The 102478-nt window shown below is 61.8% G+C and carries 87 protein-coding genes, 1 tRNA gene, 6 pseudogenes and 1 riboswitch (1 of these 95 only partly in view); of the genes and pseudogenes, 54 read left to right on the forward strand and 40 right to left on the reverse strand.

The annotated features are described in order from the left end of the window. Nucleotides 1–293: the final stretch of an energy transducer TonB gene (locus tag NUH86_RS21560; RefSeq protein WP_267252525.1), read on the forward strand. It extends 472 nt beyond the left edge of the window; only the last 293 of its 765 coding nucleotides appear in the window; the start codon falls outside the window, past its left edge; its stop codon occupies nt 291–293. A gap of 28 nt (nt 294–321) precedes the next feature. After that, the gene (locus NUH86_RS21565; RefSeq protein ID WP_267252526.1) at nt 322–1005 is read left to right on the forward strand and encodes a Fe2+-dependent dioxygenase; all 684 of its coding nucleotides are present in this window, start codon (nt 322–324) and stop codon (nt 1003–1005) included. A gap of 153 nt (nt 1006–1158) precedes the next feature. Here NUH86_RS21565 and NUH86_RS21570 read toward each other — a convergent pair whose 3' ends face one another. The 4 genes from NUH86_RS21570 to NUH86_RS21585 all read right to left on the reverse strand — a co-directional run bounded on the left by NUH86_RS21570 (nt 1159) and on the right by NUH86_RS21585 (nt 4195). Continuing rightward, on the reverse strand, nt 1159–2031 hold the full coding sequence (locus tag NUH86_RS21570) for an FAD:protein FMN transferase (RefSeq protein WP_267253025.1): 873 nt from the start codon (nt 2029–2031) through the stop codon (nt 1159–1161). 98 nt (nt 2032–2129) lie between these two features. Then, nucleotides 2130–3002, reverse strand: a complete 873-nt coding sequence (locus NUH86_RS21575) for a DUF4198 domain-containing protein (protein WP_267252527.1) — start codon at nt 3000–3002, stop codon at nt 2130–2132. 16 nt (nt 3003–3018) lie between these two features. Then, nucleotides 3019–3534, reverse strand: a complete 516-nt coding sequence (locus NUH86_RS21580) for a DUF2271 domain-containing protein (protein WP_267252528.1) — start codon at nt 3532–3534, stop codon at nt 3019–3021. Nucleotides 3535–3550: 16 nt separating this feature from the next. After that, the gene (locus NUH86_RS21585) at nt 3551–4195 is read right to left on the reverse strand and encodes a PepSY-associated TM helix domain-containing protein (protein WP_267252529.1); all 645 of its coding nucleotides are present in this window, start codon (nt 4193–4195) and stop codon (nt 3551–3553) included. Nucleotides 4196–4427: 232 nt separating this feature from the next. Here NUH86_RS21585 and NUH86_RS21590 point away from each other — a divergent pair, with 232 nt between their 5' ends. Beyond that, nucleotides 4428–5408 (forward strand): VacJ family lipoprotein, encoded by a 981-nt coding sequence (locus NUH86_RS21590; protein ID WP_267252530.1) that lies wholly within the window; start codon nt 4428–4430, stop codon nt 5406–5408. 54 nt (nt 5409–5462) lie between these two features. Here NUH86_RS21590 and NUH86_RS21595 read toward each other — a convergent pair whose 3' ends face one another. Together NUH86_RS21595 and NUH86_RS21600 are read right to left on the reverse strand one after the other, a co-directional pair. After that, nucleotides 5463–10127, reverse strand: coding sequence for an NAD-glutamate dehydrogenase (locus NUH86_RS21595; protein ID WP_267252531.1), 4665 nt, complete (start codon nt 10125–10127; stop codon nt 5463–5465). Between the two features lie 228 nt (nt 10128–10355). Next, nucleotides 10356–11627 carry a hypothetical protein gene (locus NUH86_RS21600; protein ID WP_267252532.1) on the reverse strand — a complete coding sequence of 424 codons (1272 nt, stop codon included), beginning with the start codon at nt 11625–11627 and terminating at the stop codon, nt 10356–10358. A 182-nt stretch (nt 11628–11809) separates the two neighbouring features. On the opposite strand from NUH86_RS21600, the gene NUH86_RS21605 reads away from it, so the two are divergent. Both NUH86_RS21605 and NUH86_RS21610 read left to right on the forward strand, forming a co-directional pair. Continuing rightward, nucleotides 11810–11885: transfer RNA gene (locus tag NUH86_RS21605), tRNA-Thr, on the forward strand. A 198-nt stretch (nt 11886–12083) separates the two neighbouring features. Further along, on the forward strand, nt 12084–13328 hold the full coding sequence (locus NUH86_RS21610) for a tyrosine-type recombinase/integrase (protein WP_267252533.1): 1245 nt from the start codon (nt 12084–12086) through the stop codon (nt 13326–13328). Nucleotides 13329–13660: 332 nt separating this feature from the next. Here NUH86_RS21610 and NUH86_RS21615 read toward each other — a convergent pair whose 3' ends face one another. Both NUH86_RS21615 and NUH86_RS24935 read right to left on the reverse strand, forming a co-directional pair. Beyond that, on the reverse strand, nt 13661–14383 hold the full coding sequence (locus tag NUH86_RS21615; protein WP_267252534.1) for an IS110 family transposase: 723 nt from the start codon (nt 14381–14383) through the stop codon (nt 13661–13663). A gap of 5 nt (nt 14384–14388) precedes the next feature. Then, a pseudogene (locus NUH86_RS24935) lies at nt 14389–14497 on the reverse strand (IS630 family transposase); the annotation flags it as partial. A 215-nt stretch (nt 14498–14712) separates the two neighbouring features. Here NUH86_RS24935 and NUH86_RS21620 point away from each other — a divergent pair. Together NUH86_RS21620 and NUH86_RS21625 are read left to right on the forward strand one after the other, a co-directional pair. Beyond that, the gene (locus NUH86_RS21620; protein ID WP_267252535.1) at nt 14713–16635 is read left to right on the forward strand and encodes an ATP-binding protein; all 1923 of its coding nucleotides are present in this window, start codon (nt 14713–14715) and stop codon (nt 16633–16635) included. Continuing rightward, a complete protein-coding gene (locus NUH86_RS21625) occupies nt 16622–16837 on the forward strand; it encodes a hypothetical protein (protein WP_267252536.1) in 216 nt (71 codons plus the stop codon). Before NUH86_RS21620 ends, NUH86_RS21625 begins: the two co-directional genes overlap by 14 nt. A gap of 51 nt (nt 16838–16888) precedes the next feature. On the opposite strand, the gene NUH86_RS21630 is transcribed toward NUH86_RS21625, so the two are convergent. Both NUH86_RS21630 and NUH86_RS21635 read right to left on the reverse strand, forming a co-directional pair. After that, the gene (locus NUH86_RS21630; protein WP_267252537.1) at nt 16889–17098 is read right to left on the reverse strand and encodes a hypothetical protein; all 210 of its coding nucleotides are present in this window, start codon (nt 17096–17098) and stop codon (nt 16889–16891) included. 564 nt (nt 17099–17662) lie between these two features. Beyond that, nucleotides 17663–18370 (reverse strand): hypothetical protein, encoded by a 708-nt coding sequence (locus NUH86_RS21635; protein WP_267252538.1) that lies wholly within the window; start codon nt 18368–18370, stop codon nt 17663–17665. A 147-nt stretch (nt 18371–18517) separates the two neighbouring features. Between NUH86_RS21635 and NUH86_RS21640 the strand changes: the two genes are divergently transcribed. Continuing rightward, the gene (locus tag NUH86_RS21640) at nt 18518–19276 is read left to right on the forward strand and encodes a hypothetical protein (RefSeq protein ID WP_267252539.1); all 759 of its coding nucleotides are present in this window, start codon (nt 18518–18520) and stop codon (nt 19274–19276) included. Nucleotides 19277–19296: 20 nt separating this feature from the next. Beyond that, entirely contained in the window at nt 19297–21372 is a 2076-nt protein-coding gene (locus NUH86_RS21645) for a hypothetical protein (protein WP_267252540.1), read from the forward strand. Between the two features lie 297 nt (nt 21373–21669). Here the strand turns inward: NUH86_RS21645 and NUH86_RS21650 are convergent, their stop codons facing one another. From NUH86_RS21650 to NUH86_RS21665, 4 genes are all read right to left on the reverse strand, one after another. After that, the gene (locus NUH86_RS21650) at nt 21670–22092 is read right to left on the reverse strand and encodes an Imm63 family immunity protein (RefSeq protein WP_267252541.1); all 423 of its coding nucleotides are present in this window, start codon (nt 22090–22092) and stop codon (nt 21670–21672) included. A 332-nt stretch (nt 22093–22424) separates the two neighbouring features. Next, on the reverse strand, nt 22425–24464 hold the full coding sequence (locus NUH86_RS21655) for a TonB-dependent receptor (protein WP_267252542.1): 2040 nt from the start codon (nt 24462–24464) through the stop codon (nt 22425–22427). 202 nt (nt 24465–24666) lie between these two features. After that, nucleotides 24667–24910: riboswitch (cobalamin riboswitch) on the reverse strand. Between the two features lie 91 nt (nt 24911–25001). Then, nucleotides 25002–25295: a type II toxin-antitoxin system RelE/ParE family toxin gene (locus tag NUH86_RS21660; protein ID WP_267252543.1), complete on the reverse strand. Its 294-nt coding sequence runs from the start codon at nt 25293–25295 to the stop codon at nt 25002–25004. After that, nucleotides 25288–25548: a type II toxin-antitoxin system ParD family antitoxin gene (locus NUH86_RS21665; RefSeq protein WP_267252544.1), complete on the reverse strand. Its 261-nt coding sequence runs from the start codon at nt 25546–25548 to the stop codon at nt 25288–25290. Before NUH86_RS21665 ends, NUH86_RS21660 begins: the two co-directional genes overlap by 8 nt. A 215-nt stretch (nt 25549–25763) precedes the next feature. Between NUH86_RS21665 and NUH86_RS21670 the strand changes: the two genes are divergently transcribed. Beyond that, a complete protein-coding gene (locus NUH86_RS21670) occupies nt 25764–26294 on the forward strand; it encodes a GNAT family N-acetyltransferase (RefSeq protein ID WP_267252545.1) in 531 nt (176 codons plus the stop codon). A gap of 41 nt (nt 26295–26335) precedes the next feature. On the opposite strand, the gene NUH86_RS21675 is transcribed toward NUH86_RS21670, so the two are convergent. Next, nucleotides 26336–26932: an alpha/beta fold hydrolase gene (locus tag NUH86_RS21675; protein ID WP_267252546.1), complete on the reverse strand. Its 597-nt coding sequence runs from the start codon at nt 26930–26932 to the stop codon at nt 26336–26338. Between the two features lie 684 nt (nt 26933–27616). Here NUH86_RS21675 and NUH86_RS21680 point away from each other — a divergent pair. The 3 genes from NUH86_RS21680 to NUH86_RS21690 all read left to right on the forward strand — a co-directional run bounded on the left by NUH86_RS21680 (nt 27617) and on the right by NUH86_RS21690 (nt 29632). Further along, nucleotides 27617–28447: a 23S rRNA (adenine(2030)-N(6))-methyltransferase RlmJ gene (locus NUH86_RS21680; RefSeq protein WP_267252547.1), complete on the forward strand. Its 831-nt coding sequence runs from the start codon at nt 27617–27619 to the stop codon at nt 28445–28447. 172 nt (nt 28448–28619) lie between these two features. After that, nucleotides 28620–28940, forward strand: coding sequence for a hypothetical protein (locus tag NUH86_RS21685; RefSeq protein ID WP_084438946.1), 321 nt, complete (start codon nt 28620–28622; stop codon nt 28938–28940). A gap of 203 nt (nt 28941–29143) precedes the next feature. Further along, nucleotides 29144–29632 carry a hypothetical protein gene (locus NUH86_RS21690; protein ID WP_267252548.1) on the forward strand — a complete coding sequence of 163 codons (489 nt, stop codon included), beginning with the start codon at nt 29144–29146 and terminating at the stop codon, nt 29630–29632. Nucleotides 29633–30198: 566 nt separating this feature from the next. Here the strand turns inward: NUH86_RS21690 and NUH86_RS21695 are convergent. From NUH86_RS21695 to NUH86_RS21705, 3 genes are read right to left on the reverse strand one after another with little or no spacing between them, the layout of a single operon-like run. Beyond that, nucleotides 30199–30927 (reverse strand): alginate export family protein, encoded by a 729-nt coding sequence (locus NUH86_RS21695; protein ID WP_323749039.1) that lies wholly within the window; start codon nt 30925–30927, stop codon nt 30199–30201. Nucleotides 30928–30938: 11 nt separating this feature from the next. Then, a complete protein-coding gene (locus NUH86_RS21700) occupies nt 30939–31772 on the reverse strand; it encodes an IS5 family transposase (RefSeq protein ID WP_267249579.1) in 834 nt (277 codons plus the stop codon). Then, nucleotides 31724–32467 (reverse strand): alginate export family protein, encoded by a 744-nt coding sequence (locus tag NUH86_RS21705; RefSeq protein WP_267252549.1) that lies wholly within the window; start codon nt 32465–32467, stop codon nt 31724–31726. The genes NUH86_RS21700 and NUH86_RS21705 overlap by 49 nt, the downstream gene beginning before the upstream one ends. Nucleotides 32468–32525: 58 nt before the next feature. Here NUH86_RS21705 and NUH86_RS21710 point away from each other — a divergent pair, with 58 nt between their 5' ends. The 3 genes from NUH86_RS21710 to istB (NUH86_RS21720) all read left to right on the forward strand — a co-directional run bounded on the left by NUH86_RS21710 (nt 32526) and on the right by istB (NUH86_RS21720) (nt 35379). Then, complete coding sequence (locus NUH86_RS21710; RefSeq protein WP_323749030.1) at nt 32526–33038, forward strand: Chromate resistance protein ChrB; 513 nt, start codon at nt 32526–32528, stop codon at nt 33036–33038. Nucleotides 33039–33146: 108 nt separating this feature from the next. Beyond that, nucleotides 33147–34658 carry an IS21 family transposase gene (gene istA, locus NUH86_RS21715; RefSeq protein ID WP_267249972.1) on the forward strand — a complete coding sequence of 504 codons (1512 nt, stop codon included), beginning with the start codon at nt 33147–33149 and terminating at the stop codon, nt 34656–34658. After that, nucleotides 34645–35379, forward strand: coding sequence for an IS21-like element helper ATPase IstB (istB, locus tag NUH86_RS21720; RefSeq protein ID WP_267249973.1), 735 nt, complete (start codon nt 34645–34647; stop codon nt 35377–35379). The genes istA and istB (NUH86_RS21720) overlap by 14 nt, the downstream gene beginning before the upstream one ends. A 290-nt stretch (nt 35380–35669) precedes the next feature. On the opposite strand, the gene NUH86_RS21725 is transcribed toward istB (NUH86_RS21720), so the two are convergent. Further along, the gene (locus NUH86_RS21725; protein ID WP_267252551.1) at nt 35670–35990 is read right to left on the reverse strand and encodes a hypothetical protein; all 321 of its coding nucleotides are present in this window, start codon (nt 35988–35990) and stop codon (nt 35670–35672) included. 350 nt (nt 35991–36340) lie between these two features. On the opposite strand from NUH86_RS21725, the gene NUH86_RS21730 reads away from it, so the two are divergent. The 3 genes from NUH86_RS21730 to NUH86_RS21740 all read left to right on the forward strand — a co-directional run bounded on the left by NUH86_RS21730 (nt 36341) and on the right by NUH86_RS21740 (nt 38855). Next, the gene (locus NUH86_RS21730) at nt 36341–37555 is read left to right on the forward strand and encodes a tyrosine-type recombinase/integrase (protein WP_267252552.1); all 1215 of its coding nucleotides are present in this window, start codon (nt 36341–36343) and stop codon (nt 37553–37555) included. A 167-nt stretch (nt 37556–37722) separates the two neighbouring features. Beyond that, on the forward strand, nt 37723–38136 hold the full coding sequence (locus NUH86_RS21735; protein ID WP_323749031.1) for an MbcA/ParS/Xre antitoxin family protein: 414 nt from the start codon (nt 37723–37725) through the stop codon (nt 38134–38136). Then, nucleotides 38130–38855 (forward strand): RES family NAD+ phosphorylase, encoded by a 726-nt coding sequence (locus NUH86_RS21740; RefSeq protein ID WP_267253027.1) that lies wholly within the window; start codon nt 38130–38132, stop codon nt 38853–38855. Before NUH86_RS21735 ends, NUH86_RS21740 begins: the two co-directional genes overlap by 7 nt. 145 nt (nt 38856–39000) lie before the next feature. Here NUH86_RS21740 and NUH86_RS21745 read toward each other — a convergent pair. Beyond that, nucleotides 39001–39345, reverse strand: a pseudogene (locus NUH86_RS21745) (IS21 family transposase); the annotation flags it as partial. Between NUH86_RS21745 and NUH86_RS21750 the strand changes: the two are divergent. The 7 genes and pseudogenes from NUH86_RS21750 to NUH86_RS21780 all read left to right on the forward strand — a co-directional run. Beyond that, a pseudogene (locus NUH86_RS21750) lies at nt 39344–39835 on the forward strand (IS21 family transposase); the annotation flags it as partial. The pseudogenes NUH86_RS21745 and NUH86_RS21750 sit on opposite strands and share 2 nt — an antisense overlap. After that, nucleotides 39825–40607 (forward strand): IS21-like element helper ATPase IstB, encoded by a 783-nt coding sequence (gene istB / locus NUH86_RS21755; RefSeq protein ID WP_267252554.1) that lies wholly within the window; start codon nt 39825–39827, stop codon nt 40605–40607. The pseudogene NUH86_RS21750 and the gene istB (NUH86_RS21755), both read left to right, overlap by 11 nt. 458 nt (nt 40608–41065) lie before the next feature. After that, nucleotides 41066–41608 carry a thermostable hemolysin gene (locus NUH86_RS21760; protein ID WP_267253028.1) on the forward strand — a complete coding sequence of 181 codons (543 nt, stop codon included), beginning with the start codon at nt 41066–41068 and terminating at the stop codon, nt 41606–41608. Then, a complete protein-coding gene (locus NUH86_RS21765) occupies nt 41605–43644 on the forward strand; it encodes an AMP-binding protein (protein ID WP_267252555.1) in 2040 nt (679 codons plus the stop codon). Before NUH86_RS21760 ends, NUH86_RS21765 begins: the two co-directional genes overlap by 4 nt. Continuing rightward, on the forward strand, nt 43631–44392 hold the full coding sequence (locus NUH86_RS21770; protein WP_267252556.1) for an SDR family NAD(P)-dependent oxidoreductase: 762 nt from the start codon (nt 43631–43633) through the stop codon (nt 44390–44392). The genes NUH86_RS21765 and NUH86_RS21770 overlap by 14 nt, the downstream gene beginning before the upstream one ends. A 14-nt stretch (nt 44393–44406) precedes the next feature. Continuing rightward, a complete protein-coding gene (locus NUH86_RS21775) occupies nt 44407–45039 on the forward strand; it encodes a tetratricopeptide repeat protein (protein ID WP_267252557.1) in 633 nt (210 codons plus the stop codon). Beyond that, nucleotides 45039–45668 (forward strand): class I SAM-dependent methyltransferase, encoded by a 630-nt coding sequence (locus tag NUH86_RS21780; RefSeq protein ID WP_267252558.1) that lies wholly within the window; start codon nt 45039–45041, stop codon nt 45666–45668. The genes NUH86_RS21775 and NUH86_RS21780 overlap by 1 nt, the downstream gene beginning before the upstream one ends. An 11-nt stretch (nt 45669–45679) precedes the next feature. On the opposite strand, the gene NUH86_RS21785 is transcribed toward NUH86_RS21780, so the two are convergent. Next, the gene (locus NUH86_RS21785) at nt 45680–46123 is read right to left on the reverse strand and encodes a DUF2141 domain-containing protein (RefSeq protein ID WP_323749032.1); all 444 of its coding nucleotides are present in this window, start codon (nt 46121–46123) and stop codon (nt 45680–45682) included. Nucleotides 46124–46255: 132 nt separating this feature from the next. On the opposite strand from NUH86_RS21785, the gene NUH86_RS21790 reads away from it, so the two are divergent. The 4 genes from NUH86_RS21790 (at nt 46256) to NUH86_RS21805 (ending at nt 50760) form a co-directional block, all read left to right on the forward strand. Next, nucleotides 46256–46813 (forward strand): superoxide dismutase family protein, encoded by a 558-nt coding sequence (locus tag NUH86_RS21790; protein ID WP_267252560.1) that lies wholly within the window; start codon nt 46256–46258, stop codon nt 46811–46813. 87 nt (nt 46814–46900) lie between these two features. Beyond that, nucleotides 46901–47446, forward strand: coding sequence for a sigma-70 family RNA polymerase sigma factor (locus NUH86_RS21795; RefSeq protein WP_416365389.1), 546 nt, complete (start codon nt 46901–46903; stop codon nt 47444–47446). 76 nt (nt 47447–47522) lie between these two features. Beyond that, nucleotides 47523–48491 (forward strand): FecR family protein, encoded by a 969-nt coding sequence (locus NUH86_RS21800; protein WP_267252561.1) that lies wholly within the window; start codon nt 47523–47525, stop codon nt 48489–48491. After that, nucleotides 48454–50760 (forward strand): TonB-dependent receptor domain-containing protein, encoded by a 2307-nt coding sequence (locus NUH86_RS21805; protein ID WP_267252562.1) that lies wholly within the window; start codon nt 48454–48456, stop codon nt 50758–50760. The genes NUH86_RS21800 and NUH86_RS21805 overlap by 38 nt, the downstream gene beginning before the upstream one ends. A 105-nt stretch (nt 50761–50865) precedes the next feature. On the opposite strand, the gene NUH86_RS21810 is transcribed toward NUH86_RS21805, so the two are convergent. The 6 genes from NUH86_RS21810 to NUH86_RS24785 form a co-directional block, all read right to left on the reverse strand. After that, complete coding sequence (locus NUH86_RS21810; RefSeq protein WP_267252563.1) at nt 50866–52269, reverse strand: sensor histidine kinase; 1404 nt, start codon at nt 52267–52269, stop codon at nt 50866–50868. Next, a complete protein-coding gene (locus NUH86_RS21815; RefSeq protein WP_267253030.1) occupies nt 52269–52952 on the reverse strand; it encodes a response regulator transcription factor in 684 nt (227 codons plus the stop codon). The genes NUH86_RS21810 and NUH86_RS21815 overlap by 1 nt, the downstream gene beginning before the upstream one ends. A gap of 7 nt (nt 52953–52959) precedes the next feature. Further along, nucleotides 52960–55563, reverse strand: coding sequence for a bifunctional lysylphosphatidylglycerol flippase/synthetase MprF (gene mprF / locus NUH86_RS21820; RefSeq protein ID WP_267252564.1), 2604 nt, complete (start codon nt 55561–55563; stop codon nt 52960–52962). Nucleotides 55564–55567: 4 nt separating this feature from the next. Beyond that, a complete protein-coding gene (locus NUH86_RS21825) occupies nt 55568–56293 on the reverse strand; it encodes an AcvB/VirJ family lysyl-phosphatidylglycerol hydrolase (RefSeq protein WP_267252565.1) in 726 nt (241 codons plus the stop codon). After that, nucleotides 56290–59661 (reverse strand): polysaccharide deacetylase family protein, encoded by a 3372-nt coding sequence (locus NUH86_RS21830; protein WP_267252566.1) that lies wholly within the window; start codon nt 59659–59661, stop codon nt 56290–56292. Before NUH86_RS21830 ends, NUH86_RS21825 begins: the two co-directional genes overlap by 4 nt. A 124-nt stretch (nt 59662–59785) precedes the next feature. After that, on the reverse strand, nt 59786–60025 hold the full coding sequence (locus NUH86_RS24785; protein WP_323749033.1) for a sodium/glutamate symporter: 240 nt from the start codon (nt 60023–60025) through the stop codon (nt 59786–59788). On the opposite strand from NUH86_RS24785, the pseudogene NUH86_RS21840 reads away from it, so the two are divergent. Further along, nucleotides 59949–60416, forward strand: a pseudogene (locus tag NUH86_RS21840) (3-oxoadipyl-CoA thiolase); the annotation flags it as partial. The gene NUH86_RS24785 and the pseudogene NUH86_RS21840 sit on opposite strands and share 77 nt — an antisense overlap. A gap of 80 nt (nt 60417–60496) precedes the next feature. Here NUH86_RS21840 and NUH86_RS21845 read toward each other — a convergent pair. Both NUH86_RS21845 and NUH86_RS21850 read right to left on the reverse strand, forming a co-directional pair. Beyond that, the gene (locus tag NUH86_RS21845; RefSeq protein ID WP_267252567.1) at nt 60497–61912 is read right to left on the reverse strand and encodes a sulfatase-like hydrolase/transferase; all 1416 of its coding nucleotides are present in this window, start codon (nt 61910–61912) and stop codon (nt 60497–60499) included. Nucleotides 61913–62036: 124 nt separating this feature from the next. Then, nucleotides 62037–63806: a glycosyl hydrolase gene (locus NUH86_RS21850; RefSeq protein ID WP_267252568.1), complete on the reverse strand. Its 1770-nt coding sequence runs from the start codon at nt 63804–63806 to the stop codon at nt 62037–62039. Between the two features lie 250 nt (nt 63807–64056). Between NUH86_RS21850 and NUH86_RS21855 the strand changes: the two genes are divergently transcribed. The 6 genes from NUH86_RS21855 (at nt 64057) to NUH86_RS21880 (ending at nt 70592) form a co-directional block, all read left to right on the forward strand. Beyond that, on the forward strand, nt 64057–64374 hold the full coding sequence (locus NUH86_RS21855; RefSeq protein ID WP_267252569.1) for a 2Fe-2S iron-sulfur cluster-binding protein: 318 nt from the start codon (nt 64057–64059) through the stop codon (nt 64372–64374). 123 nt (nt 64375–64497) lie between these two features. Beyond that, nucleotides 64498–66237: an FAD-binding protein gene (locus tag NUH86_RS21860; protein ID WP_267252570.1), complete on the forward strand. Its 1740-nt coding sequence runs from the start codon at nt 64498–64500 to the stop codon at nt 66235–66237. Nucleotides 66238–66649: 412 nt separating this feature from the next. Continuing rightward, the gene (locus tag NUH86_RS21865; RefSeq protein ID WP_267252571.1) at nt 66650–67450 is read left to right on the forward strand and encodes a helix-turn-helix domain-containing protein; all 801 of its coding nucleotides are present in this window, start codon (nt 66650–66652) and stop codon (nt 67448–67450) included. A gap of 104 nt (nt 67451–67554) precedes the next feature. Next, entirely contained in the window at nt 67555–68340 is a 786-nt protein-coding gene (locus tag NUH86_RS21870; RefSeq protein ID WP_267252572.1) for an enoyl-CoA hydratase, read from the forward strand. 8 nt (nt 68341–68348) lie between these two features. Continuing rightward, nucleotides 68349–69509, forward strand: a complete 1161-nt coding sequence (locus NUH86_RS21875) for an acyl-CoA dehydrogenase family protein (RefSeq protein WP_267252573.1) — start codon at nt 68349–68351, stop codon at nt 69507–69509. A gap of 12 nt (nt 69510–69521) precedes the next feature. Then, nucleotides 69522–70592, forward strand: coding sequence for an acyl-CoA dehydrogenase family protein (locus tag NUH86_RS21880; RefSeq protein ID WP_267252574.1), 1071 nt, complete (start codon nt 69522–69524; stop codon nt 70590–70592). 91 nt (nt 70593–70683) lie between these two features. On the opposite strand, the gene NUH86_RS21885 is transcribed toward NUH86_RS21880, so the two are convergent. Genes NUH86_RS21885 through NUH86_RS21895 form a run of 3 tightly spaced genes read right to left on the reverse strand, consistent with a single transcriptional unit; the run spans nt 70684 to nt 73982 of the window. Continuing rightward, the gene (locus NUH86_RS21885; RefSeq protein ID WP_267252575.1) at nt 70684–71862 is read right to left on the reverse strand and encodes an acetyl-CoA C-acyltransferase; all 1179 of its coding nucleotides are present in this window, start codon (nt 71860–71862) and stop codon (nt 70684–70686) included. 18 nt (nt 71863–71880) lie between these two features. Next, nucleotides 71881–72849 carry an acyl-CoA dehydrogenase family protein gene (locus NUH86_RS21890; RefSeq protein WP_267252576.1) on the reverse strand — a complete coding sequence of 323 codons (969 nt, stop codon included), beginning with the start codon at nt 72847–72849 and terminating at the stop codon, nt 71881–71883. After that, the gene (locus tag NUH86_RS21895; protein WP_267252577.1) at nt 72846–73982 is read right to left on the reverse strand and encodes an acyl-CoA dehydrogenase family protein; all 1137 of its coding nucleotides are present in this window, start codon (nt 73980–73982) and stop codon (nt 72846–72848) included. The genes NUH86_RS21890 and NUH86_RS21895 overlap by 4 nt, the downstream gene beginning before the upstream one ends. A gap of 191 nt (nt 73983–74173) precedes the next feature. Between NUH86_RS21895 and NUH86_RS21900 the strand changes: the two genes are divergently transcribed. Further along, entirely contained in the window at nt 74174–74944 is a 771-nt protein-coding gene (locus NUH86_RS21900; protein WP_267252578.1) for an enoyl-CoA hydratase/isomerase family protein, read from the forward strand. 103 nt (nt 74945–75047) lie between these two features. On the opposite strand, the gene NUH86_RS21905 is transcribed toward NUH86_RS21900, so the two are convergent. Next, complete coding sequence (locus NUH86_RS21905) at nt 75048–76274, reverse strand: CaiB/BaiF CoA transferase family protein (RefSeq protein ID WP_267252579.1); 1227 nt, start codon at nt 76272–76274, stop codon at nt 75048–75050. A 161-nt stretch (nt 76275–76435) separates the two neighbouring features. Here NUH86_RS21905 and NUH86_RS21910 point away from each other — a divergent pair, with 161 nt between their 5' ends. The 9 genes from NUH86_RS21910 to NUH86_RS21950 all read left to right on the forward strand — a co-directional run bounded on the left by NUH86_RS21910 (nt 76436) and on the right by NUH86_RS21950 (nt 87411). Further along, a complete protein-coding gene (locus tag NUH86_RS21910) occupies nt 76436–77956 on the forward strand; it encodes an AMP-binding protein (protein WP_267252580.1) in 1521 nt (506 codons plus the stop codon). 271 nt (nt 77957–78227) lie between these two features. Continuing rightward, a complete protein-coding gene (locus tag NUH86_RS21915) occupies nt 78228–80621 on the forward strand; it encodes a TonB-dependent receptor (protein WP_267252581.1) in 2394 nt (797 codons plus the stop codon). Between the two features lie 58 nt (nt 80622–80679). Further along, a complete protein-coding gene (locus NUH86_RS21920) occupies nt 80680–81171 on the forward strand; it encodes a nuclear transport factor 2 family protein (protein ID WP_267252582.1) in 492 nt (163 codons plus the stop codon). A gap of 135 nt (nt 81172–81306) precedes the next feature. After that, complete coding sequence (locus tag NUH86_RS21925) at nt 81307–82230, forward strand: SDR family NAD(P)-dependent oxidoreductase (protein WP_267252583.1); 924 nt, start codon at nt 81307–81309, stop codon at nt 82228–82230. Between the two features lie 233 nt (nt 82231–82463). Beyond that, complete coding sequence (locus NUH86_RS21930; protein WP_267252584.1) at nt 82464–83819, forward strand: aromatic ring-hydroxylating oxygenase subunit alpha; 1356 nt, start codon at nt 82464–82466, stop codon at nt 83817–83819. A 135-nt stretch (nt 83820–83954) separates the two neighbouring features. Continuing rightward, a complete protein-coding gene (locus NUH86_RS21935) occupies nt 83955–84905 on the forward strand; it encodes a LysR family transcriptional regulator (protein ID WP_267252585.1) in 951 nt (316 codons plus the stop codon). A gap of 215 nt (nt 84906–85120) precedes the next feature. Then, nucleotides 85121–85588 carry a VOC family protein gene (locus tag NUH86_RS21940; protein WP_267252586.1) on the forward strand — a complete coding sequence of 156 codons (468 nt, stop codon included), beginning with the start codon at nt 85121–85123 and terminating at the stop codon, nt 85586–85588. Nucleotides 85589–85609: 21 nt separating this feature from the next. Continuing rightward, nucleotides 85610–86848, forward strand: a complete 1239-nt coding sequence (locus tag NUH86_RS21945) for a metal-dependent hydrolase family protein (RefSeq protein WP_267252587.1) — start codon at nt 85610–85612, stop codon at nt 86846–86848. 203 nt (nt 86849–87051) lie between these two features. Continuing rightward, nucleotides 87052–87411 carry a carboxylesterase family protein gene (locus NUH86_RS21950; RefSeq protein ID WP_267252588.1) on the forward strand — a complete coding sequence of 120 codons (360 nt, stop codon included), beginning with the start codon at nt 87052–87054 and terminating at the stop codon, nt 87409–87411. Nucleotides 87412–87494: 83 nt separating this feature from the next. Here NUH86_RS21950 and NUH86_RS21955 read toward each other — a convergent pair whose 3' ends face one another. Beyond that, entirely contained in the window at nt 87495–87722 is a 228-nt protein-coding gene (locus NUH86_RS21955) for a hypothetical protein (RefSeq protein WP_267252589.1), read from the reverse strand. 271 nt (nt 87723–87993) lie between these two features. Between NUH86_RS21955 and NUH86_RS21960 the strand changes: the two genes are divergently transcribed. From NUH86_RS21960 to NUH86_RS24940, 3 genes and pseudogenes are all read left to right on the forward strand, one after another. After that, nucleotides 87994–88934, forward strand: a protein-coding gene (locus NUH86_RS21960; protein WP_267252590.1) for an IS630 family transposase whose coding sequence is annotated in 2 segments (ribosomal slippage) — nt 87994–88339 and nt 88339–88934 — 942 coding nt in all. Because the reading frame shifts where the segments join, the coding sequence is not laid out codon by codon here. A 103-nt stretch (nt 88935–89037) separates the two neighbouring features. Then, complete coding sequence (locus tag NUH86_RS21965; protein WP_267252591.1) at nt 89038–89307, forward strand: hypothetical protein; 270 nt, start codon at nt 89038–89040, stop codon at nt 89305–89307. A gap of 54 nt (nt 89308–89361) precedes the next feature. Next, nucleotides 89362–89766, forward strand: a pseudogene (locus NUH86_RS24940) (fructosamine kinase family protein); the annotation flags it as partial. Between the two features lie 87 nt (nt 89767–89853). On the opposite strand, the gene NUH86_RS21975 reads toward NUH86_RS24940, so the two are convergent. Then, nucleotides 89854–91287: a DUF6880 family protein gene (locus NUH86_RS21975; protein WP_267252593.1), complete on the reverse strand. Its 1434-nt coding sequence runs from the start codon at nt 91285–91287 to the stop codon at nt 89854–89856. A gap of 481 nt (nt 91288–91768) precedes the next feature. Next, nucleotides 91769–93289 (reverse strand): Fic family protein, encoded by a 1521-nt coding sequence (locus NUH86_RS21985; protein ID WP_267252594.1) that lies wholly within the window; start codon nt 93287–93289, stop codon nt 91769–91771. Between the two features lie 260 nt (nt 93290–93549). Here NUH86_RS21985 and tnpB point away from each other — a divergent pair. From tnpB to NUH86_RS22000, 3 genes and pseudogenes are all read left to right on the forward strand, one after another. Continuing rightward, nucleotides 93550–93831: pseudogene (tnpB, locus tag NUH86_RS21990) on the forward strand (IS66 family insertion sequence element accessory protein TnpB); the annotation flags it as partial. A 130-nt stretch (nt 93832–93961) separates the two neighbouring features. Continuing rightward, entirely contained in the window at nt 93962–95485 is a 1524-nt protein-coding gene (tnpC, locus tag NUH86_RS21995; protein WP_267252595.1) for an IS66 family transposase, read from the forward strand. Beyond that, nucleotides 95443–96120, forward strand: coding sequence for a UPF0149 family protein (locus NUH86_RS22000; protein WP_267252596.1), 678 nt, complete (start codon nt 95443–95445; stop codon nt 96118–96120). Before tnpC ends, NUH86_RS22000 begins: the two co-directional genes overlap by 43 nt. Nucleotides 96121–96443: 323 nt before the next feature. Here the strand turns inward: NUH86_RS22000 and NUH86_RS22005 are convergent, their stop codons facing one another. The 4 genes from NUH86_RS22005 to NUH86_RS22020 form a co-directional block, all read right to left on the reverse strand. Continuing rightward, nucleotides 96444–97196, reverse strand: coding sequence for an SDR family NAD(P)-dependent oxidoreductase (locus NUH86_RS22005; RefSeq protein ID WP_267252597.1), 753 nt, complete (start codon nt 97194–97196; stop codon nt 96444–96446). 38 nt (nt 97197–97234) lie between these two features. After that, entirely contained in the window at nt 97235–98383 is a 1149-nt protein-coding gene (locus NUH86_RS22010; RefSeq protein ID WP_267252598.1) for a sulfotransferase family protein, read from the reverse strand. Continuing rightward, complete coding sequence (locus NUH86_RS22015; protein ID WP_267252599.1) at nt 98383–99609, reverse strand: DUF1214 domain-containing protein; 1227 nt, start codon at nt 99607–99609, stop codon at nt 98383–98385. The genes NUH86_RS22010 and NUH86_RS22015 overlap by 1 nt, the downstream gene beginning before the upstream one ends. Nucleotides 99610–99801: 192 nt before the next feature. Next, nucleotides 99802–100602 (reverse strand): enoyl-CoA hydratase/isomerase family protein, encoded by an 801-nt coding sequence (locus NUH86_RS22020; RefSeq protein ID WP_267252600.1) that lies wholly within the window; start codon nt 100600–100602, stop codon nt 99802–99804. 156 nt (nt 100603–100758) lie between these two features. On the opposite strand from NUH86_RS22020, the gene NUH86_RS22025 reads away from it, so the two are divergent. Then, on the forward strand, nt 100759–102339 hold the full coding sequence (locus tag NUH86_RS22025) for an AMP-binding protein (protein ID WP_267252601.1): 1581 nt from the start codon (nt 100759–100761) through the stop codon (nt 102337–102339). Nucleotides 102340–102478 lie beyond the last annotated feature (139 nt).

Below are 102478 nucleotides of genomic sequence, written 5' to 3' on the forward strand. Positions count from 1 at the left end.
TCCAGGGCGGCGATCTGGGCGCGCAGATGGTCGCGGGCAAGCCGCCCCGCTATCCGGTCGAGAGCCGTCGCAAGCGTGAGCAGGGGACGGTCGTCCTGGCGCTGACGCTGGGCGTGGATGGCGCGGTGGAGAGCCTGTCCATCGCCCAGAGCAGCGGTTTTCCACGGCTGGACAATGCCGCACGCGACGCGGTGCGCGGTTGGCGGTGGAAGCCCGTGATGCGCGACGGCCAGGCGGTTCGGGTCAAGGGCGTGGTCGAAATTCCCTTCATTCTGCGCAGCGGGACGGAGTGAGCGGCATGACCTGTTTGCATTTATCGGCATGCTGACCGTCATTCCCGAACTGCTGGATGCCGATAGCGTGCGGCGCGTGCGCGGGCTGATCGATGCGGCGCAGTGGGTCGACGGCAATGTCACGTCCGGGTACCAGTCGGCCCTGGCCAAGCGCAACCTGCAATTGCCCGAAGATTGCGCGGAGGCGCGGCAGGCGGGGCAGGTCGTGCTGGATGCGTTGGGCCGGTCGCCCCTCTTCATCGCCGCCGCCCTGCCGCTCAAGATATTTCCGCCGCTGTTCAACAGCTATGCGGGCGGGCAGGCATTCGGCACCCATGTCGACAATGCGGTGCGGATTCAGGCCGGGACCGGCTTTCGCGTGCGGTCGGACCTGTCGATCACCATCTTTCTGGAGGAGCCGGAAAGCTATGATGGCGGCGAACTGACGGTCGAAACCAATTTCGGCGTGCAGCGGGTGAAGCTGGCCGCGGGGCATGCGGTGCTCTATCCGTCATCCTCGCTGCACCGGGTGGAGCCGGTGACGCAAGGGCGGCGGGTGGCGAGCTTCTTCTGGCTCCAGTCGATGGTGCGGGACGATGCGGCGCGGCAGATGCTGTTCGACCTCGACAGCAGCGTTCAGGCGCTGGCGGGCGATCTGGGGCATGACCATGCGCAGGTCATCCGGCTGACCGGCGTATATCATAATTTGTTGCGGCGGTGGGCCGACGCCTGATTGCGATAAGGGGCGGTCGGGCGGCGGAAAGCTGTGATGGGGCAGGTGGTCAATAACGGACATTAGATATCCGTTCGCCCTGAGCGAAGTCGAAGGGCTCTGCTGAGCGGAGGCGAAGCATGGAAGCCTCGCTCCGCTCTCCACCCAAATCGCTCAATCCAGCATCGCCGCCAGCGCGGGCGTCATATATTCCTGGCCGCCTGTTGCCGTCCGCCGGATCAGGCATGCGGCGATGCCGTGGCGGGTGGCGAGGGCCATGCCGCGTTCGTGGCCCAGGACGGTAATCGCGGTGGCCCAGGCGTCGGCCAGCATGGCGCTTTCGTGGAACAGGGTGACGGAAGCCACGTCATTGGCGATCGGCGCGCCGGTGGCCGGGTCCATGCTGTGGGAGAGGCGCTTGCCGCCTTCCTCGCGGAAGCGGCGATAGTCGCCGGAGGTGGCGACCGACAGGCCGCAGAGCGCGATGCGCAGCGTGGGGAGCGGCAGGCCCGGAGGGGCCTCCACATCGACCCACCAGGGCTGGAGGTCGGGCTTGACCCCCTGTCCCCGCAATTCGCCGCCAATCTCTATCAGGAAATGCGCCGCGCCGAGCCCTTGCAGGGCCGCCGCCACGGCGTCCACCGCAAAGCCCTTGGCGATGCCGGAAAAGTCCAGCGTCACGTCGGCGGTGCGGCGGGCGCGGTCGCCTTCGACCTCTATGGCGGTCCAGGGCGAGGGGTGGCTGGGCGTAGCGGACAGGCCGGTTAGGCCGTCCGGGCCGAAGCCCCACATGGCGACGACGCGGCCTATCGCCGGATCGAACGCTCCGTCCGACAGCCGCGCCATGTCCAGGCCCGCGCGCAGCACCGTCAGCATGTCGGCGGGGAGCGGCATCCACTGGCCGACCGGCGTCCGATTGAAGCGGCTGATGGCGGATTCCGGCTCCCAGTTGCTCATTTGCCCGATGGTCCGCGCGAGCACCGCTTCGATCGCGGCGGCGGTGTCAGGGGGGGCGTCGACGACACGGGCCGACCATGTGGTTCCCATGGTCGGCCCACCGAAACTGGAAATCGTCCCCCGCCGGTCCATCCCCTCGAACAGGTCGGGCGACAGACCGGGTGGAATGGCGATGCGCATGCTTCGCGTCAGGGCGCCAGCACCTCCAGCGTCGTGACATAGGCGGCGCGGCGTTGCGGCGGACCGGCCGGGCGCGGCGGCGGGGCGGCGCCCTCGGCCGGTTTCGCGCCTTGCTGCGCGGCCGGGCCGCCCTCCCGTCCGCCGCCCAGCGATGCGTTCAGCCAGTACATGCCCGGCTGCGGCCAGGTGATCGCGACCTTGCCATCCTTGTCGGCTACCAGGTCCATCTGGTTCAGCGCGTCGCGATAGCGGATGCCGCCGGGGACGACCGTCACCTTCAGCCCGGCCGCGGGCTTGCCGTCCAACAGGAACTGGAACGTCGCCGCCTCGCCCGACACAAGATCGTTGGGATGCGTCACCGGCACCAATTCTATCCCCACTCCGGTCGGCTTGAACAGGTTGTTCGTCGGCGCGCCCAGGGTCACGAAAATCTCGTTGCGGTTGGACGTTTCGGCGGTTCGCACGTCGGTCGCGCCGGCTGGGACGATGCTGGCCAGCTTGTCCTTGGTGGTGTTGCGCGGCAGGCGCTCCTGCTTGCCGTTCAGCATATAGCTGCCCACGATCCCGTTCGAAACTGTCGCGATGCGGTAGGTGCCCGGTTTCGTCAGATGGACGTCGAAGGTCGACCGGTAGCGGCCCTTCGCGGCATTCTCAATCTTGCCGGCCGCGCCGTCCGGCTCGGTCACGACGATATTGTCGGTGCCGATCGGCATATGTTCGAAATAAAATATGTCATTGGAAACGGCGGCATCCACCGTGACCCAGCTTTCGTCGCCCGAAAGGCTGGTGGACGACGGCAGCATCCATTGCCGGTGCGCCTGCGCGGGAGCCGACGCCATCAGCGCGACCAGCGCGCCTGCGATCAGAAATTTGGCCTTCATATCATGCATCCCCATTTTACTTGCCGACAGTGAAGCTGACGGTTCCCAATTCGCTGCTGCCCTTGGCCGACACCCCGGCATTGGCGCGCAAGGGCCAGGCGAAGGGCAGTTTCACGATTTCCCGGCCCCCCACTTCGCGCGCGGCCTCCACCACCAGCGTGTAATTGCCGGGGGTCAGTTTTCCGACGGGCAGGCTGGCCTTTTGCGGGCCTGGCGCGCGGGTCGCGCCCGACACGCCGTCGGCCGGGAAGCGCATCGACCGGCCCGATACCCGCCACCATTGGCGTATGTCGCGCAGCCATTTCGTGCCTTCGCCCTTGGCCTTGTCGACATCGTACCAGACCGCGAGGGTGCGCGCCGGGGCGCCCTCCTTTTCCAGCCAGATCGCCACATAGGGGCGGTGATATTCGGCCACCGACAGGCGCGGCAGGGTGACCGTGACGTCCAGCGTCTGCGCGGTCGCGGGTGTGGCAAGGGCGGTCGCCGCGCTCAGGATGCCGCCGGTCAGGACGATCTTGTGGCTGATCTGCATGAGGTGAGAAAATTCCTTAGTGGATGAAGATGATGGCGAGGATCGCCGGAATGGCGAGGCCCATGGCGACCAGCGGCCAGGTGGTCGGCCGCTTCCTGGCATGCAGCCAGAGCAGCAGCAGGCCGGTGAGCGCGAAGAGGAAGCAGGCGACGGCGAAGATGTCGATGAACCATTTCCACACGTCGCCCGCGTTGCGGCCCTTGTGCAGGTCGTTCAGATAGCTGATCCATCCCCGGCTGGTCGCTTCGCTGGCGACTTCGCCGCTATGCCGGTCGATCGACACCCAGCCGTCGCCGCCCGGACGCGGCAGGGCCAGATAGACCTCGTCCGCCGACCATTCCGCCTCGCCCTTTCCGCTCTGGCCGATCTGTTTTTCCACCCATGCCGCGATGGGGGCGGGAAGCGGCTTTTTCGCGTCGGGACCGTCATCGGGCGCGACCTGCTTCAGCAAGGCGGGCGGCAGGGTGGCGGATTTGGTGATCGTCTGCGGCGACCCCTCCACATCGGCGGCATGGTTCAGCGTGATGCCGGTGAAGGCGAACAGCAGCAGGCCGATCAGGCTGATGGCGGAACTCACCCAATGCCAGGTGTGAAGCTGTTTCAGCCAGAAGGCCTTGGGGCTCTTCTTCTTGTTCGGCTGAGCGCGGACGGGAGCGTGCATCGGGAGTGAGACGAGTCCTGTTTGGGATGAGGCCGGTTGCATAACGCGAACGACTCGCAATTGCAAACCTGGCGCTGAATGAAATTTCTATCAGCATATACCGGGGGCGCTGGGCCGGGGGCGGTCATGCCCCGCTATTGACGGGTGACGCCATCCCCACTAGCCGCCTTCGATATGGGGGTGCCATGAAAACGTCATCGATTCCGATGGCTTTTCCGCAAAGGACGTACATATGCTGACGCTTGCCGCTGGAATGTTGATGATGGGAGCGCAGGCGGAATCGGTGGCGACGCCGCCATCCATGGCGCCCGTCGCGACGCAGGCGACCGAAGCAGGCATCAACCCCCAGGTCGCGCCGACGGGCGCGCCGCAAGTGCTGGTCGTGCCGCCGCCGCCGGTTTTGCCGAACCTGCCCGGCGCGGCCCGCGATCCCGCCCCTGCGCCCGCCGCGCCGGGCGACATCGTCGTCACGGGCCATACGCGCCCGCCGCCGGGCGATCCGCTGGAACGGCTGAACGAGAAGAGCTTCGAGACGGTGCAGGCGGTCGACAAGGCCGTGGTGGAGCCGGTGGCCAAGGCCTATAACAAGGGCCTGCCCAAGCCCGCGCGCAAGGGGCTGCGCAATTTCTTCGCCAATTTGCAGGAGCCGGTGGTGTTCCTGGCCTATATGCTCCAGTTCAAGCCCGGCAAGGCGATGGAGACGGCAGGCCGCTTCACCATCAACACGACGCTGGGCGTGGCGGGCCTGTTCGACGTGGCGAAGCGCAAGCCCTTCTTCCTGCCCTATCGGCCCAATGGGCTGGCCAATGTGCTGGGCTATTATGGCGTGGGGCCGGGGCCGTACATGTATCTGCCGATCGTCGGGCCGACGACGCTGCGCGATATCGTGGGGAATACGGTGGACAAGCTGATCGTGCCCTTTGCTGTGGGCAAGCCGTTCAACGAGCCTAAATATGTGATCCCCGCGACGATCCTGAACCAGTTGGGCGAACGGGCGGCGTTCGACGAGACGATCCAGCAGATCCGCAGCGAGGAAAACCCCTACGCTTATTATCGCGAACTCTATCTGAAGCAGCGCAAGGCGGAGATCGAGGCGCTGCACGGGCGGACGCCGGAAGAACCGATGACGCCGGTTTACGGGCCGGGCCTGGGGAAAGCGCCGCCGCCAGAGCCGGTTCCCACTGCAGACCCAGTTTCAACCCCAACCCCATAATAATCGTCATTCCCGCTTTCGCGGGAATGACGGTGAACTGGTGAGAGAAGCTTTCTACCGCCCCAACAACCCCCGCGCCTGCCCCGCAATCTCCGCCAGCATCGCCACATTCGGCGTAGCCGCCGCCTTGGCGCGGTGGACAAGGGTGCGGAATTGCTGGATGCGCGCGCCTTTCTCCTTCAGCCATTCCTCGACATGATGGGCGACGTCCTTGCCCTTTCCCTGGGCGAGGAAGTCGAGCCGCACCTGCTGCATGTCCCGCGCCACGCCGGAGATCAGCAGCCTCTCCCACGGGTCGGACGGTTCCATGCGGGCGGCGGTGGATTGCACCCAGTCGATGCCGACTGCTTCGCCCAGATGCGTGAAGGCGCGGGTGAGGGCGACTTCATCGACCGACAGGCGGCTCGCCAGCGCGGCGATGCCGACCGCGCCGTCCAGCTTGAACAGCCCGGCGGCGCGGCGGGCGAGATCCTGCGGCGCGCCGAGCGACAGCAGCCGGTCCGTCACCGCCGCGACGCGGCGCAACGCTTCGCTGGTGAGCAGGTCGTCCACCTGTTGCGCCAGCTTGTCCACGCCCCTGGCCAGCGCGGCATGGCCCGCCTGCGGCAGCGTGCCGGGGGGCAGGCTGCGCAATATGTCCGCGATCTGCGCCCGCATGCCGTTGGCGATGTCGCCGAACAGCGCGAGGCGGGCGGCTTCGGACATCTCCGCCGCGTCGATATCGTCCCACAGGCGATGAATGTCGTACAGCCGCTCCGCGATCAGGAAGGCGCTGGCCAGATCGGCGAGCGAGCAGCCCTCCTCCTCCGCCAGTTCGAACGGGTGGATCAGGCCCAGCCGGTTGACGATGCGGTTCGCGACCTTGGTGGCGATGATTTCCCTGGCCAGCGCATGGGCGGCGATGGCGTCCGCCTCCTTCTTGCGCATCGCGGGGGGAAAGGCCTGGGCCAGTTCCTCGCCCATGCTGGCGTCGGTGGCCAGGTCGCCATGCTCGATCGCGTCCTGAAGCGCGAGCTTTGCCGTCGACAGCAGCACCGCCAGTTCCGGGCGGGTCAGGCCCAGACCGTCCTGCCCGCGCCGCAGCAACTGGTCGTTGGCGGCCAGCCCCTCCACCTGGCGGTCCAGCCTGCCCGATTCCTCGAACGTCTCGATCAACCGCACATAGCTGGCAAGGTCCGCCGCGCCGCCCGCCTCCGCGATGGAGAGGCCCAGCGCCTGGAGCCGGTTATCCTCCAGCACGATGTCGGCCACCGCATCGGTCATGCCGACCAGCAGCGTGTTGCGGTCGTCGAAGGACAGGCGGCCTTCCGCCATTTCCTTGTTCAGCGCGATCTTGATGTTCACCTCATTATCGGAGCAGTCGACGCCCGCGCTATTGTCGATGAAGTCGGTATTGATCCGCCCGCCGCGCAGGGAGAAGGCGATGCGCGCCGCCTGGGTGGTGCCCAGGTTCGCGCCTTCGCCCACCACCTTCACGCGAAGCTGCTCGGCATTGACGCGCAGCCGGTCGTTGGCGGGATCGCCGACATCGCCATGGCTTTGCGCGGCGGCCTTCACATAGGTGCCGATGCCGCCGAACCACAGCAGGTCGTTGGGGCTTTTCAGGATCGCGGCGATCAGCGCGGTCGGCTCCATCTCCGTTTCGGTGACGCCCAGTATCGCCTGCACTTCGGGCGTGAGGGGGATGCTCTTCAGGCTGCGCGGAAAGACGCCGCCGCCCTTGGAGATCAGCTTCTTGTCATAATCGTCCCAGCTTGACCGGGGCAGGGCGAACAGCCGGTTGCGTTCCTGCCACGACTTTGCCGGATCGGGGTCCGGGTCCAGGAAGATGTGGCGGTGGTCGAAGGCGGCGACCAGCTTGATCGCCTTGCTGAGCAGCATGCCGTTGCCGAACACGTCGCCCGACATGTCGCCGCAACCGACGACGCGCACCGGCTCGCTCTGCACGTCGACGCCCATTTCCGCGAAGTGGCGCTTCACGCTGATCCACGCGCCCTTGGCGGTGATGCCCATCGCCTTGTGATCATAGCCGTTGGAACCGCCGCTGGCGAAGGCGTCGCCCAGCCAGAAATCCTGCTCCAATGCGATGGCGTTGGCGACGTCGGAAAAGGTCGCCGTGCCCTTGTCCGCCGCGACCACGAAATAGGGGTCGTCGCCGTCATGGATCACGACCTGCGACGGATGCCTGACCTTGCCCTTGACGATATTGTCGGTGACCGACAGCAGCGACCGGATGAAGATGCGGTAGCTTTCCGTCCCCTCCGCGAACCAGGCGTCGCGGTCGATCTGCGGGCTGGGCAACTGCTTGGGATAAAAGCCGCCCTTGGCCCCGGTCGGCACGATGACGGCGTTCTTGACGCGCTGCGCCTTCATGAGGCCCAGAACCTCCGTGCGGAAATCGTCGCGCCGGTCGGACCAGCGCAGGCCGCCGCGCGCGACCGGTCCCGCGCGCAAATGGATGCCCTCCACGCGGGGGGAATAGACCCAGATTTCGCGCCAGGGCAGCGGCGCGGGCAGGCCGGGAATTTGTGCGCTGTCCAACTTGAAGGCCAGCGCCTCCTGCGCCGCCGGGGCGTAGAAATTGGTGCGCAAGGTCGCGGTGATGACGGCGCGCAGCAGGCGCAGCACGCGGTCCTCATCGATGGCGGTGACCTGTTCCAGCCCCGCGTCGATGGCCGCCTGCGCGGCCGCGGCGCGGGCCGCGCCGTCCTTCGCTTGCGGATCGTGCAGCGCTTCGAACAATTCGATCAACTGGCGCGCGATGCCCTGTTCGCGGCGCAGCGTCTCGGCAAAGGTCGCCATGCCATAGGCCATGCCGGTCTGGCGCAGATAGCGGAACAGGGCGCGCAGCAGCACCACCGACCGCTGGTCCAGCCCCGCCGTCACTATCAGTTCGTTGAACCGGTCATTTTCCGCCACGCCCTCCGTCACCTGGGCGATGGCTTCGGTGACGATGTCGGCGCGGGCGATCACCGCGTCGGCGTCGCCAGCGGGCAGTTCCAGCACGAAGCGCTGGACATGGCCCAACGCGCCCGATTGTTCCTTGGCTTCCACCGCCGTCATCATCTCCTCGATCACGCGGAAACCGAAATTCTCGAAGGCGGGGACGACTTCGGACAGGGCGATGGCGTCGTGGCTGTAAAGCTTCAGCCGCAGCCGTTGGGGCGTGTCGTCTCCATTGCGGTAGATGCGGATCGCCTTGTCCCCAGGCCCCGACAGGCTGTGGAGCAGGCGGATGTCGATGGCCGCCTCGGCCGGGCCGGCGCCGTTGCGATAGCCCATGGGAAAGCCGGCGGCGTAGCGCTGGGCCAGGGCGGCGGCGCGGCCCGCTTCCTCCGTCTCCGCCAGCGCTTCCTCGACAGCGGGCAGCCAGCCGCGCACCATCTGCTTCAACTGCCGGTCGAGCGTCTGTTCGTCGGGTTCCGCCCCGCCGTCGCGCAGGTCGAGCGTGATGCGCAACAGGGCGAGGCCGCTTTCCTCCAGCGCGATCGACCAACTGAGCACCGGGCCGTTGCAGGCCTGGCTCAGCATGTCCTGCACCGCCACGCGCCGGGCCGTGGTCAGTTCCTCACGCGGCAGCCAGGCGAAGGCATAGAGATGGCGGGCCAGCGCGCTGGTGCCCAGCACCAGCTTCGGACGCGGCCGGTCGGTCAGCGACATGAAGGTCAGCACCAGCCGCTCCAGCGTCTCCCGGTCGAAGCCGATCAATATGTCGTGGGGCAGGGCGGTCAGCGCATGGGTCAGCACCTTGCCCGCATGGCCGTGCGGGTCGAAATTGAACTTGTCCATCAGCGACGACAGGGCGGATCGCAGCAGCGGCACCTTGTCCGGCGTCGTCGCCAGCCCCGCGCTGGTCCACATGCCCGCATGGATGGACAGGGCGGTGACCTGCTTCCCCTCCCGCACCGGCACGATGATCAGGTCCAGCAGCACCGGGCGGTGTACGCGGGAAAGGCGGTTGGACTTGATGATCAGGGGGGTGCGCTTGCCTTCCTCGAACCATGTGAAGGCCGCTTCGATGGTGGCGGGGGCCAGCAGCGGCTGGTCATGCAGGCCGCAGATGCCGATGCCTGTCCCTGCCTTGCCGTCGCGATGGCGCACTTCATGGCCGATCTGGGTGAAATGCCGTGCCAGGAACCAGCGCAGCAACGCCGCCCCTTCCTCATCGGGCACGGCGTCCGCATCGGCGGCCAGCGCCTCCCGCATCCTCGGCCAGTCGGCGACGGCGGCGCGGACGTCGGCCAGCGTCTCTTCCAGCGCCTTTTCCAGGGCGCGGCGGGCCTTGGCGTCAACCCGGTCCGCTTCGATATAGATCATCGATTCGCGGCGGGCGCCGGCAGTGTCGTCGTCCAGGATCGCCTTCAAACGGCCATTGCCGTCGCGCTCCACCGACAGCACGGGATGCAGCAGGCGATGGATGATGATGTCGGCGGCGGCCAATGCATTGGCGATGCTGTCCACCAGAAAGGGCATGTCGTCATTGACGATGGCGATCCGCATGAAGCGGCCCGTCGCCCCTTCGCCCAGCGTTTCCATGGCGATGGCGACATGGCCGGGGCCGCGGGTGGCGGCGGTGCGGGCGATGAAGCCGGCGGCGTCCAGCACGGCGTCCTGATCGAAGCCTTCGCTCTCTCCGGGGAGCGCGCCGCGCGCCAGCACCGCTTCCAGAGCGTCCCTTATACTATGGTCAACCTGCTTCGATTCAGCCAATGCCGTCATGCGCTTGCCTCTTGCCTGCGGGATTCTCCCCGCTTCCCATGAACGGAGAAGGCGCCGGAGAACCGCCACGCGACTTCCCTATCGATGGCATCCACTATGCGCCACCGCTTCTCAAGGCTCAAGCCAGAGTTGGAAATTAAATTACGCTAAATTGTAATAATATGATGCAGCGCAACATGGCAGGCCCGGCACCTCGCCAAATCATTCATGGGTTGAATGCCGCCCGGCTTAGCTCGCGGCAGCGATAATGGCACGCTGGCTAAGCTCCGACCCTTCCGGCACCGCGCCCACCAGAACCAGCGAACCGTCCTTCTCCCGCCGGGCTATCACCACCGCCAGCCCGTCGCCATCGGTCGCGACAGAGAATGGATCGATCGCCGCCGCCGCCTTCATCGCGGTGCGGGCGATCTGCTGCCGGTCGGGCTTGGCCGGGCCATCGGTGCGACGCTGGGCGCGCTCGTCCCGGACCAGGGCTTTAAGGCCGCCGTCATAATTGGCCAGATAGTCGCCGAAGCCGCCCAGCGCGATGCCGTTGGCGCGGGCATGGTCCAGCGCGGTCGCATATTCGGTGATGCGCGTCTTGTCGTAGCTGGAGCCGAAGACCAGCTTCACCACGGCGGTCATGGGCGCGCGCGCCTGGACCTTCAGCCCGCTATTCTCCAGCAGTTCGGCATATTCGTCCGGCCGGGCGATCGTGACCAGGGCGAAGTCGTAGCTGAGGCCGATGGCGCGGTAGAGGGCGGCGTGGCTGCGCGCTTCGCTGGTGCGGGCCTGCTCCGCGCTGTCGCGGGCGAGGGCCAGCCAGTCGGCCAGCGGTGCGTCCTCGTCCGGGCTTTCCATGCCGGCAAGGTCCAGCGTGCCGAAATCCTCCGCCGCCGGGCCGTCCGCCCAGATCGGCGCGACGGGCGGGGCGGCGGGGCTGGCGAGCAGGGCGGCTTCCACCTCCCGGTCGATTTCGGCGGTAAAGGCCTGGCTGACCGCTTCCTTCCAGTTGATGACGCCGAAGACGAAATCGATCGTCTCGTCGTCGGAGGAAAAGGGCATCAAAATGCCGCGATAGAGGATTTCCGCGCCGCGCTGGTTGACGAAACTGGCCTCGAAACCGATGGGCGCGGCATTGGCGATGATCTGGAGATAATGGTCGGTCAGCCGCGACAGCAGCGAGCGGGGCGGCACGTCGTTGATATATTGGATGGTCCCATCGATCTCACACTCTTCGCGCAGGGCGCTGCCGAGATAGACGATGGCGGGGTTTTCCAGGCCGGTGCTGAAGTCGAGCAGGACGCTGTTAGGGCCGAAATCCTCCAGATCCTGGGGCGTCAGATCCTCGATCGAGGGCAGGCTGCGCTCGCCCAGCAGCGACGCCCAATAATTATAGGCGCGCACCTGCATCCGGCGCTCGTCGGAACCGACCAGAGGCGGCGTTTCGATCGCAGCATCGTCCGCGGACTCGAAATCGTCCGCTTCACTGGCGATTCCATATCCCCGCAGAATGTCCATTCAATCTGTCCCTGGCCCAGGCAAAATCTTCACTTGAGACTCGACTGTGGCACGGGATGGTAAACATGCCGTAAAGACGCGAGCGAAAGATGGTCGGATGCGGTTGGCGCAGGATGGAACGGGGTGAATCGCATTTGCCCGCTTGTCCTGCGGGCAAAGCACTGTTATCTGCCCGCCCCAACGCCGCTTTAGCTCAGTTGGTAGAGCACATCATTCGTAATGATGGGGTCACGTGTTCGAGTCACGTAAGCGGCACCATTACCTCCTCCGTCAGCATCCACATCAGGTTGAAAAAACGGCGGAAATCTGCTAAAAATTCACTCTTTCTGGCTAGGTGCGTTTGTCGCCGTCCATGCCTGTCCGTTCCCCATTGGGGGTATCGGAAAGGGGTATGAGGCTAAAGCGTGAAACGCGATACCCCCAGGAAGCGGACGAGGCAGATGGGATGGTCGACAGATGGCGCTTTCAGACACGAGAATCAGGGGGCTAAAGCCTCAGGACAAGCCATACAAGGTCGCTGACGGGCGCGGCCTTTTCCTCCTGATCAGCCCGAATGGCAGCCGACTATGGAGATTGAAATTTCGGATCGACGGGCTCGATGCTCAAGGACGGTTCAAGAAGGTCGAAAAGCTACTCTCCCTTGGCGCTTATCCGGATGTTTCTCTAAAGAGAGCCCGTATACTGCGGGACGAAGCGCGGGAGGTGCATGCTGCTGGCTTGGACCCCGCTCTCGAAAAACAGAAGGCGAAGGCAGCCGCCAGGATCAGCGCGGAGAACAGCTTTTCCAAGGTGGCCGAAATGCTTCTGGAAAAGCAGGAGCGCGAAGGGCTTGCGGAAGCGACCATCAAGAAAAGGCGCTGGTTCATCAAGCTCGTTTTTCCCGTCCTGGGGAAGCGGCCCGTCTCCGAAATCCAGCCGATGGAGGTGCTGCTGGCCCTGCGGCCTATCGAGAAGAAGGGGCGGCATGAGAGCGCGAAACGCGCACTCAATTTCATCGGGCAGGTATTTCGTTACGCAGTGGCATCTCAATTGGCGCCCGGTGATCCCACTCGCGATCTCCGGGGTGCGCTGACCATACCCAAGGTCAAGCATCATGCGGCCATTCTTGATCCGGAACGAGCGGGTGAGATGCTACGTGCTATTGATGGATATGAGGGGCAGCCGCTGACGCGCTGGGCCCTGCAGTTGTCGGCGCACCTATTTGTTCGGCCGGGTGAGCTCCGAAAAGCGGAATGGGCAGAGATCGACGCGGTGAAGTCCGTATGGCGCATTCCGCCCGCAAAGATGAAGGGACGGGTCGAACATCAGGTGCCTCTGTCACGGCAGGCTTTGGCTATCCTGGCGGAGATCAGGAGTCGGACCGGGAGGGGGAAGTATGTTTTTCCTTCGATCAGAAGCGCGACAAATCCAATGTCAGAAAATACCGTGAATGCGGGCCTGCGACGGCTGGGTTATTCAGGAGATGAGATGACGGCGCACGGTTTCCGTTCCATGGCGTCCACTCTTCTGAATGAGTGCGGAAAGTGGCATCCGGACGCGATCGAGCGAGCATTAGCACACAAGGACCGCGATTCCGTTCGGGCGGCTTATGCGCGTGGGGCATTCTGGAATGAACGGGTGGAAATGGCGCAATGGTGGAGTGATTATCTGGATCGGCTGAAGGACGAGCGGAAGGTGTTGCGCCCGGCGTTTGGTCAATGAGAGGATAGGGGTAAGAGATGCCACGCGTTCTGCGATGGGCAGCGGATCGTAAGAAATGCGAATTTTCGACCCTGTGTGGACGGCTCTCCGTTGGCAAGTGGCATATTGAGCTGTGCAGCGTTGGTTGGTGCGGCCATGTGTCCAACCTGTTGAAGCGGCGCATGGTGCCGCTGGCCGTAATGCCATTAGCGCTGCTCAGGTCCCAACCATTCCCGCGCACTCCAAGGTGCTGGGTCGAAATATGGGTTTTCCCGATCCGGCGGTTTCAACCGACTTTGTGCATTAGCTCCTGTCCGCCCTTCCCAACATCGTAGGCGCTGCGCGCCAAATCCTTATGCGATCTGTGGTTCGCGATAGCGTTCGCCGCTCGTCATCATTGCCCAGATCATGCGGGTGTTTTTGTTGGCGAGCGCCACTGCCGCAACCTTGACCTTTTTCCGTGCAAGCAGTTGCACGATCCAAGGTCGTTTTGATTTGTGGCGCTCGGCGCAGCGGATCACTGCCATGGCACCGACGATGAGCATTTGCCGCAGATATCGATGTCCCGCCTTGGTGATGCCGCCAAGCCGCTCCTTGCCGCCACTGGAGTTTTGTCGCGGCACCAAGCCAATCCAGGCGGCAAGATTGCGTCCTGAGCGGAAGATCGCTGGATCGGGTACTGTGGCAACGATGGCGCTGGCCAGTAGTGGCCCGACGCCCGGTATCTCCATCAGACGCCGCCCGATTTCGGTTTCTCGGGCGCTTGCCATGATCCGGCGATCATTTTCGAGAATCTGTTCTTTCACGATCCGCAGTTGAGTTGCCAGCATCTCAAGGCATATCCGCACATCGACTGGCACACGATTGTCGGTCGTATCGGCAATCACATTCAGGAGTTGATCAATCCCATTTCTGCCGATCGGTGCGACGATGCCAAACTCAGCAAAATGCGCTCGCAATGCATTCGATAGCTGTGTCCGCTGGCGGTTGAGGATCAGGCGAACACGATGCAACATCATCGTGCTTTGCTGTTCCGGCGATTTGATCCCGACGAATCGCATGGTCGGACGCGTCACCGCTGCAGTGCGAGAATATCGGCAGATCGCTCCTCGACACGGCGCGAGCGCATGTCTCCGCCTTGAGGCTTGGAGGCCAAAGGCGCCTGTCTTGCGTCGCTGCGCCCGCCCGCGTTGGTGTGCGGATCCGGCCGAACGCCAGGCTTACTTACTTTATATTAGTATTTTTCCTTTAGTTACCAGCTGGCGCGTCTTCACGAGGAGCGCGGGCAGTCACAACGGAAAGTGGAGGGGTAGTTGCATAAACCATTCTTCCGATCCGCTTGCACGCCCTCCTTGGCGGTCCGGCGTGGACAGTGTGCGCTCCCAATCATGGAAACCGACATCTGATGCTGTCGTTGTCCTCGATCCGTCGAAGCCGATTGGCCGATTGGCCGTTGATTGCCAAATTCGGTATCACGCCGGCGCTGACGTTGGGCCTCCTGCTGCTGATGGCGGTGATCGAAGTGTCTGCGCTGAACAAGGTGCGCAGTGAGAACGATCATGTCGTTGATGTTGTCATGCCGGAATCTACCGAGCTCACCGAAGTGCGCGCGCGCTTCGAGAAAGCCGACGCAGATCTCGCCCGGCTCGTTCTCGCTGAGGCCGCCAACCCGGGCAAGACGGACATCGCAGCAAAGGTGACGAGCATTCAGGCCGATCTGCAGAAAGTGACCAGTGATCTTGGTCGCTTCAGGGAGACCCAGACCGGCCACGCCAACCTGGCACAGGTCGAAGCCGCGCGGCGCGATGTGGAGCAATATTCCAGCGCCGTCGAGGTCGTCATTTCGATGCTCGGCGTGGACTTTTCCAGCGCAGCCGCGATGATCCAGCCCTTTCACCACAACGCGGCGCGCGTATCGCAGAACCTGAATCTGATCGCCAGGTCAGGAGCGAAGGAAGCGCGCCGGCGCGCCGAGACGATCAGCGGCGATGTGACGGCGACGACATCGGCCTTCAGTATAATCGTGATAATTGCCTTTTCGGGAACCGTGCTACTGACGGCCGTCGTTGGCAAGAAGACGGTGCGATCCATCCGCGAGATAGCCGATGCGACCACCCGGCTTGCCGGCGCGGACTATAGCCTGGATATCAGCAGCCTCGATCGCAAAGACGAGCTCGGCACGGTCGTCAAGGCACTTGAGACGTTCCGGCAGCAGGCGCTGGAGGCGAAGCGCCTCCAACTGATCGAGCAGGAGAGCCGCGAGCTGCATATCGCCAAGACGGCAGCTGAAAATGCAAGCCAAGCGAAGTCCGACTTCCTCGCCAACATGAGTCACGAGCTTCGGACGCCTCTGAACGCAATCCTGGGATATGCGCAACTGATGGAGAATGATCCCGGGATTAGCGACAAACACCTCGTGGGTGCCCGGACGATCCACCAGAGCGGCACCCACCTGCTGGCCCTGATTACCGACATCCTTGATCTGTCGAAGATCGAGGCGGGAAAACTGGAGCTCTTTCCCGCGCCTCTCGAACTGCGATCTCTTGCGCGCGGCATTGCGGATATGATCCGGGTGCGCGCTGCAGACAAAGGGCTGCGCTTCCGCAGCGAGGTGTCACCGGATCTACCCGCCCATGTTCTCGCCGACGAAAAGCGGTTGCGCCAGGTAATGATCAACCTGCTGGGCAATTCCATCAAATTCACCTCCCAGGGGGAGGTCGGCCTGCACATAGCGCTGGTTTCGGGCGACGAGAACCGGGCGCGGGTCCGCTTCGAGATACGGGACACGGGCGTGGGCATCCCCGCCGATCAGCTTGTGCAGATATTCCAGCCCTTCGAGCAGGTGGGTGACGTCGAGCGCTGGGCAGGCGGCACCGGACTGGGGCTCAGCATCAGCCGACAGCTTGTCCATCTGATGAACAGCGAAATCCGCGTCGAAAGCGAAGTCGGCCACGGCAGCACCTTCTTCTTCGAACTCGTGGTGGAGGCGGCGCCGGCGGCCGGTTCCGCGGCCATCGAAACCATCACCGGCTATGCGGGGCCGCGGCGCACCGTGCTCATTGTCGACGACACGCCGGCCAACCGCGCGGTGCTGGTCGAAAAGCTGCACGGTCTCGGCTTCCTCACGGCGGAGGCCGGCGACGGGCTGGAGGGGCTGAAACAGGCGGAGCTGCTGACTCCGGATCTTGTCCTCATGGATAGGCGGGCAATAGCCGCCGGTCGGCCGTCGACCAGTTTTTGCCGCTCAAATCCGCATCACAATTTCCGGTTAGCGGACATTGCGTCAATGACGATGCACCGGCATAACCTTGCCTATGAGCGAGTATGAATGGGTTAAGCGGCCGCCGAATATCTTAGAACGCATTATCGCTGGTGCGTTTGTCGCTGTGCTTCTCTTGGCGTCTGCAAGCTCTTATGCCGGATGGCGTATTTTTGGCGAACATGACGGCAAGGTAGCCATAGGCGCAACCTTTGTCGGCGTCATCCTGATCAGGCTGTTGCCACAAGCGAGGCGTAAGCCGCCAGCCTGATTACGACCAGTATTTGCCATTTGATTGCAAATAACCTGTTCCAGAACCGGACTAAGCGGGAGTTTGTTCCGGCCCATATAACGGTTCAGGAACAGTCCACGCAGAAGGCAAATCTGAGAAATTACCCCACAGCTTCCACTCACCACTAGCTGCATAAAACGATGCCAGTCCCCACTGGGGCGGATCAGGCCAGCCGAACCAATCCCGATCAATCAAAAATAAAACTTCATCGCCAAACTCGGCAATGAAACCCGTTCCCATCTTTCGCGCCCAATCGTGGTCGTCTCCGAGTGCAGATATCGCTGGCCAGTCGTTTAGGCCTGCGCGCCGCCAAGTAAGTGGCCAGCTTGCGCGTTCGCGATACCCCTTCTTCATAGAACGTGATCGCAAAAATCCCGCCTTCCATGGGTTCGCTTCCCAAAACATTTGTGATTGGGCCTCTTGTGTCTGATCGCCCCCTTTATGCTCCGAAAGCCGACAGGCTGCAAACCACCCTCGCCAGCCATCGGCGGCGCTGGTTCGCAAGCGGCCCGCTCAATTGGCGACCTTCCGGTTTAGAGACGGCCAGCTGCCGGGCAGCACGCGCCAACACAGCCGACGCTAGAGGCCTCTTGTGACATCCCTGAAAGCTGCCTTCGGTTCATGTCGCGGTGTTTGAGGCTCGGATGATTGGCCGACCTCGGGACATGACCGTCGCCCCGGTCCTCGCGGCCCATCGTTGGCACTGTCGGACACCCATCACAACGCTATGCTGCTGCCTTAGCGCCCAGTTCCACCGCCGCCGAACGCCCGGTTGTCCTTCAGCCATAAAGGACCGGGGGCTTTTTATTTCGGCGTCTTACCGGAAGAATGTCGCAGCTTTTCGACGGCTGTGCGCGCCGCTTTGATCGTGCGTTGGGTTTTGCCAGTGCAGAATTCTTCGCCCGGACTAAACGCTTCGAAGACCTTCTTTCGATCCAAATTCGGGTCCAAGGCGATCTTGGCTTCGGGTGGGAACAGTTGATTTGCGCCTTCTTCGAAGGTGACTTTCATTGTGATCCCATCACGCACAAGCTTCAGCTTCGCGATGTCCGTGGCGTGTCCTCCGAATATGTCCCATGCGACGACATGTGCAGTTTTGCCGCCGGAAATGTCACCACGAAGCAAGACGAAATCGACGAATGGCACCCGATCGCAAATGCCCTTGGTCGCTATGGTGCCGTCGATTTCGCCGTTCTCGACAGATAACCTAATCTCCACGTCATCTTTCGATAGATTCATGTCGGCTTCATCAACGTAGCCTTCAGGATGGTTGGTCCATCGCCCATTCCACGCGGCATCCTCATGATACCAGCTTGAAAACTGATCGGCAGTTTTACCCCATTCGCCGGGCAGTTCCCGTGCGTTCGACAAGATCGAATTGATATTGGTCAGCAGAAGGGCGAGCGCGGCAACCCCAGCGGACAGCCTCAGCCAAACGCTTTTCCACCAAGGTTTGTCGGTCGGCGGCGACGTGTTCGCTGGTGCCGGTTTCGCCTGCTTTTTCGCCGCCATGCTTCTCAAATGCTCCCCCTATTGTGAGCATCATAGCGCACCCCCCAATTCGCCGAAACGCGGTTATTCGCGGTGGAGGTGGAAAGCCCTCTCGCCAACATTATGGCTGATCTTTTCTGAAGCGCCCGGGATGGTTATGCAGTTTCGATGACAGGATCCCAGTTCGGCACCTATATTCACGCAGCGCCAGAGCTGGATGGCGGAATCGGCCTCACCCATGTTACCGACTGCGTGCATCTGGGTAGTATCCTGGGCTCGGGAAAGCTCGAGAAACGCTGGTGCCAGGTCTTTGAGAAGGACCTGCTCTATCTCTTTTACGGTCGTCCCGCCTATCGCCGCAAATGGGACAGCGGTGCCACTTCGAACTTGGGCTATGCCCGAATGTGCTTCGTCCTGCGCGATGCAGTCGCCGACAAGGCCGCCCGCCTGCTGCCGTTCGATAGCGGTGGCTATAAACACTATCAGGACGCCTTCCATCAGACGCTCGACATCAGCGATTTCGACGTGGCACCGACCGACCATCCCCGAAAGATCGTGGCCGCCTTCTATGAAACTTTCTCCGACTATTACTGGATGGCCCCCCGGCCGGGCCTCAAGCTGCCATTGACGCAGAATATCGTCGATTCCTATTACAAGCTCATCACCGGCGGTTTGAAGGAGACGTTCGACGATCGCTGCGCGGCAATCGAGGTCCAGCTCGAGGACTCGCTCCCGCTTGCCGGCCAGGTCCTTGCCGTCATCGGACCGCACATGATGTTCGATGATCCCCACCTTATGGACCAGATCATCGCCTGGGGAGCCGAGCCGCGCGGTTATCAATTGCCCCGCATGTTCAATCCGGCCGAGATTGGCGGCCGCCTGCTCGATGAAGTGCATCGCTTCCTCGTTGATGGCGGGTATCTCTGATGGCGATGGTTGGGCCCAGGATGCGGGCTGTTGGCGCCTTCAACCCGACGGCGCAACCGGTAGGGTTCCTCCAGCCTTTGTTCTCCGCGGACGGCGGCGACAACCAGACCTATATCCAGCAGCTCGCGGCCTGGGCCACGATTGCGAGATTCGAGCCCGTCGCGTGGCCCGAGCGCGACACGGTGACCTTCCTCGATCCGCTGGAAGCGGAAGCAGGTGGTGAAAGCCTCTGGGCCTTCGCCTTGCCCGACGAGCCGCCAATTCTGCTGGGCTGGGAAGCGTTCCGCACGGCCCTGGCCGCGCGGATCGACGACGCGGTCCTTGCCGACCGGCCGCTCCTGCTCTTCGAGATCGTCCAGCTGATCGGCCTGGAGAGCCGTAAGCCCGATATTTACCGGAGGGCTTTTGAGGCCTATGCCCGCGCGGGGCAGGCCGTCGCCGAACGCTGGCGCGATCGCGAAATCCTCGAGCCGTTGCTTCTCGAGGCCATGACCGGCGGTGGTCGCGGGGCGCCGCGCGGCGAGGAGCCGGCCATTCCCGTTCGGAGCATCTTCCGGGTCCGGACCGAGCGCGACGTCGTCCGCGTCGAACTGGCCGGAGGTGCGAGCCCCGGCACGGTCATGCAACTGGAGCGCGCCTATCAGGCGATCCTGACACGCTTCCCCGACCTGTTCCCAGCCGATGGTGTGCTCAAGGTGGACGCGATGCCGGTGCGGCCAGCCCCACCCGCTCCGTCCTACCAGCCCCCGAATGTGACCATCCTGCTCTCCGGCCGACTGCGCAAGCGGCAACATTACCGGCCGGGCCTGTATCGGAACATCGCCGAGGTTATCGACATCGACAGTCTTGCAAACCGGCGCACCCGCGCGCCATCTTCGACCTATCTGCTGGTCGGCGCGCAGAGCGATTGGCGCACCTTGGTCGAGGATGCCCGCGATTTGTCCGATCTTCCGGCCATCGTGGTCATCCTAACCGTGTCGAGTGCACCGTTGCTGCGCGATATCGAGCTTCAAGGCGCCCTCTCACTTCCTTCCATCAGCCTGTTCACGCCGTCGGGAAGCCGCGATCGGAACGATGCGAGCAAGGTCATCGAGCCGCTGATCGACATGCTGACCCAGGCCGAGAAGCCGAAAGTTCCGGGGGCCGCCCTCCTCGATCTGCCAGCCAGACACAACCTGCTCCTTCGCGCCGATATGAGGGGCAGCCGCGACCCGGTGGAGCTATGCTGCCGGCTCGGCGCGCGAGCCCTGCGCTCAGGTGTTCGGCCCGGGGCGAGGGCGAGCCTCTATGTTGAACGCAATGTCGGTTCGATCTTTAACGAGGATTATGGGCGTCCCTTCGGACCCTTGTTCGCCATGCCCTTTCCGACTCAGATCGAGGTGCCGATCGATCCGGCGATACGACGGACGAAGCCGCGTTATCTGACGCTCATCCTCGAACGTGGCGATCTGAGTTCGCGCCATCTGGCCGAGCAGATCAGCGAAGGCGTCGAGGGCCTGTTCGCGATGCGGGGCTGGCAAGCCAAGCGCGAGGGGGAGCATCTTCGCGTGTCGCTGCCCGACCGGTCATTCTCGGCCTGCATTGCGTTCAATAAGGAAGATATCCCGCTCGAGGATCAAGACCTCGATCATCCCGCATTCGGCCGATCGCCTCTGCTGGTGATCCATGTCTCGCCAAGACGCGAGACCTTACTCGTGGGGAATCGCGGCCAGTTCTCGCACATCGCACTGGAGGATATCGGGCAAATGCGACCCGGTACGACCTGGCTTTGGCCGATCTTGCGCCGCCAGCTCATGGCCCCTGCGGCGCGGCCCTCGCTCGCGGCGCTTCGTCTCGCCAGTTCGATCGCCGCCGAGGCGATCCGGCTTGATCGATGTCAGTTCCTCTCGGAAGGCTGGTCGCTCGATCGCATTCTGGCAACGCTGGATGCCCGCGATTGCGAACGGTTCGTCGACTTCGCGCCCGATGGCATCACCCGCCACGACGTCCTCCTGCACATGCGTCTGCCCCAAAGCGCGGATATGGCGGCCGACCGGCCTGACCCTATCCTTCGCCTGACGATCGAGAATGAAGGACCGACCTTGGTCATCGACTGATCCCGGCCTGTAAGAAGGGCAGCTTGCGCCTGAATAGCCGACGTTTGTGGCGCTTCGCCTCACCGTCGAAACCGGCCGTTCATGCACACGGCAAATTATGGCGCCCTTGGCCGATCTCAGGATCGCGGGTTACTGGCAACGAATCGGGAAAGCTGCCCTTCCCTCGTAGAGGAAGCCGCCGCGCCGCAGTCGACCATTTATGGTCACTCCTTATTGCGATCCGCAGCCCTGAGACCGGCCACATATTCAAGTGGAAAGTCGAGGGCTAAATGACTTGATCTGGTGGTGAGCTGCCGTTCACCCAAGAACATCATTGAAAGGGTGACGGGTCAGGATGCGCCTGTGTTCCTCTAGCTTTCGCTCCCTCCACTGCGCTGAGAGCTGCCCTAAAAGCGCCTCCTGCTTGGCAAAGAGCTGTCGCCTTGAGTCTTCCCCCGGCTTGCGATTCCGCAGCTCAAAATCGGAAGCCATTGAGAACGTTACTCCGCAGAATATCCAATAGAGCAATTCGTCTATATCGTTGGTTTTCCGCCGTTCCAGTTCAATGCCGCGCTCTTCGACGATGAAATAGTAGGCATCGCTAACAACTACGTAGGGCGCACCATCTCCTTGCGGTGTGCCGAATAGCGGCGTGTTGGACATGCCGATTTGAGATCCATATTCCTGCACCATCGTGCGAATAGAGGTGAGGTCGGATTGTCGGGGTAGGGCATCGCTCATCGATTAGTCATTGCAGTTGAAGCCTATATCCGCAACTGGCTCGATTTGAGCCGGAACCAGTTTCCTCAGTTTACGGCAGCTATCCGCCCTGCCTTTCCCTAAAGCGGTCTTTCGCCTATCCACCCGGCATCGTCGTTCCCGTCCCGCGGATCATCGCGTGCCGCCTGTAAGCCGCTGGTCCGGTTCAGGCGAGGAAAGCCGCCCAGCGGCATGCGACCAATGCCAGTCATTGATTAAGGAACGTGGGTGCTCGGAAGCGGACGTTACCGGAAACACCTGTTTGTCGCACCTTTTTAACCGCCGCGGGAATAATTCCGCGTGGGGGCCCATAATCAAAACGTAAACTTGGCGCCCACCTTCACGGTGCGCGGTTCAACCACGCGGCTCAGTCTGCCCTCGACGGGACCGCCGGCGTCGTAGGACGGGATGTAGGACTCGTAGTAGTAGGCGATGTCCTTGTCCCGGCTGTTAAAGATGTTCAGCACTTCCCCGTAGATCTGGATGTGGTCGCCCTTCCACGCTGCGCGCGCGTTGACGACGGTGCTGCCATGGTCGCGTACCGAGTTGTCCTCAATTAGCGGATAGGGCCCGAGATGACGCAGGCGGATGCTTGCTTCCCATGGGTCGAGCACGATCGCGGCGCCTGCCGAGGCGGCGTTCTCGAAAGCGTTGGGAATACGGTCGCCATCGTCGTAGCGCGAATGGCTGGCCGTGTAGTTGCCGTCGAGTGCGAGCCAAGGTAGCGGGCGCCAGAAGGCGACGATCTCGTAGCCATGCCTCTTGCTGGCGCCCGTGGGTTCGACCGCGTTGGAATCGCCCACGAAGCGCAGTTCGCTGCTGACATCGAGCCACCAGTAAGTCCCCGTCAGCGAAAAGCTGCCGACCTGCAGGCGCGCGCCCAGTTCCTTGCCCGTGCCGCGCACGAGGACCGGAACCGGAGTCTCCTCGTTCACTGCGCCACGTACGTCGTTGGAGTGGAAGCCCCGGCCCCAGTTGGCATAGACCTCGAACTGCGGAGTCACCTCGTAGGCGGCCGAGACCTTGGGCGAGACGATGGAATCGTGCCCGCTGCCTTCTCCCAAGAGGACGGCAGCGGCGTCGCGGGCGCGGACCGTGTAATCATAGTAGTCGCCGCGTAGGCCACCGGTCAGGCGCAGGCCCGCCACCGGCTTCCATGTCGCCTCGCCATAGAGCGCTCCTGAGCGCTCTTCGACGTGATAGCGGCCGAGCGAGGACAGGTCCTGCCGGTCGGCGGTTCGCTTCACGCCGACGTTGCTGATGTGGTCGTATCTATTTTCGGTGCCCACGCTCAGTTGCAGGGCGGGCGAGACGTCCCATTGCTTACGGGCGGTCAGGCCAACGATCCAGCGGCGATCATACTGGTCGATCTGGGCGCTCGTCCCGTCCGGGTCGGCATATGTAGGGTTCGAATACATGTTCCAGTCGTAGTACTGAGCGTAGAGGTTGGCGCTCCAGTCAGGCTGCCGAACAGCAAAGTTGCCCACGAACCGCGTCGTCTCGCCGCGTGCTGACGGATCGGGCGAGCAGAAGCGGTCTGGGCACTGAGCGGAACCAATGATGCGTTCGGGAATCTGCTCGGTCGGCCGCCAGGTTGCGCGATAGCCGTGAAACGTAGCTTCCACCGTACCCTCACCCGCAGGCATTGTGTACTTGGCGAAGCCCGAATAATGGCGCAGGTGTTCGGCCTCCTGCCACGGACCATCATAGCGTTTCGCCTGCCCAGCAAGGGTTAGGTCGCCCGTTCCTAGGCCTTTGATTGTGCCGCCCGCCGCCACCCGACGCGCGCCGTAGGAGCCGCCTTCTACAGCGATCCAAGGTCGGTCGAACCCGTCGATCGTGGTCATGTAAGCCGCGCCGGCCAGAGCAAAGTCGCCGCCGTCAGCGCGGTAAGGCCCCTTCCGGAAATCCTCGCGCGCGATGATCTCCGGAATCAGACCGTTGAGATCGAGGTAGCCTTGACCGTGGCCGTGGGTACGAAAATTCATCTGCACGCCGTCGATGTAGGTCGTGAAGTCCGACCCGTGATCGAGGTTAAAACCGCGCAGGAAATACTGGTTGGCCTTTCCGCTGCCCGAATGCTGGGCCGCAACCATGCCGGGCACCGCCTCGAGCAGTTCGGCGACGCGTAGCAGCGGACGCACCAGCAGATCCGATCCGGCCACGCTGCCCTCGCTGGCGGCATGGGCGGTGCCGATCTTGGCCTCGCCGCGCCCGAAGACCACGATCTCGCTCGCGACGTTCGCACCCTCCCCAGAAGCGGGTGCGCCGCCATCGTCGGCAGCAAAGACGGGTGTGCCCGTGACGGCGAGAATGATCAGGCCAAGAGCCAAGGTCTGTGTGTTCGATGTCATCGTCGTTCCCCCGGCGTCTGCGGCATCCCGGCGGAGACATCTCAAAGACGACCGGAGGCCTTGGCCGACGATCGACGATGGTCGGCGTGCGCCGGTAGCCGGACGCCCGAGGCGACCACCACGCGAACCGATGCGGCCTCCACCGCTCGTTCGTCGCTCAGACGGAGAATTACCGTGCCGTGACCATCCCCTGGACCAAGGCAAGAGCGACCGGTGCGCTGGCAGGTCTCCTGGCTCACGGGTCAAAGCTTGATGCACGACCTTCCCAGGCCTCGCAGGATTTAGCGTCCGGCCCAGTGGTTGGCGGCTCGGGTACTCCCGTCCGCACATGTGCATCGCGCTCGCCGCTTACAGTTGCAGGGACAGCTGCGGATTTGAGTGACCAGTCACCCGCACCGCATTCCCTTTTAAGCCCCTCGCGGGGCACCGGCGCGATCATGAAAGCCGTTTTAGCAGCTTTCGGGTGTGTCGCTTAGTTGGGGGACGGGGATTTGTCCACGCTCTCGAGTCAGACTGTCGGTAATCACACGATAGGCGTCAGAATAGGCAATCCAGATCGCGCATCCCCTCGACCACGGTAACTATCGTAACCACGTCGCGCGCCGCATCATATTCATAGAGGATCAGGTAGGAGCCGTGGACCAGCCCTCGCGCGCCTGGGCTGAGATCGTCGCGCGCGCGCCCGATTTCCGGGAAGATGCGAAGGCGCTCTATCTTGACGTTTATGGCGCGCAACAGGCGATCGGCGGCATCGTCGTTGTCGAGCGCGATGTTGAGCCAGATTCGTTCAAAATCGTCATCCGCCTGCTGCGAGATGATGATTTCAGCCATTGCCGGATGCAGCTGCCTTCTTGCCCTTCGCTCGCGAGATGATGGCTTCCATGTCGAGTGGGCCCGCGACACCGCTGGCCTTGCCACGATCCCACGCCTCACGCAGCGCCAGCAATTCGTCCTGGCGGAACTCGCGCCGCTCGCTCCACAGCCGCATTGCATCGCGCACGACTTCGCTGGCAGAGGCATATTCACCAGCCTCGACGGCGGCATGAATTTTCGCGGCCATCTGATCGGGGACCACGACGGTCATTCGTTCATAAGCGCCCATAGGTTCGCCTCTCGCGTCGGTATGATCTATTCATAATATCTCACAACGCGGGGCTGTTCAACCGGGAACGCCCTGTTGCGGATTGATGTGACGATCAGCGAGATTCGCCTGTTTGCCAGCATGTGCAGATAATGGAGATTTTGGCGCGGCCCTCGTCTATCTATTCAGCGATTTTCCCCTACCAAACAGGAGAATGAGTGATCGACCGGGGTAGCTTTATGGCGACAGCGCGTTTGCGCTTTGGCGTTTGGCGGGATGAAGACATGGCGCTGGCTCAAGCGATCTGGGGCGATGCTGAGGTTACAAAGCTCACAGGTGGTCCATTCACTGTCGAGGACGTTGCTGAACGTCTCGCAGTGGAAATTTCCAACTGGCGGTTGCATGGGATTCAATACTGGCCTGTTTTCCACCTGTCTGACGGCCGTTTGGCTGGATGCTGCGGGCTTCGCCCGCGCGACATGAATGCGCGGATAGCCGAACTCGGCTTCCAGTTCTGTGCGGATGCATGGGGACAGGGATTTGCCACCGAAGCCTCTACGGCGGTGATCGAGTGGGCGAGAACCGAAGGATTTTCTGCTTTGATTGCGGGCCATCACCCGGACAACCTTGCGTCGAAGCGCGCCCTCGTCCGCTTGGGCTTTTCATATACGCATGATGAGCTTTACCCGCCTACCGGCCTGCTGGAACCATGTTACCTGCTCAGGTTGGACGCAGCGTGTCGTGAATGATGCGGGGCCACCCGCCGGGATCACCTGATTACCGGTCAGCATCAATCCGCCGTCAGATGACGTTTGACCTCGGCAGCCACAGCGATGGTGTGTGTTTGCACCAAGTCATGATCCGCACCGGAGAAAACGTGAAGACTGGCGTTCGGCAACAAAGCGGACAGCCTTTCGCCAACCGCAACGGGACTTATCGGATCGGCATCCCCCCACAAAAGCAATGTTGGTGCCTCGATAGCGGGTATCTGGTCCGATAGGTCGCTGACGGGATCGGCGATCCATTCTGCGGCTTGAGGGAACGCGGCAAAATAATCAGATCGCCAATCCGATCCGCCTAAATCCGCGACCGGCACGCCGCCCGAAGTGACTGCTAGCACCAGTCGCTTGACCATACCGGGCATAGATAGGGCCAATTGAATGGCGATCAGACCGCCCATCGATTGGGCAACGATGTTCACCGGTTCCGTGATCTCGCGTGCTGTCAAGGCAATCAGATCATCGACGCCGCGTATGTCTTGTCGGGGCGCCTCTACGCCAAGCCCCGGCCATGCGAGAAATATGCCATCTAATCCGGCAGCGGTGGCAACCGGCTTCCAGAATGAGGCGCTGCCGGAAGCACCCGGAAGGAATAGGGTCTTTAACATAGCTGATCCCTATCGTCGCCCTGAGAATGAAGAAAGACGGAGTTGCACGACAAGGGCATACCCTGCCCTGCCGGTAATCACATGATAGACATTAGAGCATGGCGCAAATCCCTAGCGATCGCGCCGCTCCCGGTGCTGTGCGGCGATCGTGTCTGCCCGACTGTCCGACAAACACTGTCGGATTGCAAACGTGTCCGACAACCTCACGGTCAGGGTTATCCGTCATCGTGAAACGTCCGCAATCCGCCAATGCCTTCTCGTAAGCCGACAGTCGCCTTCCCATCCCTGAACGCCGCTCATCGCGCTGATCGGCGCGGGGCCGGCCCGATAGCTGCCTGTCCGTTCCTGGGTGGGAAAGCTGGCCGGCACGAAACGATCATCAGCCTGCTCCGCCAACCCCTCCAACTGGCGTGAAGGGAGGCGAGGCGACTGTCTGCTTTCAGTGAGGCAAGTGGCAATATCTGACACTGGACGGTGAAAATCACCTGGCGATATACGCGCGGCGGCCGACCGACAGCTAATGGCCACTTGCTATCAATACCCATGCCACAACCAGATGGACAGCTATCTGTCTTTACCGGCCAGCCGCCGTCGCACAATCGGCCAATAGCGGCACGGCCATAGCTTCGCTTTGCAGAAGGTCCAGCAGTTCGTAAAGGCAGATCATCAGGATTTTGAAGCACAATGAATTATCGCCATTCCTTCCATGCAGGCAATAGCGCCGATGTCGTAAAGCACAGCCTGTTGATCACCCTGGTGCGGACCTTGCAACACAAGCCGGGTCCGCTGACCCTGATTGACACCCATGCCGGCTGCGGGCTGTACGACCTTGGCGGCGACGAGGCCCAACGTACCGGCGAAGCCATGCAAGGCGTGCTGCGGGCCGTTGCAGACCGGAACCCTTTGCTGGACCACTACCGCGCCGCCGTGCAGGCGGTGAATGTGAGTGGCGAACCGCGCCTTTACCCCGGCTCGCCGCAGATTCTGGCGCAGCTTTTGCGTCCGCAGGATGTCCTGATCCTCAACGAAAAGCACCCGGAAGACGCTTACACATTGCGGGGCGTGATGCGGGGCACCAGTGCGGCCGTGCATCAACGCGACGCTTACGAACTTTGGCTGGCTATGGTGCCGCCCCGCACCGCGCGCGGTGTGGTGGTGGTCGATCCACCCTACGAGCAAACGGACGAACGCGCGCGCATCACCGCCACACTCGCCGCCGCTCACCGTAAATGGGCGCATGGTGTGACGGTGATCTGGTTTCCGCTGAAAGACCGCGCCACGCATTGGCAGTGGACGCAAAAGTTACGCAAGCTCGGCATCCCGAAATTTCTGCGGGTTGAGCATTGGCTATATGATAGCGAGCAACCCGGCATCTATAACGGCGCAGGCCTCTTCATTATCAATCCGCCCTATGCTTTCACGCAGGCCCTGCCGCCAATGTTGGAAGCATTACGCGCGGCGTTAGCGCCCGAAGGGCATAAGGGGGAGATCATATCCGATTGGTTGGAGGATTAGGACAAACCCTCCCCCCTTCTCCCAGAAGGGGGATTGCCGCACTTAGCCTATGCGGCGGTTGGCGACGGACTCAATCATATGGTCTGTTCATACAGTATGGCGACTGAGGACATCGAGAAAAGCCTACGATACCATGGATGGAGTATCGCTGCCGACATGCTAAGGGGATGACATGTTTCAAGCACCCGGCCGCAGCGGCACTGTAGAGATTGACGGTTTCAAATATGATTGGGAACTCCTGAGCGAACCTCAATTATCCTCTTCCGATGGCTGGAAAGGCATGACCGTCTCTCTGCGCCAGAGAGACATGCCGCGCCAGGCCGTGCTGGAATTTCCGGCACCCAAGCGCCTGATGAGAGGATTGCCGAAAGGGCGTTTGCACATCAACGATGCGATTGCTTCGCGAGGAGTGCGGGCCGCATTATCGGCAGGATGGGAACCTGCATCTCGAGGCAAACCGACGGTTTTCATGGTTGATGCCAACGGTGACTAAGGGGGCGTAAATCGCGCAACCCCGCCATCGCAGATATACATGGAGCCGGTGGGTATTGTGCCATTCGTCCGCTCATCCATCCGGGAAGCGGTCGGTCGGCACGTTAGAGACGGAGTTTCGGCGTCTAACGTCTGCAATTGGTCGCATGCCGCTGGGCGGCTTTCCTCGCCTGAACCGGACCAGTGGCTTACAGGCGGCACGCGGTGATCCGCGGGACGGGAACGACGATGCGGGTGGTTTGCGGACAGGCGGCTTTTGAAGCTCAGACGCGGATAGCAGGTACCCATTCGTCATCCGCCGTGATGCCATCAGGTACTCATTGCAGCGATTCCACTGCTAGGATACGCAAGGAACGACGTTTCAATCATCGGGGGTTCTTTGTGAATTGGCTAATTCTGCATATCTTGGGACTCGCTGATGCAGCAACCAAGGCATGCATTTGGACTGCCGTCTGTTGGTTCTTTTTAAGCAACAAGTTTTGGGCGCGCCAGTTAATCTACTGGTCAATTGGTTGCGCGATTGCAATCACTTTCACCTACTCAATATACCGATGGCAATCAGTGGGAGTAGTTGTAGAGCTAATTAAACTAGGCATTGTTTTTTTGGGGATACTTTTGCTGTGGCTGAAATATGAAGATGATCAATTTGACGAAATAAGCGAAGGCTCAGCCAGAGAAAATTCCGATGTCTAGTTTCAGTATGGAAGTTTAGCTCATAATATAAATGACGTCGATTGGTGCAAGTAGCAGGGGATCGTACCCGCACGTTCGCCAATTCCGTCACGCTGGCGCGCCCTATCTGACGGAAAACTGGGCCGCTCGATAGCGTCAGGTTTGGAGCGAACCGATCAATCACGTTAATGACAATTTCTGGTCGGCGGCTGACCGGCAGCCTTCTATCTCCAGATGGGCAGCGAAAATCCGAACGAATGACCGCTTCCGGGAAATCCAAATGAGCCGGCGAACGGCGAGAATTGGCGCTCAGCGGCCAAAAGGCGCTCCCCAATAGCGGCCATTTCATTGCCGCCTGAAGGCCGGTCGTCATGTCCGCTTTTTGGACTTTTCTGCCATTCGCGGGCCCGACGGCGAACGGCTAATGTTGGAAGGATGTGCCCTGCGCGCGAAAATGTGGCGAATGGCATCTTCGAGGTAGCCCAACTCGGTGAAGCTGCCACTGACCGCTTTCTCGAAACGCCTTTAAGTTTGCCGAAAGCAATGCGTGAAGGGTTGATCTGCTCGAGTGCAGTGCGGCCATTTCTTCAGAAACTCGCCATCAAATTGAAGGAAGTATAGCGGGTCCACTTCCTTGGAGGCGCATTGGGCGCGTCGCGCAGGAACCTCCCCTTGGCGAGTAGCAGCCCGTCAAATTCGAACCGAAGCCGTAACGGGATAATCCAGTAGCGTACGCGGCCTTCGATCTGATGGCCGGCGAAATTGCCGGAACGCCCGCTGCTGTCCCGAACCCCTGTGGTCGAAAAGGCGTCGGTTCGCGATGCCAGCCACATCGCCCGATAGACCGCGAACCAGTCCCAGCGCTTGTCCGGCGTCGCCTCCAGCCGAACGCCGGGCGTCACGATGTTGGCACGCGCCACGGCATTGTAGAGCCCCGCAGGAGCAAGGTCTGCACGACGCATCCCGAACAGCGTATCGAACCGACCGTAATCTCCTCCTGCGCGGTCGCCACTCGCCCGGTCAAACTCGACGGACAGCCGCGGCTTCCATGGTCCAGGGAAACTATATCCCGCATCGGCATGGACGAAGCTGGCGCTTACCGATTGACGCTGCGCAGTGGCTGCCAAGGACCCACTGATGCTGCCGGTCTGGTAGAAGGCCTCAAACTCATAATCGAACTTTCTTGTCTCCGGTTCGCGGATGATGCGTCCGCCGAAAGTATCCAGCGATCGGTCGCGCGTTGGCCTTCCCGGCCTGTCATGTTCACCCAGATGGAAATAGGTCAGCTCCGCTGCTGCTGGCCCTAAGTGTCCGATTCAGAAGTTTATCAAGCATAGCAATACCTTGCGGTTCGTCGAGTGACCATGCGTATGGAGGCAATGAGGGTCCAAGCAGTTGATGAGGCGATGGATGCCTCCCAGTCTTTGGCGAGGCGACGACATCTGCCGAGCCATGCGAAAGTGCGCTCGACCACCCACCGGCGGGGTAGGACATGGAAGCCCTTGGCAGCGTCGGACCGCTTGATGATTTCGACAGTCCACTTTCCCATCGAGGCCAGTGCGTCTCTGAGTTTGTCCCCTGCATAGCCGCCGTCTGCGAAGACGTGTCGTAGCCAAGGAAAGCGTTGGCGCACTGCTTTGAGGACATCGACGGCACCGTCCCGGTCCTGGATGTCTGCGGCATGGACCAGGATGAAGATCAGAAAGCCGCAAGTGTCAGTGAGGATATGGCGCTTCCTTCCCTTGATCTTCTTGCCTGCATCATAGCCCGTGGGGCCGCCGGATTCTGTGGTCTTCACACTCTGGCTGTCAATCACCCCAGCGCTGGGCGAGGCGTCGCGTCCCTCGATCTCACGCAGGTTCATCACCAGAACCGTGTTGATCGCCTCGAACAATCCAGCATTGCGCCAGGCGTAGAAATAGCGCCGCACCGTCGAGACCGGCGGGAAGCATTTGGGCAGCATGCGCCACGCACACCCGCCCCCGGCAAGATAGAGCAGCGCATTCAACAATTCCCGCATGTCGGTCGTTCGGCGGCGACCGCCGGATTTGGCTGGAGGAATAAAAGGCGAAACCAACGCCCATTCCCGATCCGTCATATCGGTTGGATATCTCAATCCTTCCCGGCTATGCTCCCGCCGGGCAATACCAGTCCATGCCATGGGGCACTCCATCTCTTCGCAAGGACGGCGTGAATCACAACAGGCTGGTATTGCTCAACAACTTTCGGATCTGGCTCTAAGGCCTTCGTCTTGCTGACGACGCCGCCCCACAGCACCAGATCGAAGCCTTCATGATCGAACCGAACGCGATGGTTCGTGACGCCCTCCCGATCGTCGGGGCGGCGTTGTTGCGGCAGCGTGTAGATAAAGGTGGCCTTTAAGCCCTTTGGCGCGGTAAGGTCTGCGCGCAGCCCGGTATAGCCATTGGTCGTGTTGCGATAATCGTCGGCGGCCACTAGTCGTCGTGATCCGAGGTTGAGCGTCATCCGGCCCGCCGTCAGCCCCAGCTTGGTCCCCTTGCCGAAAGGCTCGGCGATTTCGGCAGCGACATAGGCCTGCACCAGTTCCAGCGCATTGACCTCATTGGTGGAGATCGGCGTCCCTGAGTCCTCACCATCGGCTCGACTGTCGAACAGCTCTGCCCCCACTCGGAAAGCGCCGCTTCGATATTCTCCAAGCACTTGGGTGCGGATGTTGAACAGGCTGTCCTCGCTGTCAAACCCTGCGCGGGGCTGACCTTCAATTTCCTCGAAGCGAAGCCTCACGCTTCCGTTGAGCGAGAACCCGTCCTCTTGTGCAAGGGCAGGTGCTGCGCAGCAGGCAAGCCACGCCGACAAAGGCAGCTTCAGGGCCAAGCGAGTTTTCATAGGTATAGCTATTTCCACGAATCGAGGTCTATGATACATATGCATCATGAATTTCACCGGAACCAGCCCTTGGCTCGCGCTTTTGCACCAGCTTCCCGCGAAGCCACCCTATCTGCGCGTGAAGATATGGCGGCGATTGCAGGCGATAGGGGCGGTGCCCTTGAAGAATGCGGTGCATGTTCTTCCCCGATCGCCCGAGGCCGAATTCGCCTTCCGTGAACTGCTTGAGGAGATCATCGCCAGCGGAGGGGAGGCGACGCTCATCGAAGCGCAACTCCTCGCAGGCCAATCTGACGCTGACGTTCGCGTCCTTTTCGATAATGCCCGCGACGCTGATTATGACGAGATTGCTCAGGCCGCACAGCGCCTGTTGCAAACAGGCCCGGCAAGCGGCTCGGACATCGCAAAACTCCAAAAGCGCCTGGAAGAGGTGGGCAAGCTGGATTTTTTCGGCTCACACGGCCGGCAGGAAGCCGAAGCTGCCTTGGCCGAGCTCGACCGCCAGCGCTACCAGCATCCCGATGTCAGCCGGACCGAGCCGGCCCCACTTTCAGTGTGAATAAGCCTGCAATGTTGACCCCAGTTTTGGGGTGATGGGCGTCCAAAGTTGACCCCCTGAACGGTTGCGGTTCAGGCTCTTGCACTTTGCTGCGGGAGCGGGTGGGAGATGCTGATCGTGGAGACGGTGGCGCGCATCCGGCGCGAGTTTTTCGTCAAGGGCAAGTCGATCAAGGAGATCGTGCGGGACCTTGGCGTTTCGCGGAACACGGTTCGCAAGGTGCTGCGCTCGGGCGAGACGGCTTTCACATACGAACGCAGCGTGCAGCCCTTGCCGAAGTTGGGGCCTTGGGCCTCCGATCTGAACAAGCTGCTGGAGGCGAACGACCACAAGGTCCGGCGCGAGCGGCTGACGATGGTCAGGGTGTTCGAGGAGTTGCAGGGTCTTGGCTATCGTGGCGGCTATGACGCGGTCCGACGGTATGCGGCAAACTGGCATCGAGAGCGCTCAGCGGTGACAGCGGCGGCCTATGTGCCGCTGAGCTTCGCACCTGGTGAAGCCTACCAGTTCGACTGGAGCCATGAGATCGTCGTCATTGCCGGGGCGACGACCACGGTGAAGGTCGCGCACATGCGGCTTTGCCATAGCCGGATGTTCTACGTGCGGGCTTATCCGCGTGAGAGCCAGGAGATGGTCTTCGATGCTCATGACAAGGCGTTCGCCTTCTTCGGTGGCGCCTGCCAGCGCGGTATTTACGACAACATGAAGACGGCGGTCGACGCGATCTTTGCCGGTCGCGAGCGCCAGTATAACCGCCGCTTCCAACAGATGTGCGGGCATTATCTGGTCGAGCCGGTTGCCTGCACGCCGGCGTCGGGGTGGGAAAAAGGCCAGGTCGAGAATCAGGTGGGCCTGGTGCGCGAACGCTTCTTCACACCCCGGTTGCGGTTCAAGAGCTACGCCGAGATGAACGCATGGCTGGAGGATCGCTGTGTCACGCGGGCGAAGCACGCGGCGCATCCCGAGTTGAAGGACCGGACGGTCTGGGAGGTGTTCGAGACCGCGGACCGTCCCGCCCTGATCGCCTATCGCGGACCCTTCGACGGCTTCCACGCTTTGCCCGCGTCGGTATCGAAGACGCTGTTGGTGCGGTTCGACTATAATAAATACTCGGTACATGCGGCGGCAGCGGGGCGGCCGGTGGATATCCACGCCTATGCCCACCGCATCGTCATCCGGCAGGAAGGCGAGATAGTCGGCGAACATGACCGCCGGTTCGGCCGTGACCAGACGATCTATGATCCCTGGCATTACGTCCCTGTCCTGGCGAGAAAGCCCGGCGCGCTGCGCAACGGCGCACCGTTCAAGGACTGGGCGCTTCCACCCGCAATCGAGCGGGTACGTCGCCGCCTGAGTGGCCATTCTGATGGCGACCGCCAGATGGTCGGCATCCTGACGGCGGTCCTGAGCGATGGGCTTGATGCGGTCGAGGCAGCGTGCGCCGAGGCGCTGATCGGCGGCACCGTCAGCCGCGATGTCGTGCTCAATATCCTGACCCGTCAGCGCCAGCCATCGGCGCCGCTGACCATCGCCACGCCCGAGGCGCTCCGGCTCCGTCACGAGCCCGTCGCCGACTGCGCCCGTTACGATAGCCTGAGGAGGTTCTATGGAACGCCATGAGATACTGGAGATGATGGGGACGCTCAAGCTCGCGGGCATGCGGCACGCCTATGATGAGGTGATCGCCGATGCGGTGAAGCGACAACATAGCCCAAGCCGCGTGGTCGGTGATCTGCTGAAGGCCGAGATCGACGAAAAGCAGGCGCGCTCGATCAAATATCAGATGACGATCGCCAAGCTGCCGCTGGCCAAGGAAATTACGGCGTTCGACTTTGCCGAAACGCCAATCAACGAAGGGCTGGTGCGCGATCTGGCCACCGGCGCCTTCCTGGCCAACCAGCGCAATGCCGTGCTGGTCGGAGGGACCGGGACCGGAAAAACCCACCTTGCCATTGCGATCGGACGCTCCTGTGTGCGCACCGGCGCCAGGGTCAGATATTACAACACCATCGACCTGGTGAACCGGCTCGAAGCTGAAACCCGCGCAGGAAAAGCGGGGCGCATTGCCGATCATCTGTCCCGGCTCGACCTGGTGATCCTCGACGAACTGGGCTATCTGCCGTTCGCGCTGTCTGGCGGTCAGTTGCTGTTCCACCTGGTCAGCCGGCTCTACGAGCAGACCTCGATCATGGTAACCACCAACCTCGCGTTCGGCGAATGGCCCTCGGTGTTCGGCGACGCCAAGATGACCACCGCGCTGCTCGACCGGCTGACGCACCATTGCGATATCATCGAAACCGGCAACGAGAGCTGGCGCTTCAAGAACCGCGAAGCTGCCTGATAGCCCAGGAGAAACGCCATCGGCATGGGGGTGAGCCGGCTCCGGGCTACGCCCTCCGCCGCCTCACCCCCATGCCGACGATCCTGGCGCACTATCAGGGGGTCAATGTTGGGCGCTTATCAGGGGTGAATATCCGGGGCCGATTGACACGCATCAGCAGGAAGCGCCATGCTCGGCTCTGGGGTCCTGCTCGGAGACCTCCAGCGCCAGCCAGCCCAGGCGACCACCGCTAGGAGGACGAGCCCGCCTATTCCCTGGAACACCATATCAGCGTACATGCGCCCTCCCGATCAAGCGGCAGCCAGAAGGGCCTCCAAGTCCTGCTCAGTCAAAAAGACGTTCTGCGGCTTTCCGGTTGTGTTGTCGTCTTGAAAGACACCCCAAACGCCGGACCCCGCATATTCTGCTACGCCCTCCTCCAAAGATACCGTGAGACCAGGAAGAGCCCGCAAGGCTGCCAAATCGTCTTTGGAGAGGACGACATTTTGCCGCTTCCTGGCAATCGGGTCCAATTGGAGGACCACGAATATACCATCTCCCATAAACTCGGCCTTGCCCTCGCTCAGCTTGTGCGTGAAGGGCGCAAACTCTTTGGCCGATACGTGCTTCATTTACCTAGTTCCTACGTCGCTCCCGGTCCCCCCGTGGTCCCGATGAGCACAGAGATTCTCACAGGCTTGAAGAGGGTACAAGAAGGGGGTACAAACTCATTTATGGCGTGACACTGAAAACACAGGCATTTCCGGACTTTCCGCACTTGCGGACTACTTCCTGACCGCATCACGTAAGCGGCACCAGGAACGTCCTTTTCGAGCGGGCTAAAGCCTCGAAAAACCACGGAAAATCTGGTATAATCGGGCATCGGCTTTCCGGTGAGGCCCCCACCTGTCCACCTCCATCCAGGTGATTTGGGGGCCTCGAATTGGGGGCCTTTTCGGCAATTTTGAGTCGAGGCCCCCAGATGCTGACCACGATCCAGATCAATGCGCTAAAACCCAGGGAAAAGGCTTATAAGGTCGCCGACGCCAAGGGACTTTACCTGCTCGTCAACCCGAACGGCTCTCTGCTCTGGCGGGTGAAGTTCCGGTTTCATGGTATCGAGAAGAAGATGGCGCTGGGCCGCTATCCCGATGTCAGCCTCAAGGAGGCGCGCCAGAAGCGGGATGAAGCGCGCGAGCAGCTGGAAGAGGGCGTTGATCCGGCGGCGGCCCGGCTACAGGCGAAGATCGAGGCCGAAATTGCGGCCCGAACCACGTTCAAGGTGGTGGCGGACGAATTCATCGAGAAGATGGAGCTGGAAGGAAAGGCGGCGGCTACGCTCAAGAAAATGCGTTGGTTCCGGGACGTCCTGCAACCAACGATCGGGCACCGGCCGATCGCCGACATCACGGCGCATGAACTCCTCAAGGCGCTCAAGAGGCTCGAGAGGAAAGGTCATCACGAATCAGCGATCCGTGCGCGCTCATTCTCCGGCCGTGTATTCCGCTATGCCGTGGCGACCCTGCGCGCACAGCATAACCCGTCCGACATTCTTCGGGGCGCGCTCATTGCACCAAAGGTCAAGCATCATGCGGCCTTGCTGGAGCCGGCGAAGGTCGGCGAGCTGCTGCGCGCCATCGATGGGTATGGCGGGAAGATCGAGACGAGGATCGCGCTCCAGCTGGCCCCGCATGTCTATCTTCGCCCAGGCGAACTGCGAAAGGCGCAGTGGAAGGAGATCGATTTCGAGGCTGCGGTCTGGCGTGTTCCAGCCGAACGCACTAAAATGCGCAAACCCCATGCCGTCCCCCTCTCGAAGCAGGCGATCGAACTGCTTCGAGAGCTCAAGGCCCTGGGGAATTCCGGGGATTTCCTATTCCCGGCAAACAAGACCTTCCTCAAGCCGATTTGCGAAAATACGCTCAACATCGCACTCCGACGTCTCGGCTTCACAAACGAGGAAATGACCTCGCATGGGTTTCGATCGATCGCCAGCACGCTTCTCAATGAAAGCGGCCTTTGGCATCCTGACGCGATCGAACGCTCGCTGGCGCACCGTGAGCGCGATAGCGTTCGGGCAGCCTATCATCGTGGCGCTCACTGGGACGAGCGCGTTCGAATGGCGCAGTGGTGGTCGGATTACCTCGTCAAGCTGAGGGTCGGGGCTGAGGTGATACGGCCAAAGTTCGGGACGTGAAGGATTGCCGCCGACATCTGAGACCCCTCCAGAGATTCCCGTGCAGGAACATTTGGCGGTCGGCTTCCCAAGGTTGACGGACGCAAAACGGCACGCGCAGGCATGAATAGGTAGGGTATTGCCATATGGCAGCATAAATAATATATAATGCCATATGGAGAACACTGATGGCTCAGCTACAACCTGTTGATACCCTCCCGGCTCCGTTCCGGCCGGAGCCTTTGACCCAGGCTGAAGGGCAGGCCATGTTTCGCGCGGCCCTCAATCTTTTCGGAAGATGGGGGCTGACGGACGAGCAGGCTGCCGTGCTGACGGATATGCCCGTGCGGACGTTTCGGCGCTGGAAGGCAGAGGGGCCCGGGCGGCTGTCGCGAGATGGGCTCGCTCGTCTTTCCAATCTTATGGGCATTCACAAGGCGCTCCGCCTTATTTTCCAGGAACCGCAACGAGGCTATGACTGGATTAAGGCGAGCAATGCCGCCTTCGATGGCGCAAGCGCTGTTGAGGTCATGCTGGGTGGGGAACTGACGGACATCATGCGGGTGCGGCGCTATCTCGATGCGGAGCGTGGCGGCTGGTGACGACGGGAGATTTTCCCCCAGTAAACCGGGTTGAATGGGAAGCGGCAGTCAGGATCATCCGGAGCGCCTATCCCCCGATCGACCTGTTCGAGGATATTGCGGATCCGGCGGACTGGCCTCTGATCCTGTCGGCGGAGCAGAAGACGAACCCGCGCATCATGGCAACCATAGGGAATATCGACCTTGTTCCTCCCGAAAGGCGGATTGGCGGCGTCGGTGCATCCTATTTGATGGCGTCATTTACACATGTCAGTCCTGACCGGCCCAGTCGGTTTTCGGACGGCAGCTATGGCGTCCTCTATATCGCCCGAAGTTTTGAGACTGCGCTCTTCGAAACCATTCATCACCATGCGCGCTTCATGGCGAGGACGGCTGAGCGCGCGGGATGGACATCGCAATTTCGAGAGGTCGTGCTGAGGGTGGATGCCAGCCTTCATGACCTTCGGGGAGACGATCAGGAATTTGCCTCCTGTCTTGACCCCAACAATTACGAAATCGCTCAACAGTTGGCCACGAAACTGCGCCGCAAAGGCTCGGACGGCTTGGCCTATCCGAGTGTCCGGCAGGCTGGCGGAGAATGCGTCGCGCTATTCTATCCCGATTGCGCTTCCAAACCCGTCCAAGGCCGGCACCTAGACTATCATTGGGATGGGCGGCGGGTCGATCTTGTTCGCGATGCCGGCAATGGCGCCGTGTTCAGGGTGATAGAGGATTCGTGATGGGGCGGCAGCGAGGCAAGGGTCGCGATGACTGATCGCCATGAGCAGGCGGCTGAGGCGCTGGGCGCGCATGTCGACTTTCGGGTGCTGCGGCGGCTGAAGCCTGTCACCTCCTTTCATGTGGCAGACCCTCATGTGAGCAGCCGGGTTGCCATAGCCGATGCCGGGCATCCTGGACGTTCTTCTCGATCTGGCCCTTTTCCCAGCCTGCTGCCGGATTACAGAGCTCGGCCTCGAACAGATAATGACTGACCATGGTGAGGAAGCGATTGTTGACGTTGCGCTCCTTGCCGCGCCCGACCTTATCGACGGCGGTGCGCATATTGTCATAGATGCCCCGGCGCGGAACATCACCCAGCACGCGGAACGCATGATTATGGGCATCGAACAGCATCTCGTGGGTCTGGAGCAAATAGGCCCGCACGAGAAAGGCGCGGCTGTAGCTGAGCTTGAAGTGGGCGACCTGCAGCTTGGTGTGCACGCCGCCGATGCGGGTCTATCCCGATCGCTTCCTGGCCGTCGCCGAAGGGCAAGTCATATGCGAGCATCAGCGCATCATCGACCGATCCCATGATGGGCCGGGGCACACCGTCTATGACTGGCGTCATTATCTGGCAGTGGTTCAGCGAAAGCCCGGCGCCCTGCGCAACGGCGCGCCGTTCCTCGAACTGCCCGAGGCCTTCCAGCGGCTGCAACGGCATCTGCTGCGCAATCCCGGCGGCGACAGGGAAATGGTCGAGATCCTCGCGCTGGTCCTGCAGCATGACGAAGAGGCGGTACTGACCGCCGTAGCCATGGCGCTGGACGCCGGCGTTCCGACTAAGACCCATATCCTCAACCTGCTGCACCGGCTGCTCGATGGAAAACCGCTCTCGACGCCTCCGGTGACGGCGCCGCAGGCGTTGAGGCTGGTCAGCGAGCCGATGGCCAATGTCGAACGCTACGATGCGTTGCGCGGGGAGAACCGTCATGCGTCATGATCCCGCTACCGGCGCCCTCGTCGTGATGCTGCGCGGCCTGAAAATGCCCGGCATGGCCCAGGCCGTGACCGGCCTCATGCAGCAGGGATCGCCCGCCTTCGAGGCGGCGGTGCCAATCCTCTCCCAGTTGCTGAAAGCCGAGACGGCCGAACGCGAGGTGCGATCCGTAGCCTATCAGCTCAAGGTTGCGCGGTTCCCGGCCTATCGTGATCTGGCAGGCTTCGACTTTGCCAGCAGCGAGATCAATGAAGCGCTGGTGCGCCAGTTGCACCGCTGTGACTTCATCGACGTCGCCGACAATGTGGTGCTGGTCGGCGGCCCCGGCACCGGGAAGACCCATGTCGCCACGGCGCTGGGCGTTCAGGCCATCGAGCATCATCGAAAGCGGGTCCGCTTCTTCTCCACGGTCGAACTGGTCAATGCCCTGGAACAGGAAAAGGCCCAGGGGCGCGCCCGGCAGATCGCCAACCGGCTCGTCCACTCGGACCTCGTCGTGTTGGACGAACTGGGTTATCTGCCGTTCAGTGCCTCCGGCGGCGCGCTGCTCTTCCACCTGCTGAGCAAATTATACGAGCGCACCAGCGTCATCATAACCATGAACCTTAGCTTCAGCGAGTGGGCCACCGTGTTCGGCGACGCGAAGATGACCACCGCGCTCCTCGATCGGCTCACCCATTACTGCCACATCCTGGAGACCGGCAACGACAGCTTCCGGTTCAAAAACAGCTCGGCCCAGCAGGCCAGACCCAGAAAGGAGAAACCCGCACCTTGACCCACATATGACATCCGAAACATAACCATCAGGCGGGTCACTTCTCAACGGCAATCAACATCCCGTCCGCATCGCGCCATTCCCCGACGCCTATTGGCGCGATGTTCATCTCCGAAACCGGACGTTTGCGGATGCCATACATCGAACCGCAACGACTAGGCTGGGACAAAACTGCCGTCCCTGATGTCATGTCAATTGGCAGGTTCTGTCATGGTAGCCGACATCGGTGTTTTTCTATTCGGTGATGGGGCTCGCGGGCCGGGCGACATGGGGCTGCAGAACGCACGTTCGAAAAATTGTCCCGACACATTAGCGGGTGTCAAGCGGATGCTAGTCGTCCCTCCGTTTCCAACAATCATGAGTTGGAAATTTTACTCGCATCATCGATTTTTTATCGACCGACTGAGGTGGGGCCCGTGCAGTGGCGTCTAGCCAGCAATCCTGAGTGAGTATTGCCGATGAGCGAAGCCGTTAGGGCCTTTGTAGCCAATCGATTTGCGGAGCAGCATGGCGCCCAGCCTTGCATGAATTATGACCAGTGGCACGTCGTTCACGCGCAGAGCAAGCAACCCATGGCAGCACTAGCCGTGCGCCCCGCGTCCAACGAAGCCCTGTTCCTCGAAACCTATCTCAGCGCACCGATTGAGCAGGCTGTTTCTCTGGCGTTCGGGTATGCCGTTCCGCGCGATGCGATCGTGGAGATCGGATGTCTGGCTGCGGTCCCAACTGCGGCAATGCTGACGCTTTGGAACAGCGCAGCTGCCAGCCTGGTCGGCCAGCACAGGGTGGCCGTCGCCACGCTCACCTTGCCTTTGCGCAAGATGTTCGCGCGGGTCGGTCTTCCCTTTGTCGAACTGGCGACAGCAGACCCTGATAGGCTGTATGCAGATGCACGGGGCCGTTGGGGCTCCTATTATGACACCCGCCCGATCGTTTGCGCCGGCGAGATCGCGGCGGGATGTGCCGCCTTGCAAGCCTTTGGACCGGGGGCACGCCAATGAGCACCCTGCTGCAAGCGATTTTCGCGCGCGCTGAACAGCGCGGGCAACGAATCGCCATCGATGATGGATGTCGCCAGATCGCGTACGCTGAATTGCCCAATCTGGTCACGGCCATGGAGGACAGCATCGAGCGGGCGACGACCGCTGTCGGACCTGTCGCGATAGCATTGGATAATGGCATCGACTGGGTCTTGGCTGATCTTGCGCTACTGTCGATGGGACGTCCGTGCATTCCACTGCCTGGCTTCTTCACCGCGATGCAACGGGACAAGGCCCTCGCCGATGCAGGCGCCGTGGCGATGATCACGCCCGACGGCATCGTGCCACTGGCCTATGCGCCAGCAACGCTGCCATCCGGCACGGCGAAGATCAGCTACACGTCCGGATCGACTGGCGATCCGACGGGCATTTGCCTTGACGAGCGGCTGATGTTGCAAACGGCGCAGGCGATTGTCGGCAGGCTCGGCGAAGGGATGGCCGGCATCCATCTGCCGCTGCTGCCCCTGGCGGTGCTGCTTGAAAATGTCGCCGGCCTCTATGCGGCGCTGCACGCCGGGGGCCGCTATCTCGTCCGTTCGCCTTCAGTCGTCGGGCTCGCCAACCCTTTCATGGCGGATGACGCCAAGATGGTAGAGGCGATAAAGAGCCAGGCGGCGACCAGCCTGATCCTCGTGCCGGAATATCTGGCGCGGCTGGTAGATTATATGGAGCGGACGAACACGCGCCTGCCCGATCTGCGCATCGTCGCCGTGGGCGGTTCTCGTCTGCCCGTTTCGCTGATGCAGCGTGCGGAGCAGGTCGGATTGCCCGTGCTGCAAGGCTATGGCCTTACCGAATGCGGATCGGTCATATCGCTCGAAACCGTCGGTGAGCGCGATCGCGGCTCAGTGGGCTATCCGTTGGACCATGCGACCGTCTCGCTGGCACCCGACGGGGAAATCGTTGTCGATGGCGATTTTCATCTCGGCACGGTGGGGCATCCGCGTGAGAGCGGCCCTATCTTCACCGGCGATATCGGCGCGATGGACGAAGCGGGACGGCTTTCGATCGTCGGCCGCAAATCCAGCCTCATCATCACCAGTTTCGGCCGGAACGTCGCGCCCGAATGGGTAGAGGAGCAACTGGTCGCGCAGCCGCAGATCGCGCAGGCTATGGTCTATGGTGACGGCGAGGCGACATTGAGCGCCTTCATCGTGCCTTCGTCCCGTGACGCCGATATCGCCGCAGGCGTGGCGGCTGCCAATGCGGGCCTGCCGGCCTATGCGCAGATCGACCGCTGGCAACCGTCCTACCCCTTCCTGCCGACGGACGGCACGCTGACGCCCAATGGCCGCTTGCGTCGCGCTGCCATCCGGGATCGCGCCGCGCGTAGACCCTTCTTCGACCGGCTGTGCGCAGAAACCGCACCGGCGCGTGCGCGCCTGATGACTGTGCCGCAATTGCAGGCTGGCCTTGCGGGACAGATCAGCCGCGCGACCTATGTGGCCTATCTGAGCCAAGCCTATCATCATGTCAGCCATACCGTTCCGCTGATGCGTCTGGCGCGCGCAGGCCTGTCGGCCAAGCCGATGCTTGTGGAAGCGCTCGACGACTATATCGCGGAAGAGGAAGGCCATGAACATTGGATCCTCGACGACATCCGCGCGGCGGGCGGCAACGTCGACGCAGTGTTGGCGCAGGGCCCCTCGCCGGCGACCGCGCGCATGGTCGACCACGCCTATGCCACGCTGACCAACGGCAATCCGGCGGCCTTCTTCGGCATGGTTTTCGTGCTGGAGGGGACGAGCATCGCGCTGGCGAGCAATGGCGCCGAAGCGGTGCAATCGTCACTGGGCCTGCCTGCATCCGCCTTCACCTATCTGACGTCGCATGGCGCTCTGGATCAGGATCATATGCGCTTTTTCGAAAAGCTGGTGAACAGCCTCGATGATCGCGCAGACGAAGAGGCCATCGTCGCCATGGCAAACGACATATTCGACCTGTTCGCAGGCCTTTTCGCAGCCATTCCCATGGAGGACGACCTTGCAGCAGCTTGAAGGAAAACGGGTCGTGCTGACGGGTGCGGCGGGCGGGCTCGGCGCGCCGCTCGCGGGAATGCTCCGCGCACAGGGTGCCCACGTCACCGGCATAGACCGGATGGAATGCGCGGCGTGCGACGACAGCATCGTCACCGACCTTGCCGATGACGGATCGTTGACCGCGCTCGCACAGACGCTGGCGACCGACACGCCGGACATATTGATCAACTTGGCTGGCGTCATGCGCTTTGGCCTGCATGAGGATCAATCGACCGACGGCCTTGCGCTTTGCTATCGCGTCAATCTCTATGTGCCGGCGGTCTTGGCGCAGGCTGTAGCAGCGCCGATGCGCGGGCGCGGCCACGGCCGGATCGTCAATATCGGGTCGGTGCTGGGTGCCATTCCCTATCCCTGGTTCGCAGCCTATTCCAGCAGCAAGGCGGGCCTTGCGGCACTCAGCCAAAGCCTTCGGCGCGAACTGGCCGGTAGCGGCGTCGAGGTCACGCATGTCAGTCCGCGCGCAGCCAGGACGCAGCTCAACAACAGCGACGTCAACCGTTTCCTGGCGATCACCAACATGAAAGCCGATGAGCCGGATGCTGTGGCCAGCAAGATATTGAATGCGATCCTGCAACGCCGCCAGTCAGTCTCGATCGGGCGCATGGAGCGACTTTATGCGATCCTGAACGCCCTTTCGCCGCGCGTCATCGATAATGGCATCGCGCCGCAAATTCGCCGCGCCCGAGCCGAATTCTGTCAAAAATAATAGGAGAGGAAGTCATGAAAATCCATTTCGTACTGGCGACCTTGCTGGCCGTTGCCGTGCCGACCGCGGCAACGGCCGGGATGCCCGAGGAGGTGAAGTCGATCAACGACAACTGGGCGCGCATTTCATACCAGATGAATGGCTCCAGCCACCAAACGACCGCGCTGGACCAGCTGGCACGGCAGGCAGATCAGGTCGTGGCGCGTTACCCCAAACAGGCCGAGCCGCTCCTGTGGCAGGGAATTGTGGTCAGTGAACAGGCCAACCGCGCCAATATCTTCCACAAGCTGGGCCTCGCCACCCGCGCCCGGGACATATTGACTCGCGCCTATGCCATCAATCCGCGCGCGGGCAATGGCGGCGTGGCGATGAGCCTTGGCGTCCTTTATTATAAGGTGCCGGGCTCGCCGATCGGCTTTGGCGACGATGCGCGCGCGCGCCAGCTGCTGCAACAGGCGCTCGCGCTCGATCCCGATGGTCTCGACGCCAATTATTTCTGGGGCGACTTCCTCTATGACCAGGGCGACACGGCCGGTGCGAAGGCCGCGCTCGCAAAGGCGCTGCGTGCCCCACATGATCCGGATCGACCCGTCTGGGATACCGGACGCCGCAGGGAAGTGCAGGGCCTGCTGAAGAAGATCGGCTGATGGGATTCGCGCGTTCGCTTGCGCGGCAGCTGGCCGAGCCGAGCGGTTTTGCCGGCGCGCTGTGCGGCGCGGCGATGGACGTCGCCAACCGGGCGCCGATGCGGATGGCGATCGACCTTCTGGCGCCCGCGGACGGCGAAGTCCTGCTGGATGCCGGTTGCGGGACCGGAGCCGCAACACAGGACATCTTCCGACGCGCCTCCTGCCGGATCATCGCCGTCGATCAGTCGGCGACGATGATTCGCCGCGCCCGGTCCCGCATGAAGACGTCCGGGCGCGACCGGGTGGAACTACATCATGGCCGATTGGAAGACCTGCCATGTCCGCCCGGCATGTTTGATGCTGCCCTCGCACTCAACATCCTCTATTTCTGCGACGAGGCGTCTGCGATGATCGATGCTATCCGCACATATCTCAGGCCCGGCGGTCGCCTCGTCTCATATGTCACTCACCGCAACACGATGGAAAACTGGGCCTTCACGCGCGAAGGACTTCATCGCCTGTATGACGAGCACCAACTTGGATCAGCCCTGATGACGGGTGGTTTCGATCCTGCACGGATCAGAATCGAAACCAGAACCGTTGCGCCCGGCATACAGGGGCTGTTGGCTACGGCCTACGCCACCTGACCCAGGCTCGCTCAATAACGCAGATTGATGGCGATCGCGCTGCCCTGCTCGTTCACGGTGAAGCTGGATGCACTGAAGCTGGGTGGCCCCATGATGTGAGGATTGTTGGACAGCCCCCATCCCTCCGTCGGGAACATACCGAAGCGCAGATCGAGCTTCCGGTCTTCATTGGCATCATGATAGGCGATTACCGCATATTCGCCGGGAGGCAGATCATCGAACTGCGCCGTCACGGATGCTGCGGTCGCGCGAACTTGTATCACCTTGACCGCTTGCTCCTCATGGCGGAATCCCCTGGCGCCACGATATAGAGCGAAGCGGATCCATCCGCGGCCAGGCCTGACATGGTCGGCCCTGACTTCCAAAGGAGCCGCGCTGGCCGATGCCGGCGATAGCCACAGGCTGGCCGCGCACCCTACGATGACCATCAGTCTTCGATTTCGTTGACGTCTCATTGCGCGCCTTTCCCATGTTCGTCGCTTTCCACCAATCGACGCCGCCGCGGGAGGCCGACCACAGCTTCAGGCACAGCCGGATCGAAATTTTGGATCAGCATGACTGAGGGGACAGTCGATCCGTGGCGTCTCATGCCGACCGCGCCGCCGAAAGGCTTTTTCAGGGAGAAGATTATGCCCCGCCTGCCCATTTTGCTGCTTGCGTCATGCACTCTCGTGGCTGCGGCCCCGGCAGAGACCGGCAAGCGTTACAGCTTTGGCAATTCGAAGACCGGCGTCAGCGGCGAAGTGAGGCTGAAAGACGCACCCAATGGCGTATTGGTGCATATTGAAGCGACTGGTTTGCAGCCGGGTTGGCACGCCGTTCATTTCCATGAGAAGGCGGATTGCACGGACCCGATGTTCAAATCGGCCGACGGCCATGTCCATATGGTGACACCCACCTTCCATGGATTGCTGAACCCGGCCGGAAACGATCTTGGCGACCTGTCTAATATCTTCGCCGATGCGCAAGGCGTCGTGAAGGCGGAGTTGTTTTCGCCGTTCGTTGCCCTGCGCGACGGGACAACGCGGTCCAACCTGCTCGATGCCGACGGATCTGCACTGGTCATCCATGCCAATGCGGACGACTATGCGACGCAGCCGATCGGAGGTGCGGGCGCGCGGGTGGCTTGTACCGGGATCCAATAATGCGGGTTTCCTTGAGTGCCGCGACCTGTGTAAATGGCAGACGGCTGGATTAACGCTATAATGACGACAGCGGCTACGCCCGATCGGGTGCCCGGGAGGTGGGCCGTCGAGAACGAACAAAATTGTGCGGAGGGTCTCACGGCCGTTCTGGCGGCGCAACGAACCCAGCTATTGCGATTTTTCACGAGTCGTACCGGCAGTGAGGCAGAGGCCGAGGATGTCGTGCAGGAGATCTGGCTGCATGTGGCGCGGGCAGACACCGGGCCGGTCGCCAATCCCATGGCCTTTCTGTATCGGACCGGGATGAATATCGTCGTCGACCGCGTTCGCGAGCGGCAACGGCGGATCAGGCGAGAGCAGGGCTGGTCGGCTACCGTTGTCGAGCACAGGGGAGGGGAGGCCACGGACGAAAGCCCATCGCCCTACGACGTTGTTGAAGGGCGCGATCAAGCCGCACATCTTGCAAAAGCAATCGACGCGCTGCCACCGGGGGCGGCGCGCGTTTTCCGCCGGCACAAGCTGGATGGCCTCAGCCATGCAGAGGTCGCGGCGGAGTTCGGCATCAGCCGCAGCGCTGTTGAAAAGCATATCGCTGTCGCTCTGCGCCATCTGCGCCAGGCAATCGAGCGATGACGCGGCAGGGCTGGGGTGGTTTGCGTCCGGTGGCGTCTCATCGGCAAGGGGTAATGGTCATGAACGGGAGGTCGAAATGAACATGCCCGCCGACAGGGAGGGCGATATCGCGATGGAGGCCGCGTCATGGCACGCGCGTCTCGACGCGCCATATATGGATTGGGACGGTTTCGCGGCCTGGCTCGATGCCGACGCCGCGCATCGCACGGCTTATGATTCCGTGGCCCTGATCGACGCGGACATCGACGCGCTTCGCCCGGCAATCCTCGCAGCTTTGCCCGCAAACGACAGGGGTGAGGTCGCTTCGTCGACCGGTTCCTGCCGCTATTGGTGGATGGGCGGGGGCGTTGCCGCCATGGTTGCGCTCGCGGCCGTTGTCGCGATGCGCCTGACAGCGCCGAATGTGGAAGATATTGTGGCCTATGCGACGGGCCCTGATACAACGCGGATGATCGTGCTGAAGGACGGCAGCCATATCCTGCTGGATCGCAATTCCCGACTGGCGCTTGCCGATGGGCCCTCGCCGCGTGTGGACATGCGTAGTGGCGCCGCGTTTTTCGATGTGCGGCACGACCCGTCGCGCCGCTTCACGATAGCGGCGGGCGCCTATGAAGTGCGCGACATCGGCACCAGATTCGATCTCGTCGTCACGCCACAGCAACTGAGCATCGCGGTCAGCGACGGAAGCGTGGTCGTTGCGCCGAAGGCAGCTAAGGGCGTGACGATCGCCGCGGGAAAGCGAATGGACGTGATAACCGGCAGCGGCGAAGCGAAGGTTGGCGCGGTTGATATCGCTGCCATCGGTGCATGGCGTCGTGGACAATTGATCTACAACGCCGCCCCTCTCACACTGGTAGCGGCCGATCTGTCGCGCTATGTCGGTCGGCAAGTCATGGTCGATCCAACGATCGGCGATTTGCGGCTTTCTGGAGTGCTGACGATCAGCGATGGTGCGGGGTTGGTGGAACAGATTGAAGCCCTGCTTCCGGTCGAAGCCGTGGAAAGGGATGGCACGATGCGCCTGGTGGGGCGCAGCGCTCGCTAGCCTTTCCTGCGGCACCGCACATGCGGAGCCGCGCAGGATTGACATCGCCGCAGGATCGCTGGAGGCGGCGCTGACCGAACTGGCGAAGCAAACCGGCATATCGGTGGGCATGGCGGGCACCATCCCGGCCCGCCGTACGCCGCGCGTCAGTGGTGTGATGAGTACCGACGCCGCGCTGCGAAAACTGCTGAAAGGATCTGGGTTGCGTGCGGTTCGCGCAGGTCCGGCGCTTTGGCGGCTGGAAACGGTGCCCGCCCAGTCCGACACAACTGCGCGGGCTGCGGTCCGGATCGCTACTTCGCCTGTTGAAATCGTGGTTACGGCGACGAAGCGCGAAGAGATGCTGAGCGATGTGCCGATCGCAATCAGCGTCATCCAGCCCGAATTCGGCGAAGGGGCCGCCAGTGCCCATGATGTTGGCGGGATATTGCCCTATACGCAAGGAGCCTTTGCGACCAATCTGGGGCCAGGTCGTAACCGCATTTTCCTGCGCGGTGTCGCGGACAGTCCGTTCAACGGATCAACCCAGTCCACGGTGAACCTGTATCTGGATGATGCGCGCGTAAGCTACGCAACCCCTGATCCCGATCTGCGCGTTATCGACATTGATCGTATAGAATTTCTGCGCGGCCCTCAGGGCACACTGTACGGATCAGGCGCCCTCGGCGGGATTGTCAGGATCATCCCCAAAAAGCCCGACTTGCAGCACTGGTCGGGGATGGCCGGCCTGGAAGCCAGCCAGATCAGCCATGGCAGCGCGGGCGGAGCGATCGAAGGGACGCTCAACGCACCGCTGCTATTGGACCGTATGGCTCTGCGCCTTTCCGCCTATACCGAACGGACCGGCGGCTGGATCGATGATCGGCAGAGGGACAAGGACGACGTCAACCGCACCCAGCGCGTCGGCGGGCGCGCCATGCTCGGCTGGCAAGTTGCCGACGATTGGCATGTCGATCTTGGCGTCACCGCGCAGTGGCTGAATGTGCGTGACAGCCAATATGCCTTTCACGGGCTCGCGCGCGGAACTGCTTTGGCCGAACCGCACGATAATGATTTTCTGGTTACGACGGCGACGATCGGCGGCCAGATCGGGGCGCTCGATCTCACATCGTCCACCGCCTATGTGACGCATGAATTTAGCAGCCGGTATGACGCCACGTCCCAGGCCGCAGCCCTTGGGCTGGCGGCGCCGCTTGGTTTCGACGAACGGCGCTTGCTGCGCCTGATGACGCAAGAAGTCCGGTTGAGCGAAACATCTGCTTCACGGCCATGGGTCGCCGGTCTTACGCTGCTTAAGGCGGAAAATACGCTCACGGACAGATTCCTGCCTGTAACAGGTCAAGCGGTGACAGTCCTTGCACAACATAATGATAGTTTCGAAGGTGCATTTTTCGGCGAACTCGCCCAGCCTTTCGCGAATGAATGGAAGATAACTCTCGGCGGCCGCGCCTATCTCTCCCATGTGAATAACGAACAGGATGGACAGGCAAATCGCAGCGCGCGGGAATATGGCTTCACCCCAAGCCTTGCCCTGTCTTGGCATCCTGCTGCACAGAGATTGCTCTGGCTCCGCTACGCGAGCGCCATCCGCCCCGGCGGCATCAACCCCAATGGCGATCCGAAATCCCAATCTTTCCGATCGGACGACCTCAAGAGCATCGAGCTCGGTTGGCGACTGAGCGGAACGGATGAGCGTTTTCGACTGAGTGGCAGTCTGTTCGGGCTTCAATGGAAGAATGTACAGAGCGATGTTCTCGGCACCGATCATCTCGTCCGCACCATCAATGCCGGTCGGGCTCATAATATCGGCGTAGAATTATCGGGAGAGTTTCGCGTCATCCCCTGGACAATTGAGACCAATGTCACGGTTCAACGCGGTCGGCTGACGCACCCGTCGGTTGCTGCCGGCGCGTCGGGAGACGACACGCGGCTGCCGATTCTGCCCGATTGTGCAGGTAGCGTGAGGCTATCTTATGCCAAACCGATCGGCTCTACGCTCACCCGGGGATTCTTCTCCGCACGTTATACCGGGTCCGCCCGACTAAGTTTTGATCCTTTGCTAGACAGGAAGATGGGTGATTTTTGGGTCACCGACATTGGCATTGAAGCCATCAAGGGTAGTCTGAGAGCGGGGTTGACGCTCTTCAATCTTCTTGACCAGCGCGAAGACAGCTTCGCGTATGGCAATCCCTTTACCATAGATGCCATCAGCCAGCGAACACCAGTTCAGCCACGAACAATCAGCTTGCGGCTGGAGAGAAATTTCTGAAACAGGCTCCGCCGCCATCAGGCGACGGATTTGGAATGCCGGAAGAGCCGTTAGCCTTGCGGCGCGCCGCCTGATGCTTTGCGATCTCGGGCTGCCGGAGGAATGCTAAGGCGGCGACTTCGATTGCCGAGCCTCACCATCGCTCTCCGAATATGGAAATGACAGTGTGACGAGCAATCCAGGCGCCGCGTCACTCAGCACAAGCTTGCCGCCGTGCAGCCGCGCGACAGCGGCAGCGAGCGAAAGGCCGAGTCCTGCGCCTGCAATATGACGGGAAATGTCCAGCCGGGCGAAGCGGCTGAGCGCGCGTGCGCGATGCTCTTCTGGAACACCGGGACCATTGTCAGCCACCTGGATCAGTATCGATCCGGCTTCTGGGTGCGCTGACAGCTTTATGCGATCCCCGCCATATTTAAGCGCATTATCGATCAGGTTTGAAAGCGCCTGTCCCAGCATCTCTCGATTCGAAAAGAGGAACACGCCTGGTTCAGCGTCCACAAGGATTGTTACGTTTCTCTCTTCTGCCAAGGCGCCGTACATGTCCTGAAAATCCTGGAGCAGCGCTGCGGTATCGACCGGCATGAAGCTCTCCCGGCCGATCCCGGCTTCGGCACGGCTGATGAGCAAGGCAGTGTCCAGCATCCGCAGTAGCGTGTCGCTTTCCTCAACCGCGCGTTCAAGCGCGCTGGCGGCGGCCTCGTCATTGCTTCGCTTCAGCGCGCTGTCCAGTACGGCACGCAGGCGGGTGAGCGGCGAACGCAGGTCATGGGCCAAGCCGTCGGTCACCAGGCGCAGTTCCTCGACAAGCCCGGTTATCCGGTCCAGCATGGCGTTGATAGCTTCTCCCAACGCATCGAACATGTCCCCGCTGCCGCTCAGGGTGATACGGCGCTCCATCTGGCCTGTTTCCACGGCGCTTGCCGTATCGGCCACGGCGTGCAGGCGCCTTTGCATGATGGAGGCCGCGAGCCAGGCGGCCCCGGCTGCGAGCGGGACCGCAAGCAGGACAGCGCTCATCAGTGCGGCTTCCAGATAGCCGCCGAAACGCAGGTCGGTTTCCACCACATGTCCGGTCAGCAAGCGCGTACCGTCGGGAAAACGGGTGCTGACGACGCCCATGACCTGCGGATCGCCATGTTGACGAGGCACATGCAGCAGGTTCACCAGACGCCACGATTCCGCCGTGCCGACCTGATAGGGCCATTTATCGAGATTGCCCGCGATGCGGCGCCCATCCGGTCCCATGAGCAGCAGGATGGCTTCCCTGCCTGGATCGGCGGCGATGCGGCTGCGTACCGTGGCGCCTGCCGCGGCAAGCCCGGCGGCGGCGTAGGTGGCCGATATATCGTCGCGCAGGCCGACCGCTATCTCGCGGCTGGCGTGGTTGACCGATTGGCTGGTGAACCGATGGACGGCCCACAGCGATACCAGCACGCAGGCTATCTGCATCAGGAAGATCAGCAAGGCAAAGCGCCCAATGACCGAATAGCGCCAGCGCATGACGCGCATCAACCATTCTCGCTCAGGCGATACCCAGCGCCGCGTACCGTGTGGATAAACGGCGGTTCACCATCTTCGTCGATCTTGCGCCTCAACCGGCTGATATGGACATCGATGACATTGGTGCCTGGGTCGAAATGATAATCCCAGACCCCCTCCAGCAACATGGTCCGGGTCACGACCTCGCCCTTGTGGCGCATCATATATTCCAGCAGGCGAAACTCCCGCGGTTGCAGTTCGATCGACCGGCTCCCACGCGCGGCCTTGCGGGAGAGCAGATCTACTTCCAGATCGCCGCATGTCATCCGCGTCTCGGCCTGTGCGACCTTCCCACGCCGCAGCATGATCCGCAGCCGTGCCAGCAGTTCGGCGAAGGCAAAAGGCTTGGCTAGATAATCGTCCGATCCGCCGTTCAGCCCCTTGACCCGTTCGTCAGCGGTCGCGAGCGCGGACAAAATCATGATCGGCGTTTCGATACCCGCCGCCCGCAGGGCCGCGAGCACCGCCATGCCGTCCATGCCGGGCAGCATCCGGTCAAGGATGATCACATCATGCTTCGCCTCGGTCGCCATGAACAGGCCCTCTCGGCCGTCTTCCGCCTGATCGACCGTGAAGCCCTCTTCGGCAAGGCCCTTTGCGATATAGTCGGCCGTCGTGGTGTCATCCTCGACGAGCAGCACCTTGTAGCTCATGGTGATCCTATCGGCCATCGAGACGCCTCCGTCCAGCATTCCCCATCCTGCAGGCAGCGCTCTTTGACCCGCCCTCAATCAGGCGCTGAAGATCGAGCATCGCCCGCAGCATCGACAGGCCCTGTGGCCCGGCGATAAAGCGCGGCTCCCAATATGGCTCGAACTTCGCCTTATAGGCTCGAAGTCCCTTGAAGCCGTAGAGGCTGCCGCCATGCTCAAAGACCAGCGCTCCTGCCTTCACCCAAAGTGGTGACAGCCGCCGCGCCTCCAGCCCCGACAGCGGCGCCATGCCTAAGGTGAACCAGCGATAGCCATGCGCCTTTCCCCAGAGCATGAGGCGGCAGAACAGGAAATCCATCATACCGGCAGGCGCATCCGCATCATGGCGCATCAGATCCACGGAGAGTTCGCTGCGGTCGGCGGTCGCCCAGATGTTGGCAAAGGCAATGATCCTGCCCTTGCGTTGTACAACCGCGCAGTCGAAGCGCTGCATGTAGGCGGCGTCGAACCGGCCAACGCTGAACGCCTTTTCAGAGACGGCCTTGGCCTGCAACCAGCGATCAGACACAGCCTTCATCTCGTCAAGCAGCGGCGCGATATCTGCGGCTGGCACGACATCGAACGTGACATCTTCCACTTCGGCTCGGCGCAATGCGTGACGGAAAGGCTTGCCTTTGGCTCCGTCAATCGTGAAGCAGGAAAGATCTACTCGCGCCTCCTCGCCATATTTGACGAGCGACAGGCCAAGGTCGACGGCAAGCGGCAGTGCGTCGAGGCTGAGCTGATAAAGCAGAAACCGCCCTTGTGCCGCGTCCGCCCGCTCGCGCAGTTCCCAGAGCAGGTTGCCCCATTCACTTCGGTCGCCGACAGGATCGCCCATCACGATCCAGCTATGGCCTTGGATCTGGTACATGAGAAACGCATCGCCCGATGGCGAGGTAAGGAATAATTTGTCCCCGGTAAGGGCCAGAAACGCATCGGTCCTCCGAGCGGACGCGAGCGCCTCCCTGCCAGGCGACGTCGATAGGATCGGTCCGGTGGCGAACGGCGATGCCGGACGAAGCAACTGCCACAGTGCGGCACAAACCAGCAGCACGCCGGTCGCAAGGGCGGCGCGAAGGAAGCGGGAAGCGTCATGATGGCTGCCGAACTGCCACCACAGATTATTCTGGTAATCGACGTGCTTGAAGGCGAAAAATCCGATCCAGATCGAGATGCCGATGGCGACCGCAAGCGCCACGATCCAACCCGGCGCAAGCGTGGCGGAGGTCAGGCTGGTCTTCCGGTAGAAGGCGGGGCGGCTCCATTGCAGAAGGCCTGTGATGACGAGCAGGACGACCGCTTCTTCATAATCCAGCCCCTTCATCAGGGAAAATCCAGCCCCTGCCAGTAACAATAGCCGCGTCAGCCAGAATGCGCCGTCCTGCCGCCGGTAGAGGCCTGACGCCAGCAGCACCAGCATCGCGCCGATCATGCTGGCGGCGAGGTGCGAGGCTTCGACAAAGGGCATGGGAAGGATTTCGCTCAGGGTTCTGAACCGTGCGGGCATGGCGGGCAGCGATCCAGACACCAGAAGGACTATGCCGCCGGCCGCCGCCAGCATGGCCAGGACAGCCGGAGCAATCTCCCGGCCCAGGCTTTCGGCGCCGCTCAGCACGCGCCGGACAGGGCTCTGCCAGGCGTGTCGCTCATGCAGGACGATCAGGAACGCCGCAACGGCCAAGGGGAGCAAATAATAGATGATGCGATAGGCCAGTAGCGCCGCAAAAAGCGAAGGCCTCGCCACGTGCGGCACGGTGGCGAGCACCACCGCTTCGAACAACCCCACGCCGCCTGGCACATGGCTGATCAGCGCCACGATGATGCCCAGCGTATAGGCAAGGAAGAAGGCCGGGAAGAGCGTCAGGGCGGTGTGAGGCAGCAGGATGAACAGCGCTGCACTGGACAGCGTCAGGTCGATGCAGGCGATGCCGATCTGCGCCGCAGCTTGGGCACGCGACGGAAGCACGAGCGTCCAGCCGAACAGCCGGACAGGATGGGGCACGCGCCTGAGCGCGGCCATCGCTCCCCCGATGGTTCCAAGGAGAAGGAAGCCCGCGACTCGAACGGAGTCGGCACCGATGGGAAAAGCCTTGATCGACACTGGAACCGGATCGATCGCAAGGAACAGTGCCGCCATGGTCACCACCCCGCCCCAGAACGACAGGCTGGCAGACGCGATCACCCGCGCGACGTCGCCGGGCCCCAGTCCAGCCGCGCCGTAGATGCGCATACGCGCGGACCCGCCCGTCAGCAGGGACAGACCCAAATTATGGCTCAGCGTGTAGCTGCAGAAGGAGGCGAGCGCCGCGGTGCGCCAGACGATATGCTTGCCGATGATGCGCAGCGCCATGTGATCATAGAGCGTGAGCGAGAGATAGCTGAGAATCGTGAGGATCGATGCGCCAGCGATCGCGCCTGGCGTGATGGCATGGATCGCTTCGCGCAGGTCATGTCCACGCACCTCGGAAAGAAGGTGAAACACCATCGCCAGGCCCAGCCCCATCATCAGCAGGAGGATGACGACGGTCAGACTGCGCCGGTGCGTTGCAGAGAACAGGGCGGTGATCACGACATCACGTCGGGTGGGCGGGCGAGGCCAGCGTCCGGTCTATCGCCCGCAATAATATCGCACTGGCAGTGTCGGCATCATGATGCAGTGCATGCCCGCCGGGTAGGCGGACGGAGATTGCGTTGCGCTGATGAAGCGAGGGGCAAAGGCTCGATCGTTCGTCCGCGCCGTGAATGCAGAGCAGCGGAACCCAGCTCAATCTGCGCCCCGCAAGCGATGCGTCCTCCTGAGGTTCACCGATCGAGAACATCTCGGAGGGCGATGCGCGCCATTCCCGGGTGCCGCCGGGGACAATCAGGCCGACAAAGGCAATCCGCCGCCGGAGCGCGTTGGGCACATAAGGCAGCGAAGGCGCGATGACATCAGCTCCGAAAGATTGACCGAGCAGCAGCAGCCGCGCCTCCGGATCAATCGCGATCGCCCGGCGCAGGCCGACCGCGATCATAGCGCCCGTTTGCTCCGGCGTACGGCGGATGCGGAAGAAATGAAGGCTATTGATGGCGACGACGGGGATCCCATCTATGGTCAGACGATCGGCAATCGCCGGGCCGAGGCCTGCATGGAAGCCCATGTCACCGGACAAAAATAACGCGACCGCATGCCGATCCGCCTTTTGCCCCGCCTTGGCAGGCATGATGTCGAACAGGTGCCCGCCCAAATATCCCAGATAGCAGAAGCACAACAATATTGCGCCGCATAGCAGCAGCATCGTGCTTGCCACTAATTTCATGCCGCTCTGCTCCATCCCGCCAGCTCTTCTGTCGGGCCGCCTGACGCCTGAACCCGACCGCTCCGTTCAAGCTTGCCCCAGCCTACCCACGGACCCAATATGGCGGTGCCGACAGCGCGGATCACGACGCCGTACATGATCTGTCGGTATACGAAACGTTGCGCGACCAGCAGCAAGGCGGGATAGCGCCGCTCGCGCGGTTCCAGCCGATAGGCGACAGCACCGCACAGAACGTCTATCGCGCAGAAGGCAATCCAGTACAGGCCCATGCGCAGCACGTCGCTTTGCGTCTGCGCCCAACCATGCTGGTGCACGCGCACGATCGTGTCGATACCACTGGCGATCAGAGCAAGGTCGATGATCGGGGAAACGAGCGCAAAGCCGATCTGGAACAGCCATGCCTGCGGCAAGCCAACCCAGGAAAGCCCCGCAGGCTTGCCATCGCGCCAGATACCACGATGCTTCCACAGGCATTGCAATGTGCCATAGGCCCAGCGGAAGCGCTGCTTCGCGAGGGCGCGGAAGCTTTCGGGCGCTTCGGTATATGCGACCGCTTCAGTATCATAGGCGACAAGCCAGCCTGCGCGCTGGACGGCGATCGTCAGATCCTGATCCTCCGCCAGCGTATCGAGCGGGTAACCGCCAACCTCGTCCAGCGCCGCACGTCGCCACGCGCCGACGGCTCCCGGCACGACCGTGATCGCGCCGAACCGGGCAAGCGCCCGCCGCTCCAGATTCTGTGCCGTCACATATTCGACCGCTTGCCAGCGCGTGACCAGGTTCACACGGTTGCCGACCATGGCGTTGCCAGCCACCGCACCCACATTGTCGTCGGCAAACCAGCGGGCGAGCCGGACGATGGTCAAGGGTTCGAACTGCGTATCGGCATCAAGCGCGACGATAATGGGCGCGCGCGCCAACTCCAGCGCCCGATTGAGCGCCGCCGCCTTGCCACCATTGGCAAGGGTCAGCAACCGTACGCGCTGATCCCCGGCGAATGCGCGTGTCACGATGGCGCTCGTCGCGTCGGTGGAGCCGTCATCCACGACGATGACGTCCAGCGTCACCTGCTCGCTTGCCAGTACGCGGCGGACCGATGCCTCGATCACCTTGGCTTCGTTGAAGGCAGGAATGATCACCGACACGAGCGCGCCTGTCGGCATCGGTGGCGGTTCCACGTGGTTGGAGCGCAGGCGGCTGCCAAGCGCCAGCGCCGCGAGCATCAACGCTCTACCGATGCCGAACAGGATGACCGCAAAGAACAGCCATTTGAGCGCGACCGCAATCACGGCCAGTACAAGGAACACGGCAATATCGATCCGCACGGCGGCAAGGTCTGCACCGCCAACTCGCGGCATGACCTTGTCGGGGGTGAGGCCGGCGAGCCTGGATATGGTGACGAAGCGATAACCCTTCGCCTCCAGCCGCTTGATGATGCGGGGTAGGGCTGCGACGGTCTGTGCCCTGTCGCCGCCGCTGTCATGCAGAAGGACAACCTGCGCGGAGCGGTCTGCCGTTCCGGCCTCCACTTGCCGGACGGTGCGGTCGACGATCGCGTCGACGCCCGGCCTCGTCCAGTCGCCGGGATCGACATGCAGGCCGACATTCAGGTAACCGGCGCGCTGTGCCTCCAGCGCGGGACCGATTTCGTCCGTGCTGGTGGGCTCGGCATCCCCGAAATAGGGAGCGCGGAACAGGCGCATGGCCCGACCGGTATAGGCTTCCACCAGCCGCTGCGTACTGTTCAGCTCCAGCGACACGCCTCTTTCCGAGACCTGGGACAGGTTGGGATGGGTATAGCTATGGCTGCCGATCTCGCTGCCCTGCGCGATGATCTGGCGCAGTAGCGAAGGATGCATGATTGCGTTCTCGCCGATCACGAAGAAGGTGGCGGGCACATGCGCGCGCTTCAATATATCCAGGATCGGCGGCGTCCAGACCGGATCCGGCCCATCGTCGAAGGTCAGCGCCACCATGTGCGGGCGATACCCCGTCCGCCGAATGACATAAGGGGTGGGGAGACGGCAATAATGTTCGTCGATGATCAGCCCGCTGAGCGCGCGTGAACCCATGCGCACCGTCCGATAGCCAATGGTCGGCACATCGTCGATCCGCAGGATCTCGCCATTACCCTCGACATCGACCGAATTGAAACTGGTCAGCCGTCCGAGGCCTTCCACCTTGCCGCTCCCGCCCGCGAGAGCGGACCAGAAGCCGGGATCCTCCGATCCTAATCGCCATAAAGCTATGCCACCGGCTCCGGCGATCCGCGCGGAACGCACCTGGTTCCAGGCACTAGCGGCATCCAGCATCCAGACATGATGGACGGCGCCGTCCTCGGCATAGTCGAACGTTGCATTGCCGCTCCGGCCATCGAAACGGATCGGCGCGCCAGAGTCGTGCGCGGTCAGCCACGCGTCTTCGATCGAGAGGATGGAGGCAGGGCCGCCGCCCTGCGTCCAATCATAGGCATAGTTGCCGATCGCCACTATCGCCTTGGATGCCGGGACTTCGTGCAGCACCGCCCGCAAGCGACCTACGAACCAGGGCTGCGCGGCGATGGGCCCCGGCCGATCGCCGATGAAATGCTGGTCATAATCCATCAGGAACAGGCGGTCGGCAACGCGCGCATAGGCACGCAGGTTCCAAAGCGCATCGTCCACCGGCACGGTCAGCATCACCTGCTGATGATGGTCGTGCAGCAATTGTGCTGCTTCTTTGAGGAAGGACAGATAGTCTGTGTGCGCGCTGGGCGGGAGCGCTTCCAGGTCGAATATGACGCCCGAACCGTGAAGCATTTTCAGCGATCGAACCAGTCGCATGAGCAAGACTTGCCGCGCCGCCGGATTGTGCAGGAGAGTTGCCGTCCCACCTCCGTCCCATCGGCCGTCGTCAGCATTTTGTACCACTGGCATGATGCGCGGACGATGAGCCGATGTGCGGATGATGGACGTAAAGAGCGGATCATTCGCAATCTGCAAGTCATGGTGCTTTCCGGTGATCGTCAGCAAGGCTGGCGCAACCCAATCGATCTGACCGATATGCTGGCGCAACGAGGCCCGGCTCGCATCGTCCCACGGAACATAGAAGGCGACGCTGACAGGTCGGGTGGCGGCCGGGCCGCGGTGAGGAAGCCATTCGGAGAGGCGGGAATTGATCGATGCCCGGAAATGGTTCAGTCGCTGACCAATGCCTTCCGGACGGCGGCGTTCCATCTGCAAGGGTATGGCAGGCAGCACCGGGACACTGATGATGGTGAAGGCAAAGGCCATTCCCGCGCCGAGCATGGCCAGGATCAGGCAGAACAGGGCAGGCAATGTCCATCGGCGCCTGCGGCCAGTTGCATCGTAGAAAACTGGCCTTTGCATCGCTTGCTCATCCGACTGGAGAGGCGGCGCAACAGGGGTGAGCGCCGCCTCTCACTTACGTGGCCATCATGTGAGCCGACGCACTCGATATATCGTATGGCCTAACCATTGGATGGTCGGCAGATTACAACTTTGTCATGTGAGGGACGTCGTTTGAATAGCTGGCCGCCATCGCATTGGCGGTGGTGCCCAGCATATAGCCAAGCATCCCGCCGGCGGTCACCGCTGCTTTATAATCGCGGCCCATCAACCATCTTGCGCACCCTGCGCAGAAAAGCAGCGACAGGACCGTCACGGCGGGCAATGCGTCGGGGATCAACGACGGCGCGGCAGCGATGATCGTGGCCAGCGAGGCCGCTGCCAAAGCCCATGGCCTGACGCCCCGCGCCCGCATCCTGGGCATGGCATCGGTCGGCGTCGAACCGCGGGTCATGGGCATTGGGCCGCTGCCCGCGACGCTGAAGCTGCTTGCCCGGCTGGGCCTGTCCATCGGCGATTTCGACGCGATCGAACTGAATGAAGCCTTCGCCAGCCAAGGCATCGCGGTGATGCGGGGGCTGGGGCTGCCCGACGATGCGGCACATGTGAACCCGAACGGCGGCGCGATTGCGCTTGGCCATCCGCTCGGCATGTCGGGCGCGCGCATCGCCATGACGCTGGTGCATCAGTTGGAAAAGACTGGGGGCAGGCGCGGTATCGCTACTCTGTGTATCGGCGTCGGCATGGGACTGGCATTGGCGATAGAGCGGGTCTGACCTTCCGGCGGGCTGATTTTGACATTGGCAGCCCGCCGCCGGACAGTATGGCCGCAAATGTCAAAATCGTAAAAGCCCTGTCACTCTTCGCCAGAGGGCATCTTTGCGCAGCCGCCCACCGTGGAAGGCTTGGCCGGATCAAGAGAAGCCTGGCCTTCGCACCATGGATAAAGGGTGGCATTCAGCTGGCCATCCTTTGTCTGATCCAATAGTTTGCGCAGAACCGTGTAGCGGCGCCCAGCTTCACCTTTGCGTTCATTCGGCTTGATTTCGGTCTCCGTACCCGAAACCGGATCCATTTTGACGAACTGGCCGTTTCCGTAGAGCTTCCAGCTGTCATCAAATGCAAAGCGTGATGGTTCGTATTGCCACATCGGCGCATAATGCATGAAGATCGTATCCCGGACATGCCGCAGCTTACCCTCCATGACAGGCCACTGGCTCACCCCGTCCACTTTTCCGGCCGCTTCCCCTTTTCCCGCAATCTCGGCAAAAGTCGGCAGTAAATCGGTAAAGTCGACCAGAGCTTTGCTCACCGTGCCGCGCGGGACGCCGGGACCCCATGCAATAAACGGGACGTGGGTGCCATTGATAGTGGGCAGTCCCTTGCCTCCCTTGACCTGATGACCGTCCCGCGTCGAAATAATCTGTTGATTGGTCCCATTGTCGCTGGTGAAGATGATCACCGTATTCTTGTCGAGCCCTTCCCTCTTCAGCCGCGTCATCAGATCGCCGACAAGCCGGTCCATATAGGTGACCATGCCGCTGAAACGATCCTTCGCCCATTGCGCGGTCATCGAGTCAGGCGTCTGAACGAAGGGATTGTGAACCAGCACCATCGAGTAATAGAGGAAAAAGGGTTTGTCCTTGTGGCGCGATATGAAATCCAGCGCCTGGGTGCTGTCGAGATCGGGACCGAACCCTTCTTCGCTGATCTTGGGCTTTCCATTATTGGCCCGGGTCGGACCCCAATAGCGCGACCCTTTGCGGGCCATTGCTTGCAGCTGCCACAGATAGCTTTCGTCGAAACCAGCAGCTTCGGGCGTGATGCCGACACGACCGTCGAAGCCATTGCCCATCAACTGCCATTTTCCCACCATGCCGGTGGAATAGCCCAGGTCGCGCATGACGTTGCCGAAGGTCCGCTGACCCGGCGCCAGATAGCCGAATGCCTCGTAATTTCGCCAGTTTTCCTGCCCCGTCATCAGCCGGACACGGGATGGCGAACAAAGCGGCATGGCATGGGCGTTATCGAAGCGCATGCCTTCGGCGGCCAGCCGATCCACATTGGGCGTGTGATATTCCCCGCCATAGGCGTTGATGCCTTCGACCCCAAGATCATCGGCCAGGATCAAAATGATATTGGGCCGACGGGCTTCGGCGGTCTGTTGCAATGCTACGTCGTTGCTTGGCTTTGCCCCCGCAGCCTGAGGCATGCCGGCGAGGACCGAGCCAAGTGCGAGTATGGCCAAAGTGCGTCGGAGGTGCTTCATCATCTTTTCCTTTGGGGTAGGCAGGGCGCTTGTTCAGCAGGTCACTCTGAATGGGCGGCCCAATGTTGGGGGCGAGGCTTTCACTTCGCTTGCAACCATTGCAGATACCATGGTCGGATCCGCTTATTTAGCGCATTTTTCCGGCGCGGGTTAGCGAGGAGCCGATCGGAGGCGCCGCGATCTCGGTTCCTCCTGATCCGGCGTGGGCGGCAGCGGCTTCAGCACCGGTTCTCCGTTCCAGATCGGGGAGCTCCAGGCGCGGACGGTGCGATCGTGCAGGATCGGGAGCAGGACGCGGATGGGCTTGGCCTGTTCGACCCGCGCATAATAGACGGCCTTGCCAACGGAGGGCTGCGCCCAGCTTGCCTGAGCGTTCGAACACCGTCTCCCACCCCTTGTCCGATCCGAAGATGTAGCGATAGACCGACACTTTCGAAAGTTCGTCCGTACCGTGGGTTTCAATGCTGAAGCGCATCGGCTTTCCCTTCGCCACTTCGACGACGCTGCCCATCGGCTGTCCCGCGATCGAGAAGTCGAGCAATATGCGTTCGCCCGTGGCGCCATAGACATGGCCCTCCGCCATAGCCTTGAGCAGCGAAGCGCGGTCAAGCCGGGGAGCCTGAATGGCGGTCAGGCCATTGGCGCGCTTGGCCGGTTGGCCATTATGATCGTCCGAGGAGGCGAGGGTACATAGCTTGTACCCGCCCGCCCAGGCGTCGCGCACATAGTGGCGGCCCTTGAGCGAGCTGGAAACCGGGGCGCTGCGCGCATTTTCGTAACTCAGCGGATCGGCGGGATCATAATATTCGCTCTGCCCATGCGCGCTGTAGATTTCGATCAGCCGCATCTGGCGCGGGAAGCGATCCTTGCCGTCAAAGTCCGCGCCGCCCCAGTTCACGCCGCTATGATGAACGGCGGTCTGCATCCGATCGCGATCCACCTGCTGCTTGCTGAACCCGTCGCGCGAAATCAGCTGAAGGCGGAAGGGTTCACCGGGGCGGGCGGCGGAGGGGATGATCGCCTGCAATTCGGTGGCGGGTCCAGGCTCCACGGCGAAGGTCGGATCGGGCGACAGGCGCTTGCCGTTCACATCGACGCGCACGGGAAAGGCCTGGCTGACGATCCAGGGCGTCGTGGTGCCATAGGCGAAAACAAGCTCGCCGCCGGGCGCGATCGCCCCCGACTTGAGCGTCGCCGTCACGCGCTGCCCATGCCGTTCCGAACGCGGCTCACCGATGTCGTCGAACTGGGCCTTCTCAACTTTCAGGTCGAAAGTGGCATCGGACGCGGCAGGCGAATTGACGTGGACCGTGTTCCACGCAAAGCGCTGCCCATCGGCAAAGCCCGCCTTTTCCAGAAAGCGGTTGATGATCGTTCCCTGCACCAGCCGCAGTTCGGACAGGGCAATGTTCGTTGGTCCCTTTGCGCGCCGCGCGGCGAACATTTCCTCATACCAGGGGCCGCGGAGCGGTTCAGGCAGCGACAACCGAAAATAGCGGTCGGCAAGGGTCGCGGCATGACGGCTCGCTGCCTGCCACTGCGGATCGCCAACGACGGTCCGCTTGTCGACGACATTGAGATTGGTGATCCGGCCCCCGGCGTCGAAATAATGGACGCCGCCAATGCCGACGCGGTGCATCCACTCCAGATCGGCGGTAATGCCCTCCTGAGTGACGTTGCCGTTCAGCCATTGCCACCACATCCGCGGCAATGCTGCTTGGGGCGGCTGCCGGAACTGGGTGAGCAGAGGATCATGGCCGCTGTCCTGTCGCGCCGTGTCATGCGCGGATATTGGTTCCTGCGCCGCGCCGGGAAAAGGAATCGCGACAGCGCCGGGCAGGGGGATGGCCCGCCACGCGATCATCCAGTTCAGGCGAAGGCCGCGCTGCCTTGGCAATGTTCACTCCTTTCAGGTGGTGATCGACAGGCCATCAGCGCGCCTTCGGAGGGAGGCGCCGACCATTATGCAGAGCGTAAGGGTTTGCGCTAATAATACCCGCCTTTCAGATCAATAGCCCTTCGCTTTCGCTTGTTGATGATATCGCAAAGGCGATCGTTCCGGCGGTTGCTTGTCGATGCGGCCCTCTTTCCCGCACCACCCATCAATGGTCAACGTCGGCGATCCGAAAATAATGTGGAACGAGTAGATGCCAAAACTGCGCATAGTAGGTCGATCTGGTGTCGAGCGAGATGTCGAGGCAGAATCCGGCGCATCGTTGATGGAAATCCTGCGCGCCAATGGATTTGATGAACTTCTGGCGCTTTGCGGCGGCTGTTGTTCATGTGCGACATGCCATGTCTTTGCCGATCCCGACTATCTGGATACGCTGCCTGCGATAAGCGATGACGAGAATGATCTGCTCGACAGCAGCGATCATCGCAACGAGCTGAGCCGCTTGTCCTGTCAGCTTATCGTGAAGAGCGAGCATGACGGCATGCGGTTTGTCATAGCGCCGGAGGATTGACGGGCAGCGGGTCGCCCCTGCTTTCCTGATCACAAGGCCGATCTCAGTCGCAGGCGCCTTGTCTTCAGGCGATCGTTCCGCAAGGTAATCAGCTGCGCGCTGCACGAAGGAATAGTCTCGATCATGGATATGGCTCGACCGCTTCAAGAAGAATATGATCTGATCATCGTGGGATCAGGCGGTGGATCAATGGCGGGCGCGCTGGCCGCCAAACAGGCTGGCAAATCCGTCGTCATCCTGGAAAAGCAGGACAAGGTGGGCGGTTCCACCAGCTTTTCCGGCGGGGTCTGGTGGGTTCCCGCCAATCATCTGCTCGAAGCGGCGGGCATCCATGACAGCATTGAAAAGGCGCGGCAATATTTCGACAATGTCGTGACCTACAAGGGCCCTGGCGTGACGCCGCGCCGCCGCGACGCGCTGCTGGCTGGCGCGCCGCGGGTGATCAAGTTCCTGGTCGATCTGGGCCTGAAGGTCCGCCGCCCGCGCGACGACTGGCCGGATTATTATGACGATCGGCCCGGCGGCTTGCCGGAGGGGCGGTCGCTGATGGCGGAACCGCTCAACCTCAATGACCTGGGGGCGTGGAAGGACCGGATCGCCCTTTATCCGCCCGCCTATGGCATGCCCATCGGCGCGGACGAGTTTTCCACCCTCTTCCTGTTCAAGCGGACCTTCGCCGGAAAGCTCAAGGCGATGCGCTTTGCGATGCTGATGTTGCGCGACAAGCTGCTGGGGCGGGTGAGCGCGTGCAATGGCGCCGCAATCCAGGGGCGGATGCTGCAAATCGCGCTGAAGCATGATGTTGACATCCAGCTCAGCACCCCGGTCGTCGGTCTCGTGGCCGAAGCGGGCAGGGTAAGCGGCGTTCGGGTCCTTCGCGACGGCAAGGAAGTCACGCTCAGGGCGCGTTCTGGCGTCATCTGCAATGTCGGCGGCTTTTCCCGCAACGACAGCTTCCGCAAGCAGATGACCGGCGGTCTTGTCGGCAATGAATGGACCAGCGCCAACCCCGGCGACACCGGCGAAGTGCTTCAGGAGATGATCGCCCTGGGCGCGCAGACCGACTGCCTGGACACTGCCTGGTGGGTCGTTACGTCGCAGAACCTCAATGGCACCTGGCCCGATAGCGCGATAGCGCGGGATGGTTCGGTCCGGCCTTATTTCCATCACCTGGACCTCAGCCTGCCGCACGTGATTCTGGTTGACCAGACGGGCAGGCGCGTCGCCAACGAAGCCGGATCCTATATGGATATTGGCGAAAATATGATGGCGCGTGAGCGGGAAACCGGCAAAGGGCTGCCATGCTGGGCGATTTTCGACGCGCGCCATCGCGAGCGCTATCCCTGGGGTAATGAAATGCCGGGCAAAACGCCGGAAAAATGGATCGAGACCGGCTATATGAAGCGCGCGGCAACGCTGGACGAGCTGGCGGACCAGTGCGGCATCGACCGCGAGGGGCTCAGGCAGGAAGTATCCCGCTTCAACCACTTCTGCAGCACGGGCAATGATGAGGATTTCGCGCGTGGAAACCGCGCCTTTGACCGGTCCCATGGCGACCCCTCGGTCAAGCCCAATCCCAATCTTGGCGCGATCGCAGAAGGGCCTTTCTACGCTTGCGCCATATTCCCGGGCGATGTCGGCACGGCAGGCGGTGTGGTGGCCGATGAATATGCTCGGGTCTTGAACCAGGACGGGGCGCCTATTTCCGGCCTCTACGCCATTGGCAATTCCACTGCGTCAGTCTTTGGCCGATGCTATCCTGCTGCGGGGGCCAGCATCATCGCATCCTTCGTGTTCGGCTATGCTGCGGTTCTTCATGCAACGGGGTCCGAAGAACTGAACACTATCATATCGCCTCAATAAAGACTGATGCTCACGCGCCAGTCGGGCGCCCTGCCCCGATCCTGGCTATCTATCGAGTCGTCTATTCGCGGCTGATCGGTCGGCTGCCGCGGCCCGATGAGGAGGTGCTTTTTGGTGGCTCAAGCCACCATAAGGGGGTGTGGTGGAAGCGGAGCGACGCCAAACTGCCGTCGCGCCAATGCTGCCGTCGCTGCCGCCTCCGACAGAGGGTGCGGAGCATGTGGCCGCAAGTCATTATAAATCAGCGATAATTTTATTTCCCAAGCGGACCAGTGGGCCTTATGAATTTATCTCATAGGCCTTCGTTTCGGCATGGCAAAGCTCCCAGCCCATGTCTGCGTTGTGCCGACTTATTATGTTGATATAACAACCTCCGAAAGAAAAGGTCGGTAACGACCAGATGGAGGATCTGATGGCGGCAGTGTTGCGCGAGAAAAAGATCAAGTCGGCTGATCGGGTGCTGGAAATCTTCGAACTCTTCAATGAAGGGCGAACGGCAGTAACGGTTATGGACGTGGCGCGCGCCCTCAACGCCCCCCAGTCGAGCACCTCGGAATTGCTGGGCACTTTGGTGCGTCGAGGCTATCTTTCACGGGAGCGTGGGGAGCGGGTTTTCCGCCCAACATCCCGCGTCGCTCTGCTGGGCGCCTGGGTCCATCCGGCGCTATTTCGCAACGGCAGTCTCTTGACGATGATGGACAATCTTAAAGAAACAACCAGGCTCGGGGTCGCTCTATGCTCTCGAGTAGGTATATCTTTGAAGCATGTTCATGCAGTTGGCAAAGTTCCAGAAGAATTGAGCAATGGAACCGAGCGTCATTTGCTGCATTCGCCCTTTGGACATGTGATCTTATCCACTTCCTTCAGCCAGGAAGTCCGGCTTCTCGTGCAGCGCATCAATGCTGAAAGTGAGCCGGAGGATCATGTGCGGTGCGGTGATTTGCTGGAGCGTCTGCTGGAAGTGTCGAAGCGCGGGATCGCGTCCGGAACCGTGATGCCGGGCTGGAACGGCATTTCTGTGCTGCTTCCCCGAGCCGTGGGCGAAGAGCAACTGGCGGTCGGCATTATCGGGCGAACGGGCGAAATCGAAGCCCGGCATGACGAGCTGGTGCGCTGCCTGCGCCAAGCGGTGGCAAATCATATCGGTCCCCGGATCGCCAGCGGAAATTTCGTGCCCGCTCCAATATTGCGGCAAAGCGCCATGATGGCCTGATAATCGCGCGCGTTTATTTATAGTGCGCGAGTGATGATCAATAATGATCAGGGGTCTGATCAGTTTGTCTTCCACCCACTGCGCCATTCTCAGGAGAGAAGACTTTGTCTGATTATATCCTTACCCGTAAGGACAATGCCGTCGGGCACATTATATTTAACAAGCCCGAGAAGATGAACGCCATCTGCCTTGAAATGTGGCAGGCCATGGGCGACGCCATGGCGCAGTTCGAAGAGGATGATGAAGTTCGCGTCGTCGTCTTTTCAGGCGCTGGCGGTCAAGCCTTTGTCGCCGGAGCCGATGTCGGCAAATATGAACAAGAGCGCGGTGACAAGGACGCTCAGGAACATTATGCCAGAACCGGCGAAGAAGCGATGCAGAAGATTTATCGCTCCAAGAAGGTGACGGTGGCGGCCATTGACGGCTATTGCATAGGCGGTGGCGTGTCGGTCGCTCTCGTCTGCGACTTGCGCTACTGTTCGGCGCAGTCTTCCTTCGGTCAGCCTGCGATGAACATCGGCATCGGCTATCGCTACTCGTCGCTGCGGCGCATGATCGACATCATGGGCTATGGTGCCGCCAAGGACATGCTGCTGGGCGGATTGCGGCTGAGCGCGGAAGAAGCCTATGTCAAGCATCTGGTCGGCCGGGTGTTGCCCAATGATGAATTCTGGCCCTGGATCGAAAAGACCATCAAGAATATTTCGGTCGGCGCGCCGCTGACAGCCGAAGACATCAAATATACGCTCTGGACCTATGCGCAGGACGAAGCCAAGCGCGACACCGATCGTTGCGAAGAGCTTTTCCAGATCTGCTATGCTTCCGAAGATTATAAGGAAGGTATTCGCGCGTTCTCCGAGAAGCGCAAGCCTGTCTTCACGGGGCGCTAAGCAGAACCATGGACCTTCGCTTCACCGCCGAGGAGGACGCATTCCGCGCGGAAGTGCGTGCCTTCATCCGCGACAATCTCGATCCTGTCACCCATCGCAAGATGCTCGACGGGCGCATCCCCACCAAGGAGGAGGTCGTTGCCTGGCAGCGCACGCTCAACCGTCGCCAATGGGCCACGCCTTCCTGGCCCAAGGAAGCGGGCGGCCCCGGTTTTACGCCGGTCGAGCGCTATATTTTTCTCGATGAACTGCATCAGGCGCCCGCGCCCGAACCAGTGAGCTTCAACGTGTCGATGATCGGCCCGGTGTTGATCGCGTTCGGCACCCCGGGGCAAAAGGATCGCTTCCTCGCCGCGACGGCCAATAACGACATCTGGTGGGCGCAGGGCTTTTCGGAACCGGGCGCCGGTTCCGATCTTGCTTCGCTGCGCACTTCGGCCAGGCGGGAGGGCGATCATTTCGTCGTTTCCGGCCACAAGATCTGGCAGGGCATGGCCCACCATGCCGACTGGATGTTCACGCTGGTACGCACAGACCCGGTCGCGCAGCGCAAGCAGATGGGCATCAGCTTCCTGCTGATCGACCTGCGCCTGCCCGGCGTTACCGTCCGTCCGATCGTCACCATGGACGGTCGGCACGAGGTCAATGAGGTGTTTCTGGACGAGGTCCGCGTTCCCGCCGATTGCCTGGTCGGCACAGAGAATAAGGGCTGGGACGTCACCAAGTTCCTGCTGTCCAACGAGCGGACGGGGATCGCCCGCATCGGCATGACCAAGCATCTGATACGGCGCATCAAGCGGCTGGCGGATGGCCATGTCGCCACGCTGCGCAAGGCAGCGGCGATCGAGGCGGAACTGAAGATATTGGAAATCACGCAGCTGCGCGTGCTGGACGGTCAGCGCGGATCGGATGCGCCCGACCCGCGATCGTCTGTGCTGAAGCTCAAGGGCGTGGAATTGCGTCAGGCCGCGTCCGAGCTGTTGCTGGAAACGGCGGGCGCGGCTGCGCTGGAAGTGCATTCGGATGAAGAGCCCTTCGGGGCGGACGAGGAAGAATGGCTGGGCACGATCATGCCCAATTACGCGATCCTGCGCGCGGCATCAATCTATGGCGGGTCGAGCGAGGTGCAGAAGACCATCGTGGCCGGCTCCATCCTCGGTTTGAAATAAGGCGGCGAAGCAATGAATTTCAACCTTTCGGACGATCAGCGGATGCTGCAGGACAGCATCGACCGGCTGATCGCGGACCGCTATCAGTTCGAGCAGCGCACCGGCTATGCCAGCCAGCCCAAGGGCTGGTCGGATGGTATATGGACCGAGTTCGTCAACCTTGGCCTCACCATGCTGCCCTTTCCGGAAAGCGCGGGCGGTCTGGGCCTGGGCAGCGTCGAAATGATGCTGGTGGGCGAAGCGTTCGGCCGCGCGCTGGTGATGGAGCCGTATCTGCCGTCCATCGTGCTTGCCGGAACCGCCATAGCGGAGGGGGCGGGCGACCGCGCCGAAGCGCTGCTGGCCCCAATCATGTCGGGCGAGGTGATTGGCGCCTTTGCCGACGACGCAACGGTTGCGCTGGTCGACGGTCGGCTGTCGGGGCGCGCTGCTCTTGTGCTGGGCGGGAATTGCGCCGATCTATTCGTGATCCCGGTCGGGGATGGCGCCTATGTCGTGCGCGCCGATGCGCCGGGTCTGTCGCGGCGGGGCTATCGCCTGCATGGCGGCGGCGGCGCGGCTGACCTGCTGCTCGACAATCTCGTGGTGGATGCCGCCGCCTATCTCGACGTCGGTTGCGTCACGCGCGCGCGCCATGCCGGGATCGCCTTCCTGGCGGCGGAGGCTGCCGGCGCGATGCAGGCCGCGCTGGATGTGACGGTCGACTATCTCAAGACGCGTGAGCAGTTCGGCAAGCCGATCGGAACCAACCAGGCGCTTCAGCACCGCGCGGCGGAAATGCTCGTCGAGGTGGAGCAGGCCAAATCAGCGGCCATCTATGCCGCGACGCTGGCCAATGAAACGGATGAGGGCGAGCGCGCGAAGGGCTTCGCCGCGATCAAGGCGGTCATCGGCAAGGCCGGGCGCTTTATCGCGCAGTCGGCGGTTCAGCTGCATGGCGGCATCGGCGTCAGTGAGGAACATGTCGTCAGCCACTGGTTCCGTCGGCTGACCGCAATCGGCATGATCCTGGGCAATGGCCAGCATCATATCGATCGGCTGGCGGATCTGGGGGGCTTCACCACGGTTCAGGAAGCCGCCTGAACGGCAAGAAGCCGGGGCGGTTGAGACCACCCCGGCTCCCGGGTTCAGAGGATATGAGGAGCGGCGGGCAATCGCCGCTCCTTTTTCTGTTTCAGACGAGCTCGAACAGGGCGGCCGCGCCCATGCCGCCGGCCACGCACATCGTCACCACGGCGTAGCGCTCCTTCCGGCGGCGGCCCTCGATCAGCGCGGTGCCCGTCATTCTCGACCCGCTCATGCCGAACGGGTGGCCGATCGCGATCGCGCCGCCATTGACGTTCAGTCGTGCGGGGTCAATGCCAAGCTTCTGCTGGCAATAGAGCACCTGCACGGCGAAGGCTTCGTTGAGTTCCCAAAGGCCGATGTCCTCGACCTTCAGGCCGGCGCGATCAAGCAGTTTGGGAACCGCAAATACGGGGCCGATGCCCATTTCGTCCGGCCCGCAGCCGGCAGTGGCGAAGCCGCGGAAGATGCCGAGCGGCTTCAGCCCGCGCCGCGCGGCTCCGCCGTCGCTCATGACAACGCAGACGCTGGCGCCATCGGACAACTGGCTGGCGTTACCGGCGGTGATGCAGCCGCCCTCCACCACCGTGCGCAGGCCGGAAAGCCCCTCCAGCGTGGTTTCCGGCCGATTGCCTTCATCCTGCGTCAGGGTCACCGTTTCCCTGCCGGTGATGGCGCCGGACTTGTCCTTGACGAACTTTTCGGTGGTGACGGAAACGATCTCATCGTTCAGCAGGCCGTTCTGCTGGGCGGCGGCGATGCGTTGCTGGCTTTGCAGCGAATATTCGTCCTGCGCGGCGCGGCTGATCCTATAGCGGCTCGCCACGGTCTCAGCCGTCTGGATCATGCTGTCATAGACGCCAACGATATTGCTGGCGAGCCAGGCATTTTCGCCACCGTCCATCCGGGTGTTGGGCAGGGCGAGGCTGCACGAATCGAGGCCACCGGCGACATAGATGTCGCCTTCCCCAGTCATGACGCGCTGGGCGGCATAGGCGATGGAATTGACGCCCGAAGCGCATTTGCGGTCCAGCGACACGCCCGGCACGGAAAGGGGCAGGCCAGCGCGCAGCGCGGCGAGGCGCCCGATATTCCCACCCTGCGGTCCTTCCAGACGGGCCGCGCCCAGGATGACATCCTCCACTTCGTCGCCGGTCAAGCCGGCGCGGGCGACGGCTTCGCGGATGACGATGGCGCCCAGTTCAGGCCCGTCGAGCATATTGAGCGCGCCGCGCCCGGCCTTGCCGATGGGAGTGCGGGCGGTAGCGACGATGACGGCTTCTGGCATGGTCTGATCCTTGACTGCTTAGTCGGTAAGGGCGGTCAAATCCGCCCAGAAATGGTCGGGGCCGCGCTCCACGATGCGGGGACCCAGCAGGGCGCTCCAATAGGCGTCGTTCCCGAATTCGGAACGCCAGGCCCACAGGCGGCGGGTCAGTGGATGGAGCGGATATTCCTCTGTAAAGCCGATCGCACCATGGACCTGATGGGCGATGGCAGTGCCCACGCCCACGGCACGGTTCGCCCGCAATTTGGCGGCAGCGATCTCGAAGGTCGCCACGCCCCGGCTCATCGCCTGCGCGGCGCCCATGGCGGCGCAATTGGCCGCCGCTGCCTCGCAAGCGAAAGTTGCCAGATTTTGCTGGACCGCTTGGAACTTGCCGAGCGCCCGCCCGAACTGCACCCGTTCATTGGCATAGTCGACCGATCGCGCCAGCGTCGCATCGAGCGCGCCCGCCATCTGCGCGACCCGCGCCAGTGCCCCCATGGCGAAGACGTCGCCTTCGCACAGCGTAACCGGCGCGTCCTCCAGAACAGCGCGATCGCGGGCTTCCCCTGCGACCGAGGGTTCCGTTTCGAGCGGGAGCGCGGCGGCTTCGATCAGCATTGATCCGCCCTGCGGGCATGGCGCGAGGATGAAGGCTGCACCGGCTCCGAAGCAGATGCCCGAAAGCGTGCCGGTAAAACGGCCGCAGGTTACTTCGCCCTGTGTGTGACGGGCGATGGTGCCACGTTCCCCGCTACGCCCGGCAAGGGCCGACGCGATCGCCGCCTCCGCGACCGGCAGCGCTAGGCCATGATAGCCCGCGAGGCGGAAGACGATCAGCGCGTCTTCCCATGATCCGCCAAAGCCGCCCTGATCGGCGCCCAGCAGCAGGCCGTCGAGCGCCACTTGTTCAATGGCGCCCCAGTCCTGCTGCAGGGTTGCCGTTGGGCCGAGGCTTGCAAAAAGCTCCTCGGACATGTCGGCGAGCATCCGCTGTTCGTCGTTCATCTCAGGCCTAGCCCCCTTGCGATGATGCCCTTCAATATCTCTCGCGTACCGCCGCGCAGCGAGAAGGATGGTGAGACCTGCAGCAGATGACCCAGAACCAGGCCCAGGGCTTCGGGTCCGGCCGGGTCGATGTCGACCGCCGCCTGCACCAGCTCGGGCATGGCCTGCTCGAATGAATTGCCAAGGTCCTTGACTATCGTTGCTTCCAGCGACGGGTCCTTGCCGCAGGCGATCTTGGCGGCGACGCTGGCGCTCATCAGGCGCAGCGTCCAGGTTTCTGCGGCGAGTCGCGCCACCAGATCATTGAGCCGTTCCGAATGCGTCGATCCTGCGTGACGGATCAGTTCGGTCAGCAGCGCCATGGAGGACAGATAGCGTTCGGGGCCGGATCGTTCGAGCGACAGTTCGGCCGTCACCTGCTTCCAGCCATTGCCTGCCTGACCCACCAGCGCGGACGCGGGCAGGCGTACCTCTTCCAGAAACACTTCGTTGAAGTCGTGGCCGCCGGTGAGGTCCAGGATCGGCTGGATAGTGACGCCTGGCGCGTCCATCGGGATGACGAACTGCGACAGGCCTTCGTTGCGGGTCGATCCCGCTTCCGACCGGACCAGCGCGATCATCACATGGGCATGGTGCGCGTTGGTGGTCCACACCTTCTGACCCGACAGGATCCAGTCGTCGCCATCGCGCCGGGCCGTCGTGCGCACGCCCGCAAGGTCCGATCCCGCGCCGGGTTCCGACAGGCCGATGCAGGCGTAGACTTCGCCCCGCGCCATGCCGGGCACCCAGCGGTGCTTTTCTTCCTCGGTGCCGTAGCGCAGCAGGAGCGCGCCCGTCTGCCGGTCGGCAATCCAGTGCGCGCCGACGGGCGCGCCTGCAGCCAGCAATTCCTCCAGCACGACATAGCGTTCCAGCGGGCTGCGCTCATGCCCCCCAAATTCCTTGGGCCAGACCATGCCGATCAGCCCTTGGGCGCCCAGCAGGCGGCTGAAGGCGGGATCGGGTTTCGCCCAGCTATTGGCCCGCTTGACGGGATCGTCCACGCCATGGTCGGCCACCAGCGCGCGAACCTCCGCCCGCAGTTGCGGTGCAGTATCGGGCCAGTCGAGCCGCTCGGTCACGAATGTCTGCACGATTAGCTCCTTAACGCAGTTGCGCGCGCAAAATCTTCGTCGTTCATTGGTGCAGCATCACGCGAATTCCAACGCATCCGCAGCCTTTATCGCATCAGTGATAAACCGGTGTGCCCCCAGCGAAAGGGGTCACGCGGCGCGATAGCGATGCTAATTCGTACGCAGCAAGGGTTTTCAGGGGAGAATGGCAAATGTCCGTGGACGTCAGTATCGAAAGCGCGGTCGCCATTGTTACGATCAATCGGCCAGAGCGGAAGAATGCGATCACGCTTGGCATGCGACGCGAGTTTCAGGATGTCTTCCAGACGCTTCAGGACGACGATGAAGTGCGGGCCATCATCCTGACGGGCGCTGGCAAGGATTTTTCCGCCGGCGCGAATGTCGGGGAAATCGGCGCTGGCGGGGTTCGCGGCAATCTGGGCAACTCACGTTCGCGCAGCCGCATGGTGCGGTCCGTCGCGCATACGCAAAAGCCGGTCATCGCCGCGGTCGAGGGTGTGTGCATCGGCATGGCCTTTGCGATGGCGCTGGCGAGCGATTTCATCATCTGCGCGAACAATGCGCGCTTCCAGTTCGCCTTTCGCCATATCGGCCTGGCCATGGACGCGGGCGCGGGTTGGCTGATGGAACGCCATGTGGGCGTGATGCGCGCGAAGGAAATGGCCTTTACCGGCCGCTTCGTCAGCGGCGAGGAGGCCGCGTCCATGGGCTTTGCGCTGACGGCGGTAGAGCCGGGCGAGGCGCTGGCGCGCGCGCGCGCCATGGCGGAGGATCTGGCGAGCGCGCCGACCCTCGCGCTTTCGGAAATCAAGCGTCAGTTCGCCGCCGCGCCCGGCCAGACATTCGACGAGGCGCTGGATTATGAGATCGCGGTCCAGTCGTTGATGACCTGGACCGACGACTTCAAGGAAGGTGCCGACGCCTTCCGCGAGAAGCGCAAGCCGGTCTATCGCGGCTCATGAAACGGCGCGGGCCGCGCCTTCGACCTGAAGGCGCGGCCCGTTTCTGATCTTCCATCTGCCCGGCCCCTACGGCCACGCCTGTTGGATTATGACGGCCGACGGTTCAGCCGACGACACCCTTGTCGCGCAAGTGCTGGATTTCTTCGGAACTGAGGCCAAGCGCGCCTGACAGGATTTCGACGCTGTGCTCGCCCAGCTCGGGCGGCGCGCTGTAGGTGTCGACCGGGGTTTCGGAAAAACGCAGCGGATTGGCAATGATCGGCAGCGTGCCCGCTTCGTTATGGGCGATGCTGCGGCACATTTCGCGGGCCTTGACCTGCGGTTCCTCGAACATCTGGCGCACGTCGTTGACATAGCTGACCGGGACGCCCGCCGCATCGAGAGCCGCCAGCCAATGTGCGGCTTCCCGTTGTTGGAAGACCTCATCGAGAATGGGCACCAATATCTTGCGATTTTCGATTCGGCGCGGCCCGGTGTTGAACCGATCATCGGCAAACAGGTCCGGCCGCTCGATCGCCTCGCAGAAACGCGCATATTGGGCATTGTTGCCGACGACTACGAAAATCTGGCGATCCGCGCAGGTGAATGCCTGGCTGGGAATGCCGCCATAGCCGCCATTGCCGCGCCGTTCCGGAACTTCGCCGGTGATGAGGTAATTTTGCGCGAAGTGCGACAGGGCCGCGATCCCGCAATCGAGCAGGGAAATGTCGAGATACTGGCCTGGTCCGCCCTGTTCCCGGTGGCGCAGCGCCGCAAGAATCGCGATCGTCGCATTATTGGCGGTCAATATGTCGACGATGGAAATGCCGACTTTCATCGGTCCGCCGCCGGGTACGCCCTCCGGGTGGCCCGACACGCTCATCATGCCGCCCATCGCCTGAAAAATGCCGTCATAGCCCGGTTTCAATGCTTCGGGACCGGTCTGGCCAAAGCCCGTGATCGAACAGTAGATGATGGCGGGATTGACCGCGCGCACGCTCTCATAATCGAGGCCATAGCGCGCTAGCGTGCCGACCTTGAAATTTTCGATGACGATGTCGCAGCTTTGCGCAAGCTTGCGGACGAGATCCTGACCGACGGGATCGGAAAGGTTGAGGGACAGCGACTTTTTGTTGCGGTTGCACGCCAGGAAAAAGCCTGCAGTGTCGGTCTGGCTGCCATCCTGCTTTTTTAGGAAAGGCGGCCCCATCTCTCGCGCATCGTCGCCCTTGCCGGGCCGCTCGATCTTGAAGACTTCAGCGCCCAGATCGCCCAGCATCTGACCGACCAGAGGACCCGCAAGAATGCGACTGAGATCGAGGACGCGCAGTCCGGCCAAAGAACCCGCCATTGATAACCCCTGCTCCAGTCCAAATCTAACGTTGTTGCCCTCTGCTATCGTTGAGCCACGGACGGTGATCCAGTGCGGACGCAGGATTATCGCCAATTCGATATATCAGGATTGGTCGCCTATCTCTTGGCAGCGGTTCCCTTTGGCGGCAACAGGGGGTGATGATCGAGGATTTGACGAGCCTGATTGCTGCCGATGGGCAGCCCGTGGAGGGCGCTCCACTGGGCGCTCTGCTGTCCGCGCATGCCGCCGCCACGCCCGATGCGCCGGCGCTGACCCTGGCCGGCCGAAGCTGGACCTATGCCGACATGGATCGGTCCGCGAACAGGCTGGCGCGGCTGCTGGCGGAGCGCCATGGTGTCGCGGCCGGCGACCGCGTCGTGATCGCCATGGCCAACCGGGTCGAGTTTCTTCAAGCGACATTCGCCGTCTGGAAGCTGGGCGCCATACCTTGTCCGATGTCGCACCGCTTGGCCCATGCCGAGTTTGCGAGCCTGGCGGCACTGATCGAGCCGCGCTGCATCATCGGTACGGATGAGCTGCCGCCTGGCGCTGTTCCCGTGCACAATGTCGATCGTGAAGATGCATCGGGCTACTCCACAGAGCCCTTGCCTTTGGCCTCGGCCTGTCCGGGCCGGATCATGAACAGCGGCGGCAGCACCGGCAAGCCCAAGCTGATCGCCGATCCCAATCCGTCGACCTGGGGTGCGGACAAGGCGGGACGCCGCTGCACGCCGCGCATGACCCTGCTGCTCCCGGCGCCCTTTTATCATTCGGCCCCCTTCGCCTATGCAACCATGGCGCTGGCGCAGGGCGGCCATCTGCTTTGCATGGAGCGGTTCGATCCGGCGGAATGGCTAGACATCGTCACCTGTTTCCGCCCATCCTTCGCTTATCTCGTGCCCACTATGATGAGCCGGATCGCCAAGCTGCCGCCCGAACTGACAGCTGCGGCAGATCTCTCCTCCATTGATACGCTGCTTCATATGGCGGCGCCCTGCCCGCCATCAATCAAGCGCTGGTGGATAGAGCGTATCGGGCCCGAGAAAGTGCTGGAAGTGTATGGCGGGACGGAGCGGATCGGGGCGACGGTCATTGATGGCGCCCAGTGGCTCGCGCATCCCGGGTCGGTCGGCCGAGCCGCGGCGGGATTCGAGATACTGATCCTGGGAGAGGAGGGCGAAGTCATGTCGCCAGGGGAGGTTGGCGACATCTATTTCCGGGCGCAATTGGGGCCGGGCACCAATTACAGCTATATCGGCGCGCTGCCGCGCCTGAAGGGAAATCTCGACAGTTTCGGCGACATGGGCTGGGTCGACGAGCAGGGGTGGCTTTACCTTGCCGACCGTCGCACGGACATGATTCTGATCGGCGGCGTCAACGTCTATCCTGCCGAGGTTGAGGACGCGCTGGAGATGTTGCCCGGCGTGCTTTGCGCCGCGGTCATCGGTTTGCCCGATGCCGATATGGGGAACCAGCTTCACGCGATCATAGAGCTTGCTCCAGGGCAGGAAGAACCGCAGGATAGAGAGCTGTTCACCGCTCCAGCCTTGGCGGCGCTCGCTCGAATCAAGCATCCCCGCAGTTGGGAGTTCACGCGAAATCGCATTCGTGATGACACGGGCAAGGTCCGGCGCTTCCTGCTGCGCGCTGAGCGAATGCCAAAGGGCAGGAAAGAATGATCGGGCACAGGAAGGCAAGTGGAGCACGTCGTCCGCGGTCGTGCTGACATGGCGGCTGCACGACCAATCGCTCATCAGATCTATAATGGAGTGTTATTTTCCGCATACGCGATAAGTCAGTCCCAACGCTTTTGAATTGTGCACAAATGGGTTCCATTCCCAATGCAATTGCGTGACCTTGCCTTTGTGTTAGGCTCTTTTCCGGAGCATCTCGACGGGCATTTCGATAAGTCGCGTGAGACTAAAGCTCTAATCTATAAGCACAACTAATGTGCACGGGGAGATGACCATGAAAGCGATTTTATCACTGTTGGCGAGTTCCGCGTCTGCTGCGGTCTTCGCCGCAGCAACGCCCGCCATGGCGCAGCAGCCAAGCGGCGCTGCTCCTGCATCGGGCCAGGTCAGCGTGACGGACATCATTGTCCAGGCGCGGCGGCGCGACGAACGGCTTCAGGACGTTCCGGTGTCCGTTGCCGTTACCACCCCGGCTACGCTCCAGCAGAACAACATCACTAGCGTTGCGGACCTTTCCCGCGTCAACCCCAGTCTGGTCGCTGCGCCCGGTCTCGGTTCCGGCCGCGCCTATCCTGTCTTCGCCATTCGCGGACAAAGCCAGCAGGAATTCACCTTGCTCGCTGATCCGTCCGTGCCCGTGTATCTCGGCGACGTGGTGGCTGCGCGGACGCAGGGCGTCAACGGCGCTATCTTCGATGTTTCCGCTGTTGAAGTTCTGCGCGGTGCGCAAGGTACTCTGTTCGGAAGAAACTCCACGGGCGGCGCGATCGTCATCCGTCCGAACAAGCCGACCAACGAATTTGAAGCAGAAGCGGGCGTCACAGTCGGCAGCCGGGACATGTTCAACGTCGATGCGATGATCAACGTACCGTTGAACGACTATGTTCAGTTGCGCGTCGCGGGAGCCTCGAAAAAAGACGATGGCTTTGTGTATGACGAAATCCTCAAGCGCAACATCAACGATACCGACCAGCAGGCGGCGCGTATCTCCTTGCGGTTCTACGATCCCAACAGTGAAGTCGAATCGCTCACGACCTATGATTATTTTCATGAAAATGACGGCGGCACTGGTACGTTCCTCGCGAACCTCGTCCTTCCGGCAGGCGCTGGATCGCGTATCACCGACGCTTATGGCGCACCGCGGAACTATACCAGCTTTAGCACATTGCTCGCTCAGCAGCGGGCTCGCGGAATTTACCGCATTGCGTCCGGGGTGAATGTCTTCAACAAGATTGAAACGCATACGGTTCAGAATGCCACGACGATCCCGATCAGTGATTGGCTGACCTTCAAGAATATCCTGGGTTATCGGCATGTGAAGAGCCATGCTGTCGATGACTATGATGGCACGTCGAATGCTGTGCAGCAGGGGGAACGGCTCGATTATACCGGCCAGTTCACCGAAGAAATGCAGCTGTTCGGCGATATCGGTCGGCTCAAATATATTGCCGGCGCATATTTTTTCTGGGAGCGCGGACGTAACCAGGGTCTATCTGCGGCGGGTGCCGTTGACCCGGGCCTGGTCGAATCCGGCAATGTTCTGGATTATCCGGTGCTCGACGCCAGAACGCTGTCCAACACCGATGTTGCCGCGACGAACAAGAGCTATGCGGTCTTTGGCCAGCTCGACTATGAAGTGGTGGATGGCCTGACCCTGACGGGCGGCATACGCTTCAACACTGACAAGCGCAGCATAATCGCGCGTAACCGCTTCATGCAGAATTCTGACCCGGATTCGCGCTTCCTCTGCCGCTTCTCGCGGGACCTCGACAATAATCCGGCAACGCCGGAAACGCCCGCCGCCAATTTGACCGAAGCGCAATGTATCGTGAAGGCGGACGCGAAATTCTCCAAGCCGACCTACAATCTGAGCGCCCAGTATAAGTTCAACAAGGATGCCCTGCTCTATGTGGCGCATCGGCGGGGCTATCGCACCGGCGGTTTTGCGGCACGCGCTGGCACCGAGGCTGGTCTGCGGCAGACGTTCAATCCCGAATTCGTCGACGACTTTGAAGTGGGCTTCAAGGGCGATTGGCATCCGGGCAACATGTTCCTTCGGACCAACCTGACGGCTTATTATTCGAAATATAAGGATCTCCAGCGCGCGATCTCTCAGGTTCCGGCGGCTGGCGGTCCTTTGACCACTGTCGCGGTCAATGTCGGTAAGGCTCGCATCTGGGGTATCGAAGCCGATGTGTTGCTCCGCCCGGTCAAGCAGCTGGAGCTGACCGCCAACTATGCTTACACGAACGCAAAATATATTGAGTTCGTCGTGAATGGCGTAGACCGCAGCAACGATCCCTTCGCGCGCGCTCCGCGTAACGTCTATACTCTGGGCGCCAGGTTCACGCCCGAAATGGGATCCAATCTGGGCGAACTGTCGATCGGCGGCAATTTCTTCCATACGGATGGTTATAATGGTCTGGAGGACTATCTTCCCGGCTATTCCGAGGTGAAAGGCTACTCGCTCGTCAATGCCGACGTCGGGCTCAGCAATGTCATGGAAAGTGGCGTCGATCTCAGGGTGTTTGTCACGAACCTGACGAATAAGCGCTACCAATTGCAGGCATTTCCGGCAGTTCTGGGCTTTTCGGTCAACTCGCCCGGAACGCCGCGTACCATTGGTGTGACAGGTAGAATTCGGTTCTGATCGGATAATATCTGATCTATATTTGGGTATATAATTCTCTCCAACAGGAAATATTGGGATGCATGTTCTAACTGCTTTTAAGGCTTCATTCATCCTTGCGGGACTGGCAGCTTTCAGTCCCGCGTTTTCCGCGGCGGCGAGGCCCACGAATTCGACAAACGCCTGTGACGTCGCTCGCACCTATATTCGTCTTACCGCCGAAGGGCGGTATGACGAAGTGGGTGACCTGTGGGCGCCGGACGCTGTATTTTTCAATCCTCGCGGCGACATAATCCGGGGGCAGCCCGCCATCAAGCAATTCTACTCGACCTTCTTGAAGAAGATCACGCCCGAAAACCGGATCGGCAGCCTGACCTGGGATGCCAAGGCCAACATATGCGTGATGGAACTGGAAACGCGGGTGGTCCGTGATGCAGCCGGCAAGTGGACGCCTGACGCCCGCGGCAACTTTGTGCGGACCGCAATCGACAGGTTCGTCGTTAACAAGCAGGGCAAGGTTCAGGAAATGCGGGTCTACCTCGCGCCTGACAAGGCATGGCTGGAAAAATGATCAGGGCGCAGGGACAGGGGCGGGACGTTTCACGCCCCTGTCCCTGCCCAGCCCTTTCGGTATCCGTAAGCGCAAGCTGCCAGAAAATGCTCGCGCCAATAGTATAATATCACGACAAAGTTTGGAGATTCAGGAATGGAAATGCGGTTCGATGGCAAGGTCGCCGTCCTTTCCGGGGCTGGCCGTGGACTTGGCCGCGAACAGGCGCTTCTGCTCGCCGCCCGGGGTGCGAAGGTCGTGGTCAACGATCTCGGTGTGGCCATCGACGGAGGAGCGCCGTCTTCCGCGCCAGCGCAGGAAGTGGTTGATCTGATCAAGGCTGCCGGCGGGGAAGCGATTGCCAATTTCTCCGATGTCTCGCAGGAATCCGGCGTGAAGCAGCTGGTGGCGGATGCCGTTGCAGCCTTTGGCGGCGTCGATATCCTCGTCTGCAACGCCGGCACGATCGCCCATGGCACCGAACCTGACGCGCTGAACCCCGACATGTTCCAGAAACAGCTGGACCTGATGGTGACAGGCGTTGGCTTGTTAGTCAGCGCGGCCTGGCCCTATCTCGCATCCTCGGGTCAGGGTCGGATCGTGCTGACCTCTTCCTCTGGCGGCGTGTTCGGGATCAATACCAGTGCATATTACGGCGCTGCCAAGGGCGGGGTCATCGGCTTGCTCCGCTGCCTGGCGCTGGATGGCGATGCCTGCGGGATCAAGATAAATGCCCTCTGCCCGCTCGCCTCAACGCGCCTGTTTGCGGGCTTTTCCGACAATGAGGAATTCAACAATTGGTTCAATGACAAGGCGCGCCCAGAATATGTCGCGCCGCTTGTCGGTTATCTGGCGCATGCCGATTGCGAGCCGACCGGCCGCGCTTTCCTTGTTGGTCTTGGCCATGTGAGCGAGATTTTCACGGGTCTTACCAAGGGGTGGGGCACGCCCGGGCATGATATCGAGGATGTTCGCGACCATTTCGGCGAAATCGCTGACCAGACCGGTTATGCGGTGCCGGCCTCCTCCGCAGCTGCGACTGGCTTCATCATCAAGGATGCGCCGGCCCGCCGCGCATAAGGCAATGATGAGGGACGCTGTACACGCCAATTTGTGAATAATGGACAAATGGGTGTTTCTGCAGATTCAGGAACGAATATTTGACTGCTGATATAATAGGGGCTCGATAGTTGTCCGGCGAGATTTGTCGGCCGGCGCGATTGTAGGGTCGTGCACGAGCCCAAATTCGACCGTGGGAATAACGCCTTATGGCGTGCGGTCGATGAGAACAGAATATTTGAGGAGTGTCTATTATGGACGATGCGTCAGCAACGCTTGGAATCAACGATATTCGCGACGATTTCGTTCCCAAGGCGGCCTTCCTCTCCCCGGAATTTCACGAGCTTGAGAAGGAACGGCTCTGGCCCAAGGTCTGGCAGATCGCCTGCCGTGAGGAAGAGCTCAAGAATGTCGGCGATTTCATCGTCTACGACATTTGCGACGATTCCATTGTCGTCGTTCGCAGCGCGCCCGGCGAACTGAAAGCCTTCTACAATGTCTGCCAGCATCGCGGCCGCATCCTCATGGATCAGAAGCATGGCCGCACCAAGTTCATGTTCTGCAAATATCATGGCTGGCGCTGGGGTCTTGATGGCACGCTGCAGAAGGTCCATGACGAAAGCGACTGGGACGGCTGCCCGACGTTCAACAAGCAGGATCTGCGCCTCAAGGAAGTGAAGCTCGACACCTGGGGCGGGTTCGTGTTCATCAACATGAACCCCGATGCCGAACCGCTGCTGGAATTTCTCGATCCCATTCCGAGCTTCCTCGATTTCCTGAAGTTCGATGAATGGCGCTTCCGCTGGTACAAGACGGTGATCCTGCCTTGCAACTGGAAGACTGCGCTGGAAGGCTTCAACGAGGCTTATCACATCGCGGCGACGCATCCGCAGCTGCTCAATTACAGCGCGGACTATACGATCGCGCGGACCTTCGGTGCCCACGGCATGTATTATTATCCGCCCGAGACGAGCTCGCTGCCCGGAGCACCCGCACCGCGGACGGGCCGACCGATGCCCGCCGATCTGCGCGTGACTTTCGCCGAATTTTACGACGAGATGGACAAAACGCTGAACGCCATGTTCTCGCCGCGCGCGATCAAGGCGAGTCAGCGCATGCTGGAAGAAGTGCCTGCCGGCACCGAACCACTGGAAGTGGTGATGGAGCATGCGCGCATCCATCGCGAGGAGGCGGAGAAGGAAGGCGTCGACCTCGCCAGCATGAGCAACAAGGAAGTGGGCAATATGGGCCAGAACTGGCACATGTTTCCCAACCATGTCTTCCTGCCGCTGCTCGACGGTTCGATCGCTTATCGCTCGCGTCCACATGAGAATGATCCGGACCGGTGCGTGTTCGATATCTGGTCGCTGGTCCGTTATGCGCCGGGCGAAGAACCGCCGCTGGAACGGGAATTCTATGCGGACTGGGATGTTGATACCGAAAAGCGCTTCGGCAAGATCCTGCGGCAGGATTTCGGTAATTTCGGCCAGACCCAGAAAGGCATGAAGTGCCGCGGGTTTGAAGGTTCACGGACCAACCCGATTCAAGAGCGCGAAATTCCGAATATGCACCGTGCCCTCTATCGCTATCTTTTCGGCGAAGGAGAATAAGGGCAGGCGGGGGCCAGCCGCTTTGGATAGCCCCTGACGCCCGCAGCGCTGAAAGAGCTTTGCAGTTGGACGATCGCTCCCCTAAACTGGGCGCCCTTAAGATGCGCCTGTCATGCGGGAGAGATTGTTCCAGTTATGAAGAACCGGGATTTGAATGGCCTTTTGACGTTTCAGGTCGTGGTTCGGGAAGGCAGCTTTAGTGCTGCGGCGCGGCAACTGGGCCTCACCCCCGGCGCCATCAGCCGGTCAATCGGACAATTGGAACGAGCGGTGGGTGTCCGTCTATTCAACCGGACGACGGTGGAATTCAGTCTGACGGCGGAGGGGCGACGTCTGGCGTCGCATGTCTGCGACAAGCTGGAGATGCTTGAAGACTCCCTTGCGGAGTTCAACTCGGAGAACCGGGCGCCGCAAGGCTTGCTCAGGGTTTCGCTGACCAACAGCTATGGCAAAAATTATGTTATTCCGCGACTCGGCGAATTTCTCAGCCGTTATCCCGATATCTCCTTGGAAATCGGACTTAACGACAATCGGCAGACTCTGATCGAGGAAGGTTTCGATGTCGGAACCTGTTATGGGTCGCCCGATCAGTCCGCTTATATCTCACGCGTCGTGTGCCAGCCACGACTGCTGCTTGTGGCGTCGCCAGATTATCTCGAAAGGCATGGCGTGCCGCGCCGCCCCGACGAACTTGCTGAGCATAACTGCGTAAATGTAAGTATAGGCGCGAAGGGGCCGGGCGCCTGGCTGTTCCAGCAACGCGATGTAGAGGAAGGCGCTTCGCAATTGGTGCGGCCCAATGGGCGCATTATGATCACGGATCAGATTGAGGGCGTCTTGAACGCGGCTCTCGCTGGCCTTGGCCTGACGGTGGTGCATGTCCGCGCCGCGCTGCCCCACCTTGAAAGCGGGCGGCTTAAGACGTTAATGAACGATTATCGCATCGATTCAGAAGTTCGCACGCGCGACATCCACGTCTTTTTTCCCCATCGCGCACAAATCGCGCCGCGCGTGCGCGCCTTTGTGGATTTTTTGGTCGAGGATGAGGGGGATGATGCCACTGACTGCACAATTTACAGTGCCTGATCTTATGCGTCGCCTGCAAATGCCTTGAGAGGAACAAACATCAGGAAATTCCCCGCGTCTAGGCGCAAAAGGGAGGCGTTGAGTGGCCGTTTTGCCGGGATGCAAATCCATGGAGCGGTGTGGCAGGCGACGAAAGATCGCCAGCAGCGAACCTTCGGCTGTGACCATCAATATGGCACGATCAGGTTCATTTGGAGAGTGCCGGGGTAGAAGTGATGGGCAAGATCAATTTCCTGCACCATGTCGGAATGTCGGTGCCGTCGCTGGACGAGGCCCGCCGATTCTATATCGATCTGCTGGGATTTACAGAGCTTGGCTCAGGGGAGTTCGCTTCCGACGATGATATTGACCGGATCATGGCGCTGCATGACGCCGCTGCCAAGGTGGCCTTTCTGAACTTCGGCGATTTCAAAATCGAGATGTTCGAGTTCGCCGCTCCCGCGCAGCAGCGCGACGACAGCGGCCAGCCGGTCAATATTCACGGTTACACCCATCTCTGCCTGGACGTGACGGACGTGCGTGCGCTCCACGCGCGGTTGAAGGCGGCGGGGATGCGGTTCCACAGCGACCCGGTGGACAAGGCGGGCGTCCGCACTGTGTATGGCCGTGATCCTTTCGGAAACGCGATTGAACTGCAGGAGATCGTCGAGTTCGATCCCACCGCAGCAGGCGCGGAATTTTAAGAAATTGATGGAGGTAGGACGATGACAGACGTCCAGCGTACACTCGTTCGTGGCGGCCATGTCTGGAATGGCCGTGACGATCATCGGGCTGAACAGGATGTGCTGATCGAAGGCGATCGGATTGCGGAGATCGCGCCGCGCGGCCAGCTGGCCGTCGACGGCGCGCAGGAAATCGACGCCAGTGGTGCGACGCTGATCCCCGGCCTGGTTGATGCGCACGGGCATTTGAGCTTCCCGTTCACTACCTATGCGACCGAGATCGAGGATACCCCGCCCGAGGAATCGATCCTGATCACGCTGCACAATGCGCGCAGGATGCTGGATGCGGGCTTTACGGGCGTGGTTGGTGCTGGATCGCCCCGTCTCCGCACCGAAGTGGTGATCCGCAACGAGATTGACGCTGGCGGGATTCCCGGCCCGCGGCTGATGGCATCGACGCCGACGCTGACCGCCACCGGCGGCCTGAACGACACCCGCCAGATGCATCAGGTGCGCGCTGCCGCCGCCTTGATCGTGGACGGCGCGGAGGAGGTGCGCAAGGCGGTACGTCTGGGCTACCGCGAGGGTGTTGACGTCGTGAAGATCAACATTTCCGGCGATGACTTTTTCCCCCGTCCCCATGGCCGCGTGACGACGCTGACGGAGGAAGAAGTGCGCATGGCGTGCGACACCGCCAAGGAGCTCGGCCTCAAGGTCGCGGCGCATGCGCGCTCGGCGGAATCGGTGAAGCGCGCCGTCCGCTGCGGTGTCGACATCATCCACCATGCCGACTTCTGCGACGAGGAAGCGCTCGACATGCTGGAGGAGGCGAAGGACCGTCTGTTCGTCACCCCGACGACGGGGCTTTATCATGGTCTCATTCACCTGAGCGGCTTTCCCGAGCCGCTGCTGGAGCGCATGATCGTGCGGGAAGCGATGGACCAGAATATCGCGACCCACAGCGAATTGCGCAAACGCGGGCTGCGTCAGCTGATCGGCGGCGATTATGGCATCGCTTTCATGCCCAACGGCACGAACGCCAATGATATCGCGCATTTCGTGACCTATCTTGGCTGCTCCCCGGTCGAAGCGCTGCGGGCGGCCACGTTCAACGGCGGGCAGGCCATGGGTCTGGGCGCGGGTGAAATTCGCAAGGGCGCGCTGGCTGACCTGCTGCTGGTTGACGGCGACCCTACGACCGATGCCGCGCTGGTGGCGAAGCAGGCGAAGCTGCGCATGATCATGAAGGGCGGCCAGATGCACAAGAAGCCGCAGGCATAGCAGGGTGGTTGCCCATGGCGGCATGGATGCCGACGCGGGTGATGGATCATGCAGCGCGGATAGAGGCGCATGATGATGGCATGAAATGGGGCGTAGTCGGATGGCTGCGCCCCGTTCGCCTGATAATGTTCAGAAACGGGTGCCACCGCTCATTGCTTTGGCAAGGCGCGAAGTGGTCGTTCGCAGGATCAGGAGAGAGCAGCTTGTTCAGCCGGAAAATGCCTATTCGCGACCTGGTTCGACCTGGCCTGATCTTGTCGATGGCGGTGACGTCAGCGCTGGCGCAGGCCGCGACGGCTCCCACCGCTCGCATCGACAGCGGCGTTGTGGAAGGTATGCGGGACGGCGATGTCTCCGCCTTTCTGGGCGTTTCCTTTGCGGCAGATACCAGCGGCGCCAACCGCCGGCGCGCGCCGCAGCCCGTGAAGCCATGGAAGCAGGTCCGCAAGGCCGCCGCCTATGACGACAACTGTCCGCAGGTGCCCGGTTCCGCGCTGCCCGCGGCAAGACCCTGGACAGATGAATATAAGGCTCCCGGCCCGGCTAGCGAGAAATCGCGTTAAAACAAAGGAATAGAGCGGTCGACCTGATTCAATCAGATCGAAAACCGCTCTAGTCGGCCGGTTCCGCCTCGGTTCATGCGCTGCTAGCATCGCCGCCCGCTCAAGGCCTGTTCATCCGCGCGCTCGCGCAGAGTGGATCGGGCATGGGCCTGGCCGTTCGCGAGCAACCGGCCGCCGAGGCGATCGGCACGCAACTCCAGCACATCGCAGGCGCCGCATCGCTCGCGCAGATGCGCGCTGTCGATGGAAGCCCTTCTCACGGCATCCTTGAATCCGGCCTTGCGGCGGCATGGCTTGCCCTTTTCGCCCATCCGTGAAGCAAAAATCCTGCCGGATCCTCGCGCAGGCGCGCGCAACATCCCCATATTGACGGGTTACACCTCTGATGAGAGCAGCTCGTCGGCGGACCGGAATATGGACACGCCGACGGGCTGGCCGCTTTGCTGGACCGCCGCTTCGGCGCGGAAGCCCCAACATTCGCCCGCTTTTAGAGCGTTTTTCGACCGTCCTGAATCGATGAAGGGTTCCCTTCGATCGCAATTTCTGATTCAAAATCCTTGCTGGTGAAGGAGGCCGGCATGGATGACTCTTTCGATGGATTTGCGCTCTCGTCTCTTGGTGGCAGTAGATGGCGGGCAGAGTTGTCGTGCTGCCGCAGCCCGGTTTGGCGTTGCGCCGTCAACGGCCATCCGCTGGCGGACGCAACAGCTAGAGACGGGTAACTTTGCTCCCAAGCCGCAAGGCGGAGACATGCGCTCACGCCGGGTTGAAGAGCGTGCAGCGGACATCCTGGCCATTTGGGAGGGGCGCAAGGACCTCACGCTTGAGGAGCTGCGCCTGGCACTGGCCGAAAAGGGTCTGATCGTGTCCGTTGCCGGGTTGCATCGCTTTTTCGTGCGCCGCAGCCTGACGCGGAAAAAAAGACAGGCCATGCAATCGAGCAGGACCGGCCCGACATCCTGAAGCAGCGTCAGGACTGGTTCGACTGCCAACTCGATCTGGCGCCGGAGCGCTTGGTCTTCATCGACGAGACGTGGACTGTGACGAACATGAACCGCAGCCACGGTCGTTGCCCGAGAGGCGAACGGCTGCGGATGGGCTTCCCGTACGGGCATCGAAAAACCACAACGCTGGTGGCGGGATTGCGTATGACGGGCATGGTCGCACCGATGGTGCTCGACGGCCCGATCAATGGCGACTGGTTCGAAGCCTATGTCGCCCATGTGCTCGTGCCTGAACTTCAGCCCGGCGACATTGTGATCATGGACAACCTGTCGAGCCACAAGCGCGAAGCCATACGTAAAAGGATCGAGGCTGCGGGCGCAACGCTGCGCTTCCTGCCGCCCTACAGTCCCGACTTCAACCCGATCGAGAAAGCGTTCTCCCGCCTCAAGGCCATGCTTCGGAAAGCTGGCGAGCGCACCGTCAGCGGTCTTTGGAGCTTGATCGGCAAACTTGTCGATATCTTCCAGCCCGACGAATGCGACAACTACTTCAAGTCCTGTGGATATGAACCAGAATGATCGGAAAACGCTAAAAGGAGGATGAAGGCTATAATTTTGGCGGCGTCTTTCCGCCCCTGTCGACATTGCCTATCCTCATGGGACGAGAAATATGGGGCGCAGTGTGAAGTCGATATTCGTTCGTGCGGGATATCTGCTTAGAGCTCGCGTCGATTGCGTGACGCAGATATCCAGCGAGAGCCTGTCCTCTGTCAGCCGCCTTACACTCGCTGACGACAGGTCCGCCATCGCCAAAATCGGCCCGCTGGCGGCCGGAAAGGCGCATATGCTCGAGGCGATGCGGGGGAGGGGCGTACCGACGCCGGCCATCCTTGGCGTGGAGGGCGAATTGCTGATCCTGGAGGATTTGCCCGCCACGGGACGCCTGGCATGAGCGTGGGCACATCTCGCTGAAATTCTCGATGATCTGCATGCGCCATCGGGCAACATTTATGGCTGGGACGGCGATTACGCCTTCGGGAATGTCCACATCCCCAATGCGCGAAATAGCAGTTGGGTCGAATTTTGGGCTGAAAACCGGCTGCGCTGCCATATTTCCCATATCGACCGGCATTTGGCAGACCGCATCGAGCTACTGGCGGACCGGCTCGGAGAACTGCTCCCTGTTCATCCATCGGCCGCCCTGCTGCACGGCGATCTCTGGGGTGGCAATATCCTCATCAATGGGGACCATGTTTCCGGCCTGATTGACCCTGCGGCCTATTATGGCCATCGCGAGGTCGATCTGGCGATGCTCAGCCTGTTCGACAATCCGCCTATCGCCTTTTACGAAGCCTGTGGATTGGATGATGGGTGGCGTGAGCGTCAGCCCATTTACCGGCTCTGGCCGCTGCTTGTTCATGCGCGGCTGTTTGGAGGCGCCTATGTGCAACAGGCAGGAATTTGCCTGGATGACTCGGCTTCTGATCGCCGGGTAAGTCTATGCGTTCCAAAATCCGCTCTTGCGTCCATGGCGAAGCCTCAGGTCAGCGACGTAAGCTTCATGATCGAGATGATGGCCGAAGCTTTCAATTCGCCTGGCGAGATATTCGCAGGTTTGCAGATGCCGGGCCGTATGGCCGTAACGCTTGTACTTGCCAGCCCCGAGTGAATAATCAATCATCGCACGCAGCATCAGCGTTGCCGCCAGCGGATGGCGCTGCTCCAGCGTTTCCGCGCCGGGGGTCAGCAGCCAGTAATGATTCCCGTCCAGTTCATCATGTCGTGCCAGAACCAGATCAGCCGCCCGGTCATGCGCTGGCCAATCGATCAGGAATGACAGAGCCTGGCCAAAGCGGGGATATTGGGCAACATGCGCCAATGCACGCGTCTCGGCCTCGACATCGTCGAAATCCGGCAGGCGTTTGATGAAGGCCCGGAGATATTCCGCATTCAGAGCCTGCTCGAAGATGTCCCAGCGCGCGCTCTGGGCATCCCCAACCAGACCCAATGCATCCAAGGCATCGATCCTCACCCTTTGCCAGTCCGGCCAGTAACCGCCAGCCTGGAATTTGGCTTCGGCACGTTTCAACGCCGCCATCGCCTCGTCGGGGCGGTCAGCGGTCAGCAGTCGCTCCGCGATGGAGGCGGCCGTTGCCGGATTGGCGCATTCTTCTTCGGAGAAGCGCGCGACATAGCCATCGACGTCCCCCAACGCATCAGCAATCTGCGTCAAGGCGCTCTGGACAAGGCGGGCAGGGCGTTGCGTCTCATAATCCTGTTGGTAGATCGGGCCGCGCGTGCTGATCCCGATCACTCGGCGTTCGTCAGCGGCCGACTTGCGTGGGGAAGAAGCAGCCAACGCCTCGAACTTCGCCTTGAGGATGAGCAATCCGTCCTGGCCCAGTGCTTTCGCCATCAATGCGATAAACCCGTCGAACTGACCATAATCATTGGCGCAGACAGAGTCGAACACGCGGGCGGCCAGCCTGGCCGGATCATGCTGCGTCTGCGCGGCTACCGTCCCGAGATCCTCGCGCGCCAGTTCCATGACGCCGCCGATCATTCCATTGCTGTCGTCACACCGTTCATAGACCGAGGGTGCCAGTTCCAGCATGCGCCAGAGCAGATCGAAGGCTTCGCTCGGCTGCGTCGGCAGGACATAGGACATGATCGCCGTCCGCTGCATGTCGAGATCGCGACCGAAGGCCGCCATCTTCTGCCAATCGACGAACGATCTGGATTTGGCGATGGAGGCAAGGCGTTTGCGGATTTCTGCGGCGGCATCGCCACCGCTCACACGACTGGCCAGTTCGAGCCGAAGCTGATGCTTCATGACCGCGTCGCCCTGCGCCAGTTCGAGCAACAGTTCCGCCAGGCGTTCGGCGCCCAAAGCCGCGAGGTTTTTGACGTTCAGGGTCTTTTCGGAAGCCATGGTCCTTCATTGCGAGATATCGGACGCAACCGTCAAGCGCGCCGGGGCTGCGCCATAGCATGAGCAGCCTCGTTATGAAGTGCGGACATGGCCGAGGAACGCGATGGCCTTCGCGCTCAGGAGCCATACCGGCAATGCACGAAATAGTGGCCTTAGTTTGGCGAGGCGCGGCGAGATATGCATCAACTTGCCCAGCCGCTCCTCCGACAGCTCAGAGGCGGATTGCGCGAGGCTGTATGCCTCCTCGACAAAATGCGAGATGGAAGCAGCATACGGGGGCAGCGCGCTCGAAGTCGAGCGTCTTGGCGGGGGACAGAAGAGCAATCATTGGTGCGGGCGGTAGCGATGGCGGTTGCTTGCGTCAAACCGATGCTTCCAGCCCCAACTGCACTGCAATTTCGACCCGATCCGACCGAAAAACGGACCGGTACCATTTCAGCTATTGCCCAAAATCGCCGGTGAAATCGATCAATCCCAGCCCTCATGCTTGCTCCGCGACCAGCGCAGCGAGAAAATCAGCGAAGGGGATAATATCCCCCTGGGCGCTCGCCTGCTCCAGTGCCGCCATATAGTCCGCGCGTCGATCCACAGGGATGACGGTCCAGGGATAGCCGCCCGAAGCCAGCATCACATTCATGAGAAAACGACCCATGCGGCCATTCCCGTCGATATAGGGGTGGATGTAGACGAAGATGAAATGACCCAACACGGTGCGAACCGCAGGTTCGGCTTCTTCGCGCAGCAAGTCGAACAGCGCAGCCATGGCGTCGCGCGCAGAGTCCGCGCTCATCGGCACATGGCGGGAACCCCGGATAAAAACCGGCGCATTGCGATAGCCGGCGAGGTCTGCCGCGCGCGCAAGACCGGCAGCGACACTGGGCGCGAACAGGGCGCGATACCATCCAGGGTGATCCTCGTCGGCCACAGTTCCCGGATTTTTGCCCGCCAAAACTCGCTTGAGGCTTTGCTCTACCGCCTGAAATGCTTCCCAATACCCGCGTGCGGCGAGCGCATCGCGATGCGCGCGGTCGGCTTCGACCGCATCGGGATTCCAGCCTCCACCCCGGACGCGTTCGATTAGCTCGCGGCTGACCCGATAGCCTTCGATCGAAAGCGAATGATAGGCGTCGTTGACATAATTTTTCTCGACGCGCGCGATATAGGCCTTGATGTCATGTCGCCTTGGCGGCGCGGGAAAGGTCCGCAGCACGGGCTCACGCATCTCCTGCCACATCAGGCGAATCCGATTGGCGGCCGGCGACGGGTCTCTCGGTAAAGGAGTCACCAGACCCCGCGCGAATGGGTCGGTCTCTCGAACAACATAGCCAGCGGATTTCATGGTCGCGCCGATTTCGTCGGCGATCCGGTCGCGGCCTATGTTGCGGAATGCGCCGGCGAGTCGGCCCGCCACCACGGAATGCCCGCCTTCGAGCAGCCGTTCCAACAGCGCTGAGCCATCACGCTGGGTGGCAAGGGCCGTGCGCGCATCGGTTGGATAGTTGATGTAGAACTGCCCGGTGACGGCGACCAGCGCGGCTTCAATCCGGTAAAGGTGCAGGCCGTCGTCATTGGTTTCCCGGTCCTTTTCGGGCGGGAGTGCAAGATTGGTGTCGATCAACGATGTGTGGTGAATAAGCTGCGTCGGACGATTCCGGCCACCGGGTGCCCGGACCAGCAGTTGCGGCGGCACCGTGCGGTTGCCCGTTGCCAGCCGCAATGATTGATCGGGGGCGAGAATCCATTGATCCTCGAAGCGCTCGGTCAGATATTCTGCACAGAACCCCCAGAAGCTGGCGAACCAACCGGTACTTTCGCCTGTCGGCTCGTCCGGGCGGGAAGGGATATACCATCCGCGCATGACCTCCTTGAGGAAGCCGGCCGAGACGAGCCGTTCTCGATAGGTTCGGCTTATGTCGGCAGACTGGACGGCGATCCGACCTCGCGCTTGCAGGCGTTCCAAAACATCGAGGGCATCAGCCAATTTCTGCGCGGGGGTGGCCATGAATCGCTGGTATCATATTGCGCCTTTGAAGTCGCGCAACATTTCGCTTTTAGCGATGTTCTATAAATCGCTTTTACTGTGGTACAAAATATCGCTTTTGCTGAAGACGGACGAGGCACTGAGGGAGAAGCGAACCGGCTGGCAGATTTCTGCCAATTTTTCCAGACGCTAGCAGGAGCCATACGCTACCCAAGGCTTAATGCAGGCGTTGAAGATCTACCTGTCGTTGGCGCCGTGCGACATGCGCAAGGGGGTTTGACGGGCTGTCGGCGCAGGTCCGCAATATTCTTCAGCTTGATCCATTCTCGGGGAATGTCTTCCTGTTCCGCGGGAAAAGGGGCGACAGGTTGAAGGCCCTGGTATGGGACGGCTCAGGGCTATGCCTGTATGCGAAGCGTCTCGAGCGCGGAAAGTTCGTGTGGCCCCGTGCTCATGAGGGTGCGCTCCGGCTGTCGGCCGCCCAACTTGCGATGCTCGTCGAAGGGCTGAACTGGAAGCAGGCGATCGTCCACGACGAAGTCGTCACGCCGAGGCTCGCATAGCCAAAAAGATCAGGAAAACTGCCATTTTATGTAGGTTTTACCGTAGGCTTCGGCTATTATCTGCGGCATGCGGTTCGCCCTTGATCGCCTTCCCACAGACCCGGTTCTCCTGCAGAAAATGCTGCTGGAGATGGCCGATGTCATGGAGCAGGAACGGGCCGAACTGACGGCGGCGCAAGCCACGGTCAAAGCCCAGACTTTGCGGATCGAAAAGCTTGAGCATCGCGTCGCGCGGCTGCTGCGCGTCCAGTTCGGTCGCAGCTCCGAGAAAATGGATATCGCCCAGTTGCAGCTGATGTTCGAGGAGGTCGAGGCGCAGGAACCCGCCAACGATGAGGTGGCGGCGCCGCCTGTGGTGAAATCGGCTCGCAAACCCGGCAGCCGCGTTCCGCTTCCTGCGCACTTCCCGCGTCAGACAATCGATCATCAGCCCAGCCCGTGCAGTGCCGGTTGTAACGGGCCGTCAGTACAGATCGACGAGGCCGTCACCGAGGTCCTCGACTATGTCCCGGCGCGCTTCCGCGTCATCCGCCATGTCCGGCCCAGGCTGGTGTGCCGGTCCTGCGAGCAGATCCGCCAGGCGCCCGCCGTCGATCTGCCGCTGCCAAAGGTCATGGCGAGCAGCACCTTGCTGGCCCACCTCGTCGTCAGCCGCTTTGTCGATCATCAGCCCTGGCACCGGCAGTCAGTGATCTTCCGCCGCGTAGGACTCCACATCGATCGGGACGTGAGGAGCCGCTGGGCGCGGAAACAGGCATGGTTGCTGGCGCCGCTGGGCGAGCGGCTGTTCGCCTATATCCGAGAAGCCGCTAAAATCCATGGTGACGACACGCCGGTCACCTTGCTGGGCAATGGCGACGGCAGCCGGACTGGGCACTTCTGGGTATATCTGCGTGATGATCGCTCGAGCGGCGACATGAGCCCGCCTGCCGTGGCATTCCGCTTCAGCGCCGATCGTGGCGGGGCGCATCCGGCAGAACATCTCGCCGGCTATCAGGGATATCTTCAGGCGGACGGCTTTGCCGGGTACAACTCCCTTTACCGCGACCCCAAGACCAAGGCGCCCAGGAACATCGTCGAAGTGGGCTGCTGGAGCCACGCGCGCCGGAAATTTACCGACATACTCGAAAAGAGCCCGTCGCCGATCGCGGCGGAGGCGGTCGTGCGGATCGCCGAACTCTTCGCCATCGAACGCGATATCAAGGGTGTGCCACCCAATGAGCGAAGGCGCGTCCGCCAGAGCAAGGCAGTGCCCAAGCTCGATGCTTTACGCACCTGGCTCGAAACGCAGAACCGAGGCCTGTCGTCCGACAGCAATCTGGCGCGTGCGTGTCGCTATCCGCTCAATCGCTGGCAGGCCATGGTCCGCTACTGTGATGACGGTCGGCTTGAGATCAGCAACAATCTGGTGGAAAATGCCCTGCGCGGTGTCGCGCTCGGGCGCCGAAACTGGATGTTCGTTGGCTCCATGAAGGGCGAAGAGGCCGCGGCGCTCTTCTACTCCCTGGCCGGCACATGCCGGCTCAACGGCGTCGAGCCCGAGGCGTGGTTCACTAATGTCATTGAACGCATCGGCAGCCATCCGATCAATCGAATTGATGAACTGCTGCCATGGCGCTGGCAAGCCACACGCGATATTGCTCAGGCCGCATGACAAGCTCGCAGCCTCTAGCCGCCATCCTCGCCAACCCTAACTGGGATCCAGACCTGCTGCCGCCGCTCGAAATGGACGGATATCTGACCGGCATCCTGGTGACGCCGGGCCTGGAGGCCTCGGAATGGGTCAGTGGTCTGTGGACGACCAAGCCAGGTTCGGCAGCAGATGAACGGACGTCGCACGCTCTCGCGGCTGTTGTTGCACGCCGCAGAGCCATCGAAGCTGATCTTCAGAAGGGCTGGCCCGGCTTCCAGCCCAGCTTCTGTGAGCAGGGCAAAAAAGCCGATCATGCCAAGGTCAGGCAGTGGGTGAAGGGCTTCTGGCAAGCAATGAAGCTCGAGCCGCAATACTGGTCCGACCTGGCCGAGGAGGAACGGACCGCGACATTTATCAAGTTGCTGGTCGGCTTTATCGAGAGCCGTGAGCCCATCGAAGAACGCAATGACGCTGACGAAATCCGCGATGAGGCCGCAGCCCTGCTACCTCGCGCGATCGTCGGCATGAGGAAACTCGCCCTGCTGCGTGAGCGTAACGTCAATGCCCTTCGAACCATCCAGTCAAACAAGATCGGTCGTAATGAAGTCTGCCCATGCGGATCAGGCAAAAAGTTTAAGCGCTGCTGCGGAGCGTAATAGACCGCCACGTCAATGCCCGGTTACGTCGGCGCTTACCAATTTCGTGCGTAGCGGCAATCCCAATGGAGATGGCCTTCCCCAATGGCCACAGTTTGAAGGCCGGACCGTGATGGAGTTGGGCGACCATTTCGCGCCCCGTTCCGCGCTGTCGGCAGAGACGAGGGAGGCTTTCCGCGCGTTCCTCGCCAAGGGCGGCGAACTGGGGACGCGCTGACCGGCCACAGCCCGGCCGTTAAGCGTCCTGGCCCTGAAACAGCGCAGCCGGGGCAGTCATCGACGGCCCCGGCTACGTTTTGCATTATCGCTGGGCAGCGCCCGGATCAGCCGCCCGCGCAGCGGCCGCCGTCGATCAGATAAGAGCCGCCGTTGATGTGCCGTGCCTCGTCCGACACGAGGAAAGCGATCAGCGAAGCGACCTCTTCCGGCTCGCCAAGTCGGCCTTGCGGAGCGCGCGCCACCAGCATCTGCATCACATCCTCAGACGCATTGGCGAGGATGTCGGTGTTGATCGTGCCGGGGCAGACCGCGTTCACGCGGATATTGTCCTTGGCATAGTCGATCGCCGCGGCGCGGGTCATCGTCAGCACGGCGCCCTTGGAGGTGACGTAGGACCCCGCGCGCGGGGTCGCGCGGAAGCTGGCGACCGAAGCGAGGTTGACGATCGCGCCACCGCCATTGTCGAGCATGTGCGGGATAACGGCACGCTTCATCAGGAACAGGCCGCGCACGTTCACATTCTGCACCTTGTCCCAGGCGTCCAGCGGAATCTCGTGCAGCCTGCGCTGATTCGGGTCGGCGACCCCCGCGCTGTTGACCAGAATGTTGATCGCGCCCAGCTGCGCCACAGCGGCCGCGACCGTCGCGTCGACCGCATCGGCATCCGACACGTCGCAGGTCAGCGCGATTGCCCGTTCGGTCGAGGCCGCCTCGACCGTCTCCGCCAGCCTGTCGGAATTGAGATCAACACAGGCGACACGCGCGCCCTCCCGTGCCAGGCGGACGGCGACTTCGCGACCGATGCCCGACGCGGCACCGGTGACGAGAGCGACCTTGCCGTTGAAGCGATCGTTCATGTCTCTTCCTCTCAATCAGTCATGAAATGGCAGAGCGATCAGCGCTCCAGATCATATTCGGCGATATAGTCGGCGAAGGCGCTGCGAACATCGGCGTCGGAAATGCCATATTCTTCCGACGAATAGGCATGTTTGCCATGCTTGCCCTGCGGATTTGCAGCAAGCCATGTCTCCATTGCCGCCGCCGTCTCCTCGCTCATCTGCAGGCCGTAATGCGCATAGATGCGGCGCACGGTGCCCAGCGGATCGCTGACCAGATCCCGGTAGCCGATGTCGAGGCAATGCCCCGGATTCTGCTCCCGCGCCTCGGCCATGCGCTTTACGGCTCGCGAGTAGACGTCGAGGCGGATCGGGCCGACCTCCGTCTTCTCCCAGAACTTGGCGTTGCGATAGGTGAGGCTGGCGCCCGATGCGATGGTTTCCACCGGATTGCGGTGGAGGACCACCACGCGAGCATCGGGGAAAGTCGTCAGCAGCGGCCCCATCCCGATCGTGTGGGAGGGGTTCTTGAGCAGCCAGGTCTTTTCCGGCGCGCGCGCGCCCATCAGGCGAAGATTATCCTTGTACCGGCGATAGGATGGCGTTTCGTCCGTCTGGAAGAACCATTCGCGATATTCCGGCAGCGGCAGCATGGAGATGAACATGTTGCTGACAAAACTCTGCACCATCACCGTGATGCATTCGTCGGCCAGCCCTGCGCCCATTTCATGCGCCTGGCGCAGGCCGGGATTGGCGGTGAACATCGCCTCCAGCCGGTCATGCACCGCCTGATATTGCGGATGGCCTTCCCACTCCTCCTGCGGCGGAAGAACCAGCGGCGCTTCGCCAACCCAGCGCGGCGTCCACTGGAACTGCGGGTCGAGCGACATCAGAAAGTGCAGCAGCGTCGTGCCGCTGCGGGGCAGGCCGGTGATGACCAGCGGCGCGGTAACGGGATTTTGCAGCACTTGCGGCTCCGCGTTCCAGCCAGCCTGGGACGACAGGCGGCTGACCAGCGTATCGACGACAAGCGAAGAGACCCGTCCCGCGATCGCTTCGAGGCGGGCGCTGTTGCGGGCCGAGGACAAGAGCACGCCCAGCCCCTCGCGATAGGCATCGTCGCCGAAATCGCTGCTGCCCGCCCGGGCGGCGGCCTGCTCGTGCAGTGCCTCTTCGTTGATGAGATCAAGAGTATCGGAGCGGGTCATCAGCGTTGGAACCTCCGTGCAAGCTGTTCGCGACGCCGCGAGATGGCGCTCTTTCGCGCTGCGGCATCAATGGTCGGGTGATTGGCGGGGAGCGCGGCGCGGACATCGTCGACCTTCATCAGCCGTGATGCCGGAACCGGCAGTTTTTCATTGGGGCGGAACCAGCGATAGTGCAGGAAGCCGCGCTTCGTCCCGCCGGTGTCGAGCCAGTTGGGCGCGCCCGGATCGCGCGCCGAAATGATGAAGCGGGCCTTGCCGTCGCTGTCGACATGCGCCTGCTGCGCATTGAGCGAGGTCTGCCGGTTCATCAGGTCAGGCGTTTCCCACCAGACATTATAGAGGGTGAAGCTCCAATAGGGGCCGTCCGGAAGATCGGTCTCGATCAGGACCGCGTCGTCCTCTTCCAGATCGTAGCAGACGATCCCGTAATAGAGCCAGGCCTTGCCGTCGCTCACGGGGGGTTTGAAGTTCCTGACGCCCGGCGGCATGTTGCTGGGCGGCGTGATGATATTGGATGGATTGTCGGCCCGGACATTGGCGGCTCTTTGATTCCACCACCGCGCAGCCGCCACGAAGAGGCGGGTCGCATTGTCGATCTGCTCCGCCAGACGGTTGGCCGTCAGCCGGGGCGGATAGGCGGGGGCATCCGGATCAATCCGCTCGATGGTCAGCCAGCCAGGCGGCAGGTCGCGATCCCATTCCCAATCGTAACGGCGGATCGGCAGTCCCTGTCCGGCGACGGGATATTCATCCGCAATCTGCGTGTCGCCGCGCAACTGGGCGGGAATGGGGGTCCAGTTGCCGGCCATTTCCTCTGCCGACACCATGACTTCGAAAGTGCCATCGGGATCGACGTCGATGTTGTCGTGCCACAACTGCCCGATATTCAACGTCCTGCCATTATTATTGCCGCGCACGCGGTAACTGGCATCGCCGCGCAGGGCGGTCATGAAATAGGCGATGTTGGTGTCGGGACCGCCATAGCGATACCGGTCGTCCATCTGGCGGAAGAAAAGCGGAAAGTCGGGGTCGTTGAAGTCGAGCCGCTGTTCCAGGCTCATCGCGGCCAGGCGGCCGATCGCCCGCAGCAGTTCGGCAAGCTCATCGGCATCGCGCGGGTCGCCGATCCTGCCGTCGAGCGCTTCGTCGGCAATCTCCCCAAGCGCGCCGCAATAGCCGGCCCACGCCTTGCGCAAAGCCTCACGATCGCCTTCGCTGATTGCCATGCCTTCCTCCTCCTCATTCTCAATTGGCCCAGCATCACCCGATTGACCAGAAGCGATGCGCGCAGACGGCTTGCCGACGACCATTGATCGCAAGACCGATCCCGTCCCGATCGGTCGGGGAAAGGCTGCCGCGGTCGGCTCCCCTGGCTTGGCCATGTGGCGTCCGATCTCCAAGATCGAACGGTTGCAACTCTATTTTCCGGTGAAGCTCGGCGACCGCTTTTCCCGAAAGGCATTCACCGCCTCCCGGTGATCCGCGCTCAGGGCCGAAATGGTCTCATACCACACGGAAGCGTCGAGCATCGCTTCGAGCTGCTGGCGAAGCGGCAGGTTGATCGCCTGCTTCGTCAGATTGATCGCCACGCCTGCGCCGGCCGCGAGGCGGTCCGCCATGCCGAACGCGACCTCATCCAGGGATTCGCGGGGAACGGCGCGGTTGATAAGGCCCATCGCCGCGGCATCCTGCGCCAGAACCGGATCGCCGGTCAGCAGATATTCGCGTGCCTTCATATAGCCGATCAATTGCGGCCACATGAGCGCACCGCCGTCGCCGGCGGTGAGGCCGACGGCGACATGGGGGTCGGCGATCCGCACGCCCTCCACCGCATAGGTCAGGTCGCAGAACAGCGCGAGCGTCGCGCCCAGTCCGATGGCATGGCCGTTGATGCGGGCGATGATGGGCTTTTCCAGCCGGAGATAGGCCTGCAGGAGTCGCCGCGCTTCCAGAAAGCCATGGACGGTTCCGGCCGGGTCCGACAGCAGCCGATGCATCTCGTCAATGTCTCCGCCCGCGCAAAACGCCTTCTCGCCAGCGCCCGTGAGCACCAGCACCCTGGTTTCAGGGTCATTGTTTGCATCTTCGAGAACGCGGCGCAAATCATCATGAAGCGCGCCGTTGATGGCATTTGTCGGGGGATTGTCGAGAGTGAGGACCAGCACTCCATTGGCCCGACGTTCCAGCTTCAATGCGGTGCAATAATCGTACACGTCCATTTCCCTGAGAGTCCTTCTAGTCCTTATGTCACAGCTTTCGGCCACGTACATCAGGGGCATGATTGATCGCTCTTACGATCGAGGGGGTGGCTGCTTGCTTTGCGTGCGCAAGCGGCCACAAGAGATCCCACGATGGAGAGAATGTCAGGTGAGGCAATGAGCGGTCCGTCCCTTTATCAGGAATTTGAAAAATCCGTACGCGCGCATGCTGATCGGATCGCGGTCGGCACGACGGCGGCCCAGATCAGCTACGGCGCTCTTGAGCAGGCCAGCCGCGAGGTCGCCATGACCCTGCTGCAATGGGGCGTGGCACGGGGCGACCGGATCGCGATCTGGGGCGTCAACAGCGCCGAATGGATCATCGCCGCCCTGGCGATCCAGGCCGTGGGCGCCGTGCTGGTGCCGATCGGCACCCGGCTGCGCGGACGCGAAACGCGCGGCATATTGGAAGAATCGGACGCGGCGATCATCTTCTGCGACCGCCGCTTTGGCGACTATGACTATGTCGCGGCGCTGCAGGAGATGGATGGGCGGGAATTGCGGCGCATCGTGGTTCTCGACCAGGAACAGCAGGACGCGGGCGTCGTGACCGGCTTCACGCAAACCCGGGCTGCGGGATCGCAGGGTGATCAGGCGGCGCTCGATCGCCGCATCGCGCAGGGCGATGGCGACGATCTGGCCGACATCATCTTCACTTCGGGCACGACCGGGAAGCCCAAGGGCGTGCCGATGACCTGTGCCCAGAGCCTGGCCGCCTGCCACGCGCAGCAGGAGGATATTTCGGGTTTCACGCCCGAGGATGTGATCGCGGTCACCTTCCCCTTTGCGCACAATGCGGGCTATCGCGCGGGCTGGCAGGTGGCGCTGCTGTACGGTGTGCGCGTCCTGCCGATCAGCGTGATCGACCCTGCGGCCTTGCTGCGGCTGATCGAGGCCGAGCGCATCACCTATCTGCCCACCGTCGTCGCCGTCGCGCAGGGGCTGATCGCGCATCCTGATCGCGACAAATGCGACCTGTCGAGCCTGCGGCTGGTGGCGACCGGCGGGACGACGATCCCGGTGAAGCTGGTCGAAGACCTGCTCCGCCACTTGAACAGCGGGACGGTCGTGCAGTCCGGATATGGCCTGACGGAGACGGCTGGATCGGTGACGGCGACGCGGGCGGACGACGCGCCCGAAATCATCGTGTCGACGGTCGGCCGGCCGCTCCGCTCGCTGGAAGTGCGGATATTGAACCCGGAGGGACAGGAAGTGCCGCGCGGGGAAACCGGGGAAATCGCCGTGCGCGGGCCGCAGGTGCTGACCAGCTATTATAACGACCCGGTCGCGACCGCAGCGGCCTTCACGCCGGACGGCTTCCTGCTGACCGGCGATGCCGGCGCCTTCGACGATGGCGGCCATCTGCGCATCACCGACCGCATCAAGGACATGTATCTGGTCGGCGGCTTCAACTGCTATCCTGCCGAGATCGAGCATGTGATGCGCCAGATGGCCGGCGTGGATCAGGTGGCGGTCATCGGCGTCGATGACGAGCGGCTGGGCCAGGTCGGTAAGGCCTTTGTCGTGCGCTCCGCCGATTCGACGATCAGCGCGGAAGAGATCATCGCCTGGTGCCGCAATGAAATGGCCAATTACAAGGTGCCGCGGTCGGTTCATTTCCTCGATGCGATGCCGCTCAACGGCACCGGCAAGATAGCGAAGACCGACCTGAGGGCGCTGACCGAATCGAAGGCCTGAGAGCGGGCAGGAGATGGGATCATCTCTTGTCGAAGCGACTGCATGCAAAGGGGGGAAAATGAGTCGGAAACTGCAATTTGCATCCGGGGCCGCAATGGTTGCGGCGATGCTTTGTCCTGTCTACGCGCAGGAAGCACCG

It is taken from the genome of Sphingobium sp. JS3065 (genome assembly GCF_026427355.1).
Lineage (GTDB): Bacteria > Pseudomonadota > Alphaproteobacteria > Sphingomonadales > Sphingomonadaceae > Sphingobium.

What these genes read in the sequence shown, in the direction of transcription:
- NUH86_RS21725 (WP_267252551.1), bottom strand. Translation starts at nt 35,990, where the DNA reads ATGAAGCACGTATCGGCCAAAGAGTTTGCGCCCTTCACGCACAAGCTG.
- NUH86_RS21865 (WP_267252571.1), top strand. Translation starts at nt 66,650, where the DNA reads ATGGCGGCAGTGTTGCGCGAGAAAAAGATCAAGTCGGCTGATCGGGTG.
- NUH86_RS21610 (WP_267252533.1), top strand. Translation starts at nt 12,084, where the DNA reads ATGGCGCTTTCAGACACGAGAATCAGGGGGCTAAAGCCTCAGGACAAG.
- NUH86_RS21650 (WP_267252541.1), bottom strand. Translation starts at nt 22,092, where the DNA reads ATGAGCGATGCCCTACCCCGACAATCCGACCTCACCTCTATTCGCACG.
- NUH86_RS21845 (WP_267252567.1), bottom strand. Translation starts at nt 61,912, where the DNA reads ATGATGAAGCACCTCCGACGCACTTTGGCCATACTCGCACTTGGCTCG.
- NUH86_RS21885 (WP_267252575.1), bottom strand. Translation starts at nt 71,862, where the DNA reads ATGCCAGAAGCCGTCATCGTCGCTACCGCCCGCACTCCCATCGGCAAG.
- NUH86_RS21945 (WP_267252587.1), top strand. Translation starts at nt 85,610, where the DNA reads ATGACAGACGTCCAGCGTACACTCGTTCGTGGCGGCCATGTCTGGAAT.
- NUH86_RS21925 (WP_267252583.1), top strand. Translation starts at nt 81,307, where the DNA reads ATGGAAATGCGGTTCGATGGCAAGGTCGCCGTCCTTTCCGGGGCTGGC.
- NUH86_RS21910 (WP_267252580.1), top strand. Translation starts at nt 76,436, where the DNA reads ATGATCGAGGATTTGACGAGCCTGATTGCTGCCGATGGGCAGCCCGTG.
- istA (WP_267249972.1), top strand. Translation starts at nt 33,147, where the DNA reads ATGCTGATCGTGGAGACGGTGGCGCGCATCCGGCGCGAGTTTTTCGTC.
- NUH86_RS22010 (WP_267252598.1), bottom strand. Translation starts at nt 98,383, where the DNA reads ATGACCCGCTCCGATACTCTTGATCTCATCAACGAAGAGGCACTGCAC.
- NUH86_RS21625 (WP_267252536.1), top strand. Translation starts at nt 16,622, where the DNA reads ATGAGCGAGTATGAATGGGTTAAGCGGCCGCCGAATATCTTAGAACGC.
- NUH86_RS21975 (WP_267252593.1), bottom strand. Translation starts at nt 91,287, where the DNA reads ATGGCTTCCGAAAAGACCCTGAACGTCAAAAACCTCGCGGCTTTGGGC.
- NUH86_RS21585 (WP_267252529.1), bottom strand. Translation starts at nt 4,195, where the DNA reads ATGCACGCTCCCGTCCGCGCTCAGCCGAACAAGAAGAAGAGCCCCAAG.
- NUH86_RS21635 (WP_267252538.1), bottom strand. Translation starts at nt 18,370, where the DNA reads ATGGCGGCGAAAAAGCAGGCGAAACCGGCACCAGCGAACACGTCGCCG.
- NUH86_RS22025 (WP_267252601.1), top strand. Translation starts at nt 100,759, where the DNA reads ATGAGCGGTCCGTCCCTTTATCAGGAATTTGAAAAATCCGTACGCGCG.
- NUH86_RS21570 (WP_267253025.1), bottom strand. Translation starts at nt 2,031, where the DNA reads ATGGGAACCACATGGTCGGCCCGTGTCGTCGACGCCCCCCCTGACACC.
- NUH86_RS21710 (WP_323749030.1), top strand. Translation starts at nt 32,526, where the DNA reads ATGAATTTCACCGGAACCAGCCCTTGGCTCGCGCTTTTGCACCAGCTT.
- NUH86_RS21780 (WP_267252558.1), top strand. Translation starts at nt 45,039, where the DNA reads ATGGGATTCGCGCGTTCGCTTGCGCGGCAGCTGGCCGAGCCGAGCGGT.
- NUH86_RS21810 (WP_267252563.1), bottom strand. Translation starts at nt 52,269, where the DNA reads ATGCGCGTCATGCGCTGGCGCTATTCGGTCATTGGGCGCTTTGCCTTG.
- NUH86_RS21665 (WP_267252544.1), bottom strand. Translation starts at nt 25,548, where the DNA reads ATGACCGTCGTGGTCCCCGATCAGATGGCCGCGAAAATTCATGCCGCC.
- NUH86_RS22005 (WP_267252597.1), bottom strand. Translation starts at nt 97,196, where the DNA reads ATGAACGATCGCTTCAACGGCAAGGTCGCTCTCGTCACCGGTGCCGCG.
- NUH86_RS21630 (WP_267252537.1), bottom strand. Translation starts at nt 17,098, where the DNA reads ATGGGAACGGGTTTCATTGCCGAGTTTGGCGATGAAGTTTTATTTTTG.
- NUH86_RS21985 (WP_267252594.1), bottom strand. Translation starts at nt 93,289, where the DNA reads ATGGCCACCCCCGCGCAGAAATTGGCTGATGCCCTCGATGTTTTGGAA.
- istB (WP_267252554.1), top strand. Translation starts at nt 39,825, where the DNA reads ATGCGTCATGATCCCGCTACCGGCGCCCTCGTCGTGATGCTGCGCGGC.
- NUH86_RS21680 (WP_267252547.1), top strand. Translation starts at nt 27,617, where the DNA reads ATGAATTATCGCCATTCCTTCCATGCAGGCAATAGCGCCGATGTCGTA.
- NUH86_RS21620 (WP_267252535.1), top strand. Translation starts at nt 14,713, where the DNA reads ATGCTGTCGTTGTCCTCGATCCGTCGAAGCCGATTGGCCGATTGGCCG.
- tnpC (WP_267252595.1), top strand. Translation starts at nt 93,962, where the DNA reads ATGGCCGATGTCATGGAGCAGGAACGGGCCGAACTGACGGCGGCGCAA.
- NUH86_RS21920 (WP_267252582.1), top strand. Translation starts at nt 80,680, where the DNA reads ATGCATGTTCTAACTGCTTTTAAGGCTTCATTCATCCTTGCGGGACTG.
- NUH86_RS21640 (WP_267252539.1), top strand. Translation starts at nt 18,518, where the DNA reads ATGACAGGATCCCAGTTCGGCACCTATATTCACGCAGCGCCAGAGCTG.
- NUH86_RS21575 (WP_267252527.1), bottom strand. Translation starts at nt 3,002, where the DNA reads ATGAAGGCCAAATTTCTGATCGCAGGCGCGCTGGTCGCGCTGATGGCG.
- NUH86_RS21900 (WP_267252578.1), top strand. Translation starts at nt 74,174, where the DNA reads ATGTCCGTGGACGTCAGTATCGAAAGCGCGGTCGCCATTGTTACGATC.
- NUH86_RS21880 (WP_267252574.1), top strand. Translation starts at nt 69,522, where the DNA reads ATGAATTTCAACCTTTCGGACGATCAGCGGATGCTGCAGGACAGCATC.
- NUH86_RS21875 (WP_267252573.1), top strand. Translation starts at nt 68,349, where the DNA reads ATGGACCTTCGCTTCACCGCCGAGGAGGACGCATTCCGCGCGGAAGTG.
- NUH86_RS22015 (WP_267252599.1), bottom strand. Translation starts at nt 99,609, where the DNA reads ATGGCAATCAGCGAAGGCGATCGTGAGGCTTTGCGCAAGGCGTGGGCC.
- NUH86_RS21790 (WP_267252560.1), top strand. Translation starts at nt 46,256, where the DNA reads ATGCCGACCGCGCCGCCGAAAGGCTTTTTCAGGGAGAAGATTATGCCC.
- NUH86_RS21590 (WP_267252530.1), top strand. Translation starts at nt 4,428, where the DNA reads ATGCTGACGCTTGCCGCTGGAATGTTGATGATGGGAGCGCAGGCGGAA.
- NUH86_RS21825 (WP_267252565.1), bottom strand. Translation starts at nt 56,293, where the DNA reads ATGAAATTAGTGGCAAGCACGATGCTGCTGCTATGCGGCGCAATATTG.
- NUH86_RS21800 (WP_267252561.1), top strand. Translation starts at nt 47,523, where the DNA reads ATGAACATGCCCGCCGACAGGGAGGGCGATATCGCGATGGAGGCCGCG.
- NUH86_RS21930 (WP_267252584.1), top strand. Translation starts at nt 82,464, where the DNA reads ATGGACGATGCGTCAGCAACGCTTGGAATCAACGATATTCGCGACGAT.
- NUH86_RS21645 (WP_267252540.1), top strand. Translation starts at nt 19,297, where the DNA reads ATGCGGGCTGTTGGCGCCTTCAACCCGACGGCGCAACCGGTAGGGTTC.
- NUH86_RS21685 (WP_084438946.1), top strand. Translation starts at nt 28,620, where the DNA reads ATGTTTCAAGCACCCGGCCGCAGCGGCACTGTAGAGATTGACGGTTTC.
- NUH86_RS21765 (WP_267252555.1), top strand. Translation starts at nt 41,605, where the DNA reads ATGAGCACCCTGCTGCAAGCGATTTTCGCGCGCGCTGAACAGCGCGGG.
- NUH86_RS21890 (WP_267252576.1), bottom strand. Translation starts at nt 72,849, where the DNA reads ATGAACGACGAACAGCGGATGCTCGCCGACATGTCCGAGGAGCTTTTT.
- NUH86_RS21955 (WP_267252589.1), bottom strand. Translation starts at nt 87,722, where the DNA reads ATGGGCGAAAAGGGCAAGCCATGCCGCCGCAAGGCCGGATTCAAGGAT.
- NUH86_RS22020 (WP_267252600.1), bottom strand. Translation starts at nt 100,602, where the DNA reads ATGGACGTGTACGATTATTGCACCGCATTGAAGCTGGAACGTCGGGCC.
- NUH86_RS22000 (WP_267252596.1), top strand. Translation starts at nt 95,443, where the DNA reads ATGGCGCTGGCAAGCCACACGCGATATTGCTCAGGCCGCATGACAAGC.
- NUH86_RS21660 (WP_267252543.1), bottom strand. Translation starts at nt 25,295, where the DNA reads ATGGCTGAAATCATCATCTCGCAGCAGGCGGATGACGATTTTGAACGA.
- NUH86_RS21815 (WP_267253030.1), bottom strand. Translation starts at nt 52,952, where the DNA reads ATGAGCTACAAGGTGCTGCTCGTCGAGGATGACACCACGACGGCCGAC.
- NUH86_RS21805 (WP_267252562.1), top strand. Translation starts at nt 48,454, where the DNA reads ATGGCACGATGCGCCTGGTGGGGCGCAGCGCTCGCTAGCCTTTCCTGC.
- NUH86_RS21760 (WP_267253028.1), top strand. Translation starts at nt 41,066, where the DNA reads ATGAGCGAAGCCGTTAGGGCCTTTGTAGCCAATCGATTTGCGGAGCAG.
- NUH86_RS21775 (WP_267252557.1), top strand. Translation starts at nt 44,407, where the DNA reads ATGAAAATCCATTTCGTACTGGCGACCTTGCTGGCCGTTGCCGTGCCG.
- NUH86_RS21580 (WP_267252528.1), bottom strand. Translation starts at nt 3,534, where the DNA reads ATGCAGATCAGCCACAAGATCGTCCTGACCGGCGGCATCCTGAGCGCG.
- NUH86_RS21830 (WP_267252566.1), bottom strand. Translation starts at nt 59,661, where the DNA reads ATGCAAAGGCCAGTTTTCTACGATGCAACTGGCCGCAGGCGCCGATGG.
- NUH86_RS21855 (WP_267252569.1), top strand. Translation starts at nt 64,057, where the DNA reads ATGCCAAAACTGCGCATAGTAGGTCGATCTGGTGTCGAGCGAGATGTC.
- NUH86_RS21735 (WP_323749031.1), top strand. Translation starts at nt 37,723, where the DNA reads ATGGCTCAGCTACAACCTGTTGATACCCTCCCGGCTCCGTTCCGGCCG.
- istB (WP_267249973.1), top strand. Translation starts at nt 34,645, where the DNA reads ATGGAACGCCATGAGATACTGGAGATGATGGGGACGCTCAAGCTCGCG.
- NUH86_RS21675 (WP_267252546.1), bottom strand. Translation starts at nt 26,932, where the DNA reads ATGTTAAAGACCCTATTCCTTCCGGGTGCTTCCGGCAGCGCCTCATTC.
- NUH86_RS21655 (WP_267252542.1), bottom strand. Translation starts at nt 24,464, where the DNA reads ATGACATCGAACACACAGACCTTGGCTCTTGGCCTGATCATTCTCGCC.
- NUH86_RS21905 (WP_267252579.1), bottom strand. Translation starts at nt 76,274, where the DNA reads ATGGCGGGTTCTTTGGCCGGACTGCGCGTCCTCGATCTCAGTCGCATT.
- NUH86_RS21600 (WP_267252532.1), bottom strand. Translation starts at nt 11,627, where the DNA reads ATGGACATTCTGCGGGGATATGGAATCGCCAGTGAAGCGGACGATTTC.
- NUH86_RS21860 (WP_267252570.1), top strand. Translation starts at nt 64,498, where the DNA reads ATGGATATGGCTCGACCGCTTCAAGAAGAATATGATCTGATCATCGTG.
- NUH86_RS21940 (WP_267252586.1), top strand. Translation starts at nt 85,121, where the DNA reads ATGGGCAAGATCAATTTCCTGCACCATGTCGGAATGTCGGTGCCGTCG.
- NUH86_RS21700 (WP_267249579.1), bottom strand. Translation starts at nt 31,772, where the DNA reads ATGGCATGGACTGGTATTGCCCGGCGGGAGCATAGCCGGGAAGGATTG.
- NUH86_RS21785 (WP_323749032.1), bottom strand. Translation starts at nt 46,123, where the DNA reads ATGAGACGTCAACGAAATCGAAGACTGATGGTCATCGTAGGGTGCGCG.
- NUH86_RS21595 (WP_267252531.1), bottom strand. Translation starts at nt 10,127, where the DNA reads ATGACGGCATTGGCTGAATCGAAGCAGGTTGACCATAGTATAAGGGAC.
- NUH86_RS21935 (WP_267252585.1), top strand. Translation starts at nt 83,955, where the DNA reads ATGAAGAACCGGGATTTGAATGGCCTTTTGACGTTTCAGGTCGTGGTT.
- NUH86_RS21565 (WP_267252526.1), top strand. Translation starts at nt 322, where the DNA reads ATGCTGACCGTCATTCCCGAACTGCTGGATGCCGATAGCGTGCGGCGC.
- NUH86_RS21730 (WP_267252552.1), top strand. Translation starts at nt 36,341, where the DNA reads ATGCTGACCACGATCCAGATCAATGCGCTAAAACCCAGGGAAAAGGCT.